Raw genomic sequence first — 115,343 nt, forward strand, 5'->3', positions numbered from 1 at the left:
GCGCGGTGGTTGCGCATGACGTGCGGACGGCGGAGAAACTGGCGCGGTTGCGGTAGGGGGTCTCTTACCTTTCCTCCTCCCGTTCGATTCACGCGCAGGTTCGAGCCTGTCGGGAACCGTAGTCGAGAAGGGGTTCCCCAAACGGGGCGTTCTCGACGAGGGGCAGGTCGGATTGTCCCCCGGACAATCCTGAACCATGCGGGGCATGGCCACCTGTCCTGCTTCCCGACAAGCTTAAAGCTGCTCGAACCGAACGGGTTGGGGTCGAAGGGTTGGTAAGCCCTCCGTTCGTGCTGAGTAGGGGCTGAGCCTGTCGAAGACCCGTATCGAAGCACCCGCCACCAAGGGTCCTTCGATACACCACTTCGACAGGCTCCAATGGCTACTCAGGACGAACTGGATGCGCGCACGAACGGGGCGTGCACGAACGGTCCGCGCACACGGACGGCTTTAGCCTAACCCCTAGCCCCGCCGCCTTGGCATCAGCGCATTGCGCATCGCGAAGCTCGAATTGATCCGCGTCACCCCCGGCAGGCGCGACAATATATCGGTGTGCAGCGCCTCGTACGCCGCCGCCGACTCCACCGCGACGCGCAGCCAGTAATCGGACTGGCCGGTCATCAGCCAGCATTCCTGAATTTCGGCGTGGCGGCGCACCGCGGCTTCGAAACGAGACAGATATTCCTCGGTCTGGCGCTCGAGCGTCACCTGCACGATGACGGTCGCCCCATGGTCGTGCGGGTCGGCGCGGGTGACGACGGTGTAGCCGCGAATGACGCCTGCATCCTCGAGCAGGCGGATGCGGCGCAGGCAGGCCGAGGGCGACAAACCGACCTCCGCCGCCAGCGCGTTGTTGGTGCGGCGCGCGTCGAGCCGGAGGAGGTTGAGCAATTTGCGGTCGATCGCATCGAGATTCATGCAATGTTGCTTTCATGCCGCACGATGTTGCGCAAACGGGCGATTATTAACGATCCTGCAACACAAACGCATAAACTGCACGCGATTCGACGCTAGGATCGGTACCGGAGACGACATCGCCCATGACGCTGACCATCGACCTGAATGCGCTGGCCACCAATTACCGGATCGTGGCGCGGACCGTCGCGCCGGCACGCGTCGCAGGGGTGGTGAAGGCCGATGGCTATGGGCTGGGCGCGGCGCTGGTCGCAGGCACGCTCTATGGTGCGGGCTGCCGCGATTTCTTCGTCGCGCTGACCGGCGAGGCGAGCGCGCTTCGCCCGTCGCTGCCGGTCGATACGCGGCTGTTCGTGCTGAACGGGATCGCCCCCGGCGAGGAAGCGGCGCTGATCGCGGCGGACGCGGTGCCGGTGCTCAACTGCCCGGCGGATATTGCGCGCTGGGCGGCGGCGGCGCGGATCGTCGGGCAACGGCTGCCGGCGGCGGTGCAGGTCGATAGCGGCATGTCGCGGCTGGGGCTTTCGCCGGGCGAGGTCGCGGCGCTGGCGGCGGACGGTGCGCCGCTTGCCGATCTCGATATCGTGCTGGTAATGAGCCATCTGGCGTGCGGCGACGAACCCGATGCGGCGGCGAATGCGGCGCAGCGGGCACGGTTCGAGCAATTGGCGGCGATGTTGCCACCCGCCCCCCGGTCGCTCGCCAATTCGGGCGGCGCGTTCCTTTCGGGTGCGTTTCACGGCGATCTGGTGCGGCCGGGGATCGCGCTGTACGGCGCCGCGCCGCAAATGGGGCGCGACAATCCGATGCGGCCGGTGGTGTCGCTCGACGCCCGCATCGTGCAGTGGCGCGACGTGCCGGCCGGGACGGGCGTCGGCTATGGGTTGACCTCGGTCGCGGCGCAGGACCGGCGGATCGCGACGCTGTCCTATGGCTATGCCGATGGCTGGCCACGGTCGCTGAGCAACCGGGGCGCAGCCTATGTCGGTGGCCACCGCGCGCCGATCGCCGGGCGGGTGTCGATGGACAGCATCTGCATCGACGTGACCGACGTACCGGGCGACGTGCTGGCGGCGGCGGGCCATGCCGAGCTGATCGGACCGCACCAGACGATCGACCAAGTCGCCGAGGACGCCGGCACGATCGCCTATGAATTATTGACCGGGCTGCGCCATCGCCATGCGCGCCGGATCATCGGGGTAGGGCAAGAGGGGGTGCCGTCATGCGGGTCGTAATTCTCGGCGCGGGGGTGATCGGGGTCACCTCGGCATGGTATCTGGCACAGGCAGGCCATGAGGTCGTAGTGATCGACCGGCAGGTGGGACCGGCACTCGAAACCAGCTTCGCCAATGCCGGCGAGATTTCGCCGGGCTATGCCTCGCCCTGGGCGGCGCCGGGCATTCCGGCGAAGGCGGTGAAGTGGCTGTTCATGGAGCATGCGCCGCTGATCCTGCGCCCGCAATTCGACCTGGCGATGCTGCGCTGGCTGGTGGCGATGCTCGGCAACTGCAACGCGCGCGACTATGCGGTGAACAAGGCGCGGATGGTGCGGCTGGCCGAATATAGCCGCGACAAGCTGATCGAGCTGCGTGGCGCCACCGGTATCGCCTATGACGAGCGGTCGCAGGGGACGCTGCAACTGTTCCGCGAGGAAAAGCAGCTGGCGGGCATTGACAAGGATATCGCGGTGCTCAAGGCGGACGGTGTCGCCTATGAAGTGCTCGACCGTGCCGGATGTATCGCCGCCGAACCGGGGCTGGCCGGCAGCAACCAGCCGCTCGCCGGGGGGCTGCGCCTGCCGGGGGACGAGACGGGCGACTGCTTCAAATTCACCAATGCGCTGGCGCAGATGGCGGCGGATGCCGGGGTCGAGTTCCGCATGGGGACGACGATCCGGCGGCTGGTGCGCGACGGTGACCGGATCACCGGGGTCGAGACCGATGCCGGGCCGGTGACGGGTGACGCCTATCTGGTGGCGATGGGCAGCTTTTCGCCGCAACTGGTGGCGCCATTGGGGCTGCGGGTGCCGGTCTATCCGGTGAAGGGCTATTCGATCACCGTGCCGATCGTCGACGAATCCCGTGCGCCGGTGTCGACGCTGCTCGACGAAAGCTACAAGGTCGCGATCACCCGGCTGGGCGACCGCATCCGCGTGGGCGGGATGGCGGAGATTTCGGGGTTCAACAACGACCTGCCCGAAGCGCGGCGCGCGACGCTCGAATATTCGCTGGGCAGCCTGTTCCCCGGCGCGGGCGATACGTCGCGGGCGAGTTTCTGGAGCGGCCTCAGGCCGATGACGCCCGACAGCACGCCGGTGGTCGGGCCGACCAGATATGGCAACCTGTTCCTCAACACCGGCCACGGGACGCTCGGGTGGACGATGGCGTGCGGGTCGGCGGCGGTGATTGCCGACCTGATGTCGGGCAGGCACGCCGCGATCGAGACGGCGGACCTGTCGATCGCGCGTTACTAGAGTCTGATCCACCTGCGTGGAAGCGGCACCGGCCCACTCCCCCACCCGACCACCCAATCAGGATACGCTGTGGGTGGTCGGGTGGGGGAGTGGGCCGGTGCCGCCCTGATCCGGCTCCGCCGGACCAGACCCTAAGCCAGCAGTTTCTCCAGCGCCGGGACGGTCAGCGGCCCGGCGCACAGGAACCCCTGATAGAGCTGGCAGCCTTCGGTCGCGAGCGCGTCGCGCTGTTCGACCGTCTCGACCCCCTCGGCGATGATCGTCAGGTCGAGCGAGCGCGCCATGTCGATCACGCCGCGCACCACCACCCGGTCGCGGTGCGTGCCCACGATATCCTGCGTCATCCGCCGGTCGAGCTTCAGATAATCGAGCGGCAACGCCTTGAGATAGGCGAGGCTGGAATAGCCGGTGCCGAAATCGTCGATCGCGACGCGGCATCCCGCCGCCCGCAGCGTCGCCAGCAGCCCCGCCGCCTCGCCCAGATCGGCGATCAGCCCGCTTTCGGTGATCTCGACCGTCAGCCGGTCGCGCGGGAAGCCGCCGGCATCGGCCCGCGCCAGCAGCGTATCGGCGAAATCGGCATGGGCGATATCCTCCGCGGTGACGTTGATCGACAGCCGCAGGTGGGACAGCGGCGCAGACCAGCCGGCGGCGATCCGCAGCGCGCGCTGCTGGACATGCCCCGACAGCGCCTCCACCAGTCCGGCCCGGGCGGCGGCGGCGAAAAGCAGTTCGGCGCCGAGTTCGCCGCGATCGGGATGGTCCCAGCGCGCCAGCGCCTCGACCCCGACGATCGCGCCGGACAGCAGATGGACCTGCGGCTGGAAGCGGATCGCGATCTCGCCGCGGTCGATCGCGCGGTGGATTTCGGTCGCCAGCGTTTCAACGTCGTCGAGGGGACGGCGGGCCTGCGCCGCGCCGGCCGTACTGCCGGGCAGGCCGCTGCCGACCCGGTGCAGCAACGCGCCCCCATCCTCCCCCACCCGCGCGACGCCGAATGCCTGTTGCAGGGTCAGCGTCACCATCACGCTGCCGGCGACGAACGGACGCGCCAGCGCCTGTGCCAGCGCGGTGTCGAGCCCGGCATCGGCTCCGTGCGGCAACAGCACCGCGAAGTCGGCCCCGCCCAGCCGGGCCAGCGCCGCCCGCGCCACCCCGGCATCGCGCACGGCACGCTCGATCCGCCGCTCGACCGCGCGCAGCAGCGTATCGCCCGCGCCGCGCCCCTGTTGCCGGTTGACCGCATCGATCCCGGCAACGGTGAGCATCCGTACGCCCGGCCGTTCGCCGGCAAGGATGCGGCGGTCGAGCCATGCCCGCGCGCCGGTCAGGTCGCGCACCGATCCCAACGCCTCGCGCACCGCCGCACCGATATCGCCGATCCGGGCCAGCGGTTCGACCAGCGCATGCAGCCGGTGGGTGTGCGGATCGCGAGCGACATGCTGCACTACCCGCCCGACCCCCGGCAGGTCGTGGGCGAAGGCGGTGGCGGGCAGCGTATCGCGCAGCCGACGGATCGCGGTCAGCGCCGTGCGCCGCCCCGCCTGCCCGATCGTCCGCAGCGCCGCGCGCGACGAGCCGAGTTCGGGCAGGCCGGTCGCTTCCGCCAATGCCGGGGTCAGTTGCAGCGTGCCGCGTTCGCCGTCGTGCCGCCAGCCAAGCGCGGCCCCGCCCCCGACATGCGGATCGTGCCAGCCACCACCCATGCGCACGACATGGCGTTCGGCCGAGCGCACCGCCTGCAGCAGCACGTCCGCCGCGATCGGGCTGACGAGGAAATGGGTCGCACCGGCATCGTGCAGTTCGCCCAGCCGGGCGCTGTCGTTGCGCGACAGCAGCACCAGCAGCGCATCGCCATGCCCCGCGATCTGCGCCAGTTCGGCGGTGGCGGCGATCCCCTCCTCCACCGCGCCGCGCGCGTCGATGATGGTGATCGCGGCGCCACTGGCAACGACCCGCTGGCGCAGTCCCTCCGCCCGGCGGGCGGCGACGACATGCCAGCCGCCGCGCGACAGGATCGCCGCCAGTTCGTCGCGCTGCCGGAACGACAACAGGAACAGCGCGCGCTGTCGTGCCGCATCCTCGCCGTGCCAACCGGTCATGCCCCCCGTCATGGCGCGATTGTAGGTCCGGGCGGGAACGGCGGCAATGGACAGCTTGTATGGTTCGGTGGCGGACGCTGTGGGGAGAGGGTTGTGCAGACTTGGTCTTTGCGTAGCAAAGGCTTAGTCGGAGCTGGGTGAAGCGCTCGCGCAAGCGAGCGCGCGAGCCTTTGGCTCGCTCGCCCCCTCTCACAAGCGCGCTAGCCGGCGAGCTGGCAAGCTCCGCTAGCCCTCTCCCCTGCCCAGGGGAGAGGGCAGAATGGCGACCCCTGAAGTAGGTCCGCCCTTAGCCCCGCGACATTCGCACCGACATGCGCGCATCGGCGACCGAAGGAGCGACCGCGCCTTGTCCTCCTCCGCATCCGCTCCTAACTTGGGCGACAATGTCCTGCGCCCCCAACCTGATCGACGCGCATGGCCGCACCATTCGCTACCTGCGGATCTCCGTCACCGATCGCTGCGACCTGCGCTGTCGATATTGCATGGCGGAGGCGATGACCTTCCTGCCGCGCGCCAAGGTGCTGAGCCTTGAGGAAATCGCACTGATCGCCGAACGCTTCGTGGCGCGCGGGATCGACAAGATTCGCCTGTCGGGCGGCGAGCCGCTGGTGCGGCGCGGCGTCACCGAATTGTGCCAGCGGCTGGGGCGGATGGTCGGAAACGGCCTCGACGAACTGACCATGACCACCAACGCCACGCGGCTGCGCGATCATGCGCCGGCGCTGGCCGATGCCGGTATCCGGCGGATCAACGTCAGCCTCGACAGCCTCGACTCCGATACCTTCCGCTATGTGACGCGCCACGGCGATGTCGCGCAGGTGATCGACGGCATCGCCGCCGCGCGCGAGGCGGGCATCGCGGTGAAGATCAACATGGTGGTGCTGAAAGGGCTGAACGAGGATCAGGTCGGCGACGTGCTCGACTGGTGCGGGCGCGAGGGGCATGACCTGTCGCTGATCGAGACGATGCCGCTGGGCGCGATCGACGAGGACCGCACCGATCGTTTCGTGCCGCTGACGCGGGTGTTCGACACGCTGTCGCAGCGTTTTACCCTGACCCGCGACACGCATCGCACCGGTGGGCCGGCGCGCTATTGGCAGGTTGGCGAACATGGCAACCGGCTGGGGCTGATTTCGCCGCTGACGGCCAATTTCTGTGCCGGGTGCAACCGCATCCGGCTGACGACCGAGGGCAAGCTGTATTTGTGCCTTGGCCATGACGACCATGTCGATCTGAAGGATGCACTGCGCACCGGCGGGCTGGCGGCGGTCGATGCGGCGCTCGACGCGGCGCTGCCACGCAAGCCTGCCGCGCATGACTTCCGGATCGAGGCGGGCGCCGCGCCGGCCGTTGCCCGCCATATGAGCGTCACCGGCGGATGACGCGTCTTGCCCTGCTCGCATCGCCGACGGCGCAGGCGCGTGCCGCCGAGGAGACGCTGCGCGCCCGCTACGAATTCCGCGGGGTCGAGGATGCCGACCTGATCGTCGCGCTCGGCGGGGACGGCTTCCTGTTGCAGGTGCTGCACATGCTGCTGGAGCGGCGGCGGACGGTGCCGGTGTTCGGCATGAACCTCGGCACGGTCGGGTTCCTGATGAACGAATGGCGGATGGACGAGCTAGAGCGGCGATTGGGCCGGGCCAAGCCGTTCCGCGTATCGCCGCTGACCATGACCGCGACGACGATGGACGGCGAGGTCCGCGTGCTGCCGGCGATTAACGAAGTCTCGCTGCTGCGCGAGACGCGGCAGACCGCGAAGCTCGAAGTATCGGTCAACGACCGGGTGGTGATGCCCGAACTGGTGTGCGACGGCATCCTCGCCGCGACGCCCGCCGGATCGACCGCCTACAATCTGTCCGCCAACGGCCCGATCCTGCCCATGGGGTCGGCGATGCTGGCGCTGACGCCGATCAGCCCGTTCCGCCCCCGGCGCTGGCGCGGCGCGATCCTGCCCGACAAGGCGCGGATCACGTTGAAGGTGCTGGAGCCAGAAAAGCGCCCGGTATCGGCGGTCGCCGACCAGCGCGAGGTGCGCGACGTGGCGCAGGTCGACGTGGCGATCGACCGGGTGCGCGACCTGACGCTGCTGTTCGATCCCGAACATGCGCTGGACGACCGAATCACGATGGAGCAGTTCGCGGGCTAGACTCCGGTAATTAGGTTCACACGAAGGCGCGAAGAAGAAGGTAGATTTCGCGCAGAGGCGCGGAGGCGCAGAGGGGTTGCGGCTGTAGCGAGGTCGTCCGCGCCAGCGGCTTCATTCTTCGTGGCCGCGCGAAACCTTGTCTCCCGTTCGCGGGACGTTCGCGCCGGGCGATCTCTCTGCGCCTCCGCGCCTCTGCGCGAAATCCACTTTCTGTCTCTTCGCGCCATCGCGCCTTCGCGTGAACCACCCCCCTACCACTCAAAAGCTCGGAAATCCGCCTTCGCCAGACTTTCTTCCAAAAATCCGAAAATAACCGCTTGCAAAGCCCGAATCCGCTGGTAGAGACGCGGCCTCGCAGTTGTTCCCTGATAGCTCAGCGGTAGAGCTCTCGACTGTTAATCGAGCGGCCGTAGGTTCGAATCCTACTCAGGGAGCCAGCGACACCCCCAGGAAAATCTGGAATTTTCCCCGATCGGGGCACCGCATTGTTACGGCAGGGTGGCGGTTGTTTCCCGCGTCCGGCTACACCCAATGGACGACGCCGGAAATGCTTCGTCACACAATTGCTGAACCGGCGTTCAGCATCGGGTAATCTGATGTACGCCACGCTCCGTCGTGCTGCGTCCCTGGACCCGAACCCGCGGCGGATCGTTCACTATCGCAATGGACGATCGCCATGAGTCGGTAGCCATGGCGGCATTGGAGAAACTGATGTTGCTGCACCCTACCCCGCGTGCCCGCCTTCGCGCGATCGGCACGACCCTTGTCGGAGCGCTGGCCCTTGCCGCCTGCGCGACGCCGACCCCCTATCAGCCGGCATCCGGCTCCGGCTTCTATCGCAACGGCTATAGCGACCAGCAGATCGAGCCGAACCGCTATCAGGTGGCGTTCTCGGGCAACAGCCTGACCTCGCGCGAGACGGTCGAGCGCTATCTCCTGTACCGCGCGGCGCAGCTGACGCTGGAGCGCGGCTACGACTATTTCCTGATGGCCGATCGCGACACCAATCTGCGCAGCCGCACCTATTCGACGCCGGGCGTCGGCGGGTTCGGCGGCTGGGGCGCCGGATTCGGCTGGGGCGGCTGGGGTCCGGCATGGCGCTATCGCAGCCCGGCATTCGGGTGGCGCGCATGGGACCCGTTCTGGGGCGATCCGTTCTTCGGCAACACGATGGATATCCGCACCGTCGACAAATATGAGGCGATGGCGGAGATCGTGCTGGGCAAGGGCCCCAAGCCCGCCAACAACGTCCGCGCCTTCGACGCGCGCGCGGTGTTGCAGAGCCTCGGCCCGAGCGTGATGGAGCCTGAACCGCGGCGGTAACGCTGCGATCGGGTGGACACAGAAAGGCCGCCGTTCCCATGGGGACGGCGGCCTTTTCCATATGTGGATCCCCGCGGAGGCGGGGATCCAGAGTTACAAAGCGCAGCGCCTATGGCCCTGGATCCCCGCCTGCGCGGGGATACGGCAGGATAAGGGCGGCCGGCGGCCTTACGCCACCAGCGCGCCGTGGCAGTGCTTGTACTTGCGCCCCGACCCGCATGGGCAGGGTGCGTTGCGACTGATACGGCCTTCCCAGCTGGCCGGATCGTCGCCCAGTTCCTCCTCGGGTACCGGCGCCGCCATCTGCAGCATCGGCACGCGCGTGGTGATCAGGCCCTGCGCGCCCTCCCCGCCCCAGCTATCGTCCTCGCCGGTCAGCGGATCGATATGCATCGTCAGGAAATCGGGCAGTTCGGGAAGCTCGGGCGGCGCCTGGAAATTGAAATTGGCGTGCGCCATCGTCCGCGTCACGTCTTCGCGGATGCTGGCAAGCATCCGTTCGAACAGCGCGAACGCCTCCTGCTTATATTCGTTGATCGGCGTCTTCTGGGCATAGGCGCGCAGGTGGATGACCGCCCGCAACGCGTCGAGCATCGCCAGATGCTCCTTCCAGTGATGGTCGAGCGTCTGGAGCAGGATCGACTTCTCGATCTGCGTCCAGCTATCGGCATCGAGTTCGGCCGACTTCGCCTCGACCAGTGCGTCGGCATCCTTGCGGATACGCTCTTCAAGCGTTTCGGCGTCGAAGCCGTCCTCGTTCGCGATCCAGTCGGCGACCGGCGCGTCGACGCCGAGCAGTTCCTGCGCGCGCTCGCGCAAGCCTTCGACGTTCCACTGCTCGGGATAGCTGTCGGGCGGCACCGCGTCGCCGACGACGGTGTTGACCGTCGCGTGGCGCATGTCGACCACGACGTCGCCGACCGTCTCCGCGTCCATCACGTCGGCGCGCTGTTCGTAGATGACCTTGCGCTGGTCGTTCATCACGTCGTCATATTCGACGACCTGCTTGCGCACGTCGTAGTTGCGCGCCTCGACCTTCTTCTGCGCGGTCTCGATCGCGCGGCTCAGCCACTTGCTACCGATCGCCTCGCCATCCTCGATATTGTTGCGCATCATCTTGGCGAACAACGTGTCCGGCCCGAAGATGCGCAGCAGATCGTCGTCGAGGCACAGGTAGAAGCGCGACAGGCCCGGGTCGCCCTGACGCCCCGAACGGCCGCGCAACTGGTTGTCGATGCGGCGGCTTTCATGGCGTTCGGTGCCAAGCACGAACAAGCCGCCGGCCTCCAGCACCTTCGCCTTTTCCTCGATGATCTCGGCGCGGATACGCGCGGCGGCAGCGTCATATTCGCTGGTGCCCTCGACCAGATCGGGATGTTCGTCGAGCATCCGGAATTCGAGGTTGCCGCCCAGCTGAATGTCGGTGCCGCGCCCGGCCATGTTGGTCGCGATCGTCACCGCGCCCAGCCGGCCCGCCTGCGCCACGATATGCGCTTCGGACTCATGATAGCGCGCGTTCAGCACCTTGTGCTCGACGCCTTCCTGGGTGAGGAAGTCGGAGAGCAGTTCGGACTTCTCGATCGAGACGGTGCCGACCAGCACCGGCTGCCCCTTCGACGCGTGGTCGCGAATCTTCCGGGCGATCGCGCGGAACTTGTCGTCGAGCGTCTTGTAGAATTCATCCTCTTCGTCGACGCGGCGGACCGGCACGTTGGTCGGGATCGACACGACGTTCATCTTATAGATGTCGAAGAATTCGGGCGCTTCGGTCGCGGCGGTGCCGGTCATGCCCGACAGCTTGGGATACATGCGGAAATAATTCTGGAAGGTGATCGAGGCGAGCGTCTGGTTCTCCGGCTCGATATTGACGCCTTCCTTGGCCTCGGCGGCCTGGTGCAGACCGTCCGACCAGCGGCGGCCGTCCATCATGCGGCCGGTGAATTCGTCGATGATGACGACCTTGCCGTCCTTCACGATATAATCGGTATCGCGCTTGAACATCATGTTCGCGCGCAGCGCCTGATTCACATGATGCACGACCTGCGTGTTTTCGAAGTCGTAGAGGTTCGCGCCGAACAGCAGCCCGGCCTCCTCCAGCATCCGCTCGACCTTTTCGGTGCCGTCCTCGGTCAGCACCACCGACTTCTGCTTCTCGTCCTTCTCGTAATCGTCGGACGACAACCGCTTCACGATCTCGTCGACCGAGCGGTACAGGTCGGACTTGTCGTCGGTCGGACCCGAAATGATGAGCGGGGTGCGCGCCTCGTCGATCAGGATCGAGTCAACCTCGTCGACGATCGCGAAGTTGAACGGCCGCTGCGTCATCGACGCGCGGTCGAACTTCATATTGTCGCGCAGGTAATCGAAGCCGAATTCGTTGTTGGTGCCGTAGGTGATGTCGGCGGCATAGGCTTCGCGGCGCTGGTGATCGGCGATATTGGGCACGATCACGCCGGTGGTCAGGCCCAGAAAGCCGTACACCTGCCCCATCTGCGCCGCGTCGCGCCGTGCCAGATAGTCGTTGACGGTGACGACATGGACGCCCTCGCCCGGCAGCGCGTTCAGATAGCAGGCGAGCGTCGCGACCAGCGTCTTGCCTTCGCCGGTGCGCATCTCGGCGATTTCGCCCCGGTGCAGCACGATGCCGCCGACCATCTGCACGTCGAAATGGCGCATGCCGAGAACGCGGCGCGCGGCTTCGCGAACGGTGGCGAAGGCTTCGGGCAGCAGCGAGTCGAGCTTGGCGCCATTTGCCAACTGCTCACGGAATTTCGGGGTCTGGGCAGCCAGTTCCTCGTCGGACATGGCGGTAAGGGTCGGCTCGAAGCCGTTGATCTTGCTGACGATCGAACCGAGCGACTTGACGTAGCGGTCGTTGGACGACCCGAATAGCGATTTGGCGAGGCCACCGAACATGGGAGTTCCTTGAAGATACGGGACGCGCGCCGCATGCGGTCCGGCGGCTGCGCGACAGGAAAGGTCGGGAAAAGCGCGGGTGCGCGCTATTCGTGGGTGCGCAGCGTGCGCGCGCGAACCGCGATATAAGGCGCGGGCGTCAGGAACAGCGGGTGCGGTTCACCGGCAAGCGGCTGTTCGGGTCGGGCGATCGTGGCCGCCGGCGCTGCGACGATCGCCACCGCGATCTGCCCGGCCACGGCCTGTGCCGCCGCCACCTGTTGCGCATTCGCGACTCCCACGCCGGGGAGCAGGCCGGTCAGGCCCGTCAGCAGCGCGGAAAGGAACAGCAGCAAACGCAAGCGATACGTCCAGACGGTTTGGTTTCGCGACGGGTTGCCCGGCCGCATATCGGCGAGACATAGGGAATGGCCGGCCCGGCGTCCAGCCGATGCGCGTCATTGCGCCCGCACGCAACAAAGCGTTGCAACGCCCGCGCCCATGCGTAGGAACCGTCGCATCATCACCCCCTGCCCCGTGATCGGCGCAGGCTAGACCGGACACCGCGCCCATGTCGACTGCCGTATCGCCGCTCGCCACGCCCTTTCCCGCGCTGCCCCCGATCGGGGGCGTGACGCTGCGGGTGGCGCGGGCGCGGTACAAGAGCTGGGACCGGTGCGACCTGACCTTCGCGACGCTGGCCGACGGGACGGCGGTGGCGGGGGTGCTGACCAACAGCAAATGTCCGTCGCCCGAGGTCGAATGGTGCCGCCGCGCGCTGGTGCTCGGCCGCGCGCGGGCTTTGGTAGTGAATGCCGGGAACAGCAACGCCTTTACCGGCGATCGGGGCCGCGCGGCGGTCGAGGCGATCGCGGCGCGCACCGCGCAGGCGATGGGATGCCAGCCGTCCGACGTGTTCGTCGCCTCGACCGGGGTGATCGGCGTGCCGCTGCCGATCGACAAGGCTGAGGCCGGGCTGGACGCAGCGTTCGTCGCCGAACCGTGCAGCTGGGAAGCGGCCGCCGAGACGATCGGTACGACCGACACTTTTACCAAGGGCGCGTTCACGACCGCGAAGATCGGCGACCGGACGGTGAAGCTGGCCGGGATCATCAAGGGATCGGGCATGATCGCGCCGGACATGGCGACGATGCTGGGCTTCATCTTCACCGACGCGACGGTCGATCCGGCGTTTCTGCAAGGCGCGCTGGAGGCGGCCAATCGCCAGACCTTTTCTTGCATCACGGTCGATGGCGACACCTCAACGAGCGACACGGTGCTGGCGTTCGCGACCGGGGCGGCGGGGGGCGAGCCGATCGCGTCGTTCGATGATGACGGGGCGGATGCGTTCGTCGCGGCGCTCCACGATTTGTGCCGGCAGTTGGCGCATCTGGTAGTCCGCGATGGCGAGGGCGCGTCGAAATTCATCGCCGTGACGGTCGAAGGCGCGGAAAGCGATGGCAGCGCGCATCGCATCGCGATGAGCATCGCCAACTCGCCGCTGGTCAAGACCGCGATCGCGGGCGAGGACGCGAATTGGGGCCGGGTGGTGATGGCGGTCGGCAAGGCAGGCGAACCGGCCGAGCGCGACAAGCTGGCGATCCGCTTCGGCACGACGCAGGTTGCCGAAGGTGGCCTAGCGGTCGCGGGCTATGAGGAAGCCCCGGTTGCGGCGCATCTGAAGGGGCAGGAGGTCGAGATCGGGGTGAACCTGCACCTTGGCGATGGCCGCGCGACGGTGTGGACCTGCGACCTGACGCACGGCTATATTTCGATCAACGCCGATTACCGGAGTTGATCGAAACAATAACTGTTAACGGGAAGCGACGATGCGTTTGTATCGCCGCACAATCTCGGCGCGGTCGGCTTCGGTAAGTGCGCCGCCATTAACCGCCTTGCGTTGTTCAACGAAATCACGAAGCTGGATCACTTGGGCGGTCCGTTGCCGTTTCATTGTCGGCGTCACATGATTGTACCCATTTAGATATGCAGCTGGGTTGAGCTCACCCGTCGGAGTTGCCGGCACCGCCCTAGCATAACGATCATTCACTGAATTCGAAAACTGTGCGAGCGCCGGTCCGGCAAGCCCGAAGCTCGCAACTGCGAAGATCATCTGTTTATACATCAAACGCTCCTTACGCTGCTCCCCGATAAGATCGTATCGTATATAAGATGCGTTGCGAAGCCTCATCGTCATTCAGCGACGATCGTGAATGTTCGTAATTCCGCGCAGACAGGAATCCATGACCGTGGACGTTTCGGCTGGATTGACGACGCTTGCGCATATGGACTTCCGCCTGCGCGGGAGTGGCAACAGCAGATAGGGCAGTTGCCCGGGGTACAGGGAACAGAATGTTGATCGGCTTTAGCGTCTGTCTGACAGGTTGAGGGCGGGCGCGCCGAACGCGCGCCCGCGTTTATTACAGTTTAGCCCAGTTCACCCTCGAGCCACGCCTTCAACTGGCTCTTCGGCCGCGCACCCAGCAGGTCGGCGACCGGCTGACCATTCTTGAACAGCTTCAGCAGCGGGATCGACTGGACGCCCATCGAACCGGCGGTGTCGGGGTTGGCCATGATGTCGACCTTGGCGATCGTCACCTTGTCGCCCAGTTCGTCGGCGATTTCCTCGAGCGCCGGGGCGATCATCTTGCACGGGCCGCACCAGTCCGCCCAGAAATCGACCAGCACCGGCTTGTCGGATTGCAGGACATCGGCGGAAAAGCTGGCGTCGGTTACGGTCTTGGTCGGCATGGGAATCTCCTTCTGGACCGGTATCTATGGTCACGGGGGCGGCACCTCAAGCTTCGCGGGGCAAGCTTTGTTCCCCGGCCCCATAGCCGGGCTTGTGAGCTTGAAGCAGGTCGGCGGGCAGGACGAACATCACCGGCCCTGCGGTATAGAGCAATGCCGCCTCGATCGCGCGATCGGGAAAGATGACCGTGAGCGCGGCGGCATAGGCCGCCATCTGCTTCAGATGATAGACCGGAATGTCGTCGATCGACGACGGCACGCGGCGGCCGGTCTTGAAGTCGACGACGCGCACGACCTCTGTACCGATGCACAGCCGGTCGACGGTGCCGGCGACGACCTGCGTACCGACGACGGCGGCGATCGGTGCTTCGGCGAGTGCATCGGAACCGAACAGGTCGGTGAAGGCCGGATCGTCGAGGATCGCCATCGCGTCGCGCGTCACGCGCCGGCGCAGCGCGGCGTCCTCCACCCCCGCCGCGCCCGCCAGCCAGCGCTCGGCAGCATCGGCGCGATGGTCGCGTGGCAGGTCGGGGAGGCGTTCGAACAACTGGTGGAGCAGCCGTCCACGCTCGGCGGCGGCGCGCATCGTTGCCGTCGGCGGCGGGTCGGACACTTCGTCCTCGCCGAGCGCGGAAGGGGCAAGCGGGCGTGGCGGGCGCGCTTCGGCGGGGGCTGGCGCGCGAAGCCAGTCGGGAGTCGGGGCGGTTGCCGCCACCGGCGGGGTACGGCGGGCACGGCCGGCGATCGGCGCTTGCGGCGTCAGCCCGGTAAACACCCGCTCACCGTCCCCCTCGGGCACGCCCAGCGCATCGAACGCAGCAGCGGCGGCGCTGTACCAGCTGAGCGCGGGCGGCACCCCCTGACAGCGGGCGGACGGCGCACCGGCGATCACCAACCGTTCCTCGGCACGGGTCGCGGCGACGTAGAACAGACGCCAATGTTCTTCGAGTTCGCGCTTGTCGATCGCCGCGACGGCGTCGTCGACCGGCGTGCCGCGCTCGCCGCTGCGCGGGCGGAAGACCGGGAAAGCGGCGCCATCATGGCCATCGGGTACCCAAGCGACGATATCGCGGCGGCTGTTGGCGGGATCGATCGCGGCGTCGGCGAGCAGGACCAGCGGCGCCTGCAATCCCTTCGACCCATGGGCGGTCATCACCCGCACCGCGCCGCCTGACGCCCCTGCGTCGCGCTTGATCTCCACCTCGCCCCGGTCGAACCATTCGACGAAGCGTTGCAGCGAGGACGTTGCGACGCTTTCGAACGACAGCGCCGCGTTGAGCAGTTCGTCGATCGGATCGCGCGCCTCTTCGCCCAGCCGCGCGATCAGCTTGCGGCGACCGTCGAGTTCGCCTGACAGCAATTCCTCGAGAAAGCGATAGGGAGTGGCGAAGTCGGCACGGCGCAGGATGCGCGACAGCGGCTCGACCACGTCGCTGTTGGTCTGGCGCAAATGCCGCCACAGGCTGCCGCCTTCACGCAGCGCCCCGACCAGCAACTGGTCCTGCGTCCAGCCGATCAACGGCGAGACCAACAGGTTGGCGAGGCTGAGATCGTCCTTGGGCTGGAGCGCGAAACGGATCGCGGCGAGCAGATCCTGTACCGCCAGCGGCGCGTCGAGGCGCAGGCGGTCGACGCCCGCGACCGGCACCCCTTCGGCATAGAGCCGCGCGACGATCAGCGAGGCGAGGTCGCCGCGCCGCTTGACCAGCACCATGACGTCGCCGGCCTGCAGCGTCCGCCCCTTGGATTCGAGCGGCAGCGTGCCGATCCAGCCCTTGATCGCCCGAGCAATCTGCCGGGCGATCACGCGGGTCGAATCGTCGATCCAGCCTTCCTCGTCATCGCCCGCCGCCTCGACCACGGTCGGCGCCCACAACGTCACCGTCCCGGGTCCCGGTACTTCGCTGTCATGGGTTTCAGGGGTGTCGATGCCCATGCCGGGGTCGGGCAAGGCGGCAATCGCGGCATCGACGAATTCGAGGACCGGCCGGGTGGTACGGAAGCTGTGGGTCAGCGACAGCGTGTCCAGTTCGCGCGCATCGCCGCGATAGTCGGCGGGCAATTCGGCGCGGCGGCTGAAGTCGTGATGCGCCGCGCGGAAAAAGATCGGGTCGGTACCCTGAAAGCCGAAAATCGCCTGTTTGTAATCGCCGACCACGAACAGCGTCCGCATCCCGGCCGCGCGCACCGCGTCGCCGCTGAAATATTCCTCGACCAGCGAGCGGACGATCGCCCATTGCTGCGGGTTGGTGTCCTGCGCCTCGTCGATCAGGACATGCTCGGTGGTCTGATCAAGCTTGAAGCGGACCCAGTCGCCGATGCCCGGTTGGGCGAGCAGGTTCAACGTCTCGCGGATCAGGTCGTCGAAATCGACCGCGCCGGCCCGCCGCTTGGCGCGGACATAGGCGTCGGCATAAGCGCGCCCGGCCTCCAGCGCACCGGCCAGCGCGTCGGCATAACCGGCCTGTGCGCGGATCGACAGCAGCTCGGCGGCGCGGGTACCGACCGCATCGGCAAGGTCGTCATAGTCGGGATCGGCGGCGAGCAGCTTGGCCGATGCCTTTTTCAGCGTATCCTTCTGCGTGAAGAACATGCTCCGCACGTCGCCCAGGCGCAGTGCGCGTTCGGCGGGCGGCTGCCCCAGCCAGTCCATGATCGCGCCGTGCAGCTTCGACCCGGTCGCCGTGCCCCACGCCCGATTGGCCTCGGCCAGCCGTTCGAGCGCGTCGCAGTCGAATTCGTCGTCGCTGCACGCCTGCGCGATCACCTCATCGACATCACCGGACGGCAGATGGAAGGCGCGGCGCAGGAAGGGCTGGATGCCGCTCGGCAATTCGGCCATCGCCTGCGGATTGCGGGCACATTCGCGCAGGAAATTCTCTGCCGCACCCTCGCCCATGCGCAGCGACATGGCGGCGATCGCGTCGCCGATCCGGGTCGAGCCGGACCGTTGCTCCTCGACCAGCAGTTCGGCCAAGGCCTCGCGCGCCATGCCGGCTTCTTCGCGCGCTTCCAGCGGGCGGAAGCCGGGAACCAGTCCGGCCTCGACCGGGAAACCAGCGAGCAGGCTCTGGCAGAAGCCGTGGATCGTCTGGATGCGGACCCCGCCGCCCGGCGCGTCGAGCACGCGCGCGAACAGGGTGCGGGCGCGGGCGAGCAACGCCGCGTCGTTCACATCCTCACCCAGCGCGAACAGATCGGCCTTTAGATCGGCCGTCGGCAGCCGCACCCATCTGGCAAGGCGGCTGGCGACGCGTTCGGCCATTTCCGCGGCGCCCGCCTTGGTAAAGGTCAGGCACAGGATCGCCGCCGGATCGACCCCGCGCAGCAACAGCCGGAACACGCGCGCCGACAGCACATGGGTCTTGCCGGTGCCTGCCGACGCCGACAGCCAGACATGGCGGTGCGGGTCGCTGGCCGCCGCCTGGTCGTTCTTCAGTCGCTGGAGCGCGCGGACTTCACTCACGGCCATACCATTCGTCGCGGCGCATCAGCTGGTCATATTCGGCATAGGGGGCATATTCCGGCACGAGCTTGGCGACGAACGCCTCATCGCCGGTCAGGAAACGGGCGACGGCGTTCTCGAAATGCCCCTTGGCGATGGCGACGAAGTCGTCGGCGACCACCCGCCCCTTCGACCCGTCGGCATTGACCGGCGAGGTCATCTTGCCGAAGCGATCGCCGTCCTTGGTGAGCGACCAATATTCGAACGCGGTGGCGGTACCACGCACCCCGCCGAAACAGCCGCGCTCCGCCATCAGCCCCAGCAGCCCGAGTTGCAGGCTGTAGCCGGCGGCGACCGCCTTGGCGCTCGGCGCCTTGCCGGTCTTGTAGTCGATGATGGCGAGGCTGCCGTCCTGCGTCCGGTCGATGCGGTCGGCCTTGCCCGACAGTTCGACGCCGGCGATCTCCAGCCGGCCGTCGCATTCGACGCCCGCGACGATGCGCCCTTCCGCCAGCTTCTCATGGGTGAAGGCGGCGACCCAGTCGATCGCCTCGCGCAGCCGCGGCACCCATAGCGCACGCAACAACGGATGGGTGCGCGGATCGTCGGATAGCGCCTGCAACCGGCGATGCAGCTTCGCAGGGTCGAGGCCGTCCTCGCGCGCCCAGCGTTCGAGCACGCCATGTACCGCCGTTCCGCGCCACGCGGCGGTCGGATCGGCGTCGACCGCATCGAGCGGCGACAGGCGCAGCATCCGCCGGGCGTAGAAGGCGTACGGGTCGGCCTTCAGCCGGTCGACCTCGGTCACCGAAATGCGACGCGGGCGCAATGCGACGGGCGGACGCGGCGCCGGTCGCGACGCGGCGGCATAGCGATCGGGCGTGTCGATGGCACGGGCCCAGTCGCGCAGGTGCCCGGCGCGCTCCAGTCCGTCGTCCAATGCCTGCAAGCGCAGCCACAGCCGCGAGGCGATGGTCGGCGCGGTCGCATCGCGGGCGGCACGGGTCAGGATGACGTCGCGCGCACCCAGCGCTCCGGCAAAGTCATGCGCGGCAAGACCGATCCGGCGTTCGAGACCGGGCAGGCCAAGTTCTGCCCGGATACGCGGCGCGAGCCACGGATCGGGTGAGGGCAGTTGCGGCCAGACGCCCTCGTTCAAACCGCCGAGGATCATCAGGTCGGCGGTCTGCAAGCGCGCTTCGAGCAGGCCGAGAATGGCGAGGCGGGGATGCGCCCCTTGTGGCGGACGCACCGCGACCTCGTCGAGCAACGTGCGCAACAGCGCCGGCAGCGCGCGCGGGTCGAGCGTCGGCGGGCCGATCGGCGCCTGTTCCTCCAGTGCGGCGATCAGTTCGGCGGCGGCGCGCCCCTCGGGCCGGCTCCAGACCGCATCGCCCGCCAGTTCGGTCGCGGTCTCGCGCACCAGCGCCAACAGGTCCGCCATCGGCTGCGGCCCGGCGGCAAAGGCGTTGGCCAGCGGGGTCAGCAGCGGACAGGCGACCTCCCAGAAGGATTGTGCCGCCGACCGGATCGCCGCGTCGCGTGGTTCGCCCTCTCGCAGATGCCGATCGATCCCGGCAAGCCCCGGCGCCGGCCGCGGTCCGCGCAGTGCCCGGTCGAGCCGCCGCACCCCGTCGAGCCAGACGACGCGCTGTTCGGCCTCACCACTGCGCACTAACGGATGTTTGAGCAACGACAGTAGCGCGACCGGCGCGAACCCCTGCGCCGCCGCCTCGACCAGCGCTAGCAACAACGTGCCCGGCGCCAGCAGCGACAGCGGCTGGCCGGCGGAATCATCGACCGTCACGCCCCAGCGCGCCATATGCGCCGCGACCCGCCGCGCCAGCGCGCGGTCGGGGGTAACCAGCGCAGCGGTGCGGCCCGGCGTCTCCAATGCTTCGCGCAACGCGATGGCTATCGCCTGCGCCTCCTCAGCCGGCGTCGTCAGCTCGACCATGCGCACGCCCGACAGGCGGCGGTCGGCGGCGGGGACGTCGATCCAGTGATGGGTGCGGTCGGCGGGACTGAGCGCGGTGGCGATGGCCCGGCTGCGCGTCGGGGTCGCGTCATGCTCGCTCGCCGCCTGCCAGCGGACGAATTCGCGGCGGTTGACCCCCATCCGGTCGAGCAGCAATTTCAGATGATATTGCGGATGGGTCTCGATCGAGCGTTTGCGCCGCCCGGTTACCGGATCCGGATCATGCGGCCCCAGCGACGCCCATTCGTCATCGTCCATGGCAAGGTCGAGGCCGGGCAGGACCACCATCCCCCTGGGCAGTCCGGCGACGCAACGCTGGATGCGGGCGAGCGCGGGCGCGTTCGTCGCGATACCCGCCGCGCAGACGAACCCCTTGGGCGGCTGTGCGGTCCAGCGGGCGCACAGCCGCTTGAGCAGACGCGTGCGCCGGTCGGCAAGGTCGATCCGCCCCAGCGCCGCCAGTTCACCCGGCCACCGATCGAGCACGATGCGAAACAGTTCGAGCGAGCGTTCCCAGTGCGCCGACAGCGCCTCATCAAGGTTCAGGTCGCGCAACGCCGCCGGATCGACTTCCTCGACCAGCAACTGGTCGAGCGTCGCGGCAAGATCGCCCGCCAGCCGCACCGCTTCCGCACCATCGACCGGGCGGCCGGCGCGTTGGCGCTCCTCCGCCACCAGTCGGGCGAGGATCATCCGCCGGGCGAGCGGATCGATCGCGGGCGGGATCGGCGCGGCATCGGCGGGGTCGGCAAAGCTGCCCGCGCCTTCGTCCAGTTCGGGATCGCCGATCGCGACCAGCCGCGGCAGCAGCAACCCGCCGCCGCTGGCGCGGACGAACGCCTCCTGCACCGTCCGCTTGGCGCGATTGGTGGGAACGAGCACCATGCCCTGTGCCAAGGCGATAGGGTCGCTGCCGAAGCGGCGGATCAGCCCCACCGCCAGCGCATCGGCGAACGCGCGGTGGATCGGGATGGTGTAGAGGCCGAGGCGTTTCGCCTCAGCCATCGGCGAGGAACGCTTCGGTCATCGGAATCGCGCTCGGCGTACCGACATCGAACCACAGCCCCTGATGGACGACGCCGTATGCGCGCCCCGCCTCGATCGCGCGGTTCCAGAACAGGTTGGTGGAGAAGGCGCCCTCCGGCCAATCGGCGATGACGCGCGGCGACAAAATCTGCACGCCGGTGAACACGAACGGCGCCAGCCGGCCGGGCTTGCGACGGCCGGTGATGCGGCCCAGCGCGTCGATATGGAAATCGCCCTGCCCGCGATGGCCGTGCGCCAATGCCTGCGGCACCAGCAGCAACAGCGCATCCATCTTCGCATCGTCCCACAGCGCGCTGAGCAACTTGATCGAATCAACCGGACCGTCGACCCAAAGATTGTCCGAATTGACGCAGACGAACGGCTGATCGCCGATCAGGTCGCGCGCCTGCACCAGCCCGCCGCCGGTCTCCAGCAGCTTGGCGCGTTCGTCGGACACGGCGACGTCGATGCCCTTCACCCGGTGCTTCAGATGCGCTTCCATCGCATCGGCAAGATAGTGGACATTGACCACCGCACGCTTGACCCCCGCCCCGCGCAACCGGTCGAAAACGTGGTCGATCAACGGCTTGCCCGCGACCTCGACCAGCGGCTTGGGCCGCATCGCGGTCAGCGGGCGCATCCGCTTGCCCAGCCCCGCCGCCAGCACCATCGCGGTTTCGGGGACCTGCGCCTGCGGATGGGGGCGGATCGAACGGAGCGTGGTCATGCGAGTTCCTGCGGATCGCCGCGACGATGCGGCGGGATGTTGAGATCGAACCAGCGCGCGACCCCGGCCAGCGCCGGATGGGCGAGATCGCGTTCCAGATAGCGCCACACGCGCGGGCACAGCGCGCCATAGCGCGGCTTGCCGTCGCGCCGCCACAGCCGGGTGAAGATGCCGAGGATCTTCGCGTTCCGCTGCGCCCCGAACAGGTGATAGGCGGCGTCGAACCCCTCGCCCACCCCGGTCGATTCGCGGTAGCGGGCAAGCATCGACGCCTCCACCACTGCCGGCACGTCGCGCCGCGCATCCTGCAACAGCGAGACGAGATCATAGGCAGGGTGACCGGCCAGCGCGTCCTGGAAATCGAGCAGCCCCAGCCGCGTATCGTCGAGCAGCATCAGGTTTTCGGCATGATAATCGCGCAGCACCGTCACCACCGGCATGTCGGGCAGCGCATCGAACGCCGCATTCCACGCCGCGGTATAGCCATCGGTATCGACGGCGAGGCGCAGCGCGTCGCAATACCATTCGATCAGCAGATTGGCTTCGCGCAGGATGAAGGCACGGTCATAGGGCGGGACCGGCGCGGCTTCATGGCGTTGCAGCCGCAGCAACTGGTCGACCGCCGCAGCGTACAGCCGCGCCTCGCTTTCCGGCGCGGCGTCGACCGTCTCGCGCATCCGCATGTCGCCGAAATCCTCCAGCAGCATGAAGCCGCCCGCCGCATCGTCGGCGAGGATTGCGGGCGCGGCAAAGCCCCGTTCGCCGAGCCATGCCGCCATATGCGCGAACTTGCGCGTATCCTCGGGCGGGGGCGCATCCATCAGCACGGCGGTCCGCCCGCTGCCGATCACCCGATAATAACGGCGGAACGACGCATCGACCGCCAGCGGCAATATCTGCGCATCGCCCCATCCGGCCCGGGTCAGGAAAGCAGGTGCCGCATCGCGCGGGTTCAGGTCAGCGGCCATCGACTTTCCCAAGCGCCCGGCACCCGCGCTGTCAAGCGCCGCCCGCCGGCATCATCAAAGACGAGCGTCAGCCACAGCGCATCGGGCCAGGGATCGTCGCCCAGCCGTTCGGGCCATTCGACCAGCAGCGCGGCATCGTCCAGCGCCTCGTCCAGCCCCAGTTCGAGCACCTCGTCGGGGTCCTCGATCCGGTAGAGATCGACGTGCAGCACGCTGATGCGCACTTCGGGAGGGTCATAGGGCTGAACGATCGCGAAGCTGGGCGACGGTGCCTCCCCTTCCAGCCCCAGCGCCGCCAGCACCCCCCGCGCGATGCTGGTCTTGCCCGCGCCCAGCGGCCCCGACAGCGCGACCACATCGCCCGGCCGCAAGACCTTCGCCAGCGCTGCGCCAAAGGCATGCGCTGCGGCCGCATCGCGCAGATGCATCACGGCTCGCGCGGCAGGTCGATCGTGACCAGCGTACCCAGCCCCTTTTCGGACACCAGCTCGATCGTGCCGCCATGCGCCTCGACCGCCTGCCGCGCGAGCGGCAGGTCGAGGCTGAGCGCGCGTTCGCCGACCCGCGCCGCGCCAGCCTGGGCAAAGCGATCAAAGGCACGGGCGACCGCTTCCTTCGACATGCCCGCGCCGTCGTCGGAGACCACGATCCGCGCACGTTGCGCGTCGCCATCGACATGCAACAGCACACGACCGCCCTGCCGAAGCCCGACGATCGCATGGTCGAGCAGATGGCCGATCGCCTGCCGCAACCGCCGCGCATCGCCCAGCATCACCCCGGCGGTCGGCGCGATGTCGACCGCCAGCTCGACCCCGCGCGCGGTCGCGGTGGCGCGCGCCGCCTCCGCCGCTTCGCTCGCGATCATCTTCAGCGCCACCGTCGCCCGCGCGACCGGCAGCGTCTCGTTGGCGGTCAGGTCGAGCGTGTCGTCGATCAGCCCGCTCAACCGCTCGACCGATTCGAGGATCGCGTCGGTATAGCGCCCGCCATCCTCGGTCAGCTTGCCGGCATAGCCCGCCTGCAACATCTCGGCGAAGCCCTTGATCGAGGTCAGCGGCGTGCGCAATTCGTAGCTCATTGATGCGACGAACGCGTTCTTCACGCGATCGGCCGCCTCCAGCGCTTCGTTGCGGTCGCGCAATGCCTGCTCCATGCGGCGGCTGTCGGAAATATCAAGCATCGTCAGCAACGCATTGCCATCGGGCAGCGGCACCGCGCCGAACTCGTAATGCCGCCCATCGGCCATGGCGAAACGCCCCGACCGCTGCATGCGCTGTTGCGTGGCAAAGCGGACCAGTTCGGGAATCAACGCGGCGCGGCCGGGATTGGCAAGGCTGTCGGCGACCCGCTCGGCCAGCGCATCGACGCGCGGATGCCCGTCGAGGAACGCATCGTCCAGACCCCAGACCTGCCGGAATTTCGCGTTCCATATCTGCAGGCGACCATCGGCCGCGAACACGCCTAGCGCCTCGAACAAATTGTCGAACGTCGCGGTGCGCACGCGCAGGAGCGTGTCGCGCGCGCTGGCCAGCTGCACTTCCTCGGTCCGATCCTCGAAGATCAACAGCAGTCCGCCTTCGGGCAGCGGTTGCGCGACGACGCGCAGATGGGTGCCGCCCGGCACATGCCATTGCTCCTCGATCGCGCCCTCGGCCGCGCGGAACCAGTCGCGCCGTTCCGCCTTCCACCCCGGAAAGTCCCGGACTTCGGGCAGGCGCTTCGCCTCACGCATCCGGTCGAGCACGCGGTCGAATTCGGGGCGATCGGCCAGCCATTCGGGCTTCATCGCAAAGGCGCGGATGAACGGCTGGTTGTAGAATACCAGTGTCCGGTCGGGCGCGAACTGCGCGACTCCGGCCGACAGTCGATCGAGCATCGCCCGCTGCGCATCGCGACTGCGCTTCAGCTTGCCGCGCGCTTCCTCGATCTCGTGCACGTCGATCGCGAAGCCGCCCGTCCCGCCGTCGCGCAGCGGCATGTCGTGAACGCGCAGCATCCGCCGTTCGCCATTGATCGTCGCGGGCATCGCCGCCTGTTGCGGCTGCCCGGTATCGCGCGCGATCGACGCGCTGGCCAGCGGCCCGCCCATGCCGACGCCCTCGACCAGCTCGACCTGTCGCGCGATCACCTCGCCCGCGTCCAGCGCGTCGACCGCGCGGACATAGGCGGTATTGACCATCGCCAGCCGCAGCGAATCGTCGCGATACCACATCGGCATCGGTGCGGCCTCGATCAGGCTGGACAGCGCATCGAACGCCGCGCGATATTCCTCCGCCTCGGCACCCAGCGTCGCGATCTCGTCATGAAATTCGGTCGCGTCGAAGAACCAGACCAGCACCCCGCCCGGCGTGTTGAGCGCAGGCGGCGCGCGATCGCCGATCGCGAACAAGGAGCGCGCGGATCCGGTCGCGCGAATGACGGTACGGAACGGCTTTCCCCCGCGCAGCGCGGCGTTGATCGCGTCGAGCAGCCGTTCGGCGCTGCCGGGTTCGAGGCCGTTGTCTGGATTGCCCAGATCGACGGCGCTTGCCGGCATTTCGGCCTGCCCCAGCCGATCGGCGAGCGGGCGATCGATCGACAACCGCCCATCGGCGCGCACCACCATCGCCAGCGCCGGCGACACCGCCAGCGTCGCGCGCAGCGAATCGAACAGCGCCCGATCCGCCATCGCCCCCCGCCGCGCCGACACCCCGACATACAGCGCCCAGACGCTGCCGACGATCAACACCGCCAGCACCGCGCCGCACAAGATGGCCATGGTCGGGTCGATTACGATCAAGTAGCTGCTCCGCACGCGGACATTGTTACACTGCCCATTGTCGGTCCATAGGACGAACCGGGGGCATGCGGGAAGGACCAGTGGCTTCGGAAATGGCCCAGTCATCGCAAAGCACCGCCGAAAGGAGTCGTGATGTGGTCGAATGCTGGCTTGCCCGATCTGCAGCGCATGCTCGATCAAGCAGCAAGCTATGACCCGGCAGCCACGCGCATCGACATCTCGCCGGGACTCGCCGACTGGATGCTCGAACATCGGACGTCGCTGGCGTTCACTTCCTATCAGACGGGACAGTTGATCCTCGCCGGCGTCGATCCGCAGGGCCGCGTCGCATTCAACGAACAGAGTTACGCGCGCGCGACGGGACTATGCTTTGTTGGCGGTTCGCTGCGGGTCGCCTCGATGTTCCAGCTGTGGCGGCTTGAGAACATGCTGCAGCCGGGCCAATATGCAAACGGCGCACATGATGCGGTTTTCGTTCCGCGGGCGGCTGCCACGGTCAATTACGTCGATACGCACGAGGTCGATGTCGATCGGGACGGGAATGTTCTGTTCGTCAACACCCGCTACTCCTGCATTGCGATCACCGACGACCGGTGGAGTTTCCGGCCGGTCTGGCAACCCGCCTTCATTTCGGCGCTGGTTCCCGAAGATCGCTGCCATTTGAACGGGCTCGGAATGGTCGACGGCCGCCCGGCCTTTGCAACCGCTGCCGGCGTTTCCGATCGGCAAGGTGGTTGGCGCGCCAGCAGGACCGATGGCGGAATATTGATCGACATCGCGGGCGATCGCATCGTTACCGATCGCCTGTCGATGCCGCACTCCCCGAGATGGTATGATGGGGCGGTGTGGCTCCTTGATTCGGGACGGGGACGCCTAGTACGAATCGATCCCGTCACCGGCCATATCGATCCGGTGGCGAACTGCCCCGGCTTCCTGCGTGGGCTGGCCTTCCACGCCGGCCACGCGATCGTGACCGTCTCCCGGACACGCGAAAACAGCGCACGCGAACTCGCGGAGCAGACCGATTTCGAACGGACCGGGACGCCGTCGCAATGCGGCGTGCTGGTCATAGAGCTACGCAGCGGCAGGATCGTCCAGTCGATCCTGTTCGACGGCAAGATTACCGAGATGTTCGCGGTCACGGCGTTGCCCGGTATCCGCAACCCGATCTCGCTGGGTCCGCAGACGGTCGACATGATCGGGACCGTCGCGTTCGACCCCAACTGGAACGGATAAAGGCAGGCGGCGGAATGCGCGATGCAATTCCGCCGCCGAACAGATGGTTAGAAGGCGACCGAGGCTCCAACGCGGAAGTAGCGTCCCAAGACACCCGGGAAGTAGGATACCGTGCCACCGCCGGTCGGCACCGGGTAAGGCGGCTTCTGATCCAAGACGTTGTCGACGACCAGTCGCATGCTGAACGTATCGTTGACGCGGAAGGTCGAGCCGAGATTGACGAACGCAACGTCGTTGACCTTGTTTGGCGTGCGGAAAAACGCCGTTGCGTTGGGATCCAGCGACGCGGGGCCGGTATAATTGACCTGAACGTACGTCGTCAGGAACTCGTCGTTATAGGTCAGCGTACCGACGGCCGAATGTTTCGGATAACCGATACCATTGTCGGTTTGCGACGGCCGTGCGCCACGTTCCGCCGTGTAGGTCAGCGTGTCGAGATACTGGTAGCTGACGTTCAGCCCCAGCGTCCGGCCGCCGCCAAGCAGCCCGGCCGGCGTGCGATAGTCCACCGCGGCCAGGATGCCCTTGTAGTTCAGCGCCGCGCCGTTGAAGTAACCGGTCTGAATGAAGCTCAACTGATTGTCCGGGTCACGACGAACGAGGCTGCAGAACGGACTGTTCGGAAAATCGGGCGAATCATAGCAGTTCGCAACGATCTGGTCAGAACTCAGCTGGCTGATGACGTCGTTCACCTCGATATCGACATAGTCGATCGACGTCGTGAAACCTTTCAGGAAGCTTGGCCGAAGTACCGTTCCGACCGTGAAAGCCTTCGACTTTTCGTTGCGCAGGTTACGGTTGCCGGCCACCGCCTGCAGGAAGCTCGCATCGTCCGATAGTGCGTCGAAATTCGCGGGGATGCCGGCAGCGGCGCAGTTCCTGGCACGCGTGGCCGCGTTCGCGCCCTGATTTTGCTGGGCCTGATCGCACGGATCGGTGGCAAAGCCGTAGAAGCTCGACGCGGGATTGAACGCTTCGGTGATGAACGGCGCGCGGATCGCGCGAGTATAGTTGCCGCGAATGGTGATGTCCGCAATCGGCTGCCAACTGCCGCCGGCCGTCCAGGTCGTATCGCCGCGGGCGATCGAGTGATCGACATACCGAGCAGCCCCCTGCAATTCCAGCGAATGGATGAACGGGATGTCGTTGTCCGGACTGATGAGCGACGCACGCATTTCGCCGAACACCTCATCGGTGTTGTAGCTGCCGCTCAACGGCTGGATGATGACCAACTGGCCATATGGCACGCGGTCGTTGGCCGGATTGCCGTCACCATCAGCATCGGTCGTCGGATCGGGATCGGGACCGCCCGAATAGGCAGTGCCAGGATCGAACGCTTGGCTTTCCTCCCGATGTTCATAGCCGAGCGCCACGGAGAAATCGCCGCCGGGCAGCTTGAACAGCGGGCCGGTCAACGATGCCGTAAAGATACGCTGCTTGTTGACCGAATTCGGCGTGCCGATCGCAGTGACATAGTCGCGGGCCGCCTGCGACGTCTGCGCCCCGAACAGGTTGAGCGGCGCGCAGGTCGTGCTGATCGTCGGCGCCGGCGAATTGACCGCGCCCGGTGCGCAGACGATGTTGCCGCTCGCGTCGCGGACGGCGTTGACCGCGTTCAGGAAGTTCTGGGTCACGATCATCGGCGTGCGCGCGTTGGTTTCCGAACGGCCATAGTTGCCGACGATCTCGACCGTCCATTCGCGACCGAACGGCGACATGAACTTGCCATCGATACCGGCGACATAGCGCTGGATTTCGACATTGCCGGTCGAACGCCCGGTCGTGACGTCGGTGTTGGCGCGATTCAGGTAGAAGACGTCGTCCTCCGTCTGCGCCTGGATGATGCTGCGCGCCTGCGGCGACAGGAACGGGTTGTCGGTCGACAGGATGATCGCACCGGCGGGCGTTCCGGCATAGCCGAACAGATAGCTGTTATATTCCGGCTGATCGCGCAGGTTGACGCCCTGGCTGCGGCTGTACCAGCCTTCGCCGAACAGACGCAGTTCATCGGTCAGTTGGAAGCTGAGCAGCATATTGGCGTTGTAGCGCTGCGTATCGGTCAACAGGTTGTTGAGCGGGACTAGGCTGTAGCCGTTGCCGCCATCAGCGTTGATCTGGAACGTCGTCGGGTTTCCGGCCGCGTTCAGCGGCCCGAACGACCGGCCGAAATCGATCGGGATCAGATTGCCCGATGCATCGAACTTCAACGCATTGCCGTTGGCGTCGACGAAACCGGCCTGCGGAAAACGCAGCGATGCCTGCTGCTGCTTGCTGACCGGCAGGAAATCGAAAACCAGCGGGATGCCGAATTCGGAGATAGTCGGGATTCGGCGATCGGCGAAGATGACCTGACTGAAGGGCGAAGTACGGTCGTTGGGACGACCGAAAAACCGGGTGAAACCGATGTCGGGACGGTCGGTCTGCAACAGCCCCTTGCCTTCGTTATACTCGCCCGACAGCACGACGTTCAGCCGATCATCGAGGAAGTTCTTTCCGGCCAGAGCACGGACACGATAGTTCGGCGCGTCGCCGCGATCGGAAATGCCATATTGTCCGTCGAGTTCGAACCCTTCGAAGTCGCGCTTCAGAATGACGTTCACGGTACCCGCGATCGCGTCCGACCCATAGATCGGCGCGCCGCCGATGACGATCGTCTCGACCCGGTCGACCAGCTTGGTCGGGATGACGTTCAAATCGACCTGGTTACCGCCCTGCCCGGTCGGCCCGAAAATGGAAGCGGTGTTGGAACCGACGAACCGACGTCCGTTGACCAGCGTCAGCGTGCGTTCCGAGCCGAGGCCGAGAAAGTTCACGAAACTCTGCCCGGGACCGAAGCTCGACTGGCCACCGACGGGGCTGGATCCGGGCACGCCGAATGCGGGGAGTTCGTTCAGCGCCTGACCGATCGTCTCGAAACCGCGCTGTTCGATCTGTTCGGAACTGACGACGACCGCCGGTTCGATCGAATCGAAATTCGGACGCGCGATACGCGATCCGGTGACGACGATCGCTTCACCATCGGCCTCGGCATCCTTCGAAGCCTGTTCCGGCAGCGATGCCGGCGCCTCGTCCTGCGTTCCGGCCGTGGCGCTCTGCGCCAATGCCGTCGAAGGCAGGCACGCAATCGCCAGCGCGATTGCCGAAACCGATCGACCCGATAAGTTCTTGATCATGCAACACCCCCTGTTGAACACGTTAATGTTATACAGGCGGCACCCGACGGCAGTCGCAATCACCCAAAAGTATGATAGTAACATTGCTAACGAAATGTTGCATCTGCGCAACAGCAAAAAGCCCCGCCGGCAAATGCCGGCGGGGCTATCAAAAACAACGAAATCTGAACGGGATCAGTAGCGATAGTGATCCGGCTTGAACGGTCCTTCGACCGGCACGCCGATATAGCTCGCCTGCTTCGGGGTCAGCTTCGACAGCTTCACGCCCAGCTTTTCGAGGTGCAGTGCCGCGACCTTTTCGTCGAGGTGCTTGGGGAGCACATAGACTTCGTTCTTGTAGTTCTCGCCCTTGGTCCACAGTTCGATCTGCGCCAGCACCTGGTTGGTGAAGGACGACGACATCACGAACGACGGGTGGCCGGTGGCGCAGCCGAGGTTCACGAGGCGACCCTTGGCGAGCACGATGATCTGCTTGCCGTCGGGGAACTTCACCAGGTCGGTGCCCGGCTTCACTTCGTCCCATTCATAGTTGGACAGGGCAGCGATCTGGATCTCGCTGTCGAAGTGACCGATGTTGCAGACGATGCTCATCGGCTTCATCTTCGCCATATGCTCGGCGGTGATGACGTCGGCATTGCCGGTCGCGGTGCAGAAGATGTCGGCGCGTTCGACGGCTTCGTCCATCGTGACGACCTCGAAGCCTTCCATCGCCGCCTGCAGCGCGCAGATCGGATCGATTTCGGTGACCATGACGCGCGCGCCGCCGTTGCGCAGCGACTGGGCGCTGCCCTTGCCGACGTCACCGAAGCCGGCGACGCAGGCGACCTTGCCGGCCAGCATCACGTCGGTCGCGCGACGGATCGCGTCGACGAGCGATTCCTTGCAGCCGTACAGGTTGTCGAACTTCGACTTGGTGACCGAGTCGTTGACGTTGATCGCCGGGAAGGGCAGTTCGCCCTTCTTCGCGATCTCGTACAGGCGGTGGACGCCGGTGGTCGTTTCTTCCGAAACGCCCTTCAGGTTCTTGACCGTCTCGGTCAGATAGCCCGGACGCTTGGCGATGAACGCCTTGAGCGCGCGCTGGAACTCGACTTCTTCCTCATTCTCCGGCTCGCCCAGCGTCGCGCCGGCTTCGAGCTTGGCGCCCCACAGCGCGAACATCGTCGCGTCGCCGCCATCGTCGAGGATGATGTTGGCGGTCTGGTCGCCCCAGTTGAAGATGTCGCCGACATAGTCCCAATAGTCCGCGAGGCTCTCGCCCTTGATCGCGAACACCGGAATGCCCTTGGCCGCGATCGCGGCGGCGGCATGGTCCTGCGTCGAGAAGATGTTGCACGTCGCCCAGCGGACATCGGCGCCAAGGGCCACCAGCGTCTCGATCAGCACCGCGGTCTGGATCGTCATGTGCAGCGACCCGGTGATCCGCGCGCCCTTGAGCGGCTGCGACGCACCGAACTCTTCGCGCAGCGCCATCAGGCCCGGCATTTCGGTTTCGGCGATCTCGATTTCCTTGCGACCGAAATCGGCGAGGCCGATGTCGGCGATGACGTAATCGGTCTGCTTGTCGGCAATGGCGGTGGCCATGGATACTCCTGGAGCTTGGGCCATGGGCGCGCCCATGGCGGATGACTGCGCCTCTACCCACCCGTCGGGCGAAACGCAAATGCGAATATAAAGATTTCTTTATATCTGTTTCGTGACGGTAGCAGGCGAAGGCTCGGCGACGGCGCGGTCATAGGCCACCGGCAGGGTGATCCACTGGTGCAGCGTGCGCGGCTGGTCGACCTCGGCGATGCCGGTCGCCGGCCATTCGTCGCGCTCGGGCCACCATGCCGTGCCGAACATCCGGTCCCAGATGGTCGTGAACGCCCCGAAATTGCGGTCGAAATGCCTGGGCCCGACCGAATGATGAATGCGGTGAAAGCGATTGTCGACGACGACCCGCGACAATGGCCCGAGATGCCAGTGGCTCGACGAATGGAGGAACGCGCCCTGCAGATGCAGCAGCACCAGCATCGCCGGCACCACCGGCCCCGCTTCGGACGCGATCAGGCTGGTCGGGATCGCGATCAGCAGGATCTGGACAAAGGGTTCGACCGGATGGTGATACGCGTTGACCACCGACAATTCGCGGATCGAATGATGCACCGCGTGATAGCGCCACAGCCAGCGATGCTGCGCCCGGTGGCACCAATAGAAGAAGAAGTCGTAGATCGCCGCCCCGACGACCGGCGCGACGACCCACGAAACCGGCCCGCCCCACCCCGCCCCGGTCGGCAGCGTCAGCAGTGGCGGGATGCCGATCGCGCTCCACAGGACGCGGAACCCGGCATAGGCAATGCCGCTGATCGCCAGCCAGATCGCCCAGAACAACAGGCCCGGCAGCCGCCCGCGCAGCGACTGGCGTTCGCGCGGCGTCAGCAATTCGACCGCGGTCATCATCGAAAAGCCGAAGCCGGTCACGCACAGCGTCGGCTTCACGGCTTCCCACAGGGCGGACGATATCGACATCGCCGGGAACCTAGCCGCCCGCCCCCTAACAAAGCCTTGTCAGGCGGTGCCCGCCCCCGGCGACAGCAGCCGCGTGTCTATGCCCGCCCGGTCGTACCCGCTGCGCCAGCGCTGCGCGGTCGGCACGTCGAACAACAGTCCGGCATCGCCGTCGACGTTCATCCATCCATGGCGCGACATTTCGGCGTCGAGTTGCCCGCCCTCCCAGCCGGCATAGCCAAGCGCGACCAAGAATCGCTCGGGGCCGGTCCCGCCGGCGATGGCGCGCAGCACGTCGACCGATCCCGACAGCGCCCATTTGCCCGCGACGTCGATCGTGTCCTGCCCGCCCCATCCGGCATCGTGCAGCACGAACCCGCGCCGCGTCTCGACCGGCCCGCCTTGATGAATCGGCACGTCGGGCGCCGCGCCCGGCTCGATTTCCAGCTGCGCGAGCAGCGCGTGCAGCGACAGTCGCTCGATCGTGTCGCCGATGCCGACGCCCATCGCGCCATCGGCGTCATGGCTGCACATCGCGATGACCGCATGGTCGAACCGGCGGTCGCCGATACCGGGCATCGCCAGCAATATCTGTCCGGTCAGGAATCGGGTCTGGTCCATGGTCGTCCGACGCTAATCGCCCGATGATCCGGGCGCCATGCTTGAAAACGGTCGAGACCGCTCCCACGCTCCGTCGGTACGCAGCGTTGCGTGCCGAATTTTTCCCGGAGAAGATGATGACGATCAAGATCGGTGACCGCCTGCCCGATGCCAAGCTGGTCAAGGTCACGCCCGACGGCCCCGATCAGGTGTCGACCGGTGACTTCTTCGCCGGCCGCCGCGTCGCGCTGTTCTCGGTGCCCGGCGCCTTCACCCCGACCTGCTCGGCCAAGCATCTGCCGGGCTTCGTCGAGCAGGCACAGGCATTCCATGACAAGGGCGTCGACGAGATCGCCTGCACCGCGGTCAACGACGCGTTCGTCCTCGACGCCTGGGCCAAGGCGGGCAATGCGGGCGGCAAGGTGACGATGCTGGCCGACGGCAATGCCGAGTTCGCCAAGGCGACCGGACTCGACATGGACAGCTCCGCCTATGGCATGGGCATCCGGTCGAAGCGCTATGCGATGCTGGTCAATGACGGCGTGGTCGAGGCGCTGCACGTCGAAGCGCCGGGCGAGTTCAAGGTCAGCTCGGCCGAAAACCTGCTCGCCGCGATGTGATACGACCGGCCGGTTTCGATACGCGCATGTCGGAACCGGTCGGGCGCTGCCGGGTTGAGGAATGGTTACGCAACCATATCGAACGGGAAAGGGAAGCGTCATGACCAATCCGACGACCACCAAGGATGTCGCCAACGACGTCGCCGACGCATCGGGCAGCTTTGCCGAAAAGGCATCGGCCACCTATGCATCGGCCAAGGAGAGCGTGAGCGACGCCGCCGCCAAATCGCGCGACGCGGTGGTCGACGCCGCCGGCAAGACGCGCGAGGCGGTCGCGGAAACCGCCAAGTCGACTGCCGAGACGGTGAAGGCCCATCCGGCCGCCACCGCCGCGATCGTTGCCGGCGCCGCCGCCGCGATCGCCGGTGCCGCCTTTGGCGCATCGAAGCTGATCGAGAAGAAGCGCGAGGCGGATGCCAAGGGCGACGTGCCGAAGGTCACGCCCTCGGCGACCTGATCGCCCCCGACCCGGCGCGCCTGCGGTGTGCCGGGTCTTGACCTGCAGCTCCCGATCGCCCTAGCCACGGTCGATGACGCAGGCTTCCGACATCGTCGCCGAACTCGATCGGCTCTATACCGCATCCGTGGCGCGACTGCGCGCTGCGCTCGACCGTTACCTGACCGACGGCACCCGCCCGTCGTCGTCGGCACGGGTCGACGGCTCCTTCGCCTATCCCGAAATCCGGCTGACCTATCGCGGTGGCAGCGACCGGCCGATGCCCTCGCGCGCCTATGGCCGGCTGACCACGCCGGGCGAATACCGGATCAGCGTCACCAAGCCGGCGATGTTCGCGGCCTATTTGACCGAACAGCTCGACCTGCTGATCGCCAATCACGACGTCACGGTCGAGGCGGTGGCCGGGCGGCAGGAAATCCCCTTCCCCTATGTCCTCGACGCGGGCCATGCGCTTAGCCTCGACGCAGTGTCGGCATCCGAACTGGCGCGCTTCTTTCCGGCGACCGAACTGGCGCATATCGGCGACGAGATCGCCGACGGCCTGTGGAACGCGCAGGACGACAGCCGCCCGGCGGCGCTGTTCGACGGCTTGCGCACCGACTTCTCGCTCGCCCGGCTGCGCCATTACACCGGTACGCCGCCCGAACATATCCAGCGCTATGTGCTGTTCACCAACTATCACCGCTATGTCGACGAATTCGTCCGCTGGGCCGGCGAGCAGTTGAAGCCCGCCGCCGACGGCACGCCCAGCCGCTATACCGCGCTGTCCGGCGCCGGCGGCGTGCTGGCCACCGCCAACGACGATGCCGAACGCATGGTCAGCGACAGCGCATGGCGGCGGCACCAGATGCCGGCCTATCACCTCGTCGCGGCGGACGGCACCGGCATCACCCTTGTCAATATCGGTGTCGGCCCGTCGAACGCCAAGACGATCTGCGACCACCTCGCCGTCATGCGGCCCGAGGCGTGGCTGATGATCGGCCATTGCGGCGGCCTGCGCCCCAGCCAGCGGATTGGCGACTATGTCCTCGCCCATGCCTATCTGCGCGACGACCATGTCCTAGACGACGTACTGCCGCCCGAAATCCCGGTCCCGGCGATCGCGGAAGTCCAGGTCGCGATGGCCCGTGCGGCGGAGATCGTGTCGGGCCAGTCGGGCGACGAACTCAAGAAGCGCCTGCGCACCGGCACCATCGTCACCACCGACGACCGTAACTGGGAATTGCGCTTCAGTCGTTCGGCACTGCGCTTCTCGCTCAGCCGGGCAGTCGGCATCGACATGGAATCGGCGACGATCGCCGCACAGGGCTACCGGTTCCGCGTGCCCTATGGCACGCTGCTGTGCGTCTCGGACAAGCCGCTCCACGGCGAACTGAAGCTGCCGGGGCAGGCCAACCGCTTCTACGAACGCGCGATCAACGAACATATGCGCATCGGCATCGAAGCCTGCGAGCAGTTGCGGATCGAAGGCGCCGGCCTGCACAGCCGCAAGCTGCGCGCGTTCAACGAACCGCCGTTCCGGTAAGAAGGCGCCGCCGCCGGCCGTCCCGTCGCCTCTGCTGATATCGAGACCTTCACGGCATCCCCGTTTCCGTACCCCGGCCTTCGCCGGGGTACGGGGGGTTTGTAGTCGAGAAGGCATTCGCAACGGCCTCGGCTCAACACCGGACGACGAACAGCGGCCCCTACACCTTGTACCGATCGGTCGGGATCTGCGCTTCGCTTGCCGCCGCGCTCTTGTGGAACAGCGCCTTGTCCTCGGGCCGGAACGCCCAGCGCCACAGCACCGCAAAATAGATGCCGAGCATGATCGGGATGCCGAACAGCAATTCCGCCCATTCATAGCGTTTGGGCAGGCGCATGATGAGCGACCCGGCCACCGCCGCCGCCAGCACCGCCCATATGAATGCCGGCCGGAAATCGCGGACGCTGACACCCAGCAGCTTCGACAACAGCCCCGACTTGATGATCGACCCCAGCCCGACCGTCGTCGCCAGCGCCATCGCCGGCCCGACCGCGGCATAGTTTTGCGGCAGCCCCAGCGTGCGCATCAACGCGACCAGCGCGAAACTGAGCAGCACCTGAAACGTCAGCAGCCCCAATGAGATCATCAGATTGCGATGCCGCGCGATATAGACCAGCGCCGCTTCCGACACCGCGCCCTTCGCCGCCAGCACCTCGGCGACCAGCAGGAACGACAGCGCCCCCGCCCCGCTGACGAACTCGCGCCCGACCACGCCCATCACCCCCGACGCCGGGATGCTGCCGGCCAGTGCCAGCGCCGCCTGCGCGGTGATGATCCAGAAGCCGACCTGCCGCACCTGCCGCGCGACCGCCGGCTTGTCCCCGGCGGCAAGGCTGTGGGTGATGACCGGCCCCAGCACCGGATCGAAGCTGGTCTTCAGCTTCTGCGGCAGCGATGCGACCTGTTGCGCCATGTAGTAGATGCCGACGATCGCCGGCCCGAACAACAGCCCCAGGATGAAGCGGTCGACGTTGCGTGTGCCCCATTCGATCGCGTCGGCCCCGGCCAGCGGCATGTTGCGCTTCACCAGCGCCAGCATCGGCCGCAGATGCGGCGACCAGCCATAGGGCAGGCCATAGCTGCGGATGAACGGCACGATCGACGCCACCAGCGCCGCCGCCATCGACAGCACATAGCTCATGATGAGCCCGTCGCGCGTCGAATAATAGCTCAAGCCCCACGCCGCGATCGAGATCGTCCACGGCTCGATCACCGCCCGCGCCGTCACCGCCGCCTTGACGTTCAGCCGATAGGCGAGCGCCGCCAGGCTGACGTCGGACCATGCGATGGCGAAGACAATCAACGGCAACAGCCGCTCGAATCCGATCACCCGACTGTTCGGGTACATGATCTGCGGAAACACGAACAGCACCGCACTCGCCGCGACCGACAGGATGAACGCCACCGCCAGCGCGTCCCATACGACATAGGCATGCGGCCGGTCGGTCGACGACAGCGCCTGCGCCAATCCACGCTTCAGCCCCAGCGTCGCGACCAGCGCCGCCAGTTCGACCACCAGCACCGCCAGCGCGAACCGCCCGACGATTTCCGGGCCATAGATACGCCCCGCGATGAACAGGAACGGCAACCGCGCGACCAGCCGCAGGACGAACCCGAACACGTTCGTCCGCCCGCCCTTGGCAAGTGCGGCGATATCGTCGGCAGGCTGGGTCGGCGCGTCGGTCACGCGACGCGCGGGTACTGGATCATCGCGGCGTCATACGCGAGGGCGCCGGCTCCCCATAGCCCCCTGTTGCGCTTTGGGCGCGGGGTGCGGCTTGCGAGCAACGGTTGGACCGGTTGCTTCGTGTCAGAACGGCGGCGGAAATGCTTTCGACACGCTGGCGCGACCCGGCGTCCGCGGATGGACCTGTAATATGACGATCGCTGGCGTCTGCCCTTGCAGCGAAACGGCGAACCCATCGCCCGTCCGCGACATGATCCATGCCCTGCGACCGGCAAGTTCCCGGAGGATGGTCGCCCGCGACCGACAGAACCCTGCATCGCCGGTATCGTCCCGGCAATCGAACGCCACCCGGACGCGGCCGGTTCGGACCCGTTCGAATTGAGCCAGTGCCGCCAACCCCGTCATCTTGTCTATGCCGGGGTTCAGATGAACATAGTCCGTCGTCGGGCATGCCGACGTCGCGGTCAGCGCGACCTCCGTCATGGCGTAGACGGTATCAAGGACGAACGGCCCTCGCCGCTCGAGCGTCGGCGAACGAAAACTGGCCCGCCACCGATGCCGGGCGCAACCGCTACCGTTTCGCACCGGTTGTTCGATCAGGTCGCGGTCGACAAATCCCGGTGGTGCTATATGCCCCGGTTCGACCTTGACGACGGCCGCGATCGGTTCGTGTGTCTTGCCGCCCAAGACCGCCGCCCCCGCTTCCGCCGGCACCATTTGATCGACCGCCGCTACCGTCGGCGCCGTTTGCAGGACCAATGCCAGCGCCAGCATCAATGCGCCGCGCCCCAGCTTGGCCCGGTCCCGATCTCCACCCCCAGCGGCACCGACAGTTGCACGACCGGCTCGGCCGCCGTCTCCATGACTCGCCGGATCACCGGCGTCGCCGCCTCGACCAGCCCCTCGGGCAGTTCGAACACCAGTTCGTCATGCACCTGCAACAGCATCCGCACCTCGTGCAGCCCCGCCTCGGCCAGCGCAGGCCCCATCCGCGCCATCGCTCGCTTGATGATGTCGGCGCTGGTCCCCTGGATCGGTGCGTTGATCGCGGCGCGTTCGGCACCCTGGCGTTCATGCTGCACCTTCGACTTGATGCGCGGGAAATGTGTCTTGCGCCCGAACAGCGTCGTGGTGAAGCCCGTCGTCCTGACACTCTGCGTCGTCTCGGCAATGTAGCGGTTGATGCCGGGGAAGCGGTCGAAATAGCGATCGATCATCGCCTGCGCCTCTTCCGCGCTCACGTCGAGCCGCCCGGCCAGCCCCCAGCGACTGATGCCATACAGGATCGCGAAGTTGATCGTCTTGGCCCGCCCGCGCGTGTCGCGGTTGACCTCCCCGAACAGTTCCTGCGCGGTGATGCTGTGAATGTCGTCGCCGCGCTCGAACGCATCGCGCAGCTGCGGCACGTCGGCGATATGCGCTGCCAGCCGCAATTCGATCTGCGAATAATCGGCCGCCAGGATGACATTGCCCGGCTCCGCCACGAACGCATCGCGAATCTGCCGCCCGACCTCGGTCCGGATCGGAATGTTCTGCAGATTGGGATCGGTCGACGACAGCCGCCCGGTCTGTGCTCCGGTGAGGCTGTACGACGTATGCACCCGCCCGGTCGCGGGGTTGATTTGCGCCTGCAACGCATCGGTATAGGTGTTCTTGAGCTTGGTCAGCTGCCGCCAGTCGAGCACCTTCGCCGCGATCGTCGCACCCGGCGAATCCTTGTCGGCGGCGATCCGCTCCAGTTCGTTGACGTCGGTCGAATAGACGCCCGACTTGCCCTTGCGCCCGCCTTTAATCCCCAAAGTCACGAACAGCACGTCGCCCAATTGCTTCGGGCTGCCGATGGTGAATTTCACGCCGGCCAATTCATGGATTTCGCCTTCGAGCGCGGCGATCCGCGTGGAGAAATCGTCGGACAGCCGCGCCAGCACCTGCGCATCGACCTTGATCCCCGCAATCTCCATATCGGCGATGACGCGGACCAGCGGCCGGTCGACCATCTCATAGACTTTGGTCGCCTGTTCGTACGGCAGGCGCGGCTTGAACCGCCGCCACAGCCGCAGCGTCACATCGGCATCCTCGGCGGCATAGCGGGTCGCGGTCTTCAGATCGATCTCGCCGAACCCGACCTGCTTCTTCCCGGTCCCCACCACATCCTTGTACGCGATGCAGCTATGCTGGAGATGCGTCGCCGCCAGCTCGTCCATGCCGTGCCCGTGCAAGCCCGCGTCGAGGTCGAAGCTCATCACGATCGTGTCGTCATAGGGCGCGACGTCGACCCCCGCGCGCGACAGGACGATCATGTCGTACTTCAGATTATGCCCGATCTTCAGGACGCTCGGGTCCTCGAACAGCGGCTTCAACGTCGCCAGCACCGCCTCGCGCGACAATTGCTCGGGGCGCTCGGCGAACATGTCGGTCCCGCCATGGCCGATCGGCACATAGCAGGCGAGGTTCGGATGCAGCGCCATGCTGACCCCGACCAGTTCGGCGCGCGTCGCGTCCAGTCCGGTCGTCTCGGTATCGATCGCGACCCAGCCCTGGTGCCGCGCCACCTGTACCCAGCGGTCGAGCGCCTCCTGCGTCACCACCGTTTCGTAGGAATCATGGTCGCACGACGGCTCGTCCTCCTCGCCGACCGGCGCCGCCGCTGGCGCGACCGGTTCGTCGGCAACCGTCGACAGCTTGGTCAGCAGCGTGCGGAAGCCGTGATGTTCAAGAAAGGCGCGAAGCGGCGCTTCCGGTATCCCCTGCATCGCCAACGCATCGAGCGGTTCGGGCAACCCGCCATCGCATTTCAGCGTCACCAGCACCTTGGACAGCCGCGCATTGTCGGCATGTTCGATCAGATTGTCGCGCAGCTTGCCCTTCTTCATGTCCGGCGCGGCGGCGAGCACGGCTTCGAGGTCGCCATGTTCGGCGATCAGCTTCGCGGCGGTCTTCGGCCCCACCCCCGGCACGCCCGGCACATTGTCGACGCTGTCCCCCATCAACGCCAGCACGTCGCCAAGCTGCTCGGGTCCCACCCCGAACTTCTCGCGCACATGGTCGGGGCCGAGCGTGCGGTTGTTCATCGTGTCGAGCATGTCAACCGACGGATCGGTCATCAGCTGCATCAGATCCTTGTCGGAACTGACGATCGTCACCGCCCAGCCCTGCGCCAGCGCCGCCTGCGTATAACAGGCGATGATGTCGTCGGCCTCCAGCCCCTCTTCCTCGATGCACGGGATCGAGAAGGCACGCGTCGCATCGCGGATCATCGGGAACTGCGGCACCAGATCCTCGGGCGGCGGCGGCCGGTGCGCCTTGTATTGGTCGTACAGGTCGTTGCGGAACGTCTTCGACGATTTGTCGAGGATCACCGCCATATGCGTCGGCCCGTCCGCCTTGTGCAGCGCATCCGCCAGCCGCCACAACATCGTCGTATAGCCATAAACCGCCCCCACCGGCTCGCCATGCTGGTTGGTCAGCGGCGGCAGCCGGTGATAGGCGCGAAAGATATAGCCGGAGCCGTCGACAAGATAGAGATGAGGCATGGGGCGGAGATAGCAGCGCCCGTGCCCCGGTGCGAGGGGGTGCGCCGTCCGAAATTCGGCCGCCAAAGCATCCGGTTGCAAATCGGCATGTTTGCGCTACCATTGCCACTGACCGGGAAAAACCGGCAGTTTTGGGAGGATGATGATGGCGACGACCACCCGGCGTGGCGCAATGGTGCTTGCCCTTGGCGCAGCGGTTTCGGCCTGTGGCGGATCGAGCGGTTCCGGCGGGTCCGTGACCCCCGCGCCGACACCGACACCGTCTCCCACCCCGACACCCACGCCTACGCCTACGCCGACCCCTTCGCCCAGCCCGACCGCCGGCATCGCCACGGTCGCCGCCTCCCGCAACATGCGGTTCGGCTCCGCCTTCGCCTTCAGCACCGGGACCGACGCGGCATCCTTCACCAATCCGGACTATGCCGCGCTGCTTCGACAGGATTGCAACATCCTCGTCCCCGAAAACGAGTTGAAGTGGGAGGCGATCCGCCCCAGTTCGACGACCTACGACTTCACCCGCATCGACGCGATGCTCGCCTCCGCCCAAAGCGCGGGCATCCCGGTCCGTGGCCACACCCTGCTATGGTATCTGCAAGAGCGCTTCCCCGGCTGGCTGCGCAACTACGACTTCGGTAGCGATCCCAAGGCGGAGGCAAGCCGCCTGGTCCGCGAGCATATCCAGACCGTTACCCGCCGCTTCGCCGGCCGTATCCAGAGCTGGGACGTCGTCAACGAAGCGATCGTGCCCAGCACCGGTGCGTTGCGCACCAACGCGCTCGCCACTGCGGTCGGCAACGACACCACGTTGCTCGACCTTGCCTTCATTACCGCGCGGCAGGAACTGCCGACAGCCGAACTGGTCTATAACGACTATATGGACGCCGGCATGCCCAACCACCGGCAGGGCGTGCTGAACCTGCTGAAAGGGTTTAAGGATCGCGGCGTGCCGGTCGACACGCTCGGCATCCAGTCGCATCTCGGCTTCTACTCGCCCGACAGCGCGCGTTCCATTGCCGACTATAACGTCAACAACATGAAGCCTTTCCTCGATCAGGTCGTGGCGATGGGCTATAAATTGAAAGTCACCGAACTCGACGTCAACGACACCCAGCGCGAAGGATCGATCGATCAGCGCGACGCCGATTCCGCGCTGCTGGTCCGTGCCTATCTCGACCTGTTGATGAGCTATCCACAGATGAACGAAGTACTTACCTGGGGACTGGTCGACAAATATAGCTGGTTGCAGTCGAGCGAATTCGGCACCCGCCGCGATGGCCTGCCCAAACGCCCGCTGCCCTATGCCAGCGACTATCGCGCCAAGCCGATGCGACAGGCGATCGTCGACGCCTTCACCGCGACGACGCGGCGGACCTGACCACGATTGACAGGTCTGCGGCGGTGTGAAGAATAGGGGGACGGGCCATCGCGGACGCCCGTTCAGACGGGCTCGTCCAAGTTCCGCTCCACCGGCCGCGTTCGCGCGGTCTTGGGAGCGTTCGTTCATGGAAGTCACCGCATCGTCGCGTCCGCCCGCCATCGGGTTGATCCCGCTTTTCCTCAAGTTCCTGCGCTTCGGCTGCCTCGCCTTTGGCGGGCCGGTCGCGCAGATCGCGATGCTGCGGCAGGCGCTGGTCGAGGAGGAAGGCTGGATTGACAAGCGGCGGTTCAATCGGCTGCTCGCGGTGTTGCAGGTCCTGCCCGGGCCCGAGGCGCACGAACTCTGCGTCCATTTCGGCGTGCTGGCGCGCGGTCGGATCGGCGGGTTGCTTGCCGGCCTCGGGTTCATGTTGCCGGGCTTCTGCCTGATGCTGCTGGTCGGGTGGCTGTACGTGCGCGTCGTACAGGGCAGCGTCGCGCTGGGTGGCGTGCTGCTCGGCGTTCAGGTCGCGATCCTCGCCGTGATCCTACGCGCGGTGGTGCGGATCGGGCAGCATGTGATCGAGGACCGGTTGCTGGGGCTGATCGCGGTCGTCGCCGCCGCCGCGACGCTGGCCGGCGTGCCGTTCTGGATTCCCCTGCTGGTCGGCGGGGTCTATGCGGCGAAGGCCCGGCCGGTACTGGCAGCGGCGATCGCCGTGGCGGGCGTCGTCGCCGCGATCGGCGCGCTGCACATCGCCGCCCCCGCCCCGGCCGGATCGGTCGCGCAGCCGCTGACGATTTTCGCGTTGTTCGTGGCAGGGTTGAAGGGTGGACTGCTGACGTTCGGCGGCGCCTATACCGCCATCCCCTATGTCCGTGCCGATACCGTCGGGCGCGGCTGGATCGGCGATGCGGCGTTCCTCGACGGGGTCGCCTTCGCCAATGTCATCCCCGCGCCGCTGGTGATCTTCGCGACCTTTGTCGGCTATGTCGCCGGGGGGCTGGCCGGCGCGCTGGCGATTACGCTCGGCATGTTCCTGCCTGCCTTCGCCTTCTCGCTGATCTTCTTCGAACGGCTGGAGGGGATCGTCGACGCCCCGTCGCTGCGCCACGCGCTGACCGGAGTCGCCGCAGCCGTGGTCGGGATCATCGCCGCGACCTTCGTGCAACTGGCGCTGGTGACCGCCGCGCGGGTCGAGGCGGTCGCGATCGGCGCAGCCCTGTTCACGGTAGCGCTGGCCATGGCGTGGCGCCTGAAGGGCGGCTGGGTCACGCCGCTGACCGTCGCGGTCGGAGGGGTGGCAGGCTGGCTGCTGCTATGACGTCCTCACCGCGCAAGTAACCTCGCGCAATGCGTCAGTAAATGCTATCATGCATCCGCTTCGTTCATCGGGGGGTGACACATGGCAACCTTGGCAAAAGCGTCGACGGCAAGAACACGCGAGCATCGGTTCTTCCTGCTGTCAGCGATTGCGATGGCAATGGTCGACATTGCCGGCTTTTCACTGAATTTCGCGACCGGCCGATCCAGCCTGTCGCTACCGCTCGTCTATCATCTGCACGGCACGGTCTTTCTCAGCTGGATCATCCTGTACGTCGCGCAGAACGTCCTGATCTATGGCGGTGCCGTGCGCGGTCACCGGCAACTCGGCTGGCTGGCGCTGGCGTTACTGCCCCTCATGGCAGTGCTCGGCATCGGCATCACGATCCTGTCGGCCCGGCACCATGGCGGGCCGCCGATCCTCGACCTGAATTCCTTCCTGATCGGCAACCCGGTCGGCATCCTCTATTTCGTTACGATCAGCAGCGTGGCCATCGCCCTGCGCCGGCGCACCGATTGGCATCGCCGGCTGACGTTCTGTGGCATGGCGGCGCTGACCGGTCCCGGCTTCGGGCGGTTGCTGCCGATGCCGTTCCTCATCCCGTGGGGCTGGTGGGCCGCCGCGCTGATCGCGCCGTCGATCTTTCCGGTGATCGCGATGGTCGTCGAGCGCCGCCGGACCGGCCGGGTCCATCCGGCGTGGATCCGGGGTTGGGGCGCGTTCGTCGCGTCGTTCCTGCTTGCGGAGGCGTTTGCGTTCAGCACGTGGGGCATCGCGCTTACCCATGCGGTGGTTGCCGGTACGCCCGGCGCGGCGCGGCCGATGGCGGCGTTCTTTCCGGGATAGCAAACGGCCCCGGAATCGCTTTCGGGGCCGTTCTTTTTATCGCCCGACGTGGCGAAGCCACGTCGTCTGTCCTTGCCGATAGCAAGGCCGGCTGGGCGGACCTCGTGCGGCTCGGCGTAGCTGGCGCTACGCCTTGCCCGGTCCGCCTTACGCTGCGGCCTTCGCCCGGCTCGCCTTCTTCCGCTCGTGCGGGTCCAGATGGCGCTTGCGCAGACGGATGTTCTTCGGCGTCACCTCGACCATCTCATCATCGTCGATATAGGCGATCGCCTGTTCCAGCGTCATCTTCTTCGGCGGGGTGAGGCGGATCGCATCGTCCTTGCCGCCCGACGCGCGGAAGTTGGTCAGCTGCTTCGCCTTCATCGGATTGACCTCGAGGTCGTCCGTCTTGGCGTTCTCGCCGATGATCATGCCTTCATACAGCGCTTCGCCATGGCCCACGAACAGGATGCCGCGCTCCTCGAGCGGACCCAGCGCATAGCCCTGCGCTTCGCCGGCGCCGTTCGAGATCAGCACGCCGTTCTTGCGGCCTTCGATCTGGCCCTTGTGCGGACCGTATTTTTCGAACAGCCGGTTCATGATGCCGGTGCCGCGCGTGTCCGACAGGAATTCGCCGTGATAGCCGATCATGCCGCGCGACGGCGCGGAGAAGGTGATGCGCGTCTTGCCACCGCCCGACGGGCGCATGTCGGTCATCTCGGCCTTGCGCAGGTTCATCTTCTCGACGACCGTGCCCGAATATTCCTCGTCCACGTCGATGATGACGGTTTCGTACGGCTCGGTCTTGTTGCCGTTCTCGTCGGTCCCGAACAGCACGCGCGGGCGGCTGATGCCCAGCTCGAAGCCTTCGCGACGCATCGTTTCGATCAGCACGCCCAGCTGCAATTCGCCGCGACCCGCGACTTCGTAGCTGTCGCGATCGGCAGCTTCCGTGACCTTCACGGCGACGTTCGATTCGGCTTCGCGGAACAGGCGGTCGCGGATCATGCGCGACGTCACCTTGGTGCCCTCACGCCCCGCCATCGGCGAATCGTTGACGGCGAAACGCATCGACAGCGTCGGCGGATCGATCGGCTGCGCATGCAGCGGCTCGGTGACCTGCGGATCGGCGATCGTGTTCGACACGGTGGCGACGGTCAGGCCGGCGAGGCTGATGATGTCGCCTGCCTTGGCTTCGTCGACCGGCACGCGGTCGAGGCCGCGGAACGACAGGATCTTCGACGCGCGGCCGGTTTCGACGACATTGCCGTCATTGTCGAGCGCGTGGATCGGCTGGTTCAGCTTCACCGTGCCCGAATTGACGCGCCCGGTCAGGATACGGCCGAGGAAGTTGTCGCGGTCGAGCAGCGTGACGAGGAAGGTGAACGGAACGTCCTCCACTTCCACCTTCGGCGCCGGAACGTGCGAAACGATCGTCTCGAACATCGGGATCAGCGTGCCTTCGCGCGCGTCCATGTCGGTCGAGGCATAGCCGTTGCGGCCCGAGGCATAGAGCACCGGGAAATCAAGCTGTTCGTCATTGGCGTCGAGCGACACGAACAGGTCGAACACTTCGTCCAGCACTTCCTGGATGCGCGCGTCGCTGCGGTCGACCTTGTTGACGACGACGATCGGCTTCAGGCCCAGCGCCAGCGCCTTGCCGGTCACGAACTTCGTCTGCGGCATCGCGCCTTCCGACGAATCGACCAGCAGGACGACGCCGTCGACCATCGACAGGATGCGCTCCACCTCGCCGCCGAAATCGGCGTGGCCGGGGGTGTCGACGATGTTGATGCGGATCGATTCATCGCTGCCCGGCGGGGTCCAGTCGACCGAGGTCGGCTTGGCGAGGATCGTGATCCCGCGCTCCTTTTCGAGGTCGTTCGAATCCATCGCGCGTTCCTCGACGCGCTGATTGTCGCGGAACGTGCCGGACTGACGGAACAACTGATCGACGAGCGTGGTTTTGCCGTGATCGACGTGGGCGATGATCGCCACGTTGCGAAGGCTCATGGTATTTCCTGGATCATGCGGGAGTGCAATTGGCCGCGCGCTTAGCGTATTTCGCGCCAAACCGGAAGTCCCCTCCTTGCTGCGTTGCGGCATGAGGGAAGAAGAAGTTTGGTTCACGCGAAGGCGCAAAGGCGCGGAGGGGCTGCGCCAGCCCCGACCTCATTCGCGCCAGCGGCCTCATTCCCATCGGTTCAGCGAACGAAGGTGTCTCCCGGTCGCGAGCGCTCTCCCGGTGCGAACCATCTTCGCGTCTCCGCGCCTTCGCGTGAACCAACCTTCTTCCTTCTACTCCATCCCGACCTTGCGCCCCCAGCGTGTATTACATAAATAGCACAGTTGAACGATACCGCGTTCGCATGGCATCAACCGGCGGACGACGTGGAGGATTTATGGCGACGCAGACGACCGACGAACCCGCGCTGGTGCTGACCCCGCCCGATCCGGTGCCGACCGTACCGGCGGCAAAGGCGGCCGGGCTGGTACCGGTCGACGACGTCAAGAAGACCGAACTGCAGACCCGCGTCGACGACTTCATCGAGCAACTGGTCGCACAGGACGTCAATTCGCCCGAATTCGGCAAGCGCGTCGATGCGATCAGCAACCTCGGCGCGCGCGAGATCCGCGAGGCGGCCGGCCAGTCGAACCGTTTCCTCGACCGCCCGGTCCGCGCGATGGATCAGGAATCGGGCGTTGGCGCCGATCTCGCGCAACTGCGCCGCACGATCGAGGATCTCGATCCCGGCCGGCAGGGCAATCTGCTCGAACCCAAGAAGTTGTTCGGCATGATCCCGTTCGGCAGCAAGGTCCGCGACTATTTCGACGGATACAAGTCGGCGCAGAGCCATATCGCCTCGATCTTGAAACGCCTGCAATCGGGCAAGGACGAGTTGTTGATGGACAATGCCGCCATCGACACCGAACGCGCCAATCTGTGGACCGCGATGGGTCGCCTCGAACAGATGATCTACCTTTCGCGCGAGATGGACGCGAAGCTGGAGGACAAGGCCAACGAGCTGGATCACTCCGATCCGGCCAAGGCCAAGGCGATCCGCGAGACCGCGCTCTTCTATGTCCGCCAGCGCAGCCAGGACCTGCTGACGCAGATGGCGGTGACGGTGCAGGGCTATCTCGCGCTCGATCTGGTCAAGAAGAACAATTTCGAGCTGGTCAAGGGCGTCGACCGCGCCAGCACCACCACCGTCGGCGCGCTGCGCACCGCGGTGACGGTCGCACAAGCGCTGACCAACCAGAAGCTGGTCCTCGAACAGATCACCGCGCTCAACACCACCACCGCCAACATCATCGAATCGACCGGCAAGCTGTTGCGGTCGCAGACCGCTACGATCCACGAACAGGCCGCCGCCTCGACCATCCCGGTCGAAGTGCTTCAGCGCGCGTTCCAGAATGTCTATGACACGATGGACGCGATCGACACCTTCAAGCTGAAGGCGCTCGATTCAATGAAGACCACCATCAATACGCTCGGCAACGAGGTCGAGAAATCGAAGGGCTATATCGCCCGGGCCGAGGGCGCGTCGCAAAATGCCTCGGGTCAGGGCGAGACGTTCAAGCTGGAGGCGATGTAGGCCCATGTCGCGCAGCGACGAGGTATTGGAACGTGCCAGCCTGACGCTGGAGCGCGCGCGCGAACGCCACGGACAGGTCGCGCCGCGCGCGCGGCGCAGGCGTGAGGCGGAGGTCCTGCGGCGCCTCGGTCGCATCGCGCTGGCCGATGGCGCGATCCTCATTGCCGCGCTGGTACTGGGCTGGTTCGTCCCGCTCGGCGTCGCTGGCGCGCTGCTGGTCGTGACGCTGCTGATCGCCGCGACACTGTTCTTCGCCGCCTTGCCGGTCACGCGCCCGGTCGCAATCGAACAACTGGTACAGGCTCCGATCAAGTCGCTGCCGTCGCAGACCGAACGCTGGCTGGCGACGCAGCGCCCCGCTTTGCCGGCCCCCGCCGTCAGCCTCGCCGACGCGATCGGGGTGAAGCTGGACACGCTGTCCGCGCAACTCGCCACGCTTGGCGACGACGAACCGATGGCGGCTTCCGAAGTTCGCAAGCTGGTCGGCGAACAACTCCCCGAACTCATCCGCGGCTATCAACGCGTCCCCGAACCGCTGCGCCGCGTCGAACGCAACGGCCGCACGCCCGACCAGCAGCTGGTCGATGGCCTGCGCATCATCGACGGCGAAATCGCCGCGATGACCCAGCAACTGGCGCAGGGGGACCTCGATAGCCTGGCGACGAGGGAGCGGTATCTGCAGATCAAGTATCAGGGCGAGGAATGACGGTCGCCGGCACGAACCCGATCGTCCATGTTGAAATTCCCGTCGCCCGGCTCGATCGGGCGACGCGGTTCTACGAAGCCGTGTTCGGGTGGCGGTTCGATCCGCCGACGATCGTGCACGGCCATCCGATGGCCTTCCTGCCCCATGCCGACGGGGCAGAAGGCGCCAGTCTCGCGCTGGCGCAAGGCGACGTCTATGTCCCCGCGACCGGCGGTGCGGTCGTCTATTTCCGCGTGACCGACATCGACGCGGTCCTTGCGCGGGCCACGGCACTTGGAAGCGAAATCCTGTTTCCCAGGACCGCGATCGACCCGGACGGATTCGTCGCCGAAATCACCGATAGCGAAGGCAACCGCATCGCGCTCCAGACCATCTGATCCGCCGCAGGATGGCCCCGTCGTGCAATAGGGCACGGAAGACCGTCAAGCGGGAACAGGACAACCCGTTCGGCGTGGCAAGCATCGATCCTGGATGAGCCTTCCGCCCCACTGGTCATTGGCGCGGACGGGAAAGCTCTGCGAAAGTCTCCAATCCGTACCCCGGCGAAGGCCGGAGTACGGGAATTTTGACGTGATCGGGCGACCTTGACAAAGGTCCGGCCTGCGCGGGCCTGACGATTTCCGGCGAAACCATTTTCCTACAACACCGTCGCCGCCTACCCTCCGGGCGGCTCTTTCTCACCGTCGACCCGCCAAGCCTCGCCAGTTGCGAATGCCACGCAAGAACCAGACCGCGCACCAACACCGCCCAAGTGTGAACTTTCTGAACTTCGGCCGATAACCCCTGAATTTTCAGTAGCGCTCGACGTCCCAGTCATGCCGCTGCACCATGACCGACGGCACCGCCCGCCCCTGCGCATCGCGCGACGGCCGGAACCGGAACGCCCGCTCGATCTGGCGGCAGGTCGCGATGTCGATCGCGCGGCTGCCGCTCGACCGGCGGATGCGGCAATCGGTCGCGCGGCCGTTGGGCTCGACCACGTAATCGACCTCGACCGTCCCGACGAACCCGTCCTCTTCAAACTCGCGCGGCAGTTGCGCGCCGCGCAGCGAGCCACCGATCTGCTCGGGCGGCGTGTCTCCGCCGCCGCCGCCATCGCCATCCCCCGCGCCGCCACTGCCAAGGCCATCGCCGACGCCGCCCGCACCCGTCCCCGGCCCGACCCGATCGGTCGCTCCCGACGACGCATCGCTGCCCGGGCCGGCGACCGGCGCGGTGACCACCGGCGGCGGCACCGGCAGCGGCACGACCGGCGGCTTGGCGACGATCTCGGTCGCCTTGGACCGGATATTGGGGGGAGCCGCCCGCCCCTCCGGCCGCCCCTGCCGCACGACCTGCGGCACCGGCGGCGGGGGTGGCGGATCGGGCGGCGGCGGCAGGATGTCGAACGTCGCCAGCGCGCTCTGCGCCGCCCGCGGCACATCGACGCCCAGTCCGACGATCAACGCCCAGCCGAGCAGCACATGCAGCACGATGGTTACCCCCATCGCGCCAATCCGCGTCCGTTCGGGAAGTGCCGCCTGCATCGCCATCGCTCTGCAACAACGCCGATGAATGGCGGCTGATCCGACAGGACCCGTACCGCTCCCCTGCGCCACACACGTCACCCCAGCGCAGGCTGGGGTCTACCGGTTGGCTGGCGGGACAGGAGCCGCCAGAGACCCCGGCCTGCGCCGGGGTGACGTTTTGGCTACGGGATGAGGCGGGTGTATCTCCTATCGCTTCCCCAGCGCCACGATCGCCCGGTCGCGCAGCCGCTCCACCGCCGCGGCGTGGATGCCGGGTGCCGCCGCCATTACCCCGAAGAATTGCGGTCGCGGCTGGTTGAAGCGCAGCTTGCGCCCGATCGCGTCGGTGACGGTCGCCCCCGCCTCGCGCGCCAGCAGGATGCTGGCCGCCACGTCCCACTCATTGCCCCAGCGAATAGTGGCGAGGAAATCCGCCTCGCCCGCCGCGACCATCGCCATGCGCAGCGCGATCGAATTGGGCTTGGCGACCATCAGCAGGTCGCGGTCCGCCTTGGGCAGCGCATCGACCGGCGTCCGGCTGCCGGCAAAGTCGATCCGGTCGCTGACCGCCAGCCGCTGCCCGTTCAGCCACGCCCCGCCCCCTGCCGACGCGGTCCAGCGCTGCCGCCGGACCGGTGCGTCAAGGACGCCCAGCACCGGCTGGCAATCCTCGACCAGCGCCACTGACACCGCCCAGCCATCACGCCGGCGGATATAGTCGCGCGTCCCGTCGATCGGGTCGACGATCCACACCAGCCGCTTCGCCAGCCGCACCGCGTCGTCGGCGGTCTCCTCCGACAGCCACCCCGCTTCCGGTAACAGCGCACTCAACCGGTCGCGCAGTAGTCGGTCGACGGTCAGGTCGACCTCGCACACCGGATTGCCCGGCGCCTTTTCCCATGTTGCGAAATCGCCATGCCAGCGCGCATGCGCCAGCGCCGCCGCCTCGGCGGTGATCGCACTTACCTGTTCGAGCAGCGCAGCGTCAGCCACCCGCCACCGTCATGCCATCGACCCTGAGCGTCGGCACGTTGACGCCCTGCCGATGCTCCAGATCGCCCGCCGCGGTCAGCGACGCGAGCATCGGGCGCAGATTGCCGGCGATGGTGATGCCCGACACCGGTCGCGTCACCTCGCCGCGTTCGATCAGGAAACCCGACGCCCCCCGGCTGTAATCGCCGGTGACCCCGTTCACCCCCTGCCCGATCAGTTCGGTGATCAGCACCCCGGTCTCGATATCCGCGATCAGCGCGTCGCGCGTGCCGCTGCCGCCCGCCAGATGGACGTTGCCGGTCGTCACCCCCGGCGGACCGCTCAATCCGCGCGAGGCATGGCCGGTCGGCTCCAGCCCCAATTGCCGCGCCGATGCGCTGTCGAGCAGCCACGTCTCCAGCACGCCGTGATCGACCAGCGCCATCGGCGACACCGCCAGCCCCTCGCCATCGAACGGCCGCGCGCGCAGGCCATGCGGGCGGTGCGGGTCGTCGATGATCGACAGGTTGGTCGGCAGGATCGCATGGCCCATACAGTCGCGCAGGAAGCTGGTCCCGCGCGCGATCGACGGCCCGGAAATGGCGCCCAGGATATGCCCGATCAGGCTGCCGCCGACGCGCGGATCGAACACCACCGGCATCGCCCCGCCCGCCAGTCCCACCGGGTTGAGGCGCGCAACGACGCGCTCGCCCGCCCGCCGACCGACGCTCTCCGGGTCCTCCAGCATCGCGCGGTGCCGCGCCGAATGATGCGCATGATCGCGCTGCATCCCCGCCCCCTCGCCCGCCAGCACGCTGGCCGAGATGCCGTGGCTGGTCACCGCATAGCCCTGCGCAAAGCCATGGCTGGTGGCGAAGGCGACGACGGCGCGGTTATAGCCGGCCGATCCCCCTTCCGAATTGCTGACGCCCGGCACGGCGCGCGCCGCATCCTCGACCGCCAGCGCCGCCTCGCGCAGCGCCTGTGGCGGCACGGCGCCACCGTCGTCGAGGTCGAGCAGCGGCGGCGCGCCGTGCAGCAGCCGCTCGGCCGGGGCGAGGCCCGCCCAGCGATCCTCGGGCGCGGCGCGCGCCATCGCCACCACCCGCTCGGCCAGCGCATCCAGCCCGGCATCGGACAGGTCGGACGTCGACACGCTCGCCGATCGCTTGCCCACGAACACCCGCAGACCCAGCTCGCTGCCCTCCGACCGGCCGACATCCTCCAGCTGTCCCAGCCGCACCGACACCGACAAGGCGGTATCGGCGACGAGGATCGCATCGGCGGCATCCGCGCCGTGCCGCTTGGCAAGGTCCATGGCGGCATGGGCACGATCGACGGCTTGGGACGGGGTCAGCATGGTCGGCAGATGGGAAGCCGAAGCGGCGACGGCAACGCTCATGCCGCCTGCCCCACCACCAGCAGGCCAAGGAAGATCAGCAACCCGGCATCGCGGTTCGACCGGAAGCGGCGCAACGTGTTCGCACCCTCTGCGGGCTTCAGCGTCGCAACCTGCCAAACCAGATGCAGTGCGCCGGGCAGCAACGCGGCCAGCGCCAGCGGCGTCGGAAACACCCGCCACACCGCTCCGGCCCAGCAGGCGATGGCGACGGCATAGAGCAACGTCACGCCCGGCCGCACCTTACTGCCCATCGCCCGTGCCGAGGACCGCACCCCGACCATCGCGTCATCCTCGATATCCTGACACGCATAGATGGTGTCGTAGCCGATCACCCACGCGATCGACCCGGCGTAGAGCAACGCCAATGGCAGCCAGTCGTCGTTCCCCATCTGCGCCCAAGCGACCGGCGCCGCCCACGAGAACACCATGCCCAGCCACGCCTGCGGCCACCAGGTGATGCGCTTCATGAATGGATAGGCGGCGACCAGCATGAGGCTGGCCAGCGCCACGATCGCCGCGGTGAAGTTCAGTTGCAGCAACACCACCAACCCGATCAGGCTGAGGAACACCAGCCAGACCCACGCCGCCTTCACCGACACCGCGCCGCTCGCCAACGGCCGATTGGCGGTCCGCGCCACCTGCCGGTCGAGATCGCGGTCGACGATGTCGTTATAGACGCATCCCGCGCCGCGCATCGCAATGCTGCCGATCAAGAACCATAGCAGCATGTCCCACTGCTCGATCGTGCGTCCCGACAGCGCCATCGCCCAGGCCCCCGGCCAATAGAGCAGCCACCAGCCAATCGGCCGGTCGAACCGTGCCAGCAGCGCGAACGGCCGTGCCGCCCGTGGCAGGATGGCGATCAGCCCGCGATGTTCGGTATCGGCAACCTGTTCGGACGCGGCGGCAGGACTTGGGGACGACATGCCCCCTGCTGCCACGGCTGCGCCCGAAGCGACAGGGGGAATGCGCCGCGACGAACCGCCCGTAAGGTAAGACCACTCGCGAAAACTGACGCAAGTTACGGAAATAAAGCCAAATTCCGCGCGACCTTCTGCATCGCCGACCCGTTGCAGCCCGACTGGTCTCCAGCGGAGTGTCCCCGATGTACTATCACGACAAACGGCTTCAGTACCCCGTCACGGTCGAGCGCCCCGATCCGGCCTTCGCGCGGATGCTGCAACAGGCGATTGGCGGCGTCGAAGGCGAGATCCGCGTCTGCATGCAATATTTCTTCCAGGCATGGGGCAATCGCGCGCCGACCACTAAATATCGCGACATGCTCCTGCACACCGCGACCGAAGAGATCGGCCATATCGAGATGCTGGCGACCGCCGTCGCGCTCAACCTCGAAACCGCCCCCGCCTCGCTGCAGGAGGAGGGCGCCAGCGACGGCATCGTCGGCGCGGTGATGGGCGGCCATAGCGCGAAGGCGTCGATCGAAGGACTGATCCACAAGAACCTGCTGTCGAGTGGACTTGCGGCAATGCCGATCGATTCCGACGGCGTGCCGTTCAACATGAGCCACATCTATGCCAGCGGCAACGTCGCCGCCGACATGTATTGCAACGTCGCGGCGGAGAGCACCGGGCGCGTGCTGGCGGTTCGCCTGTTCAACGCCGCCCGCGACGACGGCATGAAGCGGATGCTGCATTACATGATCGCCCGCGACACCATGCACCAGCAGCAGTGGCTGGCGGTGGTCGAGGAACTGGGCGGGGCCGCCGCCAACCTGCCGATCCCCAACAGCTTCCCGCAGGAAATGGAGGATCAGGCCAACAACTATAATTTCTACGCGACGTCGGTCGACGGCACCTTCCCCGAAGGTCGCTGGACCGATGGCCCCAGCGTCGACGGTCGCGGCGAGTTCACCGTGTTCCAGAACAAGCCATTGGGCGAGGAACCCGTCCTCGGTCCGGCCCGCCCTGACAGCGGCGCGCAGGACAAGCAGATCGGCTAAACCGGCAATCCCCGCCGTCCCGTCCTGCGGGGCGGCGGGTCGCAATCGCTCAGCGCGCCTTGGCCTGCTTCGCATAATGATGGTGCATGGCGACGCAGCCCGCCGCCGCGCCCAGCAGCCCATGCCCCTTGCCGACGAAATGGCCGGCGACCGCGCCGGCAGCGGCACCGCGTACGCAGCCCTTGGCGAATGCCGGTTGCGCCGCCAGCATCGCCAGCGGCAGGACGATCAGCGAAACCGAACGCATGTCGAACCTCCTTCGGACACCATGTCCGATGCCGGATACAGTGCCCGAAACGACGGATTTGTTGCGTTAAACCTTCGTCATGCCGCGGTCACGAACCGGTCGCGCGCGCGGCCGATCACGGCTACAGACGGCGCATGGACCTTGACCAGTTGCTCAGCCATTATTTCGGATCGACCGACCCCGAAACCGCCGATCCGGCGACGATCGCCGCCGCCCGCGAACGCATGGGCATCGACTTCGGGGTCGAGCGCGATCCGTCGCGCCGCTTCGCGCTGTGGACGCTGATGGACGCGCTTGGCTTCGCCCCGGCCCCCGCCGAAGCGTTCGAGAAGGAACCGGCGCTGCGCGCGGCGGCCGATCGCTATCTCGATGCCGCCTACCGCATCGAACGCGACGCGGAAACGCCGTGATGCCATGGGTGATGCTGACCGTCGCCGGACTGCTGGAGATCGTCTGGGCCTATTACATGAAGCTGTCCGACGGCTTTTCGAAACCGCTGCCGACCATCGCCACCTTCGTCACGATGTTTCTGAGCTTCGGGCTGCTCTCACTCGCGATGAAGCAATTGCCGCTCGGCACCAGCTACATGGTATGGACCGGTATCGGCGCGCTCGGCGCGTTCGTGGTCGGCATCGTCCTGCTCGGCGAAGCGGTGACGCCGCTGCGCCTGACCGCGGCGGCGATGCTGCTCGGCGGGCTGGTGCTGATGAAGCTGGCGTCCTAACCGGCGTCCATGCCCGCTACCCCCGCTTGGCCGCCCGATTCGTCGCCCCGCCTGTTCGTCGATCAGCCGCTCGGTCAGGGCGCACAGATCCGCCTCGACGGCGCGCAGGCGCATTATCTGCTGTCGGTGATGCGCATGAAGGACGGCGACACCGTCCGCCTGTTCGACGACCGGACCGGCGAATGGCGCGGTGTCGCGACACAGGTCCGCAAGCGCGACCTGATCCTCGACGTGACCGACCATCTGCGCGACCGCGAGATCGTACCCGACCTCTGGCTGTGCATCGCCCCGACCAAGAAGGGCCGCATCGACTGGGTGATCGAAAAGGCGTGCGAGCTGGGTGTCGACCGCATTCTGTCGGTGCTGACCCGCCGCACCGTCGTCGATCGCCTGAACCTCGATCGCCTGCGCGCGCACGCGGTCGAGGCGGCCGAGCAGTGCGGCCGCACCGCGCTTCCCGAACTCGCCGAACCGGTCAAGCTGACGGCGTTGCTGCGCGACTGGCCCGAGACCCGCACGCTGTTCTTCGCCGACGAAACCGGCGGCGTGCCCGCCGTCGGGGCGATGCGTGCTCATCCCGGCCCCGCCGCGATCCTGATCGGCCCCGAAGGCGGATTCGACCCCGAGGAACGCGACGCGGTCCGCGCCCTGCCCCAGGCGGTCGGCATCGCGCTCGGCCCCCGCATCCTGCGCGCGGAGACGGCGGCGGCGGCGGCGACCGCCTTGTGGATGGCGGCGGCCGGCGACTGGTAGCGGCGCTATACCCATATCAACGACAGCCCCCTAGCGTCGCCCCTCCGCCCCGTTTATGGGCGCGACCATGAGCACGAAGACCGTTTCGGACAGCAACGCAGCGGCCATCGAGGACCGCTCGCAACTGATCGCCTATTTTGCGGGGGGCGAGAAGCCGGCGGAGCGCTGGCGGATCGGTACCGAGCACGAGAAATTCGTCTACCGCACCCGCGATCACGCGGCGCCGTCCTATGACGAACCGGGCGGCATCCGCGACCTGCTCGCCGGCCTCGAACGCTTCGGCTGGCGCCCGGTCGAAGAGGGCGGCAAGGTCATCGCGCTGACCGGCAAGGACGGATCGGTCAGCCTCGAACCTGCCGGGCAGTTCGAACTGTCGGGCGCGCCGCTCGAAAACCTGCACCAGACCTGTGCCGAAACCGGTCGCCATCTCGATCAGGTGAAGGCGGTCGGCGACGAACTCGGCCTCGGCTTCCTTGGTCTCGGCATGTGGCCCGACAAGCGGCGCGACGAACTGCCGATCATGCCCAAGGGCCGCTATGGCATCATGCTTAACCATATGCCGCGCGTCGGCACCATGGGCCTCGACATGATGCTGCGTACCTGCACCATCCAGGTCAACCTCGACTATGCGAGCGAGGCGGACATGGTGCAGAAATTCCGCGTCGGCCTCGCGCTGCAGCCGCTCGCGACCGCGCTGTTCGCCAATTCGCCTTTTACGGAAGGGCTGCCCAACGGCCAGCTTTCCTATCGCTCGCACATCTGGTCCGACACCGATCCGGCACGCACCGGCATGCTGCCCTTCGTGTTCGAGGACGGGTTCGGCTATGAACGCTATGCCGACTATGCGCTCGATGTGCCGATGTACTTCGTCTATCGCGACGGTCGCTATATCGACGCCGCCGGCCTGTCGTTCCGCGACTTCCTGAAGGGCGAACTGGCGGTCCTGCCGGGCGAGAAGCCGACGATGGACGACTGGGCCGACCATCTCTCCACCGCTTTCCCCGAAGTGCGGCTCAAGACCTTTCTTGAAATGCGCGGTGCCGATGGTGGTCCATGGGGGCGCATCTGCGCGCTGCCCGCCTTCTGGGTGGGGCTGCTCTACGACCAGGGCGCGCTCGACGCGGCATGGAATCTGGTCAAGGGCTGGTCGATCGACGACCGGCAGGCGCTGCGCGACGCGGTCCCGGCGCTCGGTCTCGACGCGCCGCTGCCCGGCGGCGGTCGCCTGCGCGACGTCGCGGGCGAGGTGCTCGACATCGCCGGACGCGGCCTCTCCGCCCGCCGCCGCCTCGGCCCGTCGGGCGAGGACGAAAGTGGCTTCCTCGAACCGCTGCGCGAGGTCGTCCGGTCGGGCAAGGTCCCGGCACAGGTGCTGCTCGACAGGTTCGCCGGCGAATGGGCCGGCGACCTGACGAACGTCTACGACGAATACAGCTTCTGATATTTGGTTAATCCGGATGACGATTTTCCGTATTCATCGAACTGCAATCGGTTTCACGCGTAACTGTCACTGACGACGCATAGGCGATCCCGGCCCGCGTTTCCGCGGTTCCGGGAGGGAATTTGATGTTGTCCGTTACCTTGCAGGTGCGCCGTCGCGCGCGCCTGTTGCTTGCATCCTCGCTTGCGTCGCTGATCCTCGTCGCCCCTGCGGCGGCGCAGCAGATCGCGCCGCAGCCTGCTGCCGACGCCTCGACCGAGACGAACGATCAAGGCGATGCCACCGTCGTCGTGACCGGCAAGCGCACCACCCGCTCGGCCGTCGTCCTCGAAGCTGCCGAAATCCAGAAGGTCCTGCCCGGCGTCAACCCGGTCAAGGCGATCCAGACGCTGCCCGGCGTGCAGTTCGAAACCGCCGATCCATGGGGTAACAACGAACAGAATATCGCGCTGTTCGTCCACGGCTTCAACCAGAACCAGCTGGGCTTCACCCTCGACGGCGTGCCGCTCGGCGACCAGTCCTATGGCAATTTCAACAGCCTGTCGCCGCAGCGCGCGGTCATCAGCGAAAATGTCGCGCGCGTCCGCCTGACCGCCGGTGCCGCCGACCTCGCCACCGCATCGGCCAGCAATCTGGGCGGCGGTCTGGAAACCTATACCAGCGATCCGGCAGCGGAAATGGGCGGCCGTTTCGGCCAGACCTTCGGCAGCTACGACGCCAGCCGCAGCTATCTGCGCCTCGACACCGGCCGTTTCGATGCGCTGGGCGGCAGCAACGCGCTCTACATCTCGGGCGTCCGCCAGAACGCCCGCGCATGGGAATTCGACGCCCGGCAAAAGGGGTGGCAGGCCAACGCCAAGTTCGTCCACACCACGCCGACCACCACGCTGACCGGCTATTTCGCCTATAGCCAGAAGGACGAACCGAACCAGGATTCGGTCGCGCGCAACACCGGCAGCTTCGAACCCTATTACCGCACCGTCCTCTATCCCGACTGGCAGCGGGCGCTCGCCTATCTCGATGCGAACGGTGCGCCGCCGTCGAACAACCCGGCCAACTACACCAACTATTATGGCGACGCGCAGCGTACCGACTATCTCGCCTATCTGAAGCTCGAACAGAAGCTCGGCGACGGCGTCGTCTTCAAGCTCCAGCCCTATTACCATCATGACGATGGTCAGGGGCAGATCGTCGGTCCGATCTCGGTCGCGGGCCTGCCGGGGCTGTTCCGCATCTATTATCCCGGTCAGAATCTGAAGCAGGTCTTCGGCAATTCGGGCTATGCGCTGCGCACCACCGAATATGGCATCAGCCGCGTCGGTTCGCTGGCGGCGGTGACCGTCACCAGCGGCGACCACGTCTTCGACATCGGCGGCTGGTACGAACATAACCGCAATACCATCTTCCGCCGCTGGTATGCGGTCCCGGTCGGCAGCCCACCCTCGCCCTATGAATATGCCGACCCGGCGCTGCGCCGGCTGACCCAATATGCCAGCGTCACCGAATATGATCTGGTCCAGCTGCACGTGCAGGACCGGTGGCAGGTGACCCCGGCCCTGGCGATCGAGGGCGGCTTCAAATCCAGCCTGCAATTTGCCGAAGGCCGCATTCCGGTCCAGCCGCTGCCGGGCGCCTTGCCCGGCTCGTCGACCGGCTTTCCGCAGGGACAGCTCGACACCCGCAAATGGTTCCTGCCCGCGATCGGCGCGGTATGGGACGTGACGCCCAGCGACCAGATTTTCGGCCATATCCAGAAGAATGTGCGCCAGTTCCAGGCGTCGGTCGCCGCCGGCCTGTCGCCCTTCGCCGTCGGCAGCCAGCAGGCGTTCGACCAGATCAAGGCGAACACCCAGCCCGAATCGTCATGGACCTACGAAGCCGGCATCCGCTCGCGCCACAATGTCGATCTCGGCCCGATCACCGCGATTGAGGGACAACTCAGCGCCTATCACGTCGATTTCAGCAACCGCCTGCTGCAGATCAGCGCGACGCCGGTCATCGCCTCGGTCATCGGCGGCGTGTCGATCCTGCAGAATGTCGGCGGCGTAACCACCAACGGCATCGATGCCGCGGCGACGTTGCGCTTCGGGCCGGGCTTCTCGATCTACAATGCGCTGTCGTACAACCGGTCGCGCTACGACGACGACTATGTCAGCGGCACCACGACCATCGCGACGGCGGGCAAGGACGTGCCGAACGTCGCGCGCTGGCTGAACAAGACCGTCGTCACCGCCGCGTCGGGACCGTTCGAGGTGCAGGCGATCGGCGATTTCGTCGGCCGCCGCTTCGCGACCTATACCAACGACCAGTCGGTACCGGGCCGCTATCTCGTCAGCCTGCAGGCCAGCTACACGCTGCCCGAGACCCTCGGGCTGGGCCTGCGCAACCCACGCCTGTCGGTTAACATCACCAATTTGACCGATCGCAAGGGCGTCTACGAGATCATCGTCGGTGCCGCCGCGCGGACCTTCAACACCTATGCGCAGCCGCCGCGCATGGCGTTCTTCACCCTGTCGGGCGGGTTCTGATCGGGTCGGGCGGGGGCGTCACGCCCCCCGCCCGATCCCAAGTCGGGCAAGGGCGCGCGGGATGGCGCCATGGCGCGTCATCCAGCCGCTATAGGCGCGATAGACCGGGTCGGCACCCAGATGCCGTTCCTCGGTCTTCGCCCGCCAGTAATAGACGCCGCTGACCGCCGCCATGATCGCGGTGTTGCGCGCCGCCTCGGTCCAGCTGTCTGCCGTCGTCAGCACGGGGATCGTCGAAATCCACCAGAACAGGTTCTTCGACAGATAGGCCGGATGCCGGCTGAATGCGTACGGTCCATGGGTCAGGATGCCGCGGTGCGTCAGGTTCGAAAAGCGCAGGCCGAACGCCATTGTCGCCCAGGCATAGATGGCGGTCAGCGCGACCAGCACCGCGCCAACGATCCACAGCAGCACCGGCTGGCCGGCGAACCAGTACGTCCAGTCCGCCGTCCCCGGATGGTAATCGAGCGGCCCGCCATCGGCCATCAGGATGAACGGCGGATAGCAAATCAGCGCCGCCGCCCAGCCGGCGGCATAGGGCGTGGCGGTGCGGATATGGCTGTCGAGCGGCCGCATCGCGAGGATATAGCCGGCGGTCGCGAACGCCACGTCGATTACGAACATGAAGGTGATGAGCCAGTTGGCCAGCGGCACCGGCCCGGTCAGGATGTCGGCGCGCTGGGTGCGAATGAACTCACCGAACCCCGGCGGCACGATGGCGATCATGAAGGCGAGGAAGAACGCCTTCACCGCCCAGCCGCGCAGATGGTTGTAAATGGCCTCCCGGTCGATCGGCTCGGGCAAATGCATCGCCCATGCCCCCAGCGCCCAGCACCCGTCCTTCGGATCGACCAGCCGCCGGTCGATCCACAGCATGTACGGGATCGACAGCAGGAACAGCGGCACCGCCGCCCATTCGAACGCCCACATCGAAAAGGCGAACCCACCCTCCCAGTAAAACCGCCCGGTCGCATAGACGCCCGCGATCGCGCCCCAGGCCAGCCATAGCCCGGCAAGCTTTGTCAGGCTGATCTCCACCGTCTCGCGCCACGGCCGGACGTTGCTCCAGTCGATGCCCGTCGACGGGTTGCGATGCACCTTGTCGACCAGCAGCGACCACAGCACCATCGGGACGGCACAGGCGGCGACGTTGACCAGCGCCGCATAGGGTCCGTCCATCCCGTAATGCCACGCGACCGCGATCCAGCAGCACAGCCCGGCCAGCCCGGCCAGCCCCACGCCGGTCGATACCGCCGATGCGGGTCGTGACTCGGGTTCGGCTTGCGCAGCCAACGACTTGGCGTGATACATGGTGCCATCCGCTATCACCGACATGGTAAGCATCCGGTGAAGCAAATCCGCGTCCGAAGGAAGTCCCTGCCCTTGCGTACCCATTCGCTGCGTATCCCGCTGACCGCATTGCTGCTGACCACCGCCCTGCCCGCCACGGCCCAGATCAACCCGCCGGGCAACACCCTGCCGCAACCGACCCCGATCGTCGACACCGTGCCGGTGGCGCGCGACATCGACTATCCCGGCACGATCAAGCTCGACGTCGATGCGACCGACACGGTGCAGGGCATTTTCCGCGTGAAGGAAACGATCCCGGTGGCCCGCAGCGGTCACATGGTGCTGATGATGCCGAAATGGCTCCCCGGCAAACATGGTCCGCGCGGCGAGATCGAGAAGCTGGCCGGCCTCGTCGTCCGCGCCAATGGCCGCGAGCTGCCCTGGACCCGCGACGCGCTCGACATGTATTCCTTCCATATCGACGTGCCCGCCGGTGCGCGGAATCTCGACGTGCAGTTCCAGTTCCTGTCGGCGCAGCAGGGCGATCAGGGGCGCATCGTCGTCACCCCCGAAATGCTGAACCTGCAATTCGAAGCGGTCAGCCTGTACCCGGCGGGCTATTACACGCGCCGTATCCCGATCGAGGCGTCGGTGCGCTATCCCGCCGGCTGGACCGCCGCATCGGGCCTGCCGTCGAAGCTGCAGGGCGGCGTCTATAAGTACGATCGCACCAGCTACGAAACGCTAATCGACTCGCCGGTGTTCGCGGGCAAATATTTCAAGCGCTTCCCGCTCACCGATCGCGTCGGGTTGAACGTCGTCGCCGACAAGCCGTCCGAACTGGCGGCCACCCCCGATCAGATCGCCGCGCACACCCGGCTGGTCGAACAGGCGGTGAAGCTGTTCGGCGCGCAGCATTACGACAAGTATGAATTCCTGCTGTCGATCACCGACAAGATGGGCTCGATCGGCCTCGAACATCATCGCAGTTCGGAGAACGGCGTCGATCCCGGCTATTTCACCGACTGGAACTCGGGGCCGGGCGAGCGCAACCTCCTGCCGCACGAATTCACCCATAGCTGGGACGGGAAATACCGTCGCGGCGCCGACCTGTTCACGCCCGACTTCCGCACGCCGATGCGCAACTCGCTGCTCTGGGTCTATGAAGGGCAGACGCAATTCTGGGGCTATGTGCTGCAGGCCCGCTCCGGGCTGGTATCGAAGCAGGACACGCTCGACGCCTATGCCGATATCGCCGCCGCATTGGACGCGCGTGAGGGGCGGCAATGGCGCCCGTTGATCGACACCACCAACGATCCGGTCATCACCGCCCGCCGTCCCAAGGGCTGGGTCAGCTGGCAGCGGTCGGAGGATTATTACAACGAAGGGCTGCTGGTGTGGATGGAGGTCGATTCGATGCTCCGCAAACAGTCGGGCGGCACCCGGTCGATGGACGATTTCGCCCGCGCCTTTTTCGGGGTGCGCGACGGCGACTGGGGCGTGCTGCCCTATACGCTGGGCGATGTCGTCAAGACGCTGAACGGCATCCAGCCCTATGACTGGGCCGGCTTCCTCGACAAGCGGCTGAACGCCCGCACCGATCGCGCGCCGATCGACGGCTTCGCCGCCAATGGCTACCGCCTGATCTACACCGACACCCCGACCCCCTATCTGAAGGGGCGCGAGAAGAGCGCGGGCGGCGTGTCGCTACCCTATTCGCTCGGTATGGGTGCGAACAAGGATGGCAAGGTGACCAGCGTGATCTGGGGCAGCCCGGCGTTCAAGGCCGGGTTCGAAATCGGCACGACCATCGTCGCGGTCAACGGCAGCGCCTACACCCCCGACCGGCTGCGCGATGCGGTGGGCGCGGCGAAGGGCACGAAGGAGCCGATCCTGCTGACCGTCAACCTGAACGAAGCGGTGCGCGAGATCGCGATCCCCTATCATGACGGGCATCGCTATCCCCGTCTGGAAAAGGTCGGTCAGGGCGATGGCGGGCTCGACCGGTTGCTCACCGCGAAGTGACGGGTCGGCCGGGTGGTCCCGTTGCGGGACCACCCGATCGCCCCATGCGAAGATTCCAAACAAAACGTGCTTTAACGACCGATAATTCCGGCTAAAGGGCGTGATACTCACGCGTCCGTGCGAGAAAAGGGAGACTATCAATGCGCATCGACATGGTGCCGGTCGGCGACAATCCGCCGAGCAGCCTGAACGTCATCATCGAAGTTCCGACCGGCGGCGAACCGGTGAAGTATGAATTCGACAAGGCTTCGGGCGCGCTGTTCGTCGACCGCATCCTGCACACGCCGATGCGCTATCCGGCGAATTACGGCTTCGTGCCGCACACCCTGTCGCCCGACGGCGATCCGCTCGACGCGCTGGTCGTGTCGCGCTCGCCCTTCATCCCCGGCTGCGTCGTCCGCGCCCGGCCGATCGCGGTGCTGAACCTCGAGGACGAAGCCGGCGGCGACGAAAAGCTGGTGTGCGTGCCGGTCGACTCGACCTTCCCGTACTACAGCAACGTCGGCGAAAAGACCGATCTGCCCGAGATCGTGTTCGAACAGATCGAACATTTCTTCACCCATTATAAGGACCTCGAAAAGAAGAAGTGGGTCCGCATCGGCACGTGGGGCGGCGCCGAGGAAGCCAAGCGCATCACGCTCGAGGCGATCGAACGCTACAACGAAGCCAAGGCCCAGGGCGAAGAGCCGCACGACTACGAGGTACCGGGTCGCTGATCCGATAACGGACCCCGGGGACAGAACATGGCGCAGCCGGCATCGGATCGCGGCATTGCCGCAACCGGCCTGTCCCCTGATGCGCTGCGGGTCCGCGCGGCCCAACTTGGGCTGTTCGAAACGCCGATCCTGCACGCACAGGTGCAGGATGCCGGCGCGATCGACGCCGATCTACGCCGCGCGATCCTGTCGCGTGCCGCGGGCGATGCCGATGGACTGAACCGGTCGAACGTCGGCGGCTGGCACAGCGACACCGAAATGCTGCGCTGGGGCGGCAACGCCGCCGAACGGCTCGCCGACCTCGCCATCCGCATGGCGCGTCGCGCCTCGCACTTCGAAGGGCGCGACCCCGCACGGGTCGAATGGAGCGTACGGATGTGGGCGAATATTTCCCCACCCGGTGCACTGAACACAAGCCACGCCCACCCCGGCGTCCTGTGGGCCGCGGTCTATTATCTCGACATGGGTACCGATCCGGCCGATCGCGATGCCGGCGGCGAACTCTATTTCGAAGACCCGCGCTTTCCGGTGACTATGATGCGCCTACCCGGCTTTCGCATGGTCGGCACCGATGGCCGGCCGCAGTCGAACGAACGCCGCCTGCCGACCCGCGCAGGCGATCTGGTGCTGTTCCCGTCCTGGTTGCGGCATGGTGTCCGCCCGCACAACGGCACCCGCGACCGCCTCTCGATCGCGATGAACATCGACGTCAAGGGTTAGGACGCCCCGCCCATTATTCGCCGCCACGTCACGCGACCCATCCCGACAGGCGCGCGTCGGCGCTCATGCCCCCGCCTCGCTCTGCACCGCCGGCACCCGCCGCCGCACCGCCACCACGCAGCCCGCGACGATCAGCAGCGCGCCGACCAGCGTATAGGGCGACACCGTCTCGCCGAACGCCACCCATCCCGCCAGCGCCGCCCAGACGAACGCGTTATATTCGACCGGGGCCAGCACCTGCGCCTCGGCACGCGCATAGGCCCAGGCGAGCGCCATGACCGACGCGATGTTGAGCAGGATCGCCCCCAATAGCGGCAGCAGCTGCGCCCCCGCCGGCACCGCGCCCAGCCATGGCGCCGCCGGCAGCAGCATTCCCCCGATCACCAGATTGGCGAACAACGCGACCTCGACCGGATCGGCGACTTGCGCCTGCCGCCGCAGCAGGATCAGGCTGCCGGCATAGAGCACCGACGCGGCGACGCAGGCGAGGCTGCCCAGCACCGCCTGTGTCGAGGCATCGGCCTGCACCTCCCCCGCCGCGATCACCAGCACGCCCGCCGACGCGATCACCGATCCGATGATCGCCGCGCGGCGGATCGTCTCGCCGAGGAACAGTGCCGCCAGATACAGCGCGATCAACGGCGCCAGAAAGGTCAACGCCACCCCCTGCGCCATCGGCACCCGCGCAAGTCCCCAGAAAAACAGGACAACCGACGATCCAGCAGCGATCCCCCGCCCGAGGTGCAGCTTGAGTGTCGGCCACGCCGGCCAGCGCCGCCCGAGCGCGACGAACAGGACACCGCACAACGCCGCCCCACCGACCGACCGCCACAGCACCGCGTTATACGCACCGCTATCGATCGACAGCTGCTTCATCAGCGCATCCATCACCGTATAGACCGCGATCCCCGACGCCGCGACGAGGAAGGCGCGCAAGGTTACGGACATGGGCGGACCTTTCGGTGGACGGACGGTGCGAGTGCTGTCGCCTGTGAAGCAACGCAACGCAAGCTCCTCCCCGGTACGGGGAGGGGGACCATGCGCAGCATGGTGGAGGGGGGTGGCCGTATGTGAGGCGATAGCGTTCGCCGCGCTCCCCCTCCACCAGCTTCGCTGGTCCCCCTCCCCGTACCGGGGAGGAATTGTCCCATCGTTACTGCCACGATACACCCGCCCCATGCCCCTGAACCTCGGCCAGCGCCTTGCGCCCGCACGTTTCGTCGCCTTCGCCGCGGTCGCCGTTGCCGCGGGTTGCTGGGCGCTACCCGCCTTTGGCTGGCGGATCGGCGTACCGCTCGCCTTCGACATCGCCGCGGTCGTGTTCCTGCTGTCCTGCGTGCCGCTGCTCGGCGCCTCGGCCGACCGGATGCGGCAAGCGGCGCGGCGCAACGACGCCAATCGTCCGCTGCTGCTGATCCTGTCCGCAGCGATCACGCTGGTGCTGCTGACCGCGATCGCGATCGAACTGGCGCAGCGCGGCACCCCCGAACCGCAGGTGGTGGTACTGGTCGTCGCGACACTGCTGCTCGCCTGGGCGTTCGCCAACACCATTTACGCGCTGCACTATGCGCATCTGTTCTACACCGCCGACGGCGCGGGCAAGGACAGCGGCGGCGTCGACATGCCCGGCACCGACGAACCCGATTACTGGGACTTCGTCTATTTCGCCTTCACGCTGGGCATGACGTTCCAGACGTCGGACGTGTCGATCACCTCACGCACCATGCGCCGCACCGTGACCGGCCACTGCCTGATCGCGTTCGTGTTCAATTTAGGCGTCGTGGCGTTCAGCGTGAACGTGCTGGGCGGGTCGTAAGCAACCCGCCCCGTTCGTCCTGCGTAGCCACTGAGCTTGTCGAACCGGCGTATCGAAGGACTGCCCAAGGTGCGTCGATACGGGTCTTCGACTTCGCTCAGCCCCTACTCAGCACGAACGGGTCTCTTGATTACCCGCCAAGAACGTCACTCCGCCGCCTGCGGCATTCCCGAACTTGCCGCCTCGATCTCCGCCGCCTTGGCCTCGACCAGCTTGACGATATGTTCGATCATGTCGGCGTCCTGGACATGGTGGTCGGTGACGCCCGACAGATAGACCATGTGCCGGCCATTGCCGCCGCCGGTGATGCCGATATCGGTCTCGCGCGCCTCGCCGGGGCCGTTGACGACGCAGCCCAGCACCGACAGCGACATCGGCGTGCGGATATGCTGCAACCGTTCCTCCAGCGCCTGCACGGTGCGGATCACGTCGAAACCCTGCCGCGCGCAGGACGGGCACGACACGACGCGCACGCCGCGATTGCGGATGCCCAGCGCCTTCAGGATTTCGAACCCGACCCGGACTTCCTCCTCCGGCTCGGCCGACAGCGAGACGCGGATCGTGTCGCCGATCCCGAACCATAGCAGCGATCCGATGCCGATCGAAGACTTGACCGTCCCGCCGACGAACCCGCCCGCCTCGGTGATGCCCAGATGCAGCGGGCAATCGACCATCTCGGCCAGCTGCTGATAGGCCGCGACCGCAAGGAACAGGTCGGACGCCTTCACCGCGACCTTGAACTCGTGGAAGTCGTGGTCCTGCAACAGCTTGATATGGTCCATCGCCGACTCGACCAGCGCGTCGGGGCATGGCTCGCCATATTTTTCGAGCAGATGCTTTTCGAGGGAGCCGCCATTCACGCCGATGCGGATCGCGCAGCCATTGGCCTTGGCCGCGCGGACGACCTCGGCGACGCGCTCGTTCGATCCGATATTGCCCGGATTGATCCGCAGGCACGCCGCGCCCGCATCGGCGGCTTCGAGCGCCCGCTTGTAATGGAAATGGATGTCGGCGACGATCGGCACCCGCGCGGCGCGGGTGATCTGCCGCAGCGCGGCGGTGCTCGCCACGTCGGGGCACGATACGCGGATGATGTCGGCCCCCGCCTCTTCGCAGCGACGGATCTGGTCGATCGTCGCCACCGCGTCGGAGGTTTCGGTATTGGTCATCGTCTGCACCGTGACCGGCGCGTCGCCGCCGACGGGGACGTTGCCGACCATGATCTGGCGGCTCTGCCGGCGGTGGATATCGCGCCAAGGGCGGATCGACATGGTAAATTCTCGCTAACGCTTCGGTTATCTCTGCCCAGTATAGGGCGGCATTGCGTCAGGCGAAAGTCGCATGGCCGTGCAGCGGGGAACGACAGGGAACGCATGACACCGGCGGGCCGCCATTACGGGCTGGACTGGCTGCGCATCGCCGCGTTCGCCATGCTGATCCCCTATCATGTCGCGCTGGCGTTCAGCCCGTGGCACTGGATCGTGTCGTCGGGCCATGTCTATCCGGCGCTGGTCGCGCCGATGGCGGCGCTGACGCCGTGGCGGCTGGGGCTGTTGTTCGCGGTATCGGGCTATGCCGGCGCGATGTTGTTCGGTCGTGCCGAGGGGGCGGCGGATTTCGCCCTCGACCGGTCGCGGCGGCTGCTGGTGCCGCTGCTGTTCGGCATGGTCGCGATCGTCCCGCTCGAAATGTGGGTGCGGGTGCGCGAGACCGGCTATGCCCGCGACTATCTGCATTTCTGGCGCTTCGACGCCTGGGCCAGCGGCACGCACTGGGGCGTCGAATTTCCCAGTTGGGAGCATCTCTGGTTCCTCGTCTATCTCTGGACCTACACCATGGTCGTCGCGGGGGTGACCGCATCGCGTCGCGCGCTGGCCGCGCTCGACCGCGCGGCGACGTGGCTGGCGATCGGCAGGCGGATGCTATGGGCGCCGATGGCGACGATCGTCGCGCTGCGGCTGGCGCTGCTGTTCGTCGTCCCCGAACGGCAGGGATTGTTTCGCGACTGGGCGGGGCATTCGCAGTTCCTGACGCTGTTCCTTCTCGGCTTCCTGATCGCGCGCCATCCGCCGCTGTGGCACGCGCTGCATCGCTGCTGGCGTCCCGCCGCCCTGCTGGCGCTGATGGGCGGCGGCGTGGCGATCGGGGTCGAGGTCGGCTATCCGGGAAGCGCCGTGCCGCCGCACGCGCTGATGGTCGCCAGCCGCGCGGGACGGTCGGTCATGGCATGGGGAATGGTCGTCACCCTGTTCCACCTCGCCGATGCTTATGCCAATCACGACCATCGCTGGCGCCGGACGCTCGGGCAGGCGGTGTTCCCCGCCTATATCGTCCACCACCCCGCGATCGTTCTGGCGACCTGGTGTACCCTTCCCCTCGCAATGGCGCCCGGGATACAGGCGGCGGTGATCCTGACCGCGACGATCGCCACCTGCGGCGCGACCGTCGCGCTCGCCCGGCTGGTGCCTGTGTTCGGCATGCTGGTCGGGGTCGCGCCCGCCCCGTGCGACGGGGTGGCACCGCCCCCGCGATCTGCTAGCAGGCCCGGCACATAACCGTAGCAGGATGAAATCATGTCGAGTGCCCCCGCCCCCCGCTGGACCCTGTTGGTGCATGGCGGCGCCGGCATCCTGACCCGCGACACCGTCAGCGCACAGACCGACGCCGCCGCCCGCGCCGGCCTCGACGCGGCGCTCGCCGCCGGCGAAGCGGTGCTCGCCGCCGGCGGCAGCGCGCTCGACGCGGTCGAAGCGGCGGTACAGGTGCTGGAGGACGATCCGACCTTCAATTCGGGGCGTGGCGCGGTCTTTACCTTCGACGGGGCGATCGAGCTCGACGCCGCGATCATGGACGGCGGCACCCGTGCCGCCGGTGCCGTTGCCGGCGTCACCCGCACCCGTCATCCGGTCAGCCTCGCCCGCGCCGTCATGGACCACAGCCCGCACGTCCTGCTCGCGGGCAAGGGCGCCGATATCTTCGCCGCCGAACAGAATGTCGAACAGGTCGATCCCGACTGGTTCGTCACCCCCGAACGTCGCGCGCAGCTCGATGCGATGAAGGCCAATCCCGATGGTTGGTTCGACGTCGACATGAAATATGGCACGGTCGGCGCGGTCGCGGTCGATGCCGCCGGCCATGTCGCCGCCGCCACCTCGACCGGCGGGGTGACCGGCAAGCGCTGGGGCCGGGTCGGCGACTCGCCGCTGATCGGTGCCGGCACGCATGCCGACGATCGCGCCTGCGCCGTCTCGGCGACCGGTGCGGGCGAATTCTTCATCCGCATCGGCGTCGCGCACGAGATTTCGGCGCGCATCCGCTTCGCCGGCGAGGATCTGCAGACCGCCGCCGACACCGTCCTTGCCGAGACCCGAGCGCTCGGCGGCACCGGCGGCGTCATCGTCGCCGGCCCCGATGGCGACGTCGCGTGGAGCTTCACCACGCCGGGCATGTACCGCGGTCGCGCCGGCAGCGACGGCACCCGCCGCACCGCCATCTATGGGGACGAGGGCTAGCACCGGTTTTCATGCCGTACGACAGGCATTAAAGGCGGTGGCCATGATTCGCCGCCTGTTGCTTGCGGTCGCCTGTTTGTTCGCGACCTCCCCCGCTTACGCCTATTGGGAATATGGGCATCAAAGCGTCGCCACCATCGCGCGGCTGAACGTCCGCCCCGAAACCCGAGCTGCGATCGACCGCATCCTGCGGCATCAGGCGCTGCTCGAAACGCCGACCTGCCCGGCGCGCACCATCGAGGAAGCGAGCGTGTGGGCCGATTGCGTCAAGCCGCTCGGCGAACGCTTCAGCTACGCCTATTCATGGCATTACCAGAATGTCGACGTTTGCAAGCCGTTCGACCTGAAGGCCGCGTGCAAGGACGGCAATTGCGTCTCGGCACAGATCGAACGCGACGTGAAGCTGCTGAAGGACCCCAAGGTCCCGATGCGCGAAAAGGTGCTGGCGCTTGCGTTTCTCGTCCATTTCGTCGGCGACCTGCACATGCCGCTCCATGCCGGCGATCGCGGCGATCTTGGCGGCAACCGGGTGAAGGGCGATTACGGCATCTATCATCCCGATCGGTTCAACCTCCATTCGATCTGGGACGGGCCGCTCGCCGAACGCGCAATCACCACCCCGCCCTCGATCCTGCGCGCCTACAGCCCCGCCGAACGCGCCCCCATCCAGGCCGGCACCGTCGAGGACTGGAGTCGCGACAGCTGGCAGATCAGCCGCGACTATGCCTATGCCCCCGCGCTGGGCGGCGACGGCTGCGGCCCCCAGCCCGCCGGGCGTATCAAGCTCGACGACGCGACCATCGCCCGGCTGGTACCGGTAGCGCAGGGACAGGTGAAGAAAGGCGGCCTGCGCCTCGCCCGCCTGCTCGACGAGGCGCTCGGCTAAGTAGCGCATACATCCACCCATTGCGCGCCGCGCCCGCGCATGTCAGCTTGGGCACCAGCCAACGACCGCGACCAAGCGGCGAGCGATAGGGGTGAGGATGCGGATTTTCGTGACGATCGCGGCGGCGACGCTGCTGGCCGGATGTGGCCTGAGCCCGGCACAGGGCGGTCCCGAACTGGTGGTGAGCGGGCCGAGCGAGGCGGTCGCCGCCTTCGTCCGGCAACAGGGCGCGCATAAGCCGAGCCGCGCGACCACCTTTCCACAATCGGTCGGTCCCGGCCGGTCGAGCGCGCGCGTGATGACCCCGGCCGGCACCAGTGCGGACACGCTGCGCCAGCTTGCCCAGCAGGCGACGATGGCCGGGCTGACCGCCGCGGTCGTCGCCGCCAACTGACCCCCGGTCCGAAAAACCAAACGCCGCGTTAACCGAATCTTGGCGCGTCGGGTGGCATGCCGGCCGCATGCTATCGGCCTGTCGAACCCTGGTGATCGCGCTGTTCATGGCGTTCGGCGCACTCGGCGCCGTGCCCGCATGCGCGCAGGCCGGGATCGTCGGCACGCCGATCCCGACCTGTATCAGCCGCGTCCAGCCCGGCGACACGGTCCGCGCGGTGCTGGCCCGGCCCGGCCGGTTCGACTGCACCGCCCGCCAGACCGATTTCGGGCCCGGCGATTACTGGGTCCTGTCGGGTTCGCCTGCCCCGTCCCGCCGATCCGGCCGCGCCGGTTCGCGTGCGGCAGGTCAGCCTGTGGCAGGATTCGCTCGCCGTCTTTGCCGTCGCCGCCGACGGCCGCATTCGGGGGTCGATCGACGACAATGTCGGCATCGGCCATCATGTCCAGCTGGGCGCGATCGTCGAACACCGCTTCGTCCCCGATGGCGTGCCGATCGACCGGGTGTTGTGGCGGGTCGGCGGCAGCGCGAACATGCGCGGTATCGTGGTGGGCGCCCGGGTGACCGGCGATGCCGAAAGCCAGCGTTCGAACATGCTGCTCGCCGCGCTCTATGCAGGCTTCATCGGACTGTGCGCCGGCCTTCTCTTCTACAATTTCGCGCTGTGGCGGGTGCTGCACCATGATTTTCAGCTCGCTTATTGCGGGCTGCTCGCCTGCCTCTTGGTCTATGCGCTGTCGTCCTCGGGGATCATGGCGTGGCTGTTGCCCGAACTGAGCAACAACCGCCGGATCCTTACCAGCTATGTCGTGCTGTCGTGGGGCATGGCGTCGGCCCTCGCCTTTTGCGCCTGCTTCTTCGAACGCCGCATCCTTGATGGCTGGCCGCTGCGGTTGTTGCATATGGTGACCGCCATCTTCGGGATGCTCGGCGTGTTGCTGATCGCGGTCGGACCGATCGCGATGCCCATTCTCGACCGCATCTTCTCGCTGACGATGTTCGTCGCGCCGGGGTCGGTCGCTTTGGTCGTGTGGCGCACATGGCGGCGGCGCAGCGACTTTCTGTGGCTGTTCGCGCTCAGCTGGGCATCGCCGATGGTGATGCTGGTCGTCCGTTCGCTCTACAACCTCAATCTGCTCGATTGGAGCTTCTGGATCGACAATTCGACGCTGGTGGCGATGAGCATCGAGACACTGATGGCCAGCATCGCCATCGCCTACCGCATCCGCGTGCTCAGTCGCGAACGCGACGAAGCCGTGCGGCAGGAGGCGATCTCGCGCGAGCTGGCCGATACCGATCCGTTGACCGGCCTGCTCAACCGCCGCGCCTTCCTGTCGCGGGCGATCGCCGCACAAGGGCCGCGCACGCTGATGCTGTTCGACATCGACCATTTCAAACAGGTCAACGATACGATCGGCCATGACGGCGGCGACGAGGTCCTGCGCCAGTTCGCCCGCACGTTACGCTTCCACGCCCCGCCCGGCGTGCTGGTCGCGCGCATGGGCGGCGAGGAATTCGCGCTGCTGGGACCGGAAGCGGCGATGCCCGATCCCGACGTACTGCTCGCCAACGTCCGCGCGCAACGCCTGCCCTACGACCTGCGCGTCACCAGCAGCATCGGTATCTGCCACGGGCCGCTCGCCGACGAGAATGACTGGAAACGTCTCTACCGCCTCGCCGACAAGACGCTGTTCGAGGCGAAGGCCGCCGGCCGCGACCGGGCTGGCCGGGCAGCGCCGCTCCCGCTCGCCGCCTGACCCCTGCCGCCCACGGTTACGGGTGACGCAACCCGGCTTGCATGCAACGCAACGCCTGTTTACACCTTTGTAAATGAGCAGCGCCGCACCGATCCTCGACCGCTACGCCCATCCGGTTCGCTGGGACGAACCGATACCGCCGATGTCGATGGTGACGCTGTTCGAGGAATCGGCCGCCCGGCGCGGCACCGCCCCACTGATCGATTTTCTCGGACGGCATTACAGCTATGCCGAAACGAAGAACGGTGCGGACCGGGTTGCCTGCGGCCTCGCGAAACTGGGCTATGGTCCCGGCGACCGCATCGGCCTGTTCCTGCCGAACGTGCCGCATTACATCGCCGCTTATTACGGCATCCTCAAACTCGGCGCGACGGTCGTCAATTTCTCGCCGCTCTACACCGCGCAGGAACTGGCGGCGCAGGTCGAGGATTCGGGGACGAAGCTGCTCTTCACCCTGTCCGCCTCGGCGCTGCTGCCGACCGCGCTGGACGTGCTGGAGCGCAGTTCGCTCGAACGGCTGATCGTCGGGTCGGTGGCGGGTGCCCTCCCCGTCGCCAAGTCGCTCTTCTACCGCTGGTTCCGATCGCAGGAGGTGACGCCGCGCCCCGACGATCCGCGCGTCTCAGCCTTCTCCGCCCTGATCGCCAATGACGGCGGCTGCGTGACGCCGCAGATCGATCCGACGCGCGACCTCGCGCTCATCCAATATACCGGCGGCACGACCGGCAGTCCCAAGGGCGCGACGCTCAGCCACGCCAATCTGTCGGCCAATGCCCGGCAGGTCGCGTGGCTCGATCCCGATGGCAACACCAAACTCGACCGCATCCTCGGCGTGCTGCCGATGTTCCACGTTTTCGCCAACACCTGCGTCCTCAATCGCACGGTGGTGACCGGCGGAGAGATCGTGCTGCTGCCCCGGTTCGATGCCGGACAGGTGCTGGCGGCACTCGACCGGACCAAGGCGACGGCACTGCCCGGCGTACCGACCATGTACCGTGCGCTGCTCGACCATCCGCGCCTGAAGCAGACCGACTTTTCGTCGCTGCGCTACTGCATCTCGGGCGGCGCGCCGATGCCACCGGAACTGAAGGAACGGTTCGAGGCGGCGACCGGCGCGACGCTGGTCGAGGGATATGGCCTTTCCGAAAGCTCGGGCGTCGTCTCGTGCAACCCCTATGCGGGTCCGCAACAGGCGGGCAGCATCGGCCAGCCGATCGCCGGCACCCGCGTCCGGCTGGTCGACAAGGAGAATCCGAACCTCCCCGCCCCGCTCGACCAGCCGGGCGAGATCGTCGTCGCCGGGCCGCAGATCATGGGCGGCTATTGGCGACGGCCCGACACTGCCGATACGACCTTCTGCGTCGATACCGACGGCACCCATTGGCTGCGCACCGGCGATGTCGGCACGATCGACGAAGCTGGCTTCATCCGCATCGTCGACCGGCTGAAGGACATGATCGCGGTCGGCGGGTTCAAGGTGTTCCCGAGCGAGATCGAACGCGTCCTCTACCACCACCCCGCCGTGCGCGAGGCGCTGGTCGTCGGCCTGCCCAGCGACTATCGCGGCGAAAGCCCGCACGCCTATGTGACCCTCGCCGAGGACGCCGATATCGATGGCGATGCGCTGAAGGCGTGGCTCAACCCGCAACTGGGTAAGCACGAGCGCGTCGACGAAGTCGTCGTCCGCCTGACCCTGCCGAAAACGATGATCGGCAAACTGAGCCGCAAGGACCTGATCGCCGAGGTCATGGCGGAGCGGCAACCATAGAATGGGTTCGCGCAAAGGTACGAAGAGGAAGTTGGTTCGCGCAAAGGCGCAAAGGCGCAAAGATCGACCGCCCGCCGCGACGGCGGCTCTCTAATATAAGCGTTTTTGAGAAGAGGGCTTTGTCCGCCTGTCCCGAACGCCCTTTGCGTCCTTTGCGCCTTTGCGCGAAACAAAACCCTTCTTCCCTCCCCGCCGCCACGCGAACCCGAATCCTTCCTACCAAGGCCGAAATCCGGTAAGGCCCCGCCGATGACCACCCCGAAAACCTTCCACGTCAAATCGTTCGGCTGCCAGATGAACGTCTATGACGGCGAGCGCATGGCCGAACTGATGGCAGCGCAGGGCATGACCGCGACCGACGATGCCAATGCCGCCGATCTGGTCGTGCTGAACACCTGCCATATCCGCGAAAAGGCGACCGAGAAGGTCTATTCGGACATCGGACGCCTGCGCAAACACGGCGCCGATCCCATGATCGCCATCGCCGGCTGCGTCGCGCAGGCCGAAGGCGAAGAGATCGTCCGCCGCGCGAAGGTCGATGTCGTGGTCGGCCCACAGGCCTATCACAACCTGCCGAAACTGGTCGCCGACGCGGCAGCCGGCAAGCCCGCGCTCGACACCGACATGCCGCCCGAATCCAAGTTCGGGCACCTCCCCACCCGCCGCCGCAGCGGCCCGAGCGCGTTCCTGACGGTGCAGGAGGGATGCGACAAATTCTGCACCTATTGCGTTGTGCCCTATACCCGCGGTGCCGAGATTAGCCGCCCCTTCGCCCGCATCGTCGACGAGGCGAAGGCGCTGGTCGACGGCGGCGCGCGCGAGATCACGCTGCTGGGACAGAACGTCAACGCATGGGTCGATGGCGACGGCCGCGGCCTCGATGCGCTGATCCGCGAACTCGATCGCATCCCCTCGCTGGAGCGCATCCGCTATACCACGAGCCACCCCAACGACATGACGCAGGGGTTGATCGACGCGCACCGCGACGTCGAGAAACTGATGCCGTTCCTGCACTTGCCGGTACAGGCCGGCAACGACCGGGTGCTCAAGGCGATGAACCGCAGCCATACCGCCGACAGCTATCTGCGCCTGCTCGACCGCGTCCGCGCCGCCCGCCCCGATATCGCGCTGTCGGGCGACTTCATCGTCGGCTTCCCCGGCGAGACCGATGCCGAGTTCGAGGATACGCTGCGCCTCGTCGACGCGGTCGGCTATGCGCAGGCGTTCAGCTTCAAATATTCGCCCCGCCCCGGCACCCCTGCCGCCGAGATGGCCGGCGAAGTCCCCCTCGCCGTGATGGACGAACGACTGCAACGGCTGCAGGCGGCGCTGCTGCGCGATCAGAAGGCGTTCAACGACGCGACGATCGGCCGGACCTGTCAGGTGCTGGTCGAACGGCAGGGCCGTCACCCCGGGCAGATGCTTGGCAAGTCGCCCTGGCTGCAATCGGTCCATTTCCTGACCGATGCCAGGATCGGCGACATGGTCGAGGTGGAGATCGTTGCGACCGGTGCGGTCTCCCTGTCGGGCGTGGAGCGGGTGCGGGCGGCGGCGTGAGCGATCTCGCGACGCGCGGCGGCATCGGCGACGACCTCGCCTATCTCCGCGCTGCCTATCCCCAGCCCGACTGGCGCACCCACGCTAATTTCGGCCAGCTCGCCGATTTCTGGCTGCACATCCACGCCGCGCTCCGCGCCGAGGCGGCGGCGGTCGAAACGTCGCTGACCGCCTTTCGCGCGGGGCGTCTCGACCCGCAGGCATTCCAGCGGCGTTTCGTGCCCGATCTCAATCGCTTCCTACAGCATCTGAACGGTCATCATCAGATCGAGGATCACGCCTATTTCCCCAAATTCCGCGCGCTCGACCCGCGCATGGCGCGCGGCTTCGACCTGCTCGACGCCGATCATCACGCGATCCACGACGCGCTGGAACAGAATGTCGCAGGCGCGCGGACCCTGCTCGCCGCGCTTGCCGGATCGGGCGCGGTCGATCGCGCCGCCGCCGACTATGCGCAGCGGTCGCAGGCGTTGCTGGCCATGCTGAACCGCCATCTCGCCGACGAGGAGGATCTGGTGATCCCGGCGATGCTCGAACATGGCGAACGCCGCGTAACCTGAAAAATCATGCCACTTGATACTTTGTATCGGCAACGAATGCGGTGGCGTCGCATTATGCTGGCGACTTCCTCCATCAACGGAACCCCAGCATGACGACCCCCGCTCAGGGCTATGCCGCCCAATCGGCCGACAGCAAGCTCGCCCCCTTCTCGTTCGAACGCCGCGATCCGCAACCCGGCGACGTAGCGATCGACATCCGCTATTGCGGCGTTTGCCACAGCGACCTGCACACCGCACGCGGCGAATGGCCGGGCACCCTCTACCCCTGCGTTCCCGGACACGAGATCGTCGGCACCGTCACCGCCGTCGGCAGCGACGTGACGAAGTTCAAGGTCGGCGACACGGTCGGCGTGGGCTGCATGGTCGACAGTTGCGGCGAATGCCCGTCTTGCCATGAGGGCGAGGAGCAATATTGCACCGGCACCGGCTTCGTCGGTACCTATAACGGTCCCGACCCCGTGCTCGGCGGCCACACCTTTGGCGGCTATTCGGACCATATCGTCGTCGATCAGGACTTCGTCCTCGCCATCAAGCATGACGATGCCGATCTCGCCGCCGTCGCGCCGCTGCTGTGCGCCGGCATCACCACCTACTCCCCGCTCAAGCACTGGAAGGTCGGACCAGGACAGAAGGTCGGCATCGTCGGCCTAGGTGGCCTCGGCCATATGGGCGTGAAGATCGCCGCTGCGATGGGCGCGGAAGTCTATGTCTTCTCGACCTCGCCCAACAAGCGCGACGACGCCATCCGCCTCGGCGCCAAGGACCTGATCGTGTCGAAAGATGCCGACGCGATGGGCGAACATGCCGGCAGTTTCGACTTCATCCTGAACACCGTCGCCGCGTCGCATGACCTCGACCAGTTCCTCGCGCTGCTCAAGCGCGACGGTACGATGACGCTGGTTGGCGTCCCCGAAACGCCGCACCCCTCGCCCTCGGTCGGAACGCTCGTCTTCGGCCGCCGTTCGCTCGCCGGCTCGCTGATCGGCGGCATCGCCGAGACGCAGGAGATGCTCGACTTCTGCCACCGGCACGGCCTGACCGCCGATATCGAGACGATCGCCATGGACCAGATCGAGACCGGCTATGACCGGATGCAGAAGAGCGACGTGAAGTATCGCTTCGTCATCGACATGGCGACGCTGAAATAAGGGCTCGGACTTACGCGAAGGCGCGGGAGCACGAAGAGGTTTTATTCGCGCAAAGGCGCAGAGGACGCAAAGGTAGTGCGCGTGCGGCGACGACAATCTGTCGGGCGACGCCGCTTCTGCGGCCGCGCTGTGTGCGAAAAGCCGCTGGCGCGGCATACACGATCCCTTTGCGTCCTTCGCGCCTTTGCGCGAACCCTAAATCCTTCCTTCTCTCCCCTCCCCGTGAACCAAGTTTCGCTTCCCCCCTGCAAAACCATCTGCCAGTCTCGCAGATGATGCTGCCGCGCCACCCCGTCCGACTCAAGGCTATGCCCGGACCCGTGCGCCATCACCCTCCGACCGAAAGGATCGCATGAGCCGCAAGCCCGTCCCCGCCGTAGCCGGCCAGCGCGCCCGCGCCGAACTGAGCTTCGACAAGCCGCAACTCCTCTCGCGCCTGTTCGGCGAATTCGACGCCAACCTGCTGGCGCTGGAGGAACGGCTGGGCGTCTACATCACCGCTCGCGGCGACCGGGTCGGGATCGAGGGATCGGCCGAGGCCGTGGCCCATGCGCGCGAAGTGCTGACCGAACTGCACCGCCGCATCCTGCGCGGCGAGGACGTCGATCCGGGGCTGATCGACGCGGTCATCGCCATGTCGTCGCAGCCCGCGCTCGACGGCATCTTCCGCGCCGAAAGCGGTCAGGGCGCACCGTCGATCATGATCCGCACGCGGAAGAAGACGATCGTTCCGCGCACTGTCGCCCAGGCCAGCTACATGCACCAGCTGCTGTCCAACGACATCATCTTCGCCCTCGGGCCGGCAGGTACCGGCAAGACCTATATCGCCGTTGCGCAGGCGGTGGCGCAACTCATCACCGGCAGCGTCCAGCGCCTGATCCTGTCGCGCCCGGCGGTGGAGGCCGGCGAAAAGCTCGGCTTCCTGCCCGGCGACATGAAGGAGAAGGTCGATCCCTATCTCCGCCCGCTCTACGACGCGCTCAACGACTGCCTGCCTGCCGAACAGGTCGAACGTCGCATCCTGTCGGGCGAGATCGAGATCGCGCCGATCGCCTTCATGCGCGGGCGGACGCTCGCCGACGCCTTCGTCATCCTCGACGAGGCGCAGAACACCACGCCTGCCCAGATGAAGATGTTTCTGACCCGTTTCGGCCAGAACAGCCGCATGGTGGTGTGCGGCGATCCGAACCAGACCGACTTGCCCGGCGGCGTGCAGGCATCGGGCCTCGCCGACGCCACCCGCCGACTGGAGGGCATCGAGGGCATTGCCTTCGCCCGCTTCGGCGCGGGCGACGTCGTCCGCCACCCGATCGTCGGGCGGATCGTCGAGGCCTATGAGGGCAAGGACGCTTGAGTAGCGGGATATCCTGCATTACCTTGCGGGATATCCCTTTGGAGACCGGTAATGCCCTCGCTGTACATCAAGGATGAGCGAACCAACGCATTGGTCGACGAGTTGGCGCGCTTGCGCGGCACCAGCAAGACCGAAGCAGTACGGCGGGCGGTCGAGGCCGAACTCGAACGCAACCGCAGCGTTGCGACGCCTCGCCAACGGCTGGAGAACTTCTACAAGCGCTACCCGCTTCCCGAACCAAGCGGCCTTGCTGCAGACAAGGCATTCTATGACGACCTGTCGGGTAACCTGTGACCGCGTTCGTCGATGCATCTGTGCTAGTCGCGATACTGGCCCGCGAAGCGGACTATCTTGAACAGAATGATCGCCTTATGTCGTTCGACACGCCGCTTTGGTCGCCGATCGCGCGGTGGGAGACGATCAGCGGGATCGCGCGCGCGACGAAATATGGCGACGCCTTCTCCGCTGAAATTACCGACGCCTTTGCCGGTGAGAATCGTTTCGTCATGGTGCCGATTGGCGAGGCTGAGGCGCGCATCGCTGGCGAAGCGCATCGCCGCTACGGCAAGGGGCGCCACGAAGCCAAACTCAACATGGGCGATTGCTTCGCCTATGCCTGCGCCCATACCAACAACGCCACTTTGCTCTACAAGGGCGACGACTTCGCAAGGACCGACCTCGGATGATCGATATCGCCGTACAGGCAGAGGCCGACTGGCCGCAGGACCAGGATTGGGAGGCGCTCGCTACCCGCGCCGCGACCGCCGCGATCGGCCGCACGCCACAGGGCGCGTGGCTGACCGACCCGGCGCTGATCGAGATCGCCATACGCCTGACGTCAGATGACGAGGTGCAGACGCTCAACCGCCAGTACCGGCAGAAAGACAAGCCGACCAACGTCCTGTCCTTCCCGATGATCCAGCCCGACCTGCTCGACACGGTCACGCAGAACAGCGACGATGGCGAGGTGCTGCTTGGCGACATCGTCCTTGCCCACGGCGTCTGTACCGCCGAAGCGGCGGAACGCGGCATTTCGGTCGCCGATCATGCCACGCACCTGATTGTCCATGGCTGCCTCCATTTGCTAGGCCATGACCACCAAAATGATGCCGAGGCGGAAGCCATGGAGGCGATCGAGCGTTCGACGCTCGCCGAACTCGGCCTGCACGATCCCTATCCGGTTACAGAGGACTGACACGACCATCATGGCCGACGTTTCGACCAGCACCACGCCCGGCGACAGTAGCAGCTCCGAAGGGGGCATATGGCGGGGGCTGCGCTCGCTGATCTTCGGGGAGGACGCCAGCGAGACGCTGCGCGAACGGATCGAGGAAGTGATCGCAGCGCATGAGGACGAGAACGACGCACCGGTCGCGGGCGACCTATCGCCGATCGAGCGCAAGATGTTGCGCAACATCCTGCATTTCGGCGAACGCGATGCCGGCGACATGGGCGTGCCGCGTGCCGACATCGTCGCGCTGGAGGAGAACACGCCCTTCGCCGATGTGGTGAAGCTGTTCGCCGAAGCGGGCCATAGCCGCCTGCCCGTCTATCGCGAAAAGCTCGATACCATCGTCGGCATGGTGCATGTGAAGGACGTGTTCGCGATCCTCGCCAAGGGCGAGGAGCATCCGCCGACCGCGATCGGCCTGTTGCGCCAGCCGCTCTACGTCCCGCAATCGATGGGCACGCTCGACCTGCTCGCGCAAATGCAGGCGAGCCGCACCCATCTCGCCATCGTGCTTGACGAATATTCGGGCACCGACGGTCTCATCACCATCGAGGATCTGGTCGAGGAGATTGTCGGCGAGATCGAGGACGAGCATGACGAAGCACCGACCGACCTGTTCGTGCCGCTGGAGGGCGGCGCGTGGGAAGCCGATGCCCGTGCCGAGCTGGAGGATGCCGCCGAACTGATCGATCCGCGCCTCGGCGAGGTCGAGGAAGACGTCGAAACGCTGGGCGGCCTCGCCTTCGTCCTCGCCGGCGAGGTTCCGAAACAGGGCGCGTGCCTCGACCATCCCTCGGGCTGGCGGATCGAGATTGTCGCCGCCGACACGCGTCGCGTCCTGCGCCTCCGCCTCCATCCACCCCATCCGCATATCGAGGAATAAACGCCTCCCCGCCGCGCGGGGAGGGGGACCATGCGCAGCATGGTGGCGGGGCGTCGCCGCAAACGCGACGTCCAGCTAAGTGCCAAATCCGATCACCGACAACGATTCAATCGGTTTCACAAAACAACCCGACTCAGTTAGCCGGTATGGGCGGGCCGGTTCGTAAGTCCCCCTTCGAACCGATCCGACGGGCCGCCGGCGCTCCTCCCTTGTGTCCGGCGGCCCTTTTCGCGGCGCGACCCGCGCCCCCTTCCCCCGCCGCCCGCACCGCCCTATTCACGGGGCATGCGCAAACACGTCCTCCGCTTTGGCCTTGTCCTGCTGGTCCTGATCGCCGGGCTGGTCTTCTACCTCACCCAGCCCGACCGGGCGCAGTTGAGCGAGAATGCCGTGGCGGGACGTACCCCGCAATTGACCCAGGTCCGCGACCAGTGGTTCCCGACCGTCCGCGTTGCCGACCCGATCGGCTGGCAGGACGGCCAGACCCCGACCGTCCCCGCCGGGTTGCAGGTGCAGCCCTTCGCCAAGGGCCTCGACCATCCGCGCTGGCTCTATCGCCTCGCCAATGGTGACGTGCTCGTTGCCGAGAGCAACAGCCCCCCGCGCGAGGGCGGCGGCATCACCGGCTGGTTCATGCGGCTGTTCATGGACAAGGCCGGCGCCGGTGGCGCCTCCGCCAACCGCATCACCCTGCTGCGCGACGCCAATGGCGATGGCGTGGCGGAGGCGCGGTCGGTGTTCCTGACCGGGCTGAACTCGCCATCAGGCATGGTGGTGGTCGGCGACTCGCTCTACGTTGCCAATACCGACGCGCTGGTCCGCTATCCTTTCCGCCTCGGCCAGACCCGCATCACCGCCCAGCCCGAGAAGATCGTCGACCTGCCCGGCGGCGGCAATCACTGGGCGCGCAACGTCGTCGCCGATCCCGACGGCAAGTCGCTCTATGTCAGCGTCGGCTCGGCCTCGAACATCGCCGAGAACGGCCTCGACATCGAAAAGAACCGTGCGGCGATCTGGCAGGTCGATCCGGCCAGGAAGACCTTCCGCATCTATGCCACCGGATTGCGCAACGCCAACGGCATGGCGTTCGAACCGCGCAGCAAGGATCTGTGGACCGTCGTCAACGAACGCGACATGCTGGGGTCGGACATGCCGCCGGACTATCTGACCAAGGTCGAATTCGGCGGCAACTATGGCTGGCCATGGCATTATTGGGGCGGGTATATCGACGACCGCGTCCAGCCGCAGCGCCCTGACCTGCGCCAGTATGTCGCCCGCCCCGATTATGCGCTCGGCGCGCACGTCGCCCCGCTCGGTCTCGCCTTCACCGCCGACATGCGGCTGGGCCAGCGGTTCGACAATGGCGCGGTGATCGGCCTGCACGGGTCGTGGAACCGCGTGCCGCCCTCGGGCTACAAGGTCGTCTATGTCCCCTTCGCCGCCAACGGCTTCCCCGTCGCCAATGCCAAGCCGGTCGACCTGCTCACCGGCTTCCTGACCGCCGATGGCAAGGACGTGCATGGCCGTCCGGTCGCGGTGATCGCCGACCGTACCGGCGCGATGCTGGTCGCCGACGATGTCGGCAACACCATCTGGCGGGTCAGCCAGCCGCTCGCGGCGCGCTGACCCGCGCCGTTTGGAAACGCGCCGCCGGCACGTTTCGCGGCTCCGGCCCGCTCCCCCACCCCGCCACCCACATCGTACAATGCATGGGTGGCGGGGTGAGGGAGCGGGCCGGAGCCGCCTTTAACCAAGGCGCTACTTCAACAGTGCCGGTCCGTCGCGGCCCAGCTTCTCCTTGATCTTGTTCGCGAACATCGCGAGCATCGGCGGCAGGTCGAGGACCGCATGGACATGCGCGTCGTGCATTTCGCAGCGCGCCTGCACCGTCTGCCCCATCCCGCTGACCGTGAAGTGCAGCGTGTCGCCGTCCCAGCGCTTGTCGTGGAGCGTGCCGCCGGGGATCATGCCCGCCAGCTTGTCGATCCCGCTGTCGATCCGCTGCCGCACGCCCGCGCGGCCGAGTTGATGGGGAATATCGACGGTCACCGGTTGGTTCATTGGGAAACTCCTTCGCCCGCGACTTAGTGTGCGACGCTGTCCGAAAACAGGTTCATCACGATCACGCCCGCGATGATGAGCCCCATGCCGACCATCGCCGGCACATCCAGCCGCTGCCCCTGCCAGACCCACGCGATGCCCGCGACCAGCACGATCCCGACCCCCGACCAGATGGCATAGGCGATGCCCGTCGGCACCTGCTCCAGCGTGCGCGACAGACAGTAGAAGGCGACCGCATAGCCCATGACCGTCACCAGCGACGGACCGATCCGGGTGAACCCTTGCGTCGCGCGCATCGTCGAGGTCGCGATCACTTCGGCGACGATCGCGGTGGCGAGCCAGAGATACGGGTTCATGAGACGGAGATAGGGTGACGGGCACCGGATGAAAGCGTGACAGAAGCACTTCCCGGCGGGGAAATGTCTGCGAAGGCGCAGGACCTCGCCAGACGATAGCCGTACCCCGGCGGAGGCCGGGGTCCAGTTAGGCGGACCTTTCCATGATTGGCTGGCGTCGCCCAACTGGGCCCCGCCCCTCGCCGGGGTACAGATCTGCGACTTTCGCGAACCTTTCGTTCCAGCAAGCGCAGTTCGCGCACCCCCTTGCACCCACGCCGCGCACGGCGGATATGCGCCGCGTGCCCGCTCTTCTCGCCCTGTTCGCCGGCCTGACCTCGGCCCTCGGCTTCGCACCGCTGCAATGGTGGCCGGTCATGCTCGCCGCGTTCGCACTGTGGCTGTGGCTGGTCCACCGCGCCCCGACGCTGAAGGCCGCGCTGTGGCGTTCGTGGCTGTTCGGTGTCGCCCATTTCACCATCGGCAACAACTGGATCCAGCACGCCTTCGACTTTCAGGACCGGATGCCGCCCGCGCTCGGCTATGTCGCGGTCGTCGGCCTTGCGCTCTACCTCGCCGTCTATCCGATGCTCGCGGGCGGCATCGCGTGGAAGCTTGGCCGACGCGGCGACCGCCCCGATCTCGGCTTCGTCCTGATCGCCGGTGCCGCGTGGATCGGTACCGAATATTTCCGCGCAATCGTCTTCACCGGCTATGCATGGAACCCGATCGCGGTGATCTGGGTGCCGACCCCCTTGCGCGCCCTCGCCGCCTATACCGGCACCTATGCGCTGTCCGGCCTGACCGTCGTCGCCAGCGCGCTGCTGCTCCTGCCCCGGCCGAAGATCCGTGCCGGCGTCATCGTCGCGCTCGCGCTGCTGATGCTGGTCCCCGGCCAGATGGCCCCCACGCCGCCCGCAACCGACACCACGCCCCGCGTCCGCGTCATCCAGCCCAATTTCCCGCAGGAAGTCGTCCGCAGCGAAGGCTATGACCAGCGCCTGCTCGACAAGCAGATCGAGCTGTCCGGCATCCCCGGCCGCGCCCCGCGCCTGATCGTCTGGCCCGAAGGCACCGTCAATTTCTACCTCGAGGACGGCTATCCGGCCGAATGGTACCAGCAATCGCCCGCCCTCCTGCGCGCTCGAATCGCCAGCACGCTCGGCCCCCGCGATGCGGCACTGGTCGGCGGCACCGCGCTGTTCTTCGGCGCCAACGGACAGGTCAGCGACGCCGGCAATTCGGTCTTCGCCATCACCCCCGACACCCGCATCGTCGGCCGCTATGACAAGGCGCATCTGGTCCCCGGCGGCGAATATCTGCCGATGCGGTCGATTCTCCAGCCGCTCGGCCTGTCGCGCCTCGTGATGGGCGATATCGACTTCCGCCCCGGCCCCGGCCCGGCGACGCTCGCGCTGCCCGGCTTCGGCCTGGTCGGCATGCAGATTTGTTACGAGATCATCTTCTCGGGGCAGGTCGTCGACCGCGCGCACCGCCCGACGCTCCTGTTCAATCCCTCAAACGACGCGTGGTTCGGCCGCTGGGGCCCGCCCCAGCATCTCGCGCAGGCCCGGCTGCGCGCCGCCGAAGAGGGCCTGCCGATCCTGCGTTCGACCCCCACCGGCATCTCGGCGGTCATCGACGCCACCGGCGGCCTCGTCGCGTCGATCCCGCCGGGTCAGGCCGGCGCGATCGAGGTGCCGATCCCCGCCCCCCGCGCGCCCACCCTGTTCGCGCGCGTCGGCAACTGGATGGCGCTGCTGGCGATAGTTTTGCTGTTCGGGGTAGCGATTGCCATCCGCCGCCGCGCGCGCTAGGGCGGTCATATAAGGAAAGCTTTATATGCGGCATGGCAACGGCCGCGCGCTTTCCCTCTAACCAGAGGAAGTCCATGCGTTCCAATTATCTCTTCACCTCGGAATCGGTTTCCGAAGGCCATCCCGACAAGGTCGCGGACCAGATTTCCGATTCGATCGTCGACCTGTTCCTGTCGAAAGACCCCGAAGCGCGCATCGCCTGCGAAACGCTGACCACCACCCAGCTGGTCGTGCTCGCCGGGGAGATCCGCTGCAAGGGCGTGTTCGAAAACGACCAGTGGGCCGATGGCGCGCAGGAAGAGATCGAGCGCACCGTGCGCGAAACCGTGAAGAAGATCGGCTATGAACAGTCGGGCTTCCACTGGGAAACCTTCCGCTTCGAAAACAACCTGCATGCGCAATCGGCACATATCGCGCAGGGCGTCGACGCGTCGGGCAACAAGGACGAGGGCGCCGGCGATCAGGGCATCATGTTCGGCTTCGCCTGCGACGAAACGCCGGACCTCATGCCGGCCACGCTCGACTATAGCCACAAGATCCTCGCGAAGATGGCCGCCGACCGCCATTCGGGCGCCGCGCCGTTCCTCGAACCCGATGCCAAGAGCCAGGTCACGCTGCGCTTCGAAAACGGCAAGCCGGTCGCCGCGACCGCTATCGTCGTCTCGACCCAGCACGCGCCGGGCTATGACAATGGCGACAAGGAAGCCGAGCTGCACGATTACGTGAAGTCGGTCGTCGCCGACGTGCTGCCCGCCGACCTGCTGTCGGATGCCACCGAATATCACATCAACCCGACCGGCAGCTTCGAAATCGGCGGCCCGGACGGCGATGCCGGCCTGACCGGCCGCAAGATCATCGTCGATACGTACGGCGGTGCCGCCCCGCACGGCGGCGGCGCGTTCAGCGGCAAGGACCCGACCAAGGTCGACCGTTCGGCGGCGTACATCACCCGCTATCTGGCGAAGAACATCGTCGCCGCCGGCCTCGCCAAGCGTTGCACGATCCAGCTCGCCTATGCGATCGGCGTGTCGAAGCCGCTGTCGCTCTATGTCGACACCCACGGCACCGGCACCGTCGGCGACGATGCGATCGAAAATGCGATCGCCGGCATCGCCAAGCTCGGCGGCCTGACCCCGCGCGGCATCCGCACGCATCTCGGCCTCAACAAGCCGATCTACCAGCCGACCGCCGCCTATGGCCATTTCGGCCGCAAGCCCGAGGGCGATCTGTTCCCGTGGGAAAAGACCGACCTGGTCGACGATCTGAAGGCCGCGCTGGCAGCCTGATCCATTACGGGTGTATTGGGTAGACAAGCCATTGGAATTGCGGGAGGTTCGCCGAAAGGGCGGACCTCCCGTTTTCATGTCCGCCCATCGGGGGGATATATGCACGACCGTGCCGGACGATTGTTCGCGATGGGATTATCGTCGCTGGCGCTGCTCGCCGCGCTCCCCGCCGCCGCCCAGTTCACGAAAAGCGTGATCGCGGCACCCGCCGATCAGCCCTATCGCTTCCGGCATAGCGGCCTCGCCATCCCGGCCGAGCTCGACGGCATGCGGCGCGTGGCGATCGAACAGATTGGTGGATCCGAACTCGACGTCTTCGCCAACTATCAGCGCGGTTCCGAAGCGGTCACCATCTATGTCTTTCGAATGGCCAGCGGTGCTGCACCGGTCTGGTTCGATCGCGCCCGCGCCATTCTCGAATCCCGTCGCGACGTCTACGGCACGATTACGCCCATCCTTCCCCCGACCGCGTTCACCCCGCCGGGACACAGCGCGGCCAGCGGCTTGATCGCGGGCTGGTCGGTCTCGCGTCCACCCTATCGGGGCACCGTCCTCGCCATCGTCCCGCTCGGCGAATGGCTGGTGAAGGTCCGCTATAGTAGCACGACGCTCGACGGTGCCGGCATCGCGGCACGGATGCCGGCGGTACTGGCGGCACTCACATGGCCGACCGATCTCGCCGCCCCCGTTGCGGCGAAACCCGTCGCCGATTGCCCGACGCCGCTGGCGTTCCCGACCACCGCGAAGGTGCAGCGCGATCCGAAGATGCTGTCGGTCGCCGCCTTTACCGGCGGATTGCTGGCGGTGGGCCGCGCGCGCAAGGACAAGCCGAAACCGGGTGTCGCCGCCGTCCCCGCAAAACCGGTTATCTGGTGCCGCGATCCCGCGACCGGGCCTGCCGGCGGCGTCTATCGCGAAGATGCGTCGGCCGACTCCTATCTGCTGGCGTTCAGCGATTCGGGTCGTGCCGCGCTGGTCCAGCCCGACCCGGCCACCGGCCGCATCGCCAAGACCAATCTGCCCGGCTGGTCGGTGAACCTGATCGATGTCGGTAACGTGCTGGTCTACCCGCCCTTCACGGCGCTGCCCCGCCCCCGGCAGGTGATGGACGCGCTGCGACGCCCCGCGATGGCACACGTCCCCAACTGGGGGAACGACACGAACCGCATCACGATCAATCCGAACGCGCTCGGGGAGAAGCGCTGAGGGCCGGTCGCTTTCCTACACGGTGCGCTACGTGATAGCGCAAATGCTGTGGTCGCTGGATGGGCGCGCTTCGCCCCGTGCAGCGTTCCGATCGAAGGTGACAATCGCCCGACTTGCCGAACAGGTTGCCAACCTACTGCGGTAGCGGGCTTTTTGCTCGACCCGACCCCCGCCGGCCCTTCCCTGGACAACCTCCCGGCACGCAAGTGTCAACTTCCAGCACCCTCGGCCCACCTAAACATCTCGAATACTTGCACAAAGCCGTCGACCAAACGAAGTTTCGCACAACCTTCGTCAACTTCCGTCCGGCACCGGCAGCACCCTTGCGACCAGCGCCTCGGCGACCAGTCCGATGACCGCGCCGACCGCGACGTCGATCGGAAAATGCGTCCCCCGCGGCACCTGGATCGCCGCCACCGCCGCCGCCCCGGCATAGGCCGGCCCGGCCGCCTCGGGATATTCGCGCGCCACCGCCCGCGCCACCGCCAGCGCGCCTGCGGTATGGCCCGATGGAAAGGAATTCTGCGGCCCCTCGTCGGTATCGCCGGGCTTCGGGCGATGATCCTCGCGGTCGCTGAATAGATGCGGTCGCGCCCGGTCGACATTGGCCTTGATGACCGACTTGGCCAGCGTCGCCAGACCATGGGCGGCCAGCATCCTGACCCCGGTCCGCGTCAGCCGCGCATCGCCCCGCCACAACCCGGCGGCGATCGTCGTCAGGTTGATCGCGACCGTCGGCGGCTGGTCGGCGACCTCGCTCAGCCACCCCGCGACCTTCACCACCGGATGGTCGTGCAACGCAGCGGCGACGCCCTGCCCTGCATCGATATCGGCGTCGACCAGTTGCTTCGCCTGTTGTTTCGCCTTGCGCTTCTTGCCCATGGCATCCGAACCACCGGCGAACGCGGAAGCTCCCTTGTCGGATCGCCGTCCCGGCGGGTAGGAGCGCGGCGATGAACGATCCCACTACCATCCGCCGCCTCTATGGCCGTCGACAGGGCCACAAGCTGCGCCAGGGGCAGGCCGCACTGGTCGAGGAACTGCTGCCGCGGGTCTCGGTCCCCGAAACCGGCCCGCTCGATTCGCAGGCCCTGTTCGGCGACGACCGTCCGGTGGAAGTCGAGATCGGCTTCGGCGCGGGCGAGCATCTGGCCGGGCAGGCCACCGCCCGGCCGCACCACGGCTTCATCGGCTGCGAACCGTTCCTCAACGGCGTCGTCGGTGCGCTCAACCATATCCGCGACGATGATCTGTCCAATGTCCGCCTGCATATGGGCGATGCGCTGGAGGTGATCGAACGCTTCCCCGACGCCGCGCTGGAGCGCGTCTATCTGCTCCACCCCGATCCCTGGCCCAAGGCGCGCCACGCCAAGCGGCGGATGATGAACCACGGCCCGATGGACCTGATCGCCACCAAGCTTCGTCCCGGCGGCGAATTCCGGCTCGGTACCGACGACCCGACCTATTGCCGCTGGGCGATGATGATCATGGACCAGCGCCGCGATTTCGCATGGCAGGCGCAGACTGCGTCCGACTTCCTGACCCGCCCCGCCGACTGGCCCGAAACCCGCTACGAACGCAAGGCGCGGCGACAAGGTCATGAGGTCTGGTATTTCCGCTACATCCGCCTCTAGACCGCGACCGGGCTCGCCACCCGGCCGCTCTCGCCGAAGATGCGCAGATAGCGGGCGATATCGGCGGGGTCGCCGGTCGCCTTGGCCGGATTGTCCGACAGCTTGACCGCCGGGCGGCCATTGGCACTGACGACCTTGCACACCAGCGAGATCGGCTCCAGCCCCGCGCCGCCCAGCGGGTCGCAACCGCGAAAATCGTTGGTCAGGTTCGTCCCCCAGCCGAAGCTCATACGGACCCGGCCATGGAAATGGCGGTAGGTCGCCATGATGCTGTCGACGTCCATACCGTCGGAGAAGATCAGCAGCTTCGAGCGCGGATCGACGCCGCGCGACCGCCACCAGCGCAGAATCTGCTCGCCGCCCTCGATCGGCGGCATGCTGTCGGGACGGAAGCCGGTCCAGTCCGCCAGCCAATCGGGAGCATTGCGCAGGAACGCGGTCGTGCCATAGGCATCGGGCAACGCGATCAGCAGGTTGCCGCCATAATGCCGTCGCCATTCCTCCAGCACGCGGTACGGCGCGGCGGCGATCCCGGCATCGTCCTCCGCCAGCGCCGCCTCGACCATCGGCAGCTCATGGGCGTTGGTCCCGATCGCCTCGACCCCCGCCTGCATCGCCAGCAGCACGTTGGAGGTACCGACGAACCGATCGCCCAGCCCCTCCTGCAACGCTTCGACACACCAGCGCTGCCACAGAAAACCGTGCCGCCGCCGCGTGCCGAAGTCGGACAGCACAAGATCCGGCAGCGCCCGCAGCCGCTCGACCTTGTCCCACAACCGTGCTTTCGCCCGCGCATAGGTCACGTCGAGCGCGAACCGCCCGTGATCGCGCAACGCCGCGCGCGCCCGGAGTTCGTTGACGATGGTCAGCGCGGGAATTTCCCACAGCGAGGTTTCGGCCCATGGTCCGTCGAAATGCAGCACATACTGGCCGTCGCGCACCGACAGGTCATAGTCGGGCAGCCGGAACCGGCTCAACCATGCGATGAAGTCGGGTGAGAACATGCGCTGCACGCCGTAGAAGCTGTTGCCCGCCAGCCAGATCAGTTCCTGCTTGCTGAACCCGATCGTCCGCGCATGGTCGAGTTGGGCACGCAGCTCGGCTTCGTCGATCACCTCCGCCAAGCGCACCGACTTGCTGCGGTTGATGACGGCGAAGGTCGCGCGGACGTCCGGATGCACTTCGCGGATCATCTGCACCATCAACAGCTTGTAGAAGTCGGTGTCGAGCAGGCTGCGCACCACCGGGTCCAGTCGCCAGCCATGGTTCCACACCCGGGTCGCGATATCGGTCACCACCATCGATCAGCCTTTTCCCCAAACGTAGACGGCGCAGCTCGTCATGGCCGGCCGCATCACAGGCTGGAGGCGAGCATCGCACATTCGATATCCTCTACCGATATCCGTCCGGAATGTGCAATCAGCCGGAAACTGGAGGTGCGACATGGCCGAAGTGATCGTCGTGGTGGATACGCAGGCGGATTTCATCCGGGCGGACGGTGCGCTGCCCGTCGCGGGTGCGGAGGACATCGTCGGACCGCTGGCCGAGTGGCTGCACGCGCGCACCACCGGCGACACGGCCGCGATCGTCTTCACCTTCGACACCCATTTCGTCGAAACCTACCCCGCAAGTGCCGAAGCCGAGCTGTTTCCCATCCATTGCGTCCGGGGAACCGCCGGCTGGCGGAATTTGATCGATCCCCTGACGATGCCTCCCGCCATCCCGTGCCGAACATTGGAGAAGGGGGTGTTCGACATGTGGGCCGAAGACCGACTGGTTCTGCACGACCCCCATGGCGCCGCGCCGCCGACCGATCGCGATACGTTCTTCGACGATCTGCGGAAGAGCGGCGTCGACCGTGCGATCGTGGTCGGCGTCGCCGCCGATTATTGCGTGCGCTGGGCGGTCGATGGCCTGATCGCGCGTGGCTTCGCGGTTGCCATACCGGCCGCCCTGACCCGCGGCATTACGCGCTCGATCGAACAGGTCGTTTCCGACGATTTCGGCGGTCGAGTGGAGGTCGTATAACTCCGCAATTCCAAATCGAACTTGTTCAACCACTTGGTAACAGACCATACGGCATGATATACCAAATGCGCTCCGCTATCGAACGAAAGCGGAAACAAGGGTTGATTGATGACGCATATTCTTGTCGCTGACGACCATCCGATGTGCGCCACCGCGCTCGGCATGGCGGCGCGCGCCGTCGACCCGACCGTGACGAAAGACTGCGTGACGACGCTGGCCGAAGCCGAAAGTCTCGTTCGGCAGCACGCCTATGACCTGGTCCTGCTCGACCTGATGCTTCCCGATGTGCAGGGGTTTGCCGGGTTGGCGGTGCTGCGTGCGGTGCGGCCATCGACGACGATCGCGATCGTCTCGGGCCGCGAGGAACCGGCGGTGGTCGCGCAGGCCCGCGCGCTCGGCGCGCAGGGGTTCATCCCGAAATCATCGTCGATCGACGAAATGATGGACGCGATCCGCAACCTGCTCGCGGGCAATTGCTGGGTTCCTGCAGGGTCGGAGGACGTTCCGCAGGCCGATCCGCGCATCGACCTTGCCGAACGCATGGGGACGCTGTCGATCGCGCAACTGCGCGTGCTCCGCGCCATCGCCAACGGGCATCAGAACAAGCAGATCGCCTACGACCTGCAACTGGCCGAACCGACCGTTAAATCGCACCTGTCGGCGATCTTCCGCAAACTGAACGTCAACAACCGGACGCAAGCCGTGCTGGCGCTACAGGCGTTCGACGCGTAGAGCGCTACCGGACCAGGCTGAACCACCGCCATCGCCCTGCGGGCGATTCCACCTGATCCGGTAACGCTTCAGCGTCTGCTTCATGAACGCGGAAACGGCACCGCCGCCGGTCATACGGGTTCGGCCATCGCCCGCTGGGCCGCGTCGATCACCGCCGATGCGCAGCGATCGATCTCGTCGAGTACAGCCGGATCGATCGGCATCGCGTCGGGCGCATCCTCGATAACCTGCAATGCCGCGATCAGTTCGATCGCGCCCATGCTGGCCGCCGCACCCCGCAATGCATGGGCTTCGCGCCGGGCGAGATGGAGGCGGTCATGCGCGACCAGCGTGCGCAGACGGGCCGGTATCCGCCCCGCATCCTCGATCAGCAGCCCGAGCAACGTATCGCGCTGCGCAGGACCCAGCGCGTCGGTCAGCGACTGGACACGGTTGGGATCGATGGCCTGCCCCCCCGTTTCGGGCACGGTGGGGCGGTCGGTCGGCATCGCCGTCCGGCCGAGTACGGCGCGCAGTTGTGGTACGTCGACCGGTTTGGTCAGAATGCCGTTCATCCCCGCCCCGATGACTTCGGCCCGGCGTTCGGCGGACAGATCGGCGGTCAGCGCATAGATAGGCACGCCCGCCCCCGCGCCGCTCCACGCCCGGATCGCGCGGGTTGCGGCGATGCCGTCCATCACCGGCATCTGCACATCCATCAGCACCAGATCGACCGGATTGCCAGCCGCGGCGGTGACATATTCGACCGCGCGCGCGCCATTTTCCACCGCGACGACCGCATGCCCCAGCCGTCGCACGATCTCGGCGATCAAATAGCGGTTGGTGTCGTTATCCTCGGCGACCAGGACATTGCTGGCGCCACTGCGCTCGCCCGACCCTATCGTATCGGATTCGAGCGCGGATGCCTTTCCGGACAGGGCAGCGCGTCCGGCGAACGGCAGCGGCAGATGGAACCAGAAACGTGATCCGGCCCCGTGGCGACTGACGACGCCGATGCTGCCGCCCATCGATTCGACCAGCATCCGGCTGATGCTCAGGCCAAGCCCGGTGCCGCCATAGCTGCGGGTCGTGGACGCATCGGCCTGGACGAACGGTTCGAAGATTGCGTCGAGCCGGTCCTCGCGGATACCGACGCCGGTATCGGCAACCTCGAACCGCCAGTAATCGGCGTCGTCGCGCGTCGCGGTGATGTGAATCGATCCGGCGCGGGTGAATTTGACGGCATTGCCGACCAGGTTGGTCAGCACGCGTTGCAGACGCGCCGGGTCACCGATCACCCGCCCCTCGGGCACGTCGAAATCGAGCGACAGGTCATGGCGTTTCGCTTCGGCCGCGAACATGCCCGTGACCGTCGCGAGCAGCTCGCGCGGTTCGAACACGATCGCTTCCGAATCGCGATGCCCCCCTTCCAGCTTGGAAAAGGTCAGCACGTCGTCGACGATGTCGGACAGGGTCCGGCCGGCATGTTCCAGCGCGTCGAGATGCCGCATCCGTTCGGCGCGATCCGGCGTGTCGCGCAGCAATTGCACGGCAGCGAGGATCGAGGTCAGCGGCGTCCGGATTTCATGGCTGATCGTGGCGGTAAAGGTCGCCTTCGCCACCAGTGCCCGCTCGGCCGCTTCGCGCGCCTCGCGCAATTCGGCCATGGCCTGCACCTGATCGGTCGTGTCCTGCATCACGCCGAACACACCGACGACCCCCGCGCCCAACGCCCGTTCGGCCTGCCCCCGGGAAGCGACCCAGCGCATCGTGCCGTCGCGCCGGATCAACCGCGCGTCGAAGGCGAACGATCCCCCGGTGGCGATGGCATGATCGATCGCATCGCGAACCATCCCCCGATCGTCGGGATGATAGAAGTCGATCGCCGCGTCGAGGTCCGGCTCCTCGCTCGGTGGAACGCCGTGCATGCGGAAAATCTCGGGCGACCACATCACGCGCCGGTCGAGGATATTCAGCCGCCAATGGCCGAGCCTTGCCGCACTTTCCGCCATGGCGAGCAGTCGTTGGCGCTCCTCGACCTGGCTTGCCGCGTCGACGGCCCTGCTTTCGGCCTCGCGTCGCTGGCCGATATCGCGGATCGATCCCACCACCTCGGCACCGCCGTGACTGTCGCCGACCAGCCGGAACGCACCCTCCAGCCAGACATAGTGGCCAGCCTTGTTCAGCATCCGATAATGGAACACGACGCTGTCGCCACCGGGGACCAGCGCCATCATCATCCGTTCCACCCGGTCGCGGTCGTCGGGATGCACCTGTCCGCAGGGACTGGAGCCGATCATTTCTTCGGGCCGGTAGCCGAGCACCCGTTCCGAGGCGGACGAGGCGTAGCGCCGTACCCCGTCCAGCCCGAGCCGCACGATCAGGTCGCTCGAATGATCGGTCAGCAACCGCAATTCGCGTTCCTTGTCGGAAATCTCGTCGAGCGCGCGCGATTGTTCGTACAGCAGCGCCGCGACGGGGAAGGCGGTCATCGTGATGATGCCGATGAAGATCTGCAGGAACAACACCCGATCCGAGACCTGCGGAAAGGCATCGGCGATCGGCCCGCTACCGGTCGTCGTACAGACGATCGCGATGCCAGCGATCGTCAGCGTCGATGCCGCTGCTCCGATGAAACGATAGAGCAGCGCCGCAAACACCGTGCAGGGCAGCAGGAAGAAGAGCGACGGATTGGTGCCCGGGCCGAACACGACGAAGGCGATCAGCATCGATACCGCTACCGGCAGCAACAGCGCCGGCGAGAAGAGCTGCAATTCCTCCGACAGGGCGCGGCGCGTCGCCTTGAGCGCCGGCAGCAGCACGATCAGTCCCATCGCGGTCGACGCGAACCAGTTCGCACTGGAATAAAGCGAACCGTTGTCGGTCAGCAGCGCGTTGACCGGCGCGGCCAGCAGCGTACTGGTTCCCGCCCCCAATATCGAGACGAAGATGACCCCGGCATAGCCGCGCAGGGTACGGGGATCCGGGTCGATCCTGCGCAGGCAGCCCGCTACCTGCAGCATGACGATGAGATCGAGCAGAATGTAACATATGGCCAGCGCCGACGGCACGCCGTTGAGCACGCTGAACAGGAACAGGCTGGCGGCAGTGACCCCCAATAGCAACGGCCAGCGGGATAGTGGCACGCGGGTCAGCCGCGCTACCGCGATGGGCGTGGCCGGCCAGATCAGCACCGGCCCCTGTGGCAGCGGTGACAGCGACATCGCAACGAAGGACACGGCGATCAACAGGATCGTATAGCCGGCCAGATCGACGGCGTGCCGCACAAGCGGTGATTGCTGCCAGCCGGCAAGGGAAGCCCGTCGCCGATCGACGTGCGCGCGCAAGACGGATAGCGATGGGCCAGTCATGTTCGATCGCCGCCGGTGGCTGTGAAGCCGCGATATTGGCCGATGCGCAGCCGATCGGCAATGCCGCGTATGGTTCGACTAATCCCCATCCGCAGCTTCACGGGTTGGAGCCTGACCCTGCCTCGCCCAGTGCTTCGCCAGCAGACGCCCTGCCAATGCGGGGAGGCCGGGCCGCAGGAACAGCCAGTCGCGGATCGCCGGCCCCGGTTCGGCGCCGATCAGCCGCTTATACCCGCTGTCGCCCGCGCCCCAATCGACCCGGGTGATGCCGTCGGCGACGGCGCGGACAAGGTTGCGGTAATAGAGCAGCTTTCCCGGCGAACGCTGGCGGAAGGCGACGTCATAGCTGTTGGCGATCGCGAATTTATGGGTCCCGGCATTGATATCGAACGAGAAGGCGGCGGGCTTGCCGTCCATCCGCAGCAGCGCGACCCACAGCATGTCGGCCAGCACCGGATCCGCGACGACCGATCGCCAGAACCGGCCATGCCCGTCCAGGGTGAATTTGGCGTCGCTGCCATCGGTCCGGCTGTTCAGCCAGCTGGCCCGTTCGACGGCGGCAAGGTCGTCGAACAGCGCCGGCGTCCAGTCGGCACCGCTGGCGAACGACCAGTCGGGTTCGCCGAGCGCCGCCAGATGCTTTTCGTTGAAGCGGTTCTTGCGCAGCGTCGACAGGCGCGGCCAGACCCCTTCCGCCTGGCGCGCGGTGATGTCGAGCAGATAGCTGTCGGCGATGAAGCGCGGCATGGCCCGCCAGCCGCTCGCCCGGGCGGCATCCAGCAGACCCTGTAGCATCGGATCGTCGTCATAGACCGGACCCAGCCGGAATCCGCGCACCTGCCGCCCCGCCTCGCCCAGCAGCGCCGCGAAATCGTCGGGGCCGGCGTCCAGCGCGACGGGTCCGCTGCGGAACGGCCAGTAGCAGCCGGGCAGTTGCGCCATGCGCAACGGGGCCGGCCCGAGCCCGATCAACGGCAACGCCAGCATCGGCTGCCCACCGCGTTCGACCAGCAACGTCCGCGCCGTGCCGCCATAGGTGTCGAGCGCCGCGGCATACCATTGGCGGCGCAGGAACCGATGGGTCGGGGCCGCCGATTCCGCGACCTTGTCGATCGCGTCGGGCAATTCGTCGGTCGTTCGCGCGACCGGTGGGGATGTACGCAGCAACATGGGCAGCATCATGCCGATAACCCGTTACGATTGGGTAGCGATCCGGTGTCGCAGTCCCTGCGCAACCTTGCCCGCCCCTTCCGCCCACGGCATAGCAGACGCGTGGAATTCGCACCTGTCCTGTCGACCGTCGCCAAGACGATCCAGACCGCCATCGCGCCGGTCTTCCTGCTGGCCGGGATCGGCGCGATCCTGAACGTCATGGTCGGGCGGCTGGCCCGGATCGTCGACCGGGCCCGCGACCTCGAGAAGCTCCATCCGTCCTCGACTGGGCCGGAGCATGAGCGGCATGTGTTCGAACTGCGGCTGCTCGACCGGCGCATCCGCGTCATCAACAATGCCGTGTTCCTCGTCGTGCTGTCGGCCGTCGCCAACTGTACCGTCGTCGCGATGCTGTTCATCGCCGAACTGCTCGACCTCGGGCTGGGCAAGGCGGTGGCGATCGCGTTCGTCCTGTCGATGGTGCTGTTGATCGGCGGGCTGGTCTGGTTCCTGTTCGAGGTGCGGATGTCGGTCCATGCGATTCGCGTCCGCGCCGAATTGCTGGAACGCGAACGCAAATGACCCCGCGCGGCGAACGGGCGCTGTTGCAGGCCGCGGTCGCGATCGTCTGCATCGTCCCGCTGATGGTTTCGACACTCGGCATCGTGCGTGGCGCGGTATGGTTGCAACCGGCCCCCGCGACCGACCTCGACAGTCACTTCCGCTATCTCTCCGGCATCTTCCTTGTGATGGGGATCGCCTTTCTGACCTGTATCCCCGCGATCGAATCGAGGACCGCGCGGTTTCGATTGCTCGGCGCGATGGTCGTGGGCGGTGGACTGGCGCGGCTGGTGTCGCTCGCCGGCGTCGGCGTGCCATCGCCGGGACATGTACTGGGATTGGGTATCGAACTGATCGTCGTGCCGCTGCTCATGCTGTGGCAGGCGCGCGTCGCGCGGCGATACCGCCACGCTGCCGCCACATAAAGTTCCGCACGGAAGCTCGATTCCGGGCGATCATATTTTTCTGCGTTCACGAAAAGTTCGCTTGCATTTCACGAACCCGGCGGATCGCCGTGCGTCGCGTATCTCTGCCCGCCCGAATGCCGCCAATGCCCGGCGTGAACGAAAAATTTGCCGTCTTGCGCACCGCCCGCTTTCCTACAATTAGTGGTGGCGAACGCGGGGGAGGCGCTACCGATAGTGTGTAACCCGCTGGAACCTCCAGTGCCGCCAACGCTTGTCAACAGGGATGGCGCGCGCGGACGTTCCGCAGAAATCGACAGGGGTTAGCGCCCCGTGCTAGAACACAAAAGGAACGGGACGATGACCTTCCAGGATAGTCAGGATGCCCAGATGAACGAGCTGCAATTCGCCGATCCGGCCCCCGCCGCCCCGGCCCCGGAACGTACCAGCCGCACGGTCGACGCGTTGCTGCACGCGGTCGAGGTCGATCATTCGCGCGACGCGCTGCTGACCGATTTCGGCAAGGATACGCTGAAGGACCGCTACCTCCTGCCGGGCGAATCCTATCAGGACCTGTTCGTGCGCGTGGCGTCGGCCTATGCCGATGACGCCGCCCATGCGCAGCGGCTGTACGATTATATCTCGAAGCTGTGGTTCATGCCTGCCACGCCGGTCCTGTCGAACGGCGGCACCGGACGCGGCCTGCCGATCAGCTGCTATCTCAACTCGGTCCCCGACAGCCTGGAGGGCATCGTCGAGACGTGGAACGAGAATGTGTGGCTGGCGTCGCGCGGTGGCGGCATCGGCACCTATTGGGGGAGCGTGCGCGGCATTGGCGAGCCGGTCGGGCTGAACGGCAAGACCAGCGGCATCATCCCGTTCGTCCGCGTGATGGATTCGCTGACGCTCGCCATTTCGCAGGGGTCGCTGCGGCGCGGGTCGGCTGCCTGCTATCTCGACATCAGCCACCCGGAAATCGAGGAGTTCCTCGAAATCCGCAAGCCCAGCGGCGACTTCAACCGCAAGGCGCTGAACCTGCACCACGGCGTGCTGATCCCCGACGCGTTCATGGAAGCGGTGCGCGACGGCGCCGAATGGGAGCTGAAGAGCCCCAAGGACGGGTCGGTCCGCGGCAAGGTCGATGCGCGGTCGCTGTTCCAGAAGCTGGTCGAAACCCGCCTCGCCACCGGCGAGCCGTACATCGTGTTCAGCGACCATGTGAACAACACGATGCCCAAGCATCACCGTGATCTGGGCCTCAAGGTCTCCACCTCGAACCTGTGCAGCGAGATCACGTTGCCGACCGGCAAGGATCACCTCGGCAACGACCGCACCGCCGTGTGCTGCCTGTCGTCGCTGAACCTCGAAACCTGGGACGAATGGAACGGCGACAAGCGGTTCATCGAGGATGTGATGCGCTTCCTCGACAACGTCCTGACCGACTATATCGAGCGTGCGCCCGACGAGATGGCCCGCGCGCGCTATTCGGCGAGCCGCGAGCGGTCGGTCGGCCTTGGCGTCATGGGCTTCCACTCGTTCCTGCAGGCGCGCAGCCTGCCGTTCGAGGGGGCGATGGCGAAGGCATGGAACCTGAAAATCTTCCGCCACGTCAACGCGCAGGTGAACGAGGCGTCGATGCACCTCGCCAACGAACGCGGCCCCTGCCCCGACGCGGCCGATATGGGCGTGATGGAGCGGTTCAGCTGCAAGATGGCGATCGCGCCGACCGCGTCGATCAGCATCATCTGCGGCGGCACCAGCGCCTGCATCGAACCGATCCCGGCGAACATCTATACCCACAAGACGCTGAGCGGATCGTGGTCGGTCAAGAACCCGTATCTCGAAAAGCTGCTGATCGCCAAGTCGAAGAACAGCGATGCGGTGTGGAACACGATCCTCGAGCGCGGCGGGTCGGTCCAGCATCTCGACTTCCTCAGCCAGGAAGAGAAGGACACGTTCAAGACCAGCTTCGAGATCGACCAGCGCTGGCTGCTCGAACTGGCCGGGGACCGTGCGCCGTTCATCGATCAGGCGCAGTCGCTCAACCTGTTCATCCCGGCCGATGTCGAGAAATGGGACCTGCTGATGCTCCATTATCGCGCATGGGAACTGGGCATCAAATCGCTCTATTATCTGCGCTCGAAGTCGGTGCAGCGGGCCGGGTTCGCCGGCGGGGTCGAGGCGGACAATACGTCCGAGCTGGCCAAGTTCGATCTGGGCGAGACGACCGATTATGATGAGTGCCTGGCCTGTCAGTGAGCGGGCGGCATCGATTTGCGTGAGCAAATCGATGACTCGCCACGGCGGGCAGCGGGGTCGCGCAGCGGACCCGTCTGACGGCGTGGCGGAACAGGCGACGAAAAAGGGGGCCGAAAGCCCCCTTCCCCGTCGCAAATCGGGCGATCGATCAGATGGCGCTGCCATCCTCTTCGGTTTCGAACGTCACCGCGACGTCGGCATTGGCGGACAGGCGGACGGTGTCGCCCTCAACCTCGGCGACGAGGCCGCCGTCGATATAATGGTGATGCCCTTCATGGCTGCTCGAGGCGCCTTCGACTTCCGCGCCACTGTCCTTCTTGGTCAGCTTGATGCGGTCGCCTTCGACGCGGTCGACGGTGCCGACATGGACGCCGTCGGCGCCGATGACTTCGGCATGTTCCTTGATGTTGCTGAGATCGGCCATGTTCATTCTCCGTTGGGGGCGGCGGTCAAACGCATGTCCCGGCAGTTGGTCGCATGACGCAGAACGTACTCATCATGCTGGCCATCGCGCTGGTCGCAGGTGGCACGGGCATGTGGCTGTTGCTGCGCCTGCGGTCGCGGGCGACGCAGCAGAGCCGCTATGCGCATGGCATGGTGGGGATGATGGCGCTGGCACTGGGGATCATTTTGGCGATCTTCGGGCTCGCGCAATGGTCGTGGAACAGCACGCCATGAACCGACCCAACCGTACCCCCGCGGAAGCGGGGGTCCAGAGCCATAAGCGACGACCTTCGCGACCCTAGGCTCCCGCCTGCGCGAGAGCACAACAGAATTCTATAGCAAACCAGAAATTTCCCCGGAGTAAGCCCCATGTCGCTCACCGAAGCCCGCAAGCAGTACAAGCCGTTCGAATACCCCTGGGCGTTCGATTTCTGGAAGCGCCAGCAGCAGATCCACTGGATGCCCGAAGAGGTGCCGCTGGGCGAGGATTGCCGCGACTGGGCGCAGAAGCTGACGCCGCACGAGCGCAACCTGCTGACGCAGATCTTCCGCTTCTTTACCCAGGCGGACGTCGAGGTGCAGGACTGCTATCACGAGAAATATGGCCGCATCTTCAAGCCGACCGAGATCAAGATGATGCTCGCCGCCTTCTCCAACATGGAGACGGTGCATATCGCGGCGTACAGCCATCTGCTCGACACGATCGGCATGCCCGAGAGCGAATATGGCGCCTTCCTCGAATATAGCGAGATGAAGGACAAGCACGACTATCTGCAGAATTTCGGGGTCGATACCGACGAGGATATCGCCAAGACGCTGGCGATGTTCGGCGGCTTTACCGAAGGACTGCAGCTGTTCGCGTCGTTCGCGATGCTGATGAACTTCCCGCGCTTCAACAAGATGAAGGGCATGGGGCAGATCGTGTCGTGGTCGGTCCGCGACGAGAGCCTGCACTGCGAAGGCATCATCAAGCTGTTCCACGCCTTCTGCAAGGAACGCGACTGCCTGACCCGTTCGGTGCGCGACGACATTGCCGACATGTGCCAAACGACGGTGCGGCTGGAGGACAATTTCATCGACCTCGCCTTCGAAATGGGGCCGGTCCACGGCATGACCGCCAAGGAAATCAAGAAATATATCCGCTACATCGCCGACTGGCGGCTGGGGCAGCTGGGCATGAAGCCGATCTATTTGATCGACGAACATCCCCTGCCGTGGCTGGCGCCGCTGCTGAACGGCGTCGAGCATGCGAACTTCTTCGAACAGCGCGCGACCGAATATTCGAAGGCGGCGACGCGCGGCAACTGGAACGAGGTCTGGGAAGGCTTCGACAAGCGCCAGAAGGCGAAGGTCATCGCGCCGGCGAACGAAGAAGCCAGCGGGATGGGCGACATGTTCGGCGGCGTGGCGGCGGAATGAGCGCCGGGCAAGCGGCAGCGTAGGCTGCCGCGAACCTCAAGGCGCGATCGGCCGGCGGCGCCTCAAGCGCCGACCGACGGCACGGGCTTTGCCCGTGCCCGCCACCCAAAGTTCACGAAGTTCACACTCGCACGCGGTTTGCGCGCCCTGCGTTCCGACTTGTCAAAGAGCGGGTCGCGACGACCCGGCAGCATGATGGCGACCGTCGATCGTGTAGGACAGTGCGAATGTCGCTCTGCCTGCGCGGGAACGACGCGAGGGGCGGCAGCGAATGCGCTCAACGCCCCCGCCGCACCGGCACCCGGAAATCGGCGGGCTTGTCGGCGACCCATTTGACGAACTTCGCGACCGCCGGAACCTCGCGCAGCGTGTCGAGGTCGGCGAGCGGACCGGCGAGGTCGGCGTTGGTCGCGCTGGCATGAATGGTGCGGTGGCAGATCGGGTGGACGGGTACGGTCTCGCGGCCGCCCTCGCTCTTGGGCACGCGGTGATGCCATTCGACCTGAACGCCGATCGGGCGACGGCAGAGCGCGCAGCTCATCGGCTCGACCGCGCGTGCGGCGAGCGCTTCGGCCGCTGCCAGTCCTGCCTTGCGCTTCACGCGTCCGGCCATTGCCTGCTCCCGTTCATCGGCCCAACATCGGCATGCATAATCGATCCGGCAAGACCGCCGAACATGGCAAGTCGCCATTCGTCCGCCGGTAGATGAACGGCAGATGAAGGAACCGCGATCGCGCCACGCGGGTTCTTCCCCGGCAAGTTCTGATCCAGGGAGAACCCGCATGAACCGCCTTTCATTACTGATCGCCGCAGCTGCAACTGCCAGTATCGCGACGCCGTCGCTGGCCAAAGACCGGTCGGTCCCGGTCTATTCGGACTATAACCCCTATTATCTCGATTATAAGACCGACATCTCGGAAGCGAAGCGCGAACTGCGCAAGGATCTGCGGCGCGCAAAGGATGCGTCGTCGCGCGAGGATGCGTGGCACGAATATCGCCGCGAGGTTGCCGACGCCGAACATGATTTCCGCAAGGAGATGGCCGAGCGCGGCATGATCGTCCGCCGCGGTCGGGTGACCGTCGAAGAATAAGCCTTCCCGTCGTCCTACGGGAATAAGCCGTCGGGTTTGCGCCCGGCGGCTTTTTTTGATGGCGAACGACCGGTCGCCCTGCACGAGCGGACTGTGCGAAAAAGAAAAAGGCCCCGGGCCGACGCCCGGAGCCTCTGTCTCTACGCAGTTACCGGGGCGGATCCCGATACGCCGGACCCGCCCGAACCGGGCCGATGTTTAGAAGTGGGTCGTCAGACCCAGCATCGGACGGAAGCTGTGCGCCGAACCGAAGGTCGACACTTCACCGCGCAGGCGGACGCCCGAGTTGCCGGTGATGCCGCCCAGGCCGATGTCCTTCGGACCGACTTCGAAACCGGCGCCGTAGGTCATTTCGTGATAGTCGCGGCTAGCGGTACCGAACCGGTCGAAATTGACCCAGCGATAGCCGACCTTGCCGTAGATCAGGCCCGAGTCACCCGCGCGGAAGCCGAAACGGCCGGCCGCGCCGTAATCCCAATCGATGTCGCCCGACACGCCCTTCGAGACGCTGCCTTCGGCACCGACGAACACCGGACCCAGCGGAACGTTGAAGCCAACAATCCCTTCGACCAGCGCGCCGTTGAGTTTGTCGTTACGGGCAACCTGCGGAATGCCGGCCTTGGTGGCTTCGGAGTCGAACTGCTCCCAGCCGCCCATGACGGCGATATACGGTTCGAAACCGATGCCGCTGGTGCCGTCGGGTGCGGTCACGGCGGGGGCCGGTTCGGAGGTGGTGGTCGTGTCCTGCGTCGTGGTCGACATGTCCTGCGCAAAGGCAGGGGCAGCGACGAAAGCGGCGGCAGCGGCAGCGACAGTGAAAAGCTTACGCATACAAAACCTCATCAGCGTTTACGGTCCCGACGTCGAAGCTGCGCCGGTTTGTCCGTGGCCCCTCTGAACCCCGAACCGCGCCCCCGGTTGCATTGCGTCGCAACAGGAACGTCACGAAACTCGCTACTGTGTTATAAGGGCAACGGTATCTTGCAGGCGGATGAACGAACCGTGGCGAAGCCGCCAGGAACATGGTGGCAATATGGCAGCGATGGTGCGGCAGGGCGGCAACGCCGCGCAACGAAGGCTGCGCTGACGGGTTGGTGATCCGGTCGCACGGTGCGGCCGGACCCGCGAAAAGGACGGATGGAGGCCATATGCGACCCCATATCATCATCCTCGGTGCCGGCTTTGGCGGGATCGCGGCGGCACAGGCGCTGCGCAAAGCCGATACCGATGTGACGCTGATCGACCGGACCAACCATCACCTGTTCCAGCCGTTGCTGTATCAGGTCGCGGGCGCCGCGCTGTCGCCGGCGGATATCGCGACCGCCAATCGCGCCCTGCTGCGCCGCAATAAAAACACGCGCATATTGATGGCGGAAGCGAGCGGGATCGACGCCGCTGCGAACGAATTGTGCCTCACCGATGGCCGGCGGTTGCGCTTCGATTACCTGATCGTGGCGACCGGTGCCGGGTATAGCTTCTTCGGCAACGATGGCTGGCGCGACCATGCGTTCGTGCTGAAATCGATCGACGATGCGCTCGCGATCCGGGCGGCGCTGCTCGGTGCGTTCGAACGGGCCGAGCAATGCGACGATCCGGCCGAGTTGCGACGGTTGCTGACCTTCGCCGTGGTCGGTGGCGGGCCGACCGGCGTCGAACTGGCCGGCACCATCGCCGAACTGGCGCGCACGACGCTGGCGCGCGATTTCAGTCGGGTCGATCCGCGCGCGACGCGGGTGGTGCTGTGCGAGATGGGCGACCATATCCTGCGCGCGTTCGATCCGAAGCTGTCGCAGGCAGCACGGGAGATGCTCGAGTCGCTGGGCGTCGAGGTGCGGACCGGCGAAAAGGTACAGGCGATCGACGAACGCGGGCTGACGGTCGGCGACCAGCGGATCGACGCGGCGGCGGTGCTATGGGCGGCGGGAACCGAGGCGCGTCCGGCGGCGGCGTGGCTGTCGGCCGATGCCGCGAAGAACGGCGCGGTGAAGGTACGACCCGATTGTTCGGTGCCGGGGCATCCCAATCTCTTCGCGATCGGCGACGTGGCTAGTTTCGACTCGGGCGACGGCCCCCTGCCCGGCCTGGCCCCGGTCGCCAAGCAACAGGGGCATTTCGTCGGCAGGCTGCTTGCGGCGAAGGTGGCCGGGCATTGCCCCGACGATACGTTCAGCTATCGCGATTACGGAACGATGGCGGTGATCGGCCGGTCGCGCGCGGTGGCGGAGATTGCGGGGCTGAAGCTCAAGGGTTTCGTCGCGTGGCTGGCATGGTCGCTGGTCCATCTGATGCTGCTGGTCGATTTCCGCAGCCGCATGTCGGTCTATGTCCATTGGGCATGGTCGTGGTTCACCTATGGCCGGGGCGCACGGCTGCTGACCGGCTATGCGCCCGATCCGGGGGAGACGCCGCGGGCGGCGGTACTGCCGGAGATCGAGAAAGAGGTGCGGGCGGCGGAGTAGCGGCCGGGAACCGTTCATCCTCGCGCGATGGTGAAACGGCTGGGAACGTCGAGCCCCAATCCAAATCCAGCGTACCCCGGCGCAGGCCCGGGTCCAGTTGGCTTGGCTTTTCCGCAAGTACGAACGTCCCCCGACTGGGCCCCGGCCTCCGCCGGGTTACGGAAAAAGAGATTTCAGAAGTCTCGGATGGCGGGAATACAGTCTGGAGCGGGCGCGTCCCCAAACGCAAACGGCCCGCCCGCATTTCCTGCGGACGGGCCGTTTCCGGTTCGGTTCAAGCGGTCAGCCGACGCGATTGCCGGCCATCGGGAAGCTGCCGAACGCGCCCGCGCCGACCGTGCCCGAAATGGTGTCGCCGTCGACCGTCGCTTCGCAGTCGAGCGTCATCGGCATCGGCACGACGATCGCGACCTTCCACGACAGCTTGTCGCCATCGACCTTGCCGTCGGTGATTTCGGTCGACCCCATCGCGCCGGAATAGGTGCCGGTGAAGGTGCCGCCGTCGCTCTTGACGTTCAACGTCGCCTGCTGGTCGCCCATCGGCGACTTGGTGATCGTGTTCCAGCTGCCATCGACATTCGCCATCTTCGCTCTCCTTACTTCGCCGCGACGGCCGGGGCGGACGGCGGCGTTGCCGACACCACCTCCACCGGCAGGCCCAGCGCGTCAAGCTGTGGGCGAACGACCTTGGCATCGCCGACCACCACATAGACGAAGCGCGCGGGGTCGATCGCCGCGCGTGCCGCAGCGTCAAGCTGGGGCACGGTGAGCGCACGATATTTTTGCGGCAACGTCGCCTGATAGTCATCGGGACGACCGAGGAAGTCGTTGAACCGCATCGCCGCCAGCACCGCGCGCGACGTTTCGTAGGTACCGGCCAGCTGCCGCGTCTCGCCATCGATCGACCGGCGGAATTCGACCGGGGTCACGCCGTTGGTCCCGAGGAAGCCGTTGATCTGTTCGCGCAGCGACGCGATGGCCGGGCCGGTCTTGTCGGCCTGCACCGGCGCGTTGATGACATAGGGCACGGCGTTCTGCATCAACTGGAACCCGCCGCGCGCGCCATAGGACCAGTGTTTCGCTTCACGCAGGTCCATGTTGATCCGGCTGAGAAAGCCCGAGCCGAGCACGGTGTTGGCGGTGGTCGCGGCCAGCGTGTCCGACTTCGCCTGCACCGGCGTCATCTGTCCGGCGACGATCAGCGACTGCGGCGAATTGGGCCGGTCGACCAGCACGATCTTCGGCGTGGTGGTCGCGCGCTGTGCCGGAAAGCTCTTGGTGCCCGCCGTCCCCGTTGCCCGCCAGTCGCCGAGCGAAGCGTTCAGCGCCGCCTGTACCTCGGCCAGCGGCCGGTCGGACACGACGAAGACCTTCGCCTTGTCCGGACGCAGCCACGCGTTGCGCCACGCGATCAGGTCGTCGCGCTTCAGTGACGCGACCGCCACCGGATCGCCGACCCCCGCCGCCAGCTTGGCATAGGGGCTGTCGGCGCCATAGAGGAGCGGCGGCAGCGTCATGTCGGCCAGCCCCTGCGGGTTGGTGCGCTGCTGCCCGATCTGCGCCATCACCTGCCCGCGCACGCGCTCCAGTTCGTTCGCATCGAACGCCGGATTGCGCAGCACGTCGGCGAACAGCATCGTCGCGCTGGTCAGATTGGCGCTGGGCGCGACGAAGCCGACCGTCGTCTGATCGGCGGAATTGCCCCCGCCCATCTGCATGCCGAGCTTTTCCTTGGCCTCCGCCAGCGCGATCGAATTGCGGGTGGTGGTGCCTTCGTCGATCAGCGACAGCGTCATGCCGGCGGTGCCGAGCTTGCCCGCCACATCGGCGGCGGTGCCGGCATCGAACACCATGTCGACCTGCGTCACCGGCACGGCGGTACGCTGCGCATAGACCAGTTCCATGCCGTTCGACAGGCGGCTGCGCGTGACCTTCGGGAATTGCAGCATAGCGCCAGTATCGGCGACGCCCGGCATGGTGCCGCGCGTGCCCTGGAACGGGGTTTCTGCAGCGGCCGGCGCGGCGGGTGCGGCGGCGACCGCCTTGGCTTCCTCATAGCCCTCGCGCTCGCCCTTCTCGACGATCAGCGTATAGGCCGGACGCGACATCCACTTCTGCGCGGCGGCGCGGGCACGCTCCGGCGTCATCGTCGCCAGCGCGTTCAGTTCCTTCTTGTAGAAGCCCGGATCGTTCGAATACAGCTCGCCCGACGCCAGCGTCACCGCCTTGCCACCGAAGCCGCCGACCGATTCCAGCCCGCCGATGGTGCCCGACACCTGCGTCGTGGCGACGCGCGCGACTTCGTCGGCGGTGGGACCGGTGCGGAGATAATCGGCGATCATCTGGTCCAGCTTCGCCTCGACCAGCTTTTCATCGACGCCCGGCCGCACGATCGCGCGGACGATCAGCATGCCGGCCTGCGCCAGCGACTGGACGCCGGCCGACACCTGCACCGCCAGCTTGTCCTTCTTGACGAGTTCGTTGTCGAGCCGTGACGAAGCGAGCCCGCCGAACGCGCTCATCGCGACGTCCAGCGCCGGCGCGTCGGGATCGTTCAGACCCGGCACCGGCCAGACCTTCATGATCATCGTCGCGGCGACATTGTCCTTCATCACCTCGCGCACCGGAGCGGCAAGGGTCGGCACCGCGATCTTCGGCAGGACCGATTCGGGCCCCTTGGCGATCTTGCCGAAATATTTCACGACCAGCGGGCGCGCCTCCTTGGCGTCGATATCGCCGGCCAGCACCAGCACCGCATTGTTCGGGCCGTAATGGCTGCGGAACCAGTTCTTGACGTCCTCGAGGCTGGCGGCGTCGAGATCGGCCATCGAACCGATCACCGAATGGCGATAGGGGTGGCCGACGGGGAAGATGCCCTCGGTCATCTTGTAGCGGACGAGGCCATAGGGCTGGTTGTCGCCCTGCCGCTTCTCGTTCTGGACGACGCCGCGCTGTTCGTCGAGCACGCCCTGCGTCACCGCCCCGAGCAGATAGCCCATCCGGTCGGATTCGAGGAACAGCGCGCGGTCCAGTGCCGCCTTCGGCACCGTTTCGAAATAATTGGTGCGGTCGTAGCTGGTCGTACCGTTCAGGTCGGTGGCCCCGATCGAGCGCAGCGGGTCGAAGAAATCGCCCGGCGCATTCTCCGATCCGTTGAACATCAGATGCTCGAACAGATGCGCGAACCCCGTCTTCCCCTCCGGCTCATGCTTCGACCCGACATCGTACCAGACGGACACAGCAACAATCGGCGCCTTGCGATCGGTGTGGGTGATGACGGTCAGGCCGTTGGGCAGGGTGAATTTCTCGTACGGGATGTTCACCGGTGCGACCAGCGCCGACAGCGGCGCGGCCTTGACCGGAGCGGGCGCAGGGGGCGTGGACTGGGCGGACGCACTCGCCCCGACGAGTGCCGTGGACGCGAGCAGGACGGACGCGACGGTACGAAACATGGAACCCCCATTATCGATAAACGGAATGACGGTGTATGGGCTGGCATTGTAACACGCAAGCGCGATGACGTTGCCGTTGGCCCTCCCCATTCTTACGCGCATGTAACTTATGATGTCTTCGGAGCGAACGGCCGTTTTGGCGGTTTTCATCGCGCAAACGGTGATTATGTTGCGATGCGCCATGACTATTCCATTCGAAACGCTTCGCACGATGCTGCCGATGGCTGAACAGTTCGACCGCCTTTTGGCGATCGGTTGGGAGGATGTCGGCGGGGTCGTTTTGGCCGTGGGAGGTATCGTCTTCCTGACGGCGGTCGGGGCATTGCGTTCGCGCTGACCCCAACGCGGCAATCATTGCCGTGTCGCAACATTTCCCCGGACGTGTTTTGGTCCCGGAAGAAAGGTAAGAGCTTCATGATCCGATCGATGACGGCCCTGTTGGCCGGGGCGATGGTGGCCGCGTGCGGAACGTCGGCCAATACCGCGCCGGCCGAGAATGTGGCGGAGCGGGTCGACCTGCGTCATCTGGTCGAGACCGACGTGGCAGGGAACGGGATCGAACGCTACCCGCTGGAGGGCGTGGTGATTCCGACACCATCCGACGACCAGTCGCGCTACGAACTGCTCCGCCAGCGCAAGACCGCCGCCGGTACGACGATCGCGATCCTGCGCCAACAGCGTGGCGACCGCTTCGTCTATGCCCGCACCGAACTGGATTGCGAACGCGACCTATTCCATGTCGTCGGGGTCGCAGACACCCGCGCGCATGTCGAAACCAACGTCGCGCATGACGGGCCGTTGCGGCCCACGGCGGGCCTGCCGCTGCGGCAAGAACTGTCGCGCTTTATCTGCCAGCGCGCCGAAGCGTAACGGCTATTCGCCCGCCGGCGGCACGGCCGGCGTGGCGACCTCCGCCTCGAACGCCGGATCGGGAGCGGCCATGGGCAGCGTCCCGCGTCGGCGTTCGAAGCTGGTGAGCAGGAAGAAAAGCAGGTTGCTGCCCTGGGTCAGCGCTCCGCCCGCCAGCAGCAGCCCCGCCATCGCCGCGCGCGGCCCATCGATGATATGGCTCATCTCCAGCGCGGCGGACAGGAACAGCAGGTCGCGATTGGGCACGATCGGCAGGCGGCTGATGACCATCTGCACGGTCAGGAACGTGACCCACACCGTCCATGCCTGCCCCGGCAGCACCACCGCCCATTGCGTCGCCTGGAGCAGGACGACGACGAGGATGCGGGCGACGTGGATCGCCAGCACGGTGGCGGCGACGCGCCACGATACCGACAGGATCTGGCGGCGCAGGCGCAGCAGCAGTGGGGTAAGGAACGCGGCGACCAGCAGGCCGGCAAGGATCACACCCCCCGCCGAATGCAGCCAGTCGGCGATCCACTTCGCCCGACCGGTCGCCATGAAGACGATCAGCAGCCCGGAGGTGATCGCCGCCGACGCGAGTGCCGAGAGGATCGCATTGTCCTTGATCGCGAGAAGCAGGGTCTTCGACGCGATGCCGAGCCGCTGACGGGCCCAGACGAACAGGTAGAGTTCGCCCGAATAGCCGACGAATGCCGAGTTGAAGACCCGTTTGCGCACGAACACCGGCAGCGCGCCGGGCAAGGGCCGGCCGAGCAGGCGGCGGAAGATCCAGACCTCCGATACCGGCAATGCCATGAACATCACGACGAACAGGATGTAGAACCACGGCGTGCGCGGCAGCGCCGCGGCGACGTTGCTCCACCCGATCGCGCGAACCTTCAGCACCAGCCACAGCAGCACGCCGACGAAGAACAGAGCGCGAAAGACCTTGCTCAATCGCGCCGCTGCCGGGGTCTGCGACCAGTCGTGCAGCCGCTGCCCGCGTTCGGCGAGGGTCAAGCGAATACTCCCGTACGGCGCGAGTCGGCGACGAACGCCGCGAATGCGGCGCGGGTATCGGGATCGAGGCGGAAGCGCGAATGACGCCACTTGCCGCCGGGCAGCAGCGAACGCAGCGCATATTCGATCGCGGCGGCAGGCGTGTTGCGCACCCGGCGTTCGAAATGGGTCCGCTCCCACGTGTTCGATCCATGGAAGGCGCGGACGAACAGGCCGGGCGCATCGAGGACGCCGATGCGATCGAGCGACCAATGGGCGAGGAAGTCGGTATCCTCGCCGCGCCGCTTTTCGGGATAGCGGGCCAGCGGGTCGGCGCGGTGGACGATGCTCCCCGGCACGCCCGGCTCCAGCGTGCCGACATAGGGATGGTCGAACCAGTCGGGCGCGTCGAGATGCATCAGCGTGCCGCGCAGGACGCAGGCATCCTTGCCCTGCGCCAGCACCGCGACCTGCCGCGCCAGCCGGTCGGGATGATACCAGTCGTCGTCATCCCATTGCGCGACGATGGTCCCGCGTGCGAGGTCGAGCGTCCGGTTGCGCAGGCGACCCAGCGTCGTCTCCGGGGTCTTTTGCACCCGGTCGTAGATTAGTCGGTCGGTAGGAATGTCGGCGAACAGCGGCGTATAATCCTGCTCGCCGTCATCGACGACGACCAGTTCGCGGTTCGCCCAGCGTTGCCGCAGGAAACAGTCGACCGCCCGCCGCGCCAGCGCGGCCCGGTTCGCGGTCACCATCACGCAGCTTACCCGCGCGCCGTCGTCCGACCAGTTCATCGCCAGCGCCTTAGCCGCAGCATGCGCGATCGACAATCGGGTGGCGCTGTCGCCGATGCGCTGGTAGCCGAACGGCGATGCGGATCATCTTCGTCCTGACCTATCCCAGCCATCACGGCGTCGCCGATACCGACGAATGGCTGCGCTGGGACAATCGCGACAAGCGGATGCCGGGTATCCTGACGGAAATGGGCGTCGACAGCGAGCTATGGGCGCTGGCCCCTGCGCCGCTCGATACCGTTGCGGCACTCGACGGGGTCGCCCCCTGCCCTATCCGGCTGTTCGCGCCGTCGAACCCTGCCGCCAAGACCCGCGATCAGGTGAGCGACACGATGATCGCCGCGGCGCGGGCCGATCCGGCCGATCTGTTCGTGCTGGTCGGCAGCAATGGCGGCGCCGGGTTCGACCTGTTCGACCGGGTATTACGGCCCGAGCGACGGCGGTTCGCGGTCATCATCGGCGGCGATTATTGGAGCCGGATCGTGCCGCATGCCGCCTTCGTCTTTCCCGAGACGTCGGTGCAGGAGGCGAAGCTGACCCGGCCGGGCTGGCGATTCTGGCGGCGGTCGGTGCCGGCGGTACGGATGCAGCGACTGCCCAAGACGATCGATACCAACCGCTTCGCCCCGATGGCGACCGAGAAGCGGTATGACGTGATCGCGACCAGCCGGCTGAGCCCGTACAAGAAGTTCGACGAGATCGCGGCACTGGGCGAGACGATGCGCGTGGCGGTGATCGGCGACGGGCCGCAGGCAGCGGAACTGCGCCGGCGCTTCCCGCAGGTCACCTGGCTGGGCCATGTTCCCAATGGTCAGGTGCCCGCGATGCTGGCGCAGGCGCGGCTGTTCTTCCATGCCGGGCGGCGCGACTATTTTCCGCGCGCCATCCCGGAAGCGATGGCGTGCGGACTGCCGGTAGTGGCGTTCGACGACCGGATCGGGACCGACGTGATTCCGCCCGATTGCGGCCTGCTGGTCGGCGATGGCGATTATCGGCGGCGGGTGGCGGCGTTGCTGGCCGATCCCGATCAGTTCGACGCGATGGGCAGTGCGGCACGGGCGCATGCGGTGGCGACGCATGGGCGGCGATCGTCGGAGGCGGCATGCCGGAAGCTGATCGAGGTGGCGGGGTGATCCGCTGGACCTTCGTGATCGCCTATTACAACGAGGCGGACTATCTGCCCGCGACACTGGCGGCACTGGCCGGGCAGACGGTGCCGTTGCGGCTGGTGCTGGTCGACAATGGATCGACCGACGGGTCGGACGCGATTGCGCGGGACTTTGCCGCGCCGGGGATCCAGGTGGTGACCCTGGCCGAAGCGCGGCCGGGGAAGATCCATGCGCTGGAAGCGGCGATGGGCGAGCTCAAGACCGAGTTCTGCGCGTTCGGTGATGCCGATACCTGGTACCCGCCGCACTATCTGGCCGAGGCCGAGCGGGCGTTCGATGCCGATCCGGGCGTGGTGGCGGTGATGGCTTTGGGGGTCGATGCGTCGGGGCAGAAGATCCGGCGGGCGATCTATTCCGGGATCGTGACGCGCATCCTGTCGAAGCAGACGCATACCGGCGGTTATGGGCAGGCGTTCCGGACCAGAGCGCTGGTCGAGGCGGGCGGTTTCTCCGAGAAGCTGTGGCCCTATGTGCTGCTCGACCACGAGATCATGCAGCGCGTCGCGAAGCTGGGGCGCGTGGTCTATCCGTTCCGGTTCTGGGCGAAGCCCTCGCCGCGCCGGTCGGACCGGCGGCGGGTGCGCTGGACCTTGGCCGAGCGATTTTTGTACCACGCGACGCCGTTTGCGGCGAAGGACTGGTATTTCCATCGCTTCCTTGGGCCACGATTGAAGGCACGGGGGATTACGCATTTGAACTTGCGGGATAAACCTTGGGAAGCCAGGCCGTAGGCCGGTCCAAAGTTCACGAAGTTCACACTCGTGCGCAATTGGTGGCGTGACGGGTTCGGGCGTTTTGCGGAAGCGGGTTCGGCCGTGAGAAAGAACGCCAACGGGTATCGCATAGTCGGGCGGTTGTAGGACAGGGCCGGCGCCCAAGCTCTTCCATACCCTCGCGCAGGCGGGGGGTCCGGGGTCCTGAACGCAAGCGATTGTCTTGTTTGGCCCTGGACCCCCGCCTGCGCGGGGGCACGGCAGCGCGGACGTTACCGTTCAGCCCGGAACCGGCCTTCGCTTACGACCACCAGCCTGGCCCCTACCGCCACCGCCGCGCTGGCCAGTTCGCCGCCGGCCTTCGGATCGTCGGCCTCGATCTCGACCACCGTCGCCCCGTCGCGCAGTGCCCTGGCCAGACGGATCGCCGGCCACGGGCAACGCATGCCACGGGCGTCGATGCGGATCACTTGCTATGGTCGAAGGGGTTTTTGGGCGCCCTTAGGTTCAGTCGCACAGGCACCGCGCCAAAGCCGAATTCCTTGCGCAAGCCGTTGACCAGATAGCGCTTGTAGCTTTCGGGCAGCTGGTCGACGCGGGTACCGAACAGGACGAAGCTGGGCGGGCGGGTCTTGTTCTGGGTGATGTAGCGCATCTTGATGCGCTTGCCGCCGGGCGCGGGGGGCGGATTGGCCTCCAGCGCGCGATCGAACCAGCGGTTGAGCTGGCCGGTCGAGACACGGCGCCCCCATGCCTCGCGCGTTTCGAACGCGGCCTGCATCAGCACGTCGAGCCCCTTGCCGGTCGCGGCGGAGACGGTCAGCAGCGGCACGCCCTTGGCCTGCGCCAGCCCTTCGTCGAGCGCGCCCTTCACCCCGTTGAACAGCGACGAGGCGTGTTCGGCAATGTCCCATTTGTTGAGCGCGATCACCAGCGCCCGGCCTTCTTGCAGGACGCGGTCGGCGATCTTGATATCCTGCAGTTCAAGGCCGCGGGTGCCGTCGAGCAGCAGCACGACGACCTCGGCAAAGTCGATCGCGTGGAGGGCGTCGGCGACGGAGAGCTTTTCGAGCTTTTCCTGCACCCGCGCCTTCTTGCGCATGCCCGCCGTGTCGATCAGCCGGACAGGGCGGACGCGGCCATCGGGGGCGGTCCAGTTCCAATCGACCGCGATCGAATCGCGGGTGATGCCGGCCTCGGGCCCGGTGATGAGCCGGTCTTCGCCGAGAAAGCGGTTGATGAGCGTCGATTTGCCGGCGTTCGGACGGCCGACGATGGCGAGTTTCAGAACGGCGGTTTCAGGGTCGTATTCGC

Annotated in this window: 103 protein-coding genes and 1 tRNA gene (2 of these 104 only partly in view); 60 read left to right on the plus strand and 44 right to left on the minus strand. The window is 66.5% G+C overall.

Annotated elements, in window-relative coordinates; genetic code table 11:
• On the plus strand, positions 1–56 hold the final stretch of the coding sequence (locus MF607_RS06010; protein WP_242116661.1) for an alpha/beta hydrolase. Its footprint begins 475 nt before the window's first position; 56 of the gene's 531 nt are visible here — the last part of the coding sequence; the start codon falls outside the window, past its left edge; it ends in the stop codon at positions 54–56.
• A 406-nt stretch (positions 57–462) separates the two neighbouring features.
• Here the strand turns inward: MF607_RS06010 and MF607_RS06015 are convergent, their stop codons facing one another.
• Complete coding sequence (locus tag MF607_RS06015; protein ID WP_242116662.1) at positions 463–918, minus strand: Lrp/AsnC family transcriptional regulator; 456 nt, start codon at positions 916–918, stop codon at positions 463–465.
• A gap of 122 nt (positions 919–1,040) precedes the next feature.
• Between MF607_RS06015 and alr the strand changes: the two genes are divergently transcribed.
• Positions 1,041–2,150, plus strand: a complete 1,110-nt coding sequence (alr, locus tag MF607_RS06020) for an alanine racemase (RefSeq protein ID WP_242116663.1) — start codon at positions 1,041–1,043, stop codon at positions 2,148–2,150.
• Positions 2,138–3,388, plus strand: a complete 1,251-nt coding sequence (locus tag MF607_RS06025; protein ID WP_242116664.1) for a D-amino acid dehydrogenase — start codon at positions 2,138–2,140, stop codon at positions 3,386–3,388. The genes alr and MF607_RS06025 overlap by 13 nt, the downstream gene beginning before the upstream one ends.
• A gap of 131 nt (positions 3,389–3,519) precedes the next feature.
• Here the strand turns inward: MF607_RS06025 and MF607_RS06030 are convergent, their stop codons facing one another.
• On the minus strand, positions 3,520–5,490 hold the full coding sequence (locus MF607_RS06030; RefSeq protein WP_242116665.1) for an EAL domain-containing protein: 1,971 nt from the start codon (positions 5,488–5,490) through the stop codon (positions 3,520–3,522).
• Positions 5,491–5,873: 383 nt separating this feature from the next.
• Between MF607_RS06030 and moaA the strand changes: the two genes are divergently transcribed.
• The 4 genes from moaA (at position 5,874) to MF607_RS06050 (ending at position 8,959) form a co-directional block, all read left to right on the plus strand.
• Positions 5,874–6,872, plus strand: a complete 999-nt coding sequence (gene moaA, locus MF607_RS06035) for a GTP 3',8-cyclase MoaA (protein ID WP_242116666.1) — start codon at positions 5,874–5,876, stop codon at positions 6,870–6,872.
• Positions 6,869–7,636 carry an NAD kinase gene (locus MF607_RS06040; RefSeq protein WP_242116667.1) on the plus strand — a complete coding sequence of 256 codons (768 nt, stop codon included), beginning with the start codon at positions 6,869–6,871 and terminating at the stop codon, positions 7,634–7,636. The genes moaA and MF607_RS06040 overlap by 4 nt, the downstream gene beginning before the upstream one ends.
• 362 nt (positions 7,637–7,998) lie before the next feature.
• Positions 7,999–8,073: transfer RNA gene (locus MF607_RS06045), tRNA-Asn, on the plus strand.
• Between the two features lie 226 nt (positions 8,074–8,299).
• The gene (locus tag MF607_RS06050; RefSeq protein ID WP_242116668.1) at positions 8,300–8,959 is read left to right on the plus strand and encodes a CC0125/CC1285 family lipoprotein; all 660 of its coding nucleotides are present in this window, start codon (positions 8,300–8,302) and stop codon (positions 8,957–8,959) included.
• A gap of 168 nt (positions 8,960–9,127) precedes the next feature.
• Here MF607_RS06050 and secA read toward each other — a convergent pair whose 3' ends face one another.
• Both secA and MF607_RS06060 read right to left on the minus strand, forming a co-directional pair.
• Positions 9,128–11,875 (minus strand): preprotein translocase subunit SecA, encoded by a 2,748-nt coding sequence (gene secA, locus MF607_RS06055; RefSeq protein WP_242116669.1) that lies wholly within the window; start codon positions 11,873–11,875, stop codon positions 9,128–9,130.
• 86 nt (positions 11,876–11,961) lie between these two features.
• A complete protein-coding gene (locus MF607_RS06060; protein WP_242116670.1) occupies positions 11,962–12,216 on the minus strand; it encodes a hypothetical protein in 255 nt (84 codons plus the stop codon).
• Between the two features lie 209 nt (positions 12,217–12,425).
• Between MF607_RS06060 and argJ the strand changes: the two genes are divergently transcribed.
• Positions 12,426–13,652, plus strand: coding sequence for a bifunctional glutamate N-acetyltransferase/amino-acid acetyltransferase ArgJ (argJ, locus tag MF607_RS06065; protein WP_242116671.1), 1,227 nt, complete (start codon positions 12,426–12,428; stop codon positions 13,650–13,652).
• Between the two features lie 15 nt (positions 13,653–13,667).
• On the opposite strand, the gene MF607_RS06070 is transcribed toward argJ, so the two are convergent.
• From MF607_RS06070 to MF607_RS06105, 8 genes are all read right to left on the minus strand, one after another.
• Complete coding sequence (locus tag MF607_RS06070; protein WP_242116672.1) at positions 13,668–13,979, minus strand: hypothetical protein; 312 nt, start codon at positions 13,977–13,979, stop codon at positions 13,668–13,670.
• A gap of 302 nt (positions 13,980–14,281) precedes the next feature.
• Positions 14,282–14,605 (minus strand): thioredoxin, encoded by a 324-nt coding sequence (trxA, locus tag MF607_RS06075; RefSeq protein WP_055760313.1) that lies wholly within the window; start codon positions 14,603–14,605, stop codon positions 14,282–14,284.
• A 46-nt stretch (positions 14,606–14,651) separates the two neighbouring features.
• On the minus strand, positions 14,652–18,077 hold the full coding sequence (addA, locus tag MF607_RS06080) for a double-strand break repair helicase AddA (RefSeq protein ID WP_242116673.1): 3,426 nt from the start codon (positions 18,075–18,077) through the stop codon (positions 14,652–14,654).
• On the minus strand, positions 18,064–21,033 hold the full coding sequence (gene addB, locus MF607_RS06085; protein WP_242116674.1) for a double-strand break repair protein AddB: 2,970 nt from the start codon (positions 21,031–21,033) through the stop codon (positions 18,064–18,066). Before addB ends, addA begins: the two co-directional genes overlap by 14 nt.
• Positions 21,026–21,781: a nucleotidyltransferase family protein gene (locus tag MF607_RS06090; protein ID WP_242116675.1), complete on the minus strand. Its 756-nt coding sequence runs from the start codon at positions 21,779–21,781 to the stop codon at positions 21,026–21,028. Before MF607_RS06090 ends, addB begins: the two co-directional genes overlap by 8 nt.
• Complete coding sequence (locus MF607_RS06095; protein ID WP_431311909.1) at positions 21,778–22,737, minus strand: aminoglycoside phosphotransferase family protein; 960 nt, start codon at positions 22,735–22,737, stop codon at positions 21,778–21,780. The genes MF607_RS06090 and MF607_RS06095 overlap by 4 nt, the downstream gene beginning before the upstream one ends.
• Complete coding sequence (gene tsaE, locus MF607_RS06100; protein ID WP_242116808.1) at positions 22,734–23,177, minus strand: tRNA (adenosine(37)-N6)-threonylcarbamoyltransferase complex ATPase subunit type 1 TsaE; 444 nt, start codon at positions 23,175–23,177, stop codon at positions 22,734–22,736. Before tsaE ends, MF607_RS06095 begins: the two co-directional genes overlap by 4 nt.
• Positions 23,177–25,507 carry a sensor histidine kinase gene (locus tag MF607_RS06105; protein ID WP_242116809.1) on the minus strand — a complete coding sequence of 777 codons (2,331 nt, stop codon included), beginning with the start codon at positions 25,505–25,507 and terminating at the stop codon, positions 23,177–23,179. The genes tsaE and MF607_RS06105 overlap by 1 nt, the downstream gene beginning before the upstream one ends.
• 189 nt (positions 25,508–25,696) lie before the next feature.
• On the opposite strand from MF607_RS06105, the gene MF607_RS06110 reads away from it, so the two are divergent.
• Entirely contained in the window at positions 25,697–26,764 is a 1,068-nt protein-coding gene (locus MF607_RS06110; RefSeq protein ID WP_242116677.1) for a TIGR03032 family protein, read from the plus strand.
• 47 nt (positions 26,765–26,811) lie between these two features.
• Here the strand turns inward: MF607_RS06110 and MF607_RS06115 are convergent, their stop codons facing one another.
• From MF607_RS06115 to MF607_RS06130, 4 genes are all read right to left on the minus strand, one after another.
• Positions 26,812–29,937 (minus strand): TonB-dependent receptor domain-containing protein, encoded by a 3,126-nt coding sequence (locus tag MF607_RS06115; protein WP_242116678.1) that lies wholly within the window; start codon positions 29,935–29,937, stop codon positions 26,812–26,814.
• Between the two features lie 174 nt (positions 29,938–30,111).
• Positions 30,112–31,521, minus strand: a complete 1,410-nt coding sequence (gene ahcY / locus MF607_RS06120; RefSeq protein ID WP_242116679.1) for an adenosylhomocysteinase — start codon at positions 31,519–31,521, stop codon at positions 30,112–30,114.
• A gap of 99 nt (positions 31,522–31,620) precedes the next feature.
• Complete coding sequence (locus MF607_RS06125) at positions 31,621–32,448, minus strand: sterol desaturase family protein (protein WP_242116680.1); 828 nt, start codon at positions 32,446–32,448, stop codon at positions 31,621–31,623.
• A gap of 39 nt (positions 32,449–32,487) precedes the next feature.
• The gene (locus MF607_RS06130; RefSeq protein ID WP_242116681.1) at positions 32,488–33,048 is read right to left on the minus strand and encodes a YqgE/AlgH family protein; all 561 of its coding nucleotides are present in this window, start codon (positions 33,046–33,048) and stop codon (positions 32,488–32,490) included.
• 116 nt (positions 33,049–33,164) lie between these two features.
• Between MF607_RS06130 and MF607_RS06135 the strand changes: the two genes are divergently transcribed.
• The 3 genes from MF607_RS06135 (at position 33,165) to MF607_RS06145 (ending at position 35,629) form a co-directional block, all read left to right on the plus strand.
• A complete protein-coding gene (locus tag MF607_RS06135) occupies positions 33,165–33,647 on the plus strand; it encodes a peroxiredoxin (protein WP_242116682.1) in 483 nt (160 codons plus the stop codon).
• A 100-nt stretch (positions 33,648–33,747) separates the two neighbouring features.
• Positions 33,748–34,104, plus strand: a complete 357-nt coding sequence (locus tag MF607_RS06140; RefSeq protein ID WP_242116683.1) for a hypothetical protein — start codon at positions 33,748–33,750, stop codon at positions 34,102–34,104.
• Between the two features lie 73 nt (positions 34,105–34,177).
• Entirely contained in the window at positions 34,178–35,629 is a 1,452-nt protein-coding gene (locus tag MF607_RS06145) for an AMP nucleosidase (RefSeq protein ID WP_242116684.1), read from the plus strand.
• 160 nt (positions 35,630–35,789) lie between these two features.
• On the opposite strand, the gene MF607_RS06150 is transcribed toward MF607_RS06145, so the two are convergent.
• The 4 genes from MF607_RS06150 to MF607_RS06165 form a co-directional block, all read right to left on the minus strand.
• On the minus strand, positions 35,790–37,316 hold the full coding sequence (locus MF607_RS06150; protein WP_242116685.1) for a lipopolysaccharide biosynthesis protein: 1,527 nt from the start codon (positions 37,314–37,316) through the stop codon (positions 35,790–35,792).
• A 123-nt stretch (positions 37,317–37,439) separates the two neighbouring features.
• A complete protein-coding gene (locus tag MF607_RS06155) occupies positions 37,440–38,090 on the minus strand; it encodes a hypothetical protein (RefSeq protein WP_242116686.1) in 651 nt (216 codons plus the stop codon).
• On the minus strand, positions 38,090–40,849 hold the full coding sequence (gene polA / locus MF607_RS06160; protein WP_242116687.1) for a DNA polymerase I: 2,760 nt from the start codon (positions 40,847–40,849) through the stop codon (positions 38,090–38,092). Before polA ends, MF607_RS06155 begins: the two co-directional genes overlap by 1 nt.
• 96 nt (positions 40,850–40,945) lie before the next feature.
• A complete protein-coding gene (locus MF607_RS06165) occupies positions 40,946–41,203 on the minus strand; it encodes a hypothetical protein (RefSeq protein WP_242116688.1) in 258 nt (85 codons plus the stop codon).
• On the opposite strand from MF607_RS06165, the gene MF607_RS06170 reads away from it, so the two are divergent.
• From MF607_RS06170 to MF607_RS06180, 3 genes are all read left to right on the plus strand, one after another.
• Positions 41,202–42,224 carry an endo-1,4-beta-xylanase gene (locus MF607_RS06170; RefSeq protein WP_242116689.1) on the plus strand — a complete coding sequence of 341 codons (1,023 nt, stop codon included), beginning with the start codon at positions 41,202–41,204 and terminating at the stop codon, positions 42,222–42,224. The genes MF607_RS06165 and MF607_RS06170 overlap by 2 nt on opposite strands.
• 127 nt (positions 42,225–42,351) lie before the next feature.
• The gene (gene chrA / locus MF607_RS06175) at positions 42,352–43,530 is read left to right on the plus strand and encodes a chromate efflux transporter (protein ID WP_242116690.1); all 1,179 of its coding nucleotides are present in this window, start codon (positions 42,352–42,354) and stop codon (positions 43,528–43,530) included.
• A 159-nt stretch (positions 43,531–43,689) separates the two neighbouring features.
• Positions 43,690–44,376, plus strand: a complete 687-nt coding sequence (locus MF607_RS06180) for a hypothetical protein (protein ID WP_242116691.1) — start codon at positions 43,690–43,692, stop codon at positions 44,374–44,376.
• Positions 44,377–44,523: 147 nt separating this feature from the next.
• On the opposite strand, the gene typA is transcribed toward MF607_RS06180, so the two are convergent.
• Positions 44,524–46,368 carry a translational GTPase TypA gene (typA, locus tag MF607_RS06185; protein ID WP_242116692.1) on the minus strand — a complete coding sequence of 615 codons (1,845 nt, stop codon included), beginning with the start codon at positions 46,366–46,368 and terminating at the stop codon, positions 44,524–44,526.
• Positions 46,369–46,757: 389 nt separating this feature from the next.
• On the opposite strand from typA, the gene MF607_RS06190 reads away from it, so the two are divergent.
• Genes MF607_RS06190 through MF607_RS06200 form a run of 3 tightly spaced genes read left to right on the plus strand, consistent with a single transcriptional unit; the run spans position 46,758 to position 49,037 of the window.
• Positions 46,758–47,954, plus strand: coding sequence for a toxic anion resistance protein (locus tag MF607_RS06190; RefSeq protein ID WP_242116693.1), 1,197 nt, complete (start codon positions 46,758–46,760; stop codon positions 47,952–47,954).
• 4 nt (positions 47,955–47,958) lie between these two features.
• Positions 47,959–48,660, plus strand: coding sequence for a hypothetical protein (locus MF607_RS06195; RefSeq protein WP_242116694.1), 702 nt, complete (start codon positions 47,959–47,961; stop codon positions 48,658–48,660).
• On the plus strand, positions 48,657–49,037 hold the full coding sequence (locus MF607_RS06200) for a VOC family protein (RefSeq protein ID WP_242116695.1): 381 nt from the start codon (positions 48,657–48,659) through the stop codon (positions 49,035–49,037). Before MF607_RS06195 ends, MF607_RS06200 begins: the two co-directional genes overlap by 4 nt.
• A 414-nt stretch (positions 49,038–49,451) precedes the next feature.
• Here the strand turns inward: MF607_RS06200 and MF607_RS06205 are convergent, their stop codons facing one another.
• From MF607_RS06205 to ubiA, 4 genes are all read right to left on the minus strand, one after another.
• Positions 49,452–50,192 carry a TonB family protein gene (locus MF607_RS06205; RefSeq protein ID WP_242116696.1) on the minus strand — a complete coding sequence of 247 codons (741 nt, stop codon included), beginning with the start codon at positions 50,190–50,192 and terminating at the stop codon, positions 49,452–49,454.
• A gap of 183 nt (positions 50,193–50,375) precedes the next feature.
• Complete coding sequence (locus MF607_RS06210; RefSeq protein WP_242116697.1) at positions 50,376–51,161, minus strand: 3'(2'),5'-bisphosphate nucleotidase CysQ; 786 nt, start codon at positions 51,159–51,161, stop codon at positions 50,376–50,378.
• Complete coding sequence (locus tag MF607_RS06215) at positions 51,154–52,500, minus strand: TldD/PmbA family protein (RefSeq protein ID WP_242116810.1); 1,347 nt, start codon at positions 52,498–52,500, stop codon at positions 51,154–51,156. The genes MF607_RS06210 and MF607_RS06215 overlap by 8 nt, the downstream gene beginning before the upstream one ends.
• A 38-nt stretch (positions 52,501–52,538) precedes the next feature.
• On the minus strand, positions 52,539–53,468 hold the full coding sequence (ubiA, locus tag MF607_RS06220; RefSeq protein WP_242116698.1) for a 4-hydroxybenzoate octaprenyltransferase: 930 nt from the start codon (positions 53,466–53,468) through the stop codon (positions 52,539–52,541).
• Positions 53,469–53,647: 179 nt separating this feature from the next.
• Between ubiA and MF607_RS06225 the strand changes: the two genes are divergently transcribed.
• Positions 53,648–54,502 carry a manganese catalase family protein gene (locus tag MF607_RS06225; protein WP_242116699.1) on the plus strand — a complete coding sequence of 285 codons (855 nt, stop codon included), beginning with the start codon at positions 53,648–53,650 and terminating at the stop codon, positions 54,500–54,502.
• Positions 54,503–54,551: 49 nt separating this feature from the next.
• On the opposite strand, the gene MF607_RS06230 is transcribed toward MF607_RS06225, so the two are convergent.
• Entirely contained in the window at positions 54,552–54,749 is a 198-nt protein-coding gene (locus MF607_RS06230) for a hypothetical protein (RefSeq protein ID WP_242116700.1), read from the minus strand.
• Positions 54,750–54,883: 134 nt separating this feature from the next.
• Here MF607_RS06230 and MF607_RS06235 point away from each other — a divergent pair, with 134 nt between their 5' ends.
• The 5 genes from MF607_RS06235 (at position 54,884) to MF607_RS06255 (ending at position 60,195) form a co-directional block, all read left to right on the plus strand.
• Entirely contained in the window at positions 54,884–55,159 is a 276-nt protein-coding gene (locus MF607_RS06235) for a hypothetical protein (protein ID WP_242116701.1), read from the plus strand.
• Positions 55,159–55,473: a DMT family transporter gene (locus tag MF607_RS06240; RefSeq protein WP_056456028.1), complete on the plus strand. Its 315-nt coding sequence runs from the start codon at positions 55,159–55,161 to the stop codon at positions 55,471–55,473. The genes MF607_RS06235 and MF607_RS06240 overlap by 1 nt, the downstream gene beginning before the upstream one ends.
• Before the next feature lie 9 nt (positions 55,474–55,482).
• The gene (locus MF607_RS06245; RefSeq protein ID WP_242116702.1) at positions 55,483–56,226 is read left to right on the plus strand and encodes a 16S rRNA (uracil(1498)-N(3))-methyltransferase; all 744 of its coding nucleotides are present in this window, start codon (positions 55,483–55,485) and stop codon (positions 56,224–56,226) included.
• 67 nt (positions 56,227–56,293) lie between these two features.
• Positions 56,294–57,667 carry a glutamate--cysteine ligase gene (locus MF607_RS06250; RefSeq protein WP_242116703.1) on the plus strand — a complete coding sequence of 458 codons (1,374 nt, stop codon included), beginning with the start codon at positions 56,294–56,296 and terminating at the stop codon, positions 57,665–57,667.
• Positions 57,668–57,792: 125 nt separating this feature from the next.
• Positions 57,793–60,195, plus strand: a complete 2,403-nt coding sequence (locus MF607_RS06255) for a TonB-dependent receptor (RefSeq protein ID WP_242116704.1) — start codon at positions 57,793–57,795, stop codon at positions 60,193–60,195.
• A gap of 18 nt (positions 60,196–60,213) precedes the next feature.
• Here the strand turns inward: MF607_RS06255 and MF607_RS06260 are convergent, their stop codons facing one another.
• Positions 60,214–61,530 (minus strand): methyltransferase family protein, encoded by a 1,317-nt coding sequence (locus tag MF607_RS06260; RefSeq protein ID WP_431311902.1) that lies wholly within the window; start codon positions 61,528–61,530, stop codon positions 60,214–60,216.
• Positions 61,531–61,578: 48 nt separating this feature from the next.
• On the opposite strand from MF607_RS06260, the gene MF607_RS06265 reads away from it, so the two are divergent.
• From MF607_RS06265 to MF607_RS06275, 3 genes are all read left to right on the plus strand, one after another.
• The gene (locus MF607_RS06265) at positions 61,579–63,510 is read left to right on the plus strand and encodes a M61 family metallopeptidase (protein ID WP_242116705.1); all 1,932 of its coding nucleotides are present in this window, start codon (positions 61,579–61,581) and stop codon (positions 63,508–63,510) included.
• A gap of 140 nt (positions 63,511–63,650) precedes the next feature.
• Positions 63,651–64,226, plus strand: coding sequence for an inorganic diphosphatase (gene ppa, locus MF607_RS06270; protein WP_242116706.1), 576 nt, complete (start codon positions 63,651–63,653; stop codon positions 64,224–64,226).
• A 27-nt stretch (positions 64,227–64,253) separates the two neighbouring features.
• On the plus strand, positions 64,254–64,946 hold the full coding sequence (locus MF607_RS06275; protein WP_242116707.1) for a TIGR02466 family protein: 693 nt from the start codon (positions 64,254–64,256) through the stop codon (positions 64,944–64,946).
• A 63-nt stretch (positions 64,947–65,009) separates the two neighbouring features.
• On the opposite strand, the gene MF607_RS06280 is transcribed toward MF607_RS06275, so the two are convergent.
• Complete coding sequence (locus MF607_RS06280) at positions 65,010–65,894, minus strand: DMT family transporter (RefSeq protein ID WP_242116708.1); 885 nt, start codon at positions 65,892–65,894, stop codon at positions 65,010–65,012.
• Positions 65,895–66,123: 229 nt separating this feature from the next.
• Here MF607_RS06280 and MF607_RS06285 point away from each other — a divergent pair, with 229 nt between their 5' ends.
• Complete coding sequence (locus MF607_RS06285; RefSeq protein WP_242116709.1) at positions 66,124–66,762, plus strand: DUF1345 domain-containing protein; 639 nt, start codon at positions 66,124–66,126, stop codon at positions 66,760–66,762.
• 146 nt (positions 66,763–66,908) lie between these two features.
• Here the strand turns inward: MF607_RS06285 and ispG are convergent, their stop codons facing one another.
• The gene (gene ispG, locus MF607_RS06290) at positions 66,909–68,033 is read right to left on the minus strand and encodes a flavodoxin-dependent (E)-4-hydroxy-3-methylbut-2-enyl-diphosphate synthase (protein WP_242116710.1); all 1,125 of its coding nucleotides are present in this window, start codon (positions 68,031–68,033) and stop codon (positions 66,909–66,911) included.
• A gap of 102 nt (positions 68,034–68,135) precedes the next feature.
• On the opposite strand from ispG, the gene MF607_RS06295 reads away from it, so the two are divergent.
• The 15 genes from MF607_RS06295 (at position 68,136) to MF607_RS06365 (ending at position 83,438) form a co-directional block, all read left to right on the plus strand.
• Complete coding sequence (locus tag MF607_RS06295) at positions 68,136–69,317, plus strand: acyltransferase family protein (protein ID WP_242116711.1); 1,182 nt, start codon at positions 68,136–68,138, stop codon at positions 69,315–69,317.
• 18 nt (positions 69,318–69,335) lie between these two features.
• Positions 69,336–70,274 carry an isoaspartyl peptidase/L-asparaginase family protein gene (locus tag MF607_RS06300; protein WP_242116712.1) on the plus strand — a complete coding sequence of 313 codons (939 nt, stop codon included), beginning with the start codon at positions 69,336–69,338 and terminating at the stop codon, positions 70,272–70,274.
• A 43-nt stretch (positions 70,275–70,317) separates the two neighbouring features.
• A complete protein-coding gene (locus MF607_RS06305; protein WP_242116713.1) occupies positions 70,318–71,160 on the plus strand; it encodes a S1/P1 nuclease in 843 nt (280 codons plus the stop codon).
• A 97-nt stretch (positions 71,161–71,257) separates the two neighbouring features.
• The gene (locus tag MF607_RS06310; protein ID WP_242116714.1) at positions 71,258–71,554 is read left to right on the plus strand and encodes a hypothetical protein; all 297 of its coding nucleotides are present in this window, start codon (positions 71,258–71,260) and stop codon (positions 71,552–71,554) included.
• 338 nt (positions 71,555–71,892) lie between these two features.
• Positions 71,893–73,311 (plus strand): sensor domain-containing diguanylate cyclase, encoded by a 1,419-nt coding sequence (locus MF607_RS06315; protein ID WP_242116715.1) that lies wholly within the window; start codon positions 71,893–71,895, stop codon positions 73,309–73,311.
• A 73-nt stretch (positions 73,312–73,384) separates the two neighbouring features.
• A complete protein-coding gene (locus tag MF607_RS06320; RefSeq protein ID WP_242116716.1) occupies positions 73,385–75,079 on the plus strand; it encodes a long-chain-fatty-acid--CoA ligase in 1,695 nt (564 codons plus the stop codon).
• A 249-nt stretch (positions 75,080–75,328) separates the two neighbouring features.
• The gene (gene miaB / locus MF607_RS06325; protein WP_242116717.1) at positions 75,329–76,636 is read left to right on the plus strand and encodes a tRNA (N6-isopentenyl adenosine(37)-C2)-methylthiotransferase MiaB; all 1,308 of its coding nucleotides are present in this window, start codon (positions 75,329–75,331) and stop codon (positions 76,634–76,636) included.
• The gene (locus tag MF607_RS06330; protein ID WP_242116718.1) at positions 76,633–77,196 is read left to right on the plus strand and encodes a hemerythrin domain-containing protein; all 564 of its coding nucleotides are present in this window, start codon (positions 76,633–76,635) and stop codon (positions 77,194–77,196) included. Before miaB ends, MF607_RS06330 begins: the two co-directional genes overlap by 4 nt.
• A gap of 89 nt (positions 77,197–77,285) precedes the next feature.
• Positions 77,286–78,344 (plus strand): NAD(P)-dependent alcohol dehydrogenase, encoded by a 1,059-nt coding sequence (locus tag MF607_RS06335; protein WP_242116719.1) that lies wholly within the window; start codon positions 77,286–77,288, stop codon positions 78,342–78,344.
• Between the two features lie 352 nt (positions 78,345–78,696).
• Positions 78,697–79,698, plus strand: a complete 1,002-nt coding sequence (locus MF607_RS06340) for a PhoH family protein (RefSeq protein WP_242116720.1) — start codon at positions 78,697–78,699, stop codon at positions 79,696–79,698.
• A 51-nt stretch (positions 79,699–79,749) separates the two neighbouring features.
• Complete coding sequence (locus MF607_RS06345) at positions 79,750–79,992, plus strand: type II toxin-antitoxin system VapB family antitoxin (protein ID WP_242116721.1); 243 nt, start codon at positions 79,750–79,752, stop codon at positions 79,990–79,992.
• Positions 79,989–80,384, plus strand: a complete 396-nt coding sequence (locus tag MF607_RS06350; protein WP_242116722.1) for a type II toxin-antitoxin system VapC family toxin — start codon at positions 79,989–79,991, stop codon at positions 80,382–80,384. Before MF607_RS06345 ends, MF607_RS06350 begins: the two co-directional genes overlap by 4 nt.
• Positions 80,381–80,893, plus strand: coding sequence for an rRNA maturation RNase YbeY (ybeY, locus tag MF607_RS06355; RefSeq protein WP_242116723.1), 513 nt, complete (start codon positions 80,381–80,383; stop codon positions 80,891–80,893). Before MF607_RS06350 ends, ybeY begins: the two co-directional genes overlap by 4 nt.
• 10 nt (positions 80,894–80,903) lie before the next feature.
• A complete protein-coding gene (locus MF607_RS06360; RefSeq protein WP_242116724.1) occupies positions 80,904–81,812 on the plus strand; it encodes a hemolysin family protein in 909 nt (302 codons plus the stop codon).
• Between the two features lie 285 nt (positions 81,813–82,097).
• The gene (locus MF607_RS06365) at positions 82,098–83,438 is read left to right on the plus strand and encodes a PQQ-dependent sugar dehydrogenase (protein WP_242116725.1); all 1,341 of its coding nucleotides are present in this window, start codon (positions 82,098–82,100) and stop codon (positions 83,436–83,438) included.
• 132 nt (positions 83,439–83,570) lie between these two features.
• Here MF607_RS06365 and MF607_RS06370 read toward each other — a convergent pair whose 3' ends face one another.
• Together MF607_RS06370 and MF607_RS06375 are read right to left on the minus strand one after the other, a co-directional pair.
• The gene (locus MF607_RS06370; protein ID WP_056456069.1) at positions 83,571–83,873 is read right to left on the minus strand and encodes a polyhydroxyalkanoic acid system family protein; all 303 of its coding nucleotides are present in this window, start codon (positions 83,871–83,873) and stop codon (positions 83,571–83,573) included.
• Between the two features lie 23 nt (positions 83,874–83,896).
• Positions 83,897–84,229, minus strand: a complete 333-nt coding sequence (locus tag MF607_RS06375; RefSeq protein ID WP_242116726.1) for an SMR family transporter — start codon at positions 84,227–84,229, stop codon at positions 83,897–83,899.
• Positions 84,230–84,501: 272 nt separating this feature from the next.
• On the opposite strand from MF607_RS06375, the gene lnt reads away from it, so the two are divergent.
• From lnt to MF607_RS06390, 3 genes are all read left to right on the plus strand, one after another.
• The gene (gene lnt / locus MF607_RS06380) at positions 84,502–86,025 is read left to right on the plus strand and encodes an apolipoprotein N-acyltransferase (protein WP_242116727.1); all 1,524 of its coding nucleotides are present in this window, start codon (positions 84,502–84,504) and stop codon (positions 86,023–86,025) included.
• Positions 86,026–86,099: 74 nt separating this feature from the next.
• On the plus strand, positions 86,100–87,311 hold the full coding sequence (gene metK / locus MF607_RS06385; protein WP_242116728.1) for a methionine adenosyltransferase: 1,212 nt from the start codon (positions 86,100–86,102) through the stop codon (positions 87,309–87,311).
• 99 nt (positions 87,312–87,410) lie between these two features.
• Complete coding sequence (locus MF607_RS06390; RefSeq protein WP_242116729.1) at positions 87,411–88,517, plus strand: hypothetical protein; 1,107 nt, start codon at positions 87,411–87,413, stop codon at positions 88,515–88,517.
• 294 nt (positions 88,518–88,811) lie between these two features.
• Here MF607_RS06390 and MF607_RS06395 read toward each other — a convergent pair whose 3' ends face one another.
• A complete protein-coding gene (locus tag MF607_RS06395; protein ID WP_242116730.1) occupies positions 88,812–89,399 on the minus strand; it encodes a phosphatase PAP2 family protein in 588 nt (195 codons plus the stop codon).
• A 71-nt stretch (positions 89,400–89,470) separates the two neighbouring features.
• Here MF607_RS06395 and trmB point away from each other — a divergent pair, with 71 nt between their 5' ends.
• Positions 89,471–90,151, plus strand: a complete 681-nt coding sequence (gene trmB / locus MF607_RS06400; protein WP_242116731.1) for a tRNA (guanosine(46)-N7)-methyltransferase TrmB — start codon at positions 89,471–89,473, stop codon at positions 90,149–90,151.
• Here trmB and pncB read toward each other — a convergent pair.
• Positions 90,148–91,452 (minus strand): nicotinate phosphoribosyltransferase, encoded by a 1,305-nt coding sequence (gene pncB / locus MF607_RS06405; protein WP_242116732.1) that lies wholly within the window; start codon positions 91,450–91,452, stop codon positions 90,148–90,150. The genes trmB and pncB overlap by 4 nt on opposite strands.
• 40 nt (positions 91,453–91,492) lie before the next feature.
• On the opposite strand from pncB, the gene MF607_RS06410 reads away from it, so the two are divergent.
• Positions 91,493–92,179, plus strand: coding sequence for a cysteine hydrolase family protein (locus MF607_RS06410; protein ID WP_242116733.1), 687 nt, complete (start codon positions 91,493–91,495; stop codon positions 92,177–92,179).
• Between the two features lie 108 nt (positions 92,180–92,287).
• A complete protein-coding gene (locus MF607_RS06415; protein ID WP_242116734.1) occupies positions 92,288–92,911 on the plus strand; it encodes a response regulator transcription factor in 624 nt (207 codons plus the stop codon).
• Positions 92,912–93,021: 110 nt separating this feature from the next.
• On the opposite strand, the gene MF607_RS06420 is transcribed toward MF607_RS06415, so the two are convergent.
• On the minus strand, positions 93,022–96,177 hold the full coding sequence (locus tag MF607_RS06420; RefSeq protein WP_242116735.1) for an ATP-binding protein: 3,156 nt from the start codon (positions 96,175–96,177) through the stop codon (positions 93,022–93,024).
• Between the two features lie 162 nt (positions 96,178–96,339).
• A complete protein-coding gene (locus MF607_RS06425) occupies positions 96,340–97,443 on the minus strand; it encodes a GNAT family N-acetyltransferase (RefSeq protein ID WP_242116736.1) in 1,104 nt (367 codons plus the stop codon).
• A gap of 90 nt (positions 97,444–97,533) precedes the next feature.
• Here MF607_RS06425 and MF607_RS06430 point away from each other — a divergent pair, with 90 nt between their 5' ends.
• From MF607_RS06430 to MF607_RS06440, 3 genes are all read left to right on the plus strand, one after another.
• Positions 97,534–97,995, plus strand: a complete 462-nt coding sequence (locus MF607_RS06430) for a DUF2721 domain-containing protein (RefSeq protein WP_242116737.1) — start codon at positions 97,534–97,536, stop codon at positions 97,993–97,995.
• On the plus strand, positions 97,992–98,399 hold the full coding sequence (locus tag MF607_RS06435; protein ID WP_242116738.1) for a DUF4345 domain-containing protein: 408 nt from the start codon (positions 97,992–97,994) through the stop codon (positions 98,397–98,399). The genes MF607_RS06430 and MF607_RS06435 overlap by 4 nt, the downstream gene beginning before the upstream one ends.
• 339 nt (positions 98,400–98,738) lie before the next feature.
• Complete coding sequence (locus MF607_RS06440; RefSeq protein WP_242116739.1) at positions 98,739–100,637, plus strand: ribonucleoside-diphosphate reductase subunit alpha; 1,899 nt, start codon at positions 98,739–98,741, stop codon at positions 100,635–100,637.
• A 148-nt stretch (positions 100,638–100,785) separates the two neighbouring features.
• On the opposite strand, the gene MF607_RS06445 is transcribed toward MF607_RS06440, so the two are convergent.
• On the minus strand, positions 100,786–101,061 hold the full coding sequence (locus MF607_RS06445) for a DUF2171 domain-containing protein (protein WP_242116740.1): 276 nt from the start codon (positions 101,059–101,061) through the stop codon (positions 100,786–100,788).
• 53 nt (positions 101,062–101,114) lie between these two features.
• Between MF607_RS06445 and MF607_RS06450 the strand changes: the two genes are divergently transcribed.
• Both MF607_RS06450 and MF607_RS06455 read left to right on the plus strand, forming a co-directional pair.
• Entirely contained in the window at positions 101,115–101,315 is a 201-nt protein-coding gene (locus tag MF607_RS06450; RefSeq protein WP_242116741.1) for a hypothetical protein, read from the plus strand.
• Positions 101,316–101,450: 135 nt separating this feature from the next.
• A complete protein-coding gene (locus MF607_RS06455; protein ID WP_242116742.1) occupies positions 101,451–102,500 on the plus strand; it encodes a ribonucleotide-diphosphate reductase subunit beta in 1,050 nt (349 codons plus the stop codon).
• 277 nt (positions 102,501–102,777) lie between these two features.
• On the opposite strand, the gene MF607_RS06460 is transcribed toward MF607_RS06455, so the two are convergent.
• The gene (locus tag MF607_RS06460; RefSeq protein ID WP_431311905.1) at positions 102,778–103,113 is read right to left on the minus strand and encodes an HNH endonuclease family protein; all 336 of its coding nucleotides are present in this window, start codon (positions 103,111–103,113) and stop codon (positions 102,778–102,780) included.
• Positions 103,114–103,282: 169 nt separating this feature from the next.
• On the opposite strand from MF607_RS06460, the gene MF607_RS06465 reads away from it, so the two are divergent.
• Positions 103,283–103,591 (plus strand): hypothetical protein, encoded by a 309-nt coding sequence (locus tag MF607_RS06465; RefSeq protein WP_242116743.1) that lies wholly within the window; start codon positions 103,283–103,285, stop codon positions 103,589–103,591.
• A gap of 198 nt (positions 103,592–103,789) precedes the next feature.
• On the opposite strand, the gene MF607_RS06470 is transcribed toward MF607_RS06465, so the two are convergent.
• Positions 103,790–104,422: an outer membrane protein gene (locus tag MF607_RS06470; RefSeq protein WP_242116744.1), complete on the minus strand. Its 633-nt coding sequence runs from the start codon at positions 104,420–104,422 to the stop codon at positions 103,790–103,792.
• A 317-nt stretch (positions 104,423–104,739) separates the two neighbouring features.
• Between MF607_RS06470 and MF607_RS06475 the strand changes: the two genes are divergently transcribed.
• A complete protein-coding gene (locus MF607_RS06475; protein ID WP_242116745.1) occupies positions 104,740–106,050 on the plus strand; it encodes an NAD(P)/FAD-dependent oxidoreductase in 1,311 nt (436 codons plus the stop codon).
• A 282-nt stretch (positions 106,051–106,332) separates the two neighbouring features.
• On the opposite strand, the gene MF607_RS06480 is transcribed toward MF607_RS06475, so the two are convergent.
• Together MF607_RS06480 and MF607_RS06485 are read right to left on the minus strand one after the other, a co-directional pair.
• Positions 106,333–106,635: a hypothetical protein gene (locus MF607_RS06480; protein ID WP_242116746.1), complete on the minus strand. Its 303-nt coding sequence runs from the start codon at positions 106,633–106,635 to the stop codon at positions 106,333–106,335.
• Between the two features lie 11 nt (positions 106,636–106,646).
• A complete protein-coding gene (locus MF607_RS06485) occupies positions 106,647–109,502 on the minus strand; it encodes a M16 family metallopeptidase (protein WP_242116747.1) in 2,856 nt (951 codons plus the stop codon).
• Positions 109,503–109,638: 136 nt separating this feature from the next.
• Here MF607_RS06485 and MF607_RS06490 point away from each other — a divergent pair, with 136 nt between their 5' ends.
• Positions 109,639–109,839 carry a hypothetical protein gene (locus tag MF607_RS06490; RefSeq protein ID WP_242116748.1) on the plus strand — a complete coding sequence of 67 codons (201 nt, stop codon included), beginning with the start codon at positions 109,639–109,641 and terminating at the stop codon, positions 109,837–109,839.
• Positions 109,840–109,928: 89 nt separating this feature from the next.
• Positions 109,929–110,372, plus strand: coding sequence for a hypothetical protein (locus tag MF607_RS06495; RefSeq protein WP_242116749.1), 444 nt, complete (start codon positions 109,929–109,931; stop codon positions 110,370–110,372).
• Between the two features lie 3 nt (positions 110,373–110,375).
• Here the strand turns inward: MF607_RS06495 and MF607_RS06500 are convergent, their stop codons facing one another.
• Entirely contained in the window at positions 110,376–111,374 is a 999-nt protein-coding gene (locus tag MF607_RS06500; RefSeq protein ID WP_242116750.1) for a hypothetical protein, read from the minus strand.
• Positions 111,371–112,147: a glycosyltransferase family A protein gene (locus tag MF607_RS06505; RefSeq protein ID WP_242116751.1), complete on the minus strand. Its 777-nt coding sequence runs from the start codon at positions 112,145–112,147 to the stop codon at positions 111,371–111,373. The genes MF607_RS06500 and MF607_RS06505 overlap by 4 nt, the downstream gene beginning before the upstream one ends.
• A gap of 77 nt (positions 112,148–112,224) precedes the next feature.
• On the opposite strand from MF607_RS06505, the gene MF607_RS06510 reads away from it, so the two are divergent.
• Together MF607_RS06510 and MF607_RS06515 are read left to right on the plus strand one after the other, a co-directional pair.
• Positions 112,225–113,280, plus strand: a complete 1,056-nt coding sequence (locus MF607_RS06510) for a glycosyltransferase (protein ID WP_242116752.1) — start codon at positions 112,225–112,227, stop codon at positions 113,278–113,280.
• Positions 113,250–114,047 (plus strand): glycosyltransferase family 2 protein, encoded by a 798-nt coding sequence (locus MF607_RS06515; protein ID WP_242116753.1) that lies wholly within the window; start codon positions 113,250–113,252, stop codon positions 114,045–114,047. Before MF607_RS06510 ends, MF607_RS06515 begins: the two co-directional genes overlap by 31 nt.
• Before the next feature lie 254 nt (positions 114,048–114,301).
• Here the strand turns inward: MF607_RS06515 and MF607_RS06520 are convergent, their stop codons facing one another.
• Positions 114,302–114,475 carry a sulfurtransferase TusA family protein gene (locus MF607_RS06520; RefSeq protein WP_242116754.1) on the minus strand — a complete coding sequence of 58 codons (174 nt, stop codon included), beginning with the start codon at positions 114,473–114,475 and terminating at the stop codon, positions 114,302–114,304.
• Between the two features lie 20 nt (positions 114,476–114,495).
• Positions 114,496–115,343: the 3' portion of a ribosome biogenesis GTPase Der gene (der, locus tag MF607_RS06525; protein WP_242116755.1), read on the minus strand. 526 nt of this gene lie beyond the right edge of the window; 848 of the gene's 1,374 nt are visible here — the last part of the coding sequence; the start codon falls outside the window, past its right edge — the gene reads right to left on this strand; its stop codon occupies positions 114,496–114,498.

Origin of the sequence: Sphingomonas lacusdianchii (genome assembly GCF_022664395.1) — a bacterium.
Lineage (GTDB): Bacteria > Pseudomonadota > Alphaproteobacteria > Sphingomonadales > Sphingomonadaceae > Sphingomonas > Sphingomonas lacusdianchii.

Coding starts and splice junctions, on each gene's coding strand:
- MF607_RS06480 (WP_242116746.1), bottom strand. CDS start 106,635: ATGGCGAATGTCGATGGCAGCTGGAACACGATCACCAAGTCGCCGATG.
- ispG (WP_242116710.1), bottom strand. CDS start 68,033: ATGTCGATCCGCCCTTGGCGCGATATCCACCGCCGGCAGAGCCGCCAG.
- MF607_RS06295 (WP_242116711.1), top strand. CDS start 68,136: ATGACACCGGCGGGCCGCCATTACGGGCTGGACTGGCTGCGCATCGCC.
- addB (WP_242116674.1), bottom strand. CDS start 21,033: ATGGCTGAGGCGAAACGCCTCGGCCTCTACACCATCCCGATCCACCGC.
- MF607_RS06200 (WP_242116695.1), top strand. CDS start 48,657: ATGACGGTCGCCGGCACGAACCCGATCGTCCATGTTGAAATTCCCGTC.
- MF607_RS06235 (WP_242116701.1), top strand. CDS start 54,884: ATGGACCTTGACCAGTTGCTCAGCCATTATTTCGGATCGACCGACCCC.
- MF607_RS06285 (WP_242116709.1), top strand. CDS start 66,124: ATGCCCCTGAACCTCGGCCAGCGCCTTGCGCCCGCACGTTTCGTCGCC.
- MF607_RS06465 (WP_242116743.1), top strand. CDS start 103,283: ATGAACCGCCTTTCATTACTGATCGCCGCAGCTGCAACTGCCAGTATC.
- MF607_RS06135 (WP_242116682.1), top strand. CDS start 33,165: ATGACGATCAAGATCGGTGACCGCCTGCCCGATGCCAAGCTGGTCAAG.
- MF607_RS06415 (WP_242116734.1), top strand. CDS start 92,288: ATGACGCATATTCTTGTCGCTGACGACCATCCGATGTGCGCCACCGCG.
- lnt (WP_242116727.1), top strand. CDS start 84,502: ATGCGCCGCGTGCCCGCTCTTCTCGCCCTGTTCGCCGGCCTGACCTCG.
- MF607_RS06250 (WP_242116703.1), top strand. CDS start 56,294: ATGAGCACGAAGACCGTTTCGGACAGCAACGCAGCGGCCATCGAGGAC.
- MF607_RS06040 (WP_242116667.1), top strand. CDS start 6,869: ATGACGCGTCTTGCCCTGCTCGCATCGCCGACGGCGCAGGCGCGTGCC.
- MF607_RS06090 (WP_242116675.1), bottom strand. CDS start 21,781: ATGACCACGCTCCGTTCGATCCGCCCCCATCCGCAGGCGCAGGTCCCC.
- MF607_RS06260 (WP_431311902.1), bottom strand. CDS start 61,530: ATGTCGGTGATAGCGGATGGCACCATGTATCACGCCAAGTCGTTGGCT.
- MF607_RS06280 (WP_242116708.1), bottom strand. CDS start 65,894: ATGTCCGTAACCTTGCGCGCCTTCCTCGTCGCGGCGTCGGGGATCGCG.
- MF607_RS06240 (WP_056456028.1), top strand. CDS start 55,159: ATGCCATGGGTGATGCTGACCGTCGCCGGACTGCTGGAGATCGTCTGG.
- MF607_RS06105 (WP_242116809.1), bottom strand. CDS start 25,507: ATGGCCATCTTGTGCGGCGCGGTGCTGGCGGTGTTGATCGTCGGCAGC.
- MF607_RS06190 (WP_242116693.1), top strand. CDS start 46,758: ATGGCGACGCAGACGACCGACGAACCCGCGCTGGTGCTGACCCCGCCC.
- moaA (WP_242116666.1), top strand. CDS start 5,874: ATGTCCTGCGCCCCCAACCTGATCGACGCGCATGGCCGCACCATTCGC.
- MF607_RS06395 (WP_242116730.1), bottom strand. CDS start 89,399: ATGGGCAAGAAGCGCAAGGCGAAACAACAGGCGAAGCAACTGGTCGAC.
- trmB (WP_242116731.1), top strand. CDS start 89,471: ATGAACGATCCCACTACCATCCGCCGCCTCTATGGCCGTCGACAGGGC.
- chrA (WP_242116690.1), top strand. CDS start 42,352: ATGGAAGTCACCGCATCGTCGCGTCCGCCCGCCATCGGGTTGATCCCG.
- MF607_RS06225 (WP_242116699.1), top strand. CDS start 53,648: ATGTACTATCACGACAAACGGCTTCAGTACCCCGTCACGGTCGAGCGC.
- MF607_RS06145 (WP_242116684.1), top strand. CDS start 34,178: ATGACGCAGGCTTCCGACATCGTCGCCGAACTCGATCGGCTCTATACC.
- typA (WP_242116692.1), bottom strand. CDS start 46,368: ATGAGCCTTCGCAACGTGGCGATCATCGCCCACGTCGATCACGGCAAA.
- MF607_RS06375 (WP_242116726.1), bottom strand. CDS start 84,229: ATGAACCCGTATCTCTGGCTCGCCACCGCGATCGTCGCCGAAGTGATC.
- MF607_RS06310 (WP_242116714.1), top strand. CDS start 71,258: ATGCGGATTTTCGTGACGATCGCGGCGGCGACGCTGCTGGCCGGATGT.
- MF607_RS06025 (WP_242116664.1), top strand. CDS start 2,138: ATGCGGGTCGTAATTCTCGGCGCGGGGGTGATCGGGGTCACCTCGGCA.
- MF607_RS06425 (WP_242116736.1), bottom strand. CDS start 97,443: ATGATGCTGCCCATGTTGCTGCGTACATCCCCACCGGTCGCGCGAACG.
- MF607_RS06070 (WP_242116672.1), bottom strand. CDS start 13,979: ATGTATAAACAGATGATCTTCGCAGTTGCGAGCTTCGGGCTTGCCGGA.
- MF607_RS06435 (WP_242116738.1), top strand. CDS start 97,992: ATGACCCCGCGCGGCGAACGGGCGCTGTTGCAGGCCGCGGTCGCGATC.
- MF607_RS06460 (WP_431311905.1), bottom strand. CDS start 103,113: ATGGCCGGACGCGTGAAGCGCAAGGCAGGACTGGCAGCGGCCGAAGCG.
- ubiA (WP_242116698.1), bottom strand. CDS start 53,468: ATGTCGTCCCCAAGTCCTGCCGCCGCGTCCGAACAGGTTGCCGATACC.
- trxA (WP_055760313.1), bottom strand. CDS start 14,605: ATGCCGACCAAGACCGTAACCGACGCCAGCTTTTCCGCCGATGTCCTG.
- polA (WP_242116687.1), bottom strand. CDS start 40,849: ATGCCTCATCTCTATCTTGTCGACGGCTCCGGCTATATCTTTCGCGCC.
- MF607_RS06155 (WP_242116686.1), bottom strand. CDS start 38,090: ATGCTGGCGCTGGCATTGGTCCTGCAAACGGCGCCGACGGTAGCGGCG.
- tsaE (WP_242116808.1), bottom strand. CDS start 23,177: ATGCATCTGCGCGATGCGGCCGCAGCGCATGCCTTTGGCGCAGCGCTG.
- MF607_RS06455 (WP_242116742.1), top strand. CDS start 101,451: ATGTCGCTCACCGAAGCCCGCAAGCAGTACAAGCCGTTCGAATACCCC.
- MF607_RS06440 (WP_242116739.1), top strand. CDS start 98,739: ATGACCTTCCAGGATAGTCAGGATGCCCAGATGAACGAGCTGCAATTC.
- MF607_RS06165 (WP_242116688.1), bottom strand. CDS start 41,203: ATGTTGCGGGAGGCGGCGACCGTGGCGATGCCGGCGGTCGGGCTGGGC.
- MF607_RS06300 (WP_242116712.1), top strand. CDS start 69,336: ATGTCGAGTGCCCCCGCCCCCCGCTGGACCCTGTTGGTGCATGGCGGC.
- MF607_RS06370 (WP_056456069.1), bottom strand. CDS start 83,873: ATGAACCAACCGGTGACCGTCGATATTCCCCATCAACTCGGCCGCGCG.
- argJ (WP_242116671.1), top strand. CDS start 12,426: ATGTCGACTGCCGTATCGCCGCTCGCCACGCCCTTTCCCGCGCTGCCC.
- MF607_RS06360 (WP_242116724.1), top strand. CDS start 80,904: ATGGCCGACGTTTCGACCAGCACCACGCCCGGCGACAGTAGCAGCTCC.
- MF607_RS06520 (WP_242116754.1), bottom strand. CDS start 114,475: ATGCGTTGCCCGTGGCCGGCGATCCGTCTGGCCAGGGCACTGCGCGAC.
- MF607_RS06195 (WP_242116694.1), top strand. CDS start 47,959: ATGTCGCGCAGCGACGAGGTATTGGAACGTGCCAGCCTGACGCTGGAG.
- MF607_RS06230 (WP_242116700.1), bottom strand. CDS start 54,749: ATGCGTTCGGTTTCGCTGATCGTCCTGCCGCTGGCGATGCTGGCGGCG.
- MF607_RS06470 (WP_242116744.1), bottom strand. CDS start 104,422: ATGCGTAAGCTTTTCACTGTCGCTGCCGCTGCCGCCGCTTTCGTCGCT.
- MF607_RS06515 (WP_242116753.1), top strand. CDS start 113,250: ATGCCGGAAGCTGATCGAGGTGGCGGGGTGATCCGCTGGACCTTCGTG.
- ybeY (WP_242116723.1), top strand. CDS start 80,381: ATGATCGATATCGCCGTACAGGCAGAGGCCGACTGGCCGCAGGACCAG.
- ppa (WP_242116706.1), top strand. CDS start 63,651: ATGCGCATCGACATGGTGCCGGTCGGCGACAATCCGCCGAGCAGCCTG.
- MF607_RS06340 (WP_242116720.1), top strand. CDS start 78,697: ATGAGCCGCAAGCCCGTCCCCGCCGTAGCCGGCCAGCGCGCCCGCGCC.
- MF607_RS06110 (WP_242116677.1), top strand. CDS start 25,697: ATGCTCGATCAAGCAGCAAGCTATGACCCGGCAGCCACGCGCATCGAC.
- MF607_RS06115 (WP_242116678.1), bottom strand. CDS start 29,937: ATGATCAAGAACTTATCGGGTCGATCGGTTTCGGCAATCGCGCTGGCG.
- MF607_RS06170 (WP_242116689.1), top strand. CDS start 41,202: ATGCGGTTCGGCTCCGCCTTCGCCTTCAGCACCGGGACCGACGCGGCA.
- MF607_RS06275 (WP_242116707.1), top strand. CDS start 64,254: ATGGCGCAGCCGGCATCGGATCGCGGCATTGCCGCAACCGGCCTGTCC.
- MF607_RS06050 (WP_242116668.1), top strand. CDS start 8,300: ATGGACGATCGCCATGAGTCGGTAGCCATGGCGGCATTGGAGAAACTG.
- MF607_RS06125 (WP_242116680.1), bottom strand. CDS start 32,448: ATGTCGATATCGTCCGCCCTGTGGGAAGCCGTGAAGCCGACGCTGTGC.
- MF607_RS06255 (WP_242116704.1), top strand. CDS start 57,793: ATGTTGTCCGTTACCTTGCAGGTGCGCCGTCGCGCGCGCCTGTTGCTT.
- MF607_RS06245 (WP_242116702.1), top strand. CDS start 55,483: ATGCCCGCTACCCCCGCTTGGCCGCCCGATTCGTCGCCCCGCCTGTTC.
- MF607_RS06495 (WP_242116749.1), top strand. CDS start 109,929: ATGACGGCCCTGTTGGCCGGGGCGATGGTGGCCGCGTGCGGAACGTCG.
- MF607_RS06140 (WP_242116683.1), top strand. CDS start 33,748: ATGACCAATCCGACGACCACCAAGGATGTCGCCAACGACGTCGCCGAC.
- miaB (WP_242116717.1), top strand. CDS start 75,329: ATGACCACCCCGAAAACCTTCCACGTCAAATCGTTCGGCTGCCAGATG.
- MF607_RS06320 (WP_242116716.1), top strand. CDS start 73,385: ATGAGCAGCGCCGCACCGATCCTCGACCGCTACGCCCATCCGGTTCGC.
- MF607_RS06445 (WP_242116740.1), bottom strand. CDS start 101,061: ATGGCCGATCTCAGCAACATCAAGGAACATGCCGAAGTCATCGGCGCC.
- MF607_RS06510 (WP_242116752.1), top strand. CDS start 112,225: ATGCGGATCATCTTCGTCCTGACCTATCCCAGCCATCACGGCGTCGCC.
- MF607_RS06475 (WP_242116745.1), top strand. CDS start 104,740: ATGCGACCCCATATCATCATCCTCGGTGCCGGCTTTGGCGGGATCGCG.
- pncB (WP_242116732.1), bottom strand. CDS start 91,452: ATGGTGGTGACCGATATCGCGACCCGGGTGTGGAACCATGGCTGGCGA.
- MF607_RS06180 (WP_242116691.1), top strand. CDS start 43,690: ATGGTCGACATTGCCGGCTTTTCACTGAATTTCGCGACCGGCCGATCC.
- MF607_RS06335 (WP_242116719.1), top strand. CDS start 77,286: ATGACGACCCCCGCTCAGGGCTATGCCGCCCAATCGGCCGACAGCAAG.
- MF607_RS06390 (WP_242116729.1), top strand. CDS start 87,411: ATGCACGACCGTGCCGGACGATTGTTCGCGATGGGATTATCGTCGCTG.
- metK (WP_242116728.1), top strand. CDS start 86,100: ATGCGTTCCAATTATCTCTTCACCTCGGAATCGGTTTCCGAAGGCCAT.
- alr (WP_242116663.1), top strand. CDS start 1,041: ATGACGCTGACCATCGACCTGAATGCGCTGGCCACCAATTACCGGATC.
- MF607_RS06505 (WP_242116751.1), bottom strand. CDS start 112,147: ATGAACTGGTCGGACGACGGCGCGCGGGTAAGCTGCGTGATGGTGACC.
- MF607_RS06305 (WP_242116713.1), top strand. CDS start 70,318: ATGATTCGCCGCCTGTTGCTTGCGGTCGCCTGTTTGTTCGCGACCTCC.
- ahcY (WP_242116679.1), bottom strand. CDS start 31,521: ATGGCCACCGCCATTGCCGACAAGCAGACCGATTACGTCATCGCCGAC.
- secA (WP_242116669.1), bottom strand. CDS start 11,875: ATGTTCGGTGGCCTCGCCAAATCGCTATTCGGGTCGTCCAACGACCGC.
- addA (WP_242116673.1), bottom strand. CDS start 18,077: ATGGCCGTGAGTGAAGTCCGCGCGCTCCAGCGACTGAAGAACGACCAG.
- MF607_RS06130 (WP_242116681.1), bottom strand. CDS start 33,048: ATGGACCAGACCCGATTCCTGACCGGACAGATATTGCTGGCGATGCCC.
- MF607_RS06450 (WP_242116741.1), top strand. CDS start 101,115: ATGACGCAGAACGTACTCATCATGCTGGCCATCGCGCTGGTCGCAGGT.
- MF607_RS06205 (WP_242116696.1), bottom strand. CDS start 50,192: ATGGCGATGCAGGCGGCACTTCCCGAACGGACGCGGATTGGCGCGATG.
- MF607_RS06410 (WP_242116733.1), top strand. CDS start 91,493: ATGGCCGGCCGCATCACAGGCTGGAGGCGAGCATCGCACATTCGATAT.
- MF607_RS06485 (WP_242116747.1), bottom strand. CDS start 109,502: ATGTTTCGTACCGTCGCGTCCGTCCTGCTCGCGTCCACGGCACTCGTC.
- MF607_RS06215 (WP_242116810.1), bottom strand. CDS start 52,500: ATGCTGACCCCGTCCCAAGCCGTCGATCGTGCCCATGCCGCCATGGAC.
- MF607_RS06015 (WP_242116662.1), bottom strand. CDS start 918: ATGAATCTCGATGCGATCGACCGCAAATTGCTCAACCTCCTCCGGCTC.
- MF607_RS06365 (WP_242116725.1), top strand. CDS start 82,098: ATGCGCAAACACGTCCTCCGCTTTGGCCTTGTCCTGCTGGTCCTGATC.
- MF607_RS06345 (WP_242116721.1), top strand. CDS start 79,750: ATGCCCTCGCTGTACATCAAGGATGAGCGAACCAACGCATTGGTCGAC.
- MF607_RS06030 (WP_242116665.1), bottom strand. CDS start 5,490: ATGACCGGTTGGCACGGCGAGGATGCGGCACGACAGCGCGCGCTGTTC.